The 87,155-nt window shown below is 57.8% G+C and carries 87 protein-coding genes, 1 tRNA gene and 5 pseudogenes; 57 read left to right on the forward strand and 36 right to left on the reverse strand.

The window, feature by feature from the left end:
- Positions 1 to 255 precede the first annotated feature (255 nt).
- Positions 256 to 954, forward strand: a complete 699-nt coding sequence (gene pyrF / locus ABJ99_RS10170) for an orotidine-5'-phosphate decarboxylase (RefSeq protein ID WP_054085699.1) — start codon at positions 256 to 258, stop codon at positions 952 to 954.
- Positions 955 to 1,140: 186 nt separating this feature from the next.
- Here pyrF and ABJ99_RS10175 read toward each other — a convergent pair whose 3' ends face one another.
- The gene (locus ABJ99_RS10175) at positions 1,141 to 2,148 is read right to left on the reverse strand and encodes an NADP-dependent oxidoreductase (RefSeq protein ID WP_054085700.1); all 1,008 of its coding nucleotides are present in this window, start codon (positions 2,146 to 2,148) and stop codon (positions 1,141 to 1,143) included.
- A 247-nt stretch (positions 2,149 to 2,395) separates the two neighbouring features.
- On the opposite strand from ABJ99_RS10175, the gene ABJ99_RS10180 reads away from it, so the two are divergent.
- On the forward strand, positions 2,396 to 3,328 hold the full coding sequence (locus tag ABJ99_RS10180) for a S66 peptidase family protein (protein WP_080378114.1): 933 nt from the start codon (positions 2,396 to 2,398) through the stop codon (positions 3,326 to 3,328).
- A gap of 16 nt (positions 3,329 to 3,344) precedes the next feature.
- On the opposite strand, the pseudogene ABJ99_RS10185 reads toward ABJ99_RS10180, so the two are convergent.
- Together ABJ99_RS10185 and ABJ99_RS26880 are read right to left on the reverse strand one after the other, a co-directional pair.
- Positions 3,345 to 3,824 (reverse strand): annotated as a pseudogene (locus ABJ99_RS10185) (benzoate/H(+) symporter BenE family transporter); the annotation flags it as partial.
- A 56-nt stretch (positions 3,825 to 3,880) separates the two neighbouring features.
- Positions 3,881 to 3,997, reverse strand: a pseudogene (locus tag ABJ99_RS26880) (MarR family transcriptional regulator); the annotation flags it as partial.
- Here ABJ99_RS26880 and ABJ99_RS10190 point away from each other — a divergent pair.
- The 3 genes and pseudogenes from ABJ99_RS10190 to ABJ99_RS10200 all read left to right on the forward strand — a co-directional run bounded on the left by ABJ99_RS10190 (position 3,988) and on the right by ABJ99_RS10200 (position 6,158).
- Positions 3,988 to 5,105 (forward strand): annotated as a pseudogene (locus ABJ99_RS10190) (aminotransferase-like domain-containing protein). The pseudogenes ABJ99_RS26880 and ABJ99_RS10190 overlap by 10 nt on opposite strands.
- A 36-nt stretch (positions 5,106 to 5,141) precedes the next feature.
- Positions 5,142 to 5,744 carry a glutathione S-transferase family protein gene (locus ABJ99_RS10195; protein ID WP_054085702.1) on the forward strand — a complete coding sequence of 201 codons (603 nt, stop codon included), beginning with the start codon at positions 5,142 to 5,144 and terminating at the stop codon, positions 5,742 to 5,744.
- Between the two features lie 27 nt (positions 5,745 to 5,771).
- On the forward strand, positions 5,772 to 6,158 hold the full coding sequence (locus ABJ99_RS10200; RefSeq protein ID WP_054085703.1) for a lysozyme inhibitor LprI family protein: 387 nt from the start codon (positions 5,772 to 5,774) through the stop codon (positions 6,156 to 6,158).
- 33 nt (positions 6,159 to 6,191) lie between these two features.
- Here the strand turns inward: ABJ99_RS10200 and ABJ99_RS10205 are convergent, their stop codons facing one another.
- Positions 6,192 to 6,569 carry a glutaredoxin family protein gene (locus ABJ99_RS10205; protein WP_080378089.1) on the reverse strand — a complete coding sequence of 126 codons (378 nt, stop codon included), beginning with the start codon at positions 6,567 to 6,569 and terminating at the stop codon, positions 6,192 to 6,194.
- A gap of 75 nt (positions 6,570 to 6,644) precedes the next feature.
- Positions 6,645 to 7,190: a GTP cyclohydrolase I FolE gene (folE, locus tag ABJ99_RS10210; RefSeq protein ID WP_054085704.1), complete on the reverse strand. Its 546-nt coding sequence runs from the start codon at positions 7,188 to 7,190 to the stop codon at positions 6,645 to 6,647.
- A gap of 691 nt (positions 7,191 to 7,881) precedes the next feature.
- Here folE and ABJ99_RS28620 point away from each other — a divergent pair.
- Positions 7,882 to 8,049 (forward strand): hypothetical protein, encoded by a 168-nt coding sequence (locus ABJ99_RS28620; RefSeq protein WP_162839088.1) that lies wholly within the window; start codon positions 7,882 to 7,884, stop codon positions 8,047 to 8,049.
- A gap of 375 nt (positions 8,050 to 8,424) precedes the next feature.
- Here the strand turns inward: ABJ99_RS28620 and ABJ99_RS10215 are convergent, their stop codons facing one another.
- From ABJ99_RS10215 to ABJ99_RS10225, 3 genes are all read right to left on the reverse strand, one after another.
- Positions 8,425 to 8,982: a Smr/MutS family protein gene (locus tag ABJ99_RS10215; protein WP_054085705.1), complete on the reverse strand. Its 558-nt coding sequence runs from the start codon at positions 8,980 to 8,982 to the stop codon at positions 8,425 to 8,427.
- A gap of 45 nt (positions 8,983 to 9,027) precedes the next feature.
- Entirely contained in the window at positions 9,028 to 9,348 is a 321-nt protein-coding gene (locus tag ABJ99_RS10220) for a hypothetical protein (RefSeq protein WP_054085706.1), read from the reverse strand.
- Between the two features lie 82 nt (positions 9,349 to 9,430).
- Positions 9,431 to 10,021: a cysteine hydrolase family protein gene (locus tag ABJ99_RS10225; RefSeq protein WP_054085707.1), complete on the reverse strand. Its 591-nt coding sequence runs from the start codon at positions 10,019 to 10,021 to the stop codon at positions 9,431 to 9,433.
- A gap of 249 nt (positions 10,022 to 10,270) precedes the next feature.
- Here ABJ99_RS10225 and prmB point away from each other — a divergent pair, with 249 nt between their 5' ends.
- On the forward strand, positions 10,271 to 11,179 hold the full coding sequence (prmB, locus tag ABJ99_RS10230; protein WP_054085708.1) for a 50S ribosomal protein L3 N(5)-glutamine methyltransferase: 909 nt from the start codon (positions 10,271 to 10,273) through the stop codon (positions 11,177 to 11,179).
- A gap of 105 nt (positions 11,180 to 11,284) precedes the next feature.
- Here the strand turns inward: prmB and ABJ99_RS10235 are convergent, their stop codons facing one another.
- The gene (locus ABJ99_RS10235) at positions 11,285 to 12,088 is read right to left on the reverse strand and encodes a hypothetical protein (RefSeq protein WP_080378091.1); all 804 of its coding nucleotides are present in this window, start codon (positions 12,086 to 12,088) and stop codon (positions 11,285 to 11,287) included.
- Between the two features lie 88 nt (positions 12,089 to 12,176).
- Entirely contained in the window at positions 12,177 to 13,184 is a 1,008-nt protein-coding gene (locus ABJ99_RS10240; protein ID WP_054085709.1) for an alpha/beta hydrolase, read from the reverse strand.
- Positions 13,185 to 13,325: 141 nt separating this feature from the next.
- Here ABJ99_RS10240 and aroC point away from each other — a divergent pair, with 141 nt between their 5' ends.
- From aroC to ABJ99_RS10270, 6 genes are all read left to right on the forward strand, one after another.
- A complete protein-coding gene (gene aroC, locus ABJ99_RS10245) occupies positions 13,326 to 14,417 on the forward strand; it encodes a chorismate synthase (RefSeq protein ID WP_054085710.1) in 1,092 nt (363 codons plus the stop codon).
- A 30-nt stretch (positions 14,418 to 14,447) separates the two neighbouring features.
- On the forward strand, positions 14,448 to 15,611 hold the full coding sequence (locus ABJ99_RS10250; RefSeq protein ID WP_080378092.1) for an MFS transporter: 1,164 nt from the start codon (positions 14,448 to 14,450) through the stop codon (positions 15,609 to 15,611).
- Complete coding sequence (locus ABJ99_RS10255; protein WP_054085712.1) at positions 15,608 to 16,225, forward strand: methylthioribulose 1-phosphate dehydratase; 618 nt, start codon at positions 15,608 to 15,610, stop codon at positions 16,223 to 16,225. Before ABJ99_RS10250 ends, ABJ99_RS10255 begins: the two co-directional genes overlap by 4 nt.
- A 77-nt stretch (positions 16,226 to 16,302) precedes the next feature.
- A complete protein-coding gene (locus tag ABJ99_RS10260) occupies positions 16,303 to 16,848 on the forward strand; it encodes a 1,2-dihydroxy-3-keto-5-methylthiopentene dioxygenase (RefSeq protein ID WP_054085713.1) in 546 nt (181 codons plus the stop codon).
- A 16-nt stretch (positions 16,849 to 16,864) separates the two neighbouring features.
- A complete protein-coding gene (gene mtnC / locus ABJ99_RS10265) occupies positions 16,865 to 17,548 on the forward strand; it encodes an acireductone synthase (protein WP_054085714.1) in 684 nt (227 codons plus the stop codon).
- A gap of 349 nt (positions 17,549 to 17,897) precedes the next feature.
- Positions 17,898 to 18,620, forward strand: a complete 723-nt coding sequence (locus ABJ99_RS10270) for a helix-turn-helix transcriptional regulator (protein ID WP_054085715.1) — start codon at positions 17,898 to 17,900, stop codon at positions 18,618 to 18,620.
- A 119-nt stretch (positions 18,621 to 18,739) separates the two neighbouring features.
- On the opposite strand, the gene ABJ99_RS10275 is transcribed toward ABJ99_RS10270, so the two are convergent.
- Positions 18,740 to 19,018, reverse strand: coding sequence for a DUF3509 domain-containing protein (locus tag ABJ99_RS10275; protein WP_054085716.1), 279 nt, complete (start codon positions 19,016 to 19,018; stop codon positions 18,740 to 18,742).
- A gap of 346 nt (positions 19,019 to 19,364) precedes the next feature.
- Between ABJ99_RS10275 and ABJ99_RS10280 the strand changes: the two genes are divergently transcribed.
- Complete coding sequence (locus tag ABJ99_RS10280) at positions 19,365 to 19,910, forward strand: ankyrin repeat domain-containing protein (RefSeq protein ID WP_054085717.1); 546 nt, start codon at positions 19,365 to 19,367, stop codon at positions 19,908 to 19,910.
- A 131-nt stretch (positions 19,911 to 20,041) separates the two neighbouring features.
- Positions 20,042 to 20,560 (forward strand): hypothetical protein, encoded by a 519-nt coding sequence (locus ABJ99_RS10285; RefSeq protein WP_054085718.1) that lies wholly within the window; start codon positions 20,042 to 20,044, stop codon positions 20,558 to 20,560.
- On the opposite strand, the gene ABJ99_RS10290 is transcribed toward ABJ99_RS10285, so the two are convergent.
- On the reverse strand, positions 20,557 to 21,483 hold the full coding sequence (locus tag ABJ99_RS10290; RefSeq protein ID WP_054085719.1) for a ZIP family metal transporter: 927 nt from the start codon (positions 21,481 to 21,483) through the stop codon (positions 20,557 to 20,559). The two genes, ABJ99_RS10285 and ABJ99_RS10290, sit on opposite strands and share 4 nt — an antisense overlap.
- Before the next feature lie 167 nt (positions 21,484 to 21,650).
- On the opposite strand from ABJ99_RS10290, the gene ABJ99_RS10295 reads away from it, so the two are divergent.
- The 8 genes from ABJ99_RS10295 (at position 21,651) to ABJ99_RS10330 (ending at position 29,984) form a co-directional block, all read left to right on the forward strand.
- Entirely contained in the window at positions 21,651 to 21,842 is a 192-nt protein-coding gene (locus tag ABJ99_RS10295; RefSeq protein WP_007252184.1) for a PLDc N-terminal domain-containing protein, read from the forward strand.
- A gap of 198 nt (positions 21,843 to 22,040) precedes the next feature.
- Complete coding sequence (gene speE / locus ABJ99_RS10300; protein WP_054085720.1) at positions 22,041 to 22,901, forward strand: polyamine aminopropyltransferase; 861 nt, start codon at positions 22,041 to 22,043, stop codon at positions 22,899 to 22,901.
- A gap of 262 nt (positions 22,902 to 23,163) precedes the next feature.
- Complete coding sequence (locus tag ABJ99_RS10305) at positions 23,164 to 25,251, forward strand: LTA synthase family protein (RefSeq protein ID WP_054085721.1); 2,088 nt, start codon at positions 23,164 to 23,166, stop codon at positions 25,249 to 25,251.
- 183 nt (positions 25,252 to 25,434) lie between these two features.
- Complete coding sequence (locus ABJ99_RS10310; protein WP_007252187.1) at positions 25,435 to 25,671, forward strand: hypothetical protein; 237 nt, start codon at positions 25,435 to 25,437, stop codon at positions 25,669 to 25,671.
- Between the two features lie 246 nt (positions 25,672 to 25,917).
- Entirely contained in the window at positions 25,918 to 26,259 is a 342-nt protein-coding gene (locus ABJ99_RS10315) for a ribonuclease E inhibitor RraB (protein WP_005617305.1), read from the forward strand.
- A 516-nt stretch (positions 26,260 to 26,775) separates the two neighbouring features.
- Positions 26,776 to 28,185 (forward strand): circularly permuted type 2 ATP-grasp protein, encoded by a 1,410-nt coding sequence (locus tag ABJ99_RS10320; protein WP_007252188.1) that lies wholly within the window; start codon positions 26,776 to 26,778, stop codon positions 28,183 to 28,185.
- A gap of 12 nt (positions 28,186 to 28,197) precedes the next feature.
- Positions 28,198 to 29,157 carry an alpha-E domain-containing protein gene (locus tag ABJ99_RS10325; protein ID WP_007252189.1) on the forward strand — a complete coding sequence of 320 codons (960 nt, stop codon included), beginning with the start codon at positions 28,198 to 28,200 and terminating at the stop codon, positions 29,155 to 29,157.
- Positions 29,154 to 29,984: a transglutaminase family protein gene (locus ABJ99_RS10330; RefSeq protein WP_054085722.1), complete on the forward strand. Its 831-nt coding sequence runs from the start codon at positions 29,154 to 29,156 to the stop codon at positions 29,982 to 29,984. Before ABJ99_RS10325 ends, ABJ99_RS10330 begins: the two co-directional genes overlap by 4 nt.
- 68 nt (positions 29,985 to 30,052) lie before the next feature.
- Here the strand turns inward: ABJ99_RS10330 and ABJ99_RS10335 are convergent, their stop codons facing one another.
- Positions 30,053 to 30,424, reverse strand: coding sequence for a rhodanese-like domain-containing protein (locus ABJ99_RS10335; protein ID WP_054085723.1), 372 nt, complete (start codon positions 30,422 to 30,424; stop codon positions 30,053 to 30,055).
- Between the two features lie 615 nt (positions 30,425 to 31,039).
- On the opposite strand from ABJ99_RS10335, the gene ABJ99_RS10340 reads away from it, so the two are divergent.
- Positions 31,040 to 31,768: an amidotransferase gene (locus ABJ99_RS10340; RefSeq protein ID WP_054085724.1), complete on the forward strand. Its 729-nt coding sequence runs from the start codon at positions 31,040 to 31,042 to the stop codon at positions 31,766 to 31,768.
- 54 nt (positions 31,769 to 31,822) lie between these two features.
- On the opposite strand, the gene ABJ99_RS10345 is transcribed toward ABJ99_RS10340, so the two are convergent.
- The 3 genes from ABJ99_RS10345 to ABJ99_RS10355 all read right to left on the reverse strand — a co-directional run bounded on the left by ABJ99_RS10345 (position 31,823) and on the right by ABJ99_RS10355 (position 34,016).
- Positions 31,823 to 32,794 carry a magnesium and cobalt transport protein CorA gene (locus tag ABJ99_RS10345; protein WP_054085725.1) on the reverse strand — a complete coding sequence of 324 codons (972 nt, stop codon included), beginning with the start codon at positions 32,792 to 32,794 and terminating at the stop codon, positions 31,823 to 31,825.
- 125 nt (positions 32,795 to 32,919) lie between these two features.
- Entirely contained in the window at positions 32,920 to 33,609 is a 690-nt protein-coding gene (locus tag ABJ99_RS10350) for a crotonase/enoyl-CoA hydratase family protein (protein ID WP_054085726.1), read from the reverse strand.
- Positions 33,610 to 33,722: 113 nt separating this feature from the next.
- Entirely contained in the window at positions 33,723 to 34,016 is a 294-nt protein-coding gene (locus tag ABJ99_RS10355) for a DUF6388 family protein (RefSeq protein WP_007252196.1), read from the reverse strand.
- Between the two features lie 282 nt (positions 34,017 to 34,298).
- Between ABJ99_RS10355 and ABJ99_RS10360 the strand changes: the two genes are divergently transcribed.
- The gene (locus ABJ99_RS10360) at positions 34,299 to 34,625 is read left to right on the forward strand and encodes an EthD family reductase (RefSeq protein WP_054085727.1); all 327 of its coding nucleotides are present in this window, start codon (positions 34,299 to 34,301) and stop codon (positions 34,623 to 34,625) included.
- Between the two features lie 4 nt (positions 34,626 to 34,629).
- On the opposite strand, the gene ABJ99_RS10365 is transcribed toward ABJ99_RS10360, so the two are convergent.
- The gene (locus tag ABJ99_RS10365) at positions 34,630 to 35,049 is read right to left on the reverse strand and encodes a DUF4124 domain-containing protein (RefSeq protein WP_054085728.1); all 420 of its coding nucleotides are present in this window, start codon (positions 35,047 to 35,049) and stop codon (positions 34,630 to 34,632) included.
- Positions 35,050 to 35,206: 157 nt separating this feature from the next.
- Here ABJ99_RS10365 and ABJ99_RS28625 point away from each other — a divergent pair, with 157 nt between their 5' ends.
- Positions 35,207 to 35,377: a DUF6021 family protein gene (locus ABJ99_RS28625; protein WP_054085729.1), complete on the forward strand. Its 171-nt coding sequence runs from the start codon at positions 35,207 to 35,209 to the stop codon at positions 35,375 to 35,377.
- Between the two features lie 57 nt (positions 35,378 to 35,434).
- Here ABJ99_RS28625 and ABJ99_RS10375 read toward each other — a convergent pair whose 3' ends face one another.
- The 3 genes from ABJ99_RS10375 to ABJ99_RS10385 all read right to left on the reverse strand — a co-directional run bounded on the left by ABJ99_RS10375 (position 35,435) and on the right by ABJ99_RS10385 (position 37,142).
- Positions 35,435 to 35,803 carry a c-type cytochrome gene (locus ABJ99_RS10375; RefSeq protein ID WP_054085730.1) on the reverse strand — a complete coding sequence of 123 codons (369 nt, stop codon included), beginning with the start codon at positions 35,801 to 35,803 and terminating at the stop codon, positions 35,435 to 35,437.
- A 65-nt stretch (positions 35,804 to 35,868) separates the two neighbouring features.
- Positions 35,869 to 36,399 (reverse strand): hypothetical protein, encoded by a 531-nt coding sequence (locus ABJ99_RS10380; RefSeq protein ID WP_054085731.1) that lies wholly within the window; start codon positions 36,397 to 36,399, stop codon positions 35,869 to 35,871.
- A gap of 239 nt (positions 36,400 to 36,638) precedes the next feature.
- Positions 36,639 to 37,142 (reverse strand): cupin domain-containing protein, encoded by a 504-nt coding sequence (locus ABJ99_RS10385; RefSeq protein WP_054085732.1) that lies wholly within the window; start codon positions 37,140 to 37,142, stop codon positions 36,639 to 36,641.
- A gap of 299 nt (positions 37,143 to 37,441) precedes the next feature.
- On the opposite strand from ABJ99_RS10385, the gene ABJ99_RS10390 reads away from it, so the two are divergent.
- Positions 37,442 to 37,816, forward strand: coding sequence for a helix-turn-helix domain-containing protein (locus ABJ99_RS10390; protein WP_054085733.1), 375 nt, complete (start codon positions 37,442 to 37,444; stop codon positions 37,814 to 37,816).
- A 147-nt stretch (positions 37,817 to 37,963) separates the two neighbouring features.
- Here the strand turns inward: ABJ99_RS10390 and ABJ99_RS10395 are convergent.
- Both ABJ99_RS10395 and ABJ99_RS10400 read right to left on the reverse strand, forming a co-directional pair.
- A tRNA-Ser gene (locus ABJ99_RS10395) sits at positions 37,964 to 38,053 on the reverse strand.
- A 178-nt stretch (positions 38,054 to 38,231) separates the two neighbouring features.
- On the reverse strand, positions 38,232 to 38,981 hold the full coding sequence (locus tag ABJ99_RS10400) for a 3-oxoacyl-ACP reductase family protein (RefSeq protein WP_054085800.1): 750 nt from the start codon (positions 38,979 to 38,981) through the stop codon (positions 38,232 to 38,234).
- Positions 38,982 to 39,093: 112 nt separating this feature from the next.
- On the opposite strand from ABJ99_RS10400, the gene ABJ99_RS10405 reads away from it, so the two are divergent.
- Positions 39,094 to 39,660, forward strand: a complete 567-nt coding sequence (locus ABJ99_RS10405) for a cysteine hydrolase family protein (protein ID WP_054085734.1) — start codon at positions 39,094 to 39,096, stop codon at positions 39,658 to 39,660.
- A 7-nt stretch (positions 39,661 to 39,667) separates the two neighbouring features.
- On the opposite strand, the gene ABJ99_RS10410 is transcribed toward ABJ99_RS10405, so the two are convergent.
- The 3 genes from ABJ99_RS10410 to mfd form a co-directional block, all read right to left on the reverse strand.
- Positions 39,668 to 42,427, reverse strand: coding sequence for a DEAD/DEAH box helicase (locus ABJ99_RS10410; RefSeq protein WP_054085735.1), 2,760 nt, complete (start codon positions 42,425 to 42,427; stop codon positions 39,668 to 39,670).
- A gap of 75 nt (positions 42,428 to 42,502) precedes the next feature.
- Complete coding sequence (locus tag ABJ99_RS10415; RefSeq protein ID WP_054085736.1) at positions 42,503 to 43,027, reverse strand: CsiV family protein; 525 nt, start codon at positions 43,025 to 43,027, stop codon at positions 42,503 to 42,505.
- Between the two features lie 11 nt (positions 43,028 to 43,038).
- Entirely contained in the window at positions 43,039 to 46,491 is a 3,453-nt protein-coding gene (gene mfd / locus ABJ99_RS10420; RefSeq protein ID WP_054085737.1) for a transcription-repair coupling factor, read from the reverse strand.
- Positions 46,492 to 46,680: 189 nt separating this feature from the next.
- Between mfd and ABJ99_RS10425 the strand changes: the two genes are divergently transcribed.
- Positions 46,681 to 48,144: a glyceraldehyde-3-phosphate dehydrogenase gene (locus ABJ99_RS10425; RefSeq protein WP_054085738.1), complete on the forward strand. Its 1,464-nt coding sequence runs from the start codon at positions 46,681 to 46,683 to the stop codon at positions 48,142 to 48,144.
- 157 nt (positions 48,145 to 48,301) lie between these two features.
- Positions 48,302 to 49,557 (forward strand): annotated as a pseudogene (locus ABJ99_RS10430) (MFS transporter).
- 66 nt (positions 49,558 to 49,623) lie between these two features.
- Here ABJ99_RS10430 and tcuC read toward each other — a convergent pair.
- Positions 49,624 to 50,916: an MFS transporter gene (gene tcuC, locus ABJ99_RS10435; RefSeq protein WP_054085739.1), complete on the reverse strand. Its 1,293-nt coding sequence runs from the start codon at positions 50,914 to 50,916 to the stop codon at positions 49,624 to 49,626.
- Between the two features lie 423 nt (positions 50,917 to 51,339).
- Here tcuC and ABJ99_RS10440 point away from each other — a divergent pair, with 423 nt between their 5' ends.
- Both ABJ99_RS10440 and sthA read left to right on the forward strand, forming a co-directional pair.
- Complete coding sequence (locus tag ABJ99_RS10440; protein ID WP_054085740.1) at positions 51,340 to 52,323, forward strand: FAD:protein FMN transferase; 984 nt, start codon at positions 51,340 to 51,342, stop codon at positions 52,321 to 52,323.
- Between the two features lie 163 nt (positions 52,324 to 52,486).
- A complete protein-coding gene (gene sthA / locus ABJ99_RS10445; RefSeq protein WP_007252221.1) occupies positions 52,487 to 53,881 on the forward strand; it encodes a Si-specific NAD(P)(+) transhydrogenase in 1,395 nt (464 codons plus the stop codon).
- Between the two features lie 42 nt (positions 53,882 to 53,923).
- Here sthA and ABJ99_RS10450 read toward each other — a convergent pair whose 3' ends face one another.
- Positions 53,924 to 54,646, reverse strand: coding sequence for a glycerophosphodiester phosphodiesterase (locus tag ABJ99_RS10450; RefSeq protein WP_054085741.1), 723 nt, complete (start codon positions 54,644 to 54,646; stop codon positions 53,924 to 53,926).
- A gap of 57 nt (positions 54,647 to 54,703) precedes the next feature.
- On the reverse strand, positions 54,704 to 55,291 hold the full coding sequence (locus ABJ99_RS10455; protein ID WP_007252223.1) for a PilZ domain-containing protein: 588 nt from the start codon (positions 55,289 to 55,291) through the stop codon (positions 54,704 to 54,706).
- 102 nt (positions 55,292 to 55,393) lie between these two features.
- Here ABJ99_RS10455 and ABJ99_RS10460 point away from each other — a divergent pair, with 102 nt between their 5' ends.
- From ABJ99_RS10460 to queF, 4 genes are all read left to right on the forward strand, one after another.
- Positions 55,394 to 56,644 (forward strand): lipoprotein-releasing ABC transporter permease subunit, encoded by a 1,251-nt coding sequence (locus ABJ99_RS10460; protein ID WP_054085742.1) that lies wholly within the window; start codon positions 55,394 to 55,396, stop codon positions 56,642 to 56,644.
- A gap of 7 nt (positions 56,645 to 56,651) precedes the next feature.
- A complete protein-coding gene (gene lolD, locus ABJ99_RS10465; RefSeq protein WP_174518439.1) occupies positions 56,652 to 57,335 on the forward strand; it encodes a lipoprotein-releasing ABC transporter ATP-binding protein LolD in 684 nt (227 codons plus the stop codon).
- A gap of 76 nt (positions 57,336 to 57,411) precedes the next feature.
- Positions 57,412 to 58,656: a lipoprotein-releasing ABC transporter permease subunit gene (locus ABJ99_RS10470; RefSeq protein WP_054085743.1), complete on the forward strand. Its 1,245-nt coding sequence runs from the start codon at positions 57,412 to 57,414 to the stop codon at positions 58,654 to 58,656.
- 110 nt (positions 58,657 to 58,766) lie between these two features.
- Positions 58,767 to 59,597: an NADPH-dependent 7-cyano-7-deazaguanine reductase QueF gene (queF, locus tag ABJ99_RS10475; protein ID WP_054085744.1), complete on the forward strand. Its 831-nt coding sequence runs from the start codon at positions 58,767 to 58,769 to the stop codon at positions 59,595 to 59,597.
- A gap of 268 nt (positions 59,598 to 59,865) precedes the next feature.
- Here queF and ABJ99_RS10480 read toward each other — a convergent pair whose 3' ends face one another.
- Together ABJ99_RS10480 and ABJ99_RS10485 are read right to left on the reverse strand one after the other, a co-directional pair.
- Complete coding sequence (locus ABJ99_RS10480; protein ID WP_054085745.1) at positions 59,866 to 60,135, reverse strand: DUF4404 family protein; 270 nt, start codon at positions 60,133 to 60,135, stop codon at positions 59,866 to 59,868.
- A 103-nt stretch (positions 60,136 to 60,238) separates the two neighbouring features.
- Positions 60,239 to 60,847, reverse strand: coding sequence for a phosphatase (locus tag ABJ99_RS10485; protein WP_054085746.1), 609 nt, complete (start codon positions 60,845 to 60,847; stop codon positions 60,239 to 60,241).
- Positions 60,848 to 61,044: 197 nt separating this feature from the next.
- Here ABJ99_RS10485 and ABJ99_RS10490 point away from each other — a divergent pair, with 197 nt between their 5' ends.
- On the forward strand, positions 61,045 to 61,746 hold the full coding sequence (locus ABJ99_RS10490) for an MlaA family lipoprotein (RefSeq protein ID WP_007253124.1): 702 nt from the start codon (positions 61,045 to 61,047) through the stop codon (positions 61,744 to 61,746).
- Positions 61,747 to 61,838: 92 nt separating this feature from the next.
- Here ABJ99_RS10490 and ABJ99_RS10495 read toward each other — a convergent pair whose 3' ends face one another.
- Positions 61,839 to 62,138 carry a PilZ domain-containing protein gene (locus tag ABJ99_RS10495; RefSeq protein ID WP_054085747.1) on the reverse strand — a complete coding sequence of 100 codons (300 nt, stop codon included), beginning with the start codon at positions 62,136 to 62,138 and terminating at the stop codon, positions 61,839 to 61,841.
- A gap of 268 nt (positions 62,139 to 62,406) precedes the next feature.
- On the opposite strand from ABJ99_RS10495, the gene rssB reads away from it, so the two are divergent.
- Positions 62,407 to 63,591 carry a two-component system response regulator RssB gene (gene rssB, locus ABJ99_RS10500; protein WP_054085748.1) on the forward strand — a complete coding sequence of 395 codons (1,185 nt, stop codon included), beginning with the start codon at positions 62,407 to 62,409 and terminating at the stop codon, positions 63,589 to 63,591.
- A complete protein-coding gene (rssC, locus tag ABJ99_RS10505) occupies positions 63,588 to 64,073 on the forward strand; it encodes an anti-sigma factor antagonist RssC (RefSeq protein ID WP_002552898.1) in 486 nt (161 codons plus the stop codon). The genes rssB and rssC overlap by 4 nt, the downstream gene beginning before the upstream one ends.
- 78 nt (positions 64,074 to 64,151) lie before the next feature.
- On the opposite strand, the gene tal is transcribed toward rssC, so the two are convergent.
- Positions 64,152 to 65,090, reverse strand: coding sequence for a transaldolase (tal, locus tag ABJ99_RS10510; protein WP_054085749.1), 939 nt, complete (start codon positions 65,088 to 65,090; stop codon positions 64,152 to 64,154).
- A 296-nt stretch (positions 65,091 to 65,386) separates the two neighbouring features.
- Between tal and ABJ99_RS10515 the strand changes: the two genes are divergently transcribed.
- From ABJ99_RS10515 to ABJ99_RS10530, 4 genes are all read left to right on the forward strand, one after another.
- Entirely contained in the window at positions 65,387 to 66,649 is a 1,263-nt protein-coding gene (locus ABJ99_RS10515; protein WP_054085750.1) for a M20/M25/M40 family metallo-hydrolase, read from the forward strand.
- 118 nt (positions 66,650 to 66,767) lie between these two features.
- Entirely contained in the window at positions 66,768 to 67,205 is a 438-nt protein-coding gene (locus ABJ99_RS10520) for a LexA family protein (protein ID WP_054085751.1), read from the forward strand.
- Between the two features lie 89 nt (positions 67,206 to 67,294).
- Positions 67,295 to 67,534: a hypothetical protein gene (locus ABJ99_RS10525; RefSeq protein ID WP_042914284.1), complete on the forward strand. Its 240-nt coding sequence runs from the start codon at positions 67,295 to 67,297 to the stop codon at positions 67,532 to 67,534.
- 208 nt (positions 67,535 to 67,742) lie between these two features.
- On the forward strand, positions 67,743 to 68,870 hold the full coding sequence (locus ABJ99_RS10530; RefSeq protein ID WP_054085752.1) for a sensor histidine kinase: 1,128 nt from the start codon (positions 67,743 to 67,745) through the stop codon (positions 68,868 to 68,870).
- A 45-nt stretch (positions 68,871 to 68,915) separates the two neighbouring features.
- Here ABJ99_RS10530 and ABJ99_RS10535 read toward each other — a convergent pair whose 3' ends face one another.
- Positions 68,916 to 69,245: a hypothetical protein gene (locus ABJ99_RS10535; protein ID WP_054085753.1), complete on the reverse strand. Its 330-nt coding sequence runs from the start codon at positions 69,243 to 69,245 to the stop codon at positions 68,916 to 68,918.
- Between the two features lie 102 nt (positions 69,246 to 69,347).
- Positions 69,348 to 70,163, reverse strand: a complete 816-nt coding sequence (locus ABJ99_RS10540; protein ID WP_054085754.1) for an isocitrate lyase/PEP mutase family protein — start codon at positions 70,161 to 70,163, stop codon at positions 69,348 to 69,350.
- 143 nt (positions 70,164 to 70,306) lie between these two features.
- On the opposite strand from ABJ99_RS10540, the gene ABJ99_RS10545 reads away from it, so the two are divergent.
- From ABJ99_RS10545 to ABJ99_RS10585, 9 genes are all read left to right on the forward strand, one after another.
- Positions 70,307 to 71,416, forward strand: a complete 1,110-nt coding sequence (locus tag ABJ99_RS10545) for an alpha/beta fold hydrolase (RefSeq protein WP_080378094.1) — start codon at positions 70,307 to 70,309, stop codon at positions 71,414 to 71,416.
- A 14-nt stretch (positions 71,417 to 71,430) separates the two neighbouring features.
- Positions 71,431 to 72,360 (forward strand): ThiF family adenylyltransferase, encoded by a 930-nt coding sequence (locus tag ABJ99_RS10550; RefSeq protein ID WP_054085755.1) that lies wholly within the window; start codon positions 71,431 to 71,433, stop codon positions 72,358 to 72,360.
- A gap of 53 nt (positions 72,361 to 72,413) precedes the next feature.
- Positions 72,414 to 73,628 carry an MFS transporter gene (locus ABJ99_RS10555; RefSeq protein WP_230081007.1) on the forward strand — a complete coding sequence of 405 codons (1,215 nt, stop codon included), beginning with the start codon at positions 72,414 to 72,416 and terminating at the stop codon, positions 73,626 to 73,628.
- A complete protein-coding gene (locus tag ABJ99_RS10560; protein WP_054085756.1) occupies positions 73,603 to 74,295 on the forward strand; it encodes an N-acyl amino acid synthase FeeM domain-containing protein in 693 nt (230 codons plus the stop codon). The genes ABJ99_RS10555 and ABJ99_RS10560 overlap by 26 nt, the downstream gene beginning before the upstream one ends.
- Positions 74,292 to 75,572 (forward strand): diaminobutyrate--2-oxoglutarate transaminase, encoded by a 1,281-nt coding sequence (ectB, locus tag ABJ99_RS10565; protein WP_054085757.1) that lies wholly within the window; start codon positions 74,292 to 74,294, stop codon positions 75,570 to 75,572. Before ABJ99_RS10560 ends, ectB begins: the two co-directional genes overlap by 4 nt.
- Positions 75,572 to 76,282 carry a TenA family transcriptional regulator gene (locus ABJ99_RS10570; protein ID WP_054085758.1) on the forward strand — a complete coding sequence of 237 codons (711 nt, stop codon included), beginning with the start codon at positions 75,572 to 75,574 and terminating at the stop codon, positions 76,280 to 76,282. Before ectB ends, ABJ99_RS10570 begins: the two co-directional genes overlap by 1 nt.
- Before the next feature lie 7 nt (positions 76,283 to 76,289).
- On the forward strand, positions 76,290 to 76,736 hold the full coding sequence (locus ABJ99_RS10575; protein ID WP_054085803.1) for a cupin domain-containing protein: 447 nt from the start codon (positions 76,290 to 76,292) through the stop codon (positions 76,734 to 76,736).
- Between the two features lie 286 nt (positions 76,737 to 77,022).
- Positions 77,023 to 77,946: a LysR family transcriptional regulator gene (locus tag ABJ99_RS10580; protein ID WP_054085804.1), complete on the forward strand. Its 924-nt coding sequence runs from the start codon at positions 77,023 to 77,025 to the stop codon at positions 77,944 to 77,946.
- Positions 77,947 to 78,336: 390 nt separating this feature from the next.
- Positions 78,337 to 78,594 carry a DUF1652 domain-containing protein gene (locus ABJ99_RS10585; protein ID WP_054085759.1) on the forward strand — a complete coding sequence of 86 codons (258 nt, stop codon included), beginning with the start codon at positions 78,337 to 78,339 and terminating at the stop codon, positions 78,592 to 78,594.
- A gap of 154 nt (positions 78,595 to 78,748) precedes the next feature.
- Here the strand turns inward: ABJ99_RS10585 and ABJ99_RS10590 are convergent, their stop codons facing one another.
- Positions 78,749 to 79,342 carry a TetR/AcrR family transcriptional regulator gene (locus ABJ99_RS10590; RefSeq protein WP_054085760.1) on the reverse strand — a complete coding sequence of 198 codons (594 nt, stop codon included), beginning with the start codon at positions 79,340 to 79,342 and terminating at the stop codon, positions 78,749 to 78,751.
- A gap of 79 nt (positions 79,343 to 79,421) precedes the next feature.
- Here ABJ99_RS10590 and ABJ99_RS10595 point away from each other — a divergent pair, with 79 nt between their 5' ends.
- The gene (locus ABJ99_RS10595) at positions 79,422 to 80,060 is read left to right on the forward strand and encodes an NAD(P)H-binding protein (RefSeq protein ID WP_230081000.1); all 639 of its coding nucleotides are present in this window, start codon (positions 79,422 to 79,424) and stop codon (positions 80,058 to 80,060) included.
- 273 nt (positions 80,061 to 80,333) lie between these two features.
- Positions 80,334 to 82,451 (forward strand): type III secretion system effector HopD1, encoded by a 2,118-nt coding sequence (gene hopD1 / locus ABJ99_RS10600; RefSeq protein WP_080378095.1) that lies wholly within the window; start codon positions 80,334 to 80,336, stop codon positions 82,449 to 82,451.
- A 113-nt stretch (positions 82,452 to 82,564) separates the two neighbouring features.
- Here the strand turns inward: hopD1 and hopQ1-1 are convergent, their stop codons facing one another.
- Positions 82,565 to 83,788 carry a type III secretion system effector HopQ1-1 gene (gene hopQ1-1 / locus ABJ99_RS10605; protein ID WP_054085762.1) on the reverse strand — a complete coding sequence of 408 codons (1,224 nt, stop codon included), beginning with the start codon at positions 83,786 to 83,788 and terminating at the stop codon, positions 82,565 to 82,567.
- A gap of 412 nt (positions 83,789 to 84,200) precedes the next feature.
- Between hopQ1-1 and ABJ99_RS10610 the strand changes: the two genes are divergently transcribed.
- From ABJ99_RS10610 to ABJ99_RS10620, 3 genes and pseudogenes are all read left to right on the forward strand, one after another.
- On the forward strand, positions 84,201 to 84,776 hold the full coding sequence (locus ABJ99_RS10610; protein ID WP_044393483.1) for a recombinase family protein: 576 nt from the start codon (positions 84,201 to 84,203) through the stop codon (positions 84,774 to 84,776).
- 4 nt (positions 84,777 to 84,780) lie between these two features.
- Positions 84,781 to 86,418, forward strand: coding sequence for a DDE-type integrase/transposase/recombinase (locus ABJ99_RS10615; RefSeq protein WP_217997736.1), 1,638 nt, complete (start codon positions 84,781 to 84,783; stop codon positions 86,416 to 86,418).
- Positions 86,408 to 87,155, forward strand: a pseudogene (locus tag ABJ99_RS10620) (ExeA family protein); the annotation flags it as partial. The gene ABJ99_RS10615 and the pseudogene ABJ99_RS10620, both read left to right, overlap by 11 nt.

Below are 87,155 nucleotides of genomic sequence, written 5' to 3' on the forward strand. Positions count from 1 at the left end.
CCTGTTGCAGACGCCGTGCCAGTGCATTAATGACCGTCGTGTTGCCTCAAAACAGGTCGTTTACAGAACGCTGCAGTTAACCAGGTCATCGTGTTGTGCAGGTCTGGTGCAGGCTAGCTCAGCGGTGTACTGCGCGGGTGCAGCGATTCGTGACTTTTTGCGACGGCCATCAGCCAAATACCGATCTACGGGTCCCGCCCGTTCGCCGGTTCGGCTACAATGCGCGCCGATTTCGACTTACCTGAGACCACGCTCATGTCCGCCTGCCAGACTCCTGTCATCGTCGCCCTGGATTTTCCGACCCGCGAAGCCGCTCTGCGACTGGCGGATCAACTTGATCCCACGTTGTGCCGGGTCAAGGTGGGTAAGGAGCTGTTCACCAGTTGCGCATCGGACATCGTCGAAACCCTGCGCCACAGGGGCTTCGAAGTGTTTCTGGATCTCAAATTCCATGACATTCCCAACACCACCGCCATGGCCGTCAAGGCGGCGGCAGAGATGGGCGTGTGGATGGTCAATGTGCACTGCTCCGGCGGGCTGCGCATGATGGCTGCATGCCGTGAAGTGCTTGAACAGCGAACCGGCCCACAGCCTTTGCTGATTGGTGTGACAGTGCTGACCAGCATGGAGCGCGAAGACCTCGCCGGTATCGGTCTGGACATCGATCCGCAGGTGCAGGTGTTGCGCCTGGCGGCGCTGGCTGAAAAAGCCGGCATGGACGGGCTGGTCTGTTCCGCACTGGAGGCGCAGGCGTTGAAAGCGGCTCACCCGTCACTGCAACTGGTCACCCCCGGCATCCGCCCGGCAGGCAGCGCGCAAGACGATCAGCGCCGCATCCTGACTCCGCGTCAGGCACTGGACGCAGGCTCCGACTACCTGGTAATCGGCCGCCCGATCAGCCAGGCCGCCAACCCGGCCGATGCACTGGCCGCAGTGGTCGCCGAACTGGCCTGATCAGAAGGGCGCTGAGCGCAGGAACGATTATCGTGCGACGCTTTGCGTCAGCACGCCGTTCTGGAAGCTCTGCGTCCTCTTTTGCGACGCAGAGCGTCTCGAACTGCATTTCCACGCTGGAGCGTGTGGAACGATAACCTCAACTATCGTGCCGCCGCATTGGCACGAGAGTCTGAACGGCTGCTTTCATTCCACCTTCAATATCAGCTTGCCGTAGTTGTCACCGGTAAACAGCTTCAGGAAGGTCTCCGGGAATGTCTCCAGATCCTCTTCGATATGCTCTTTGCTCTTCAGCTTGCCTTCCTCGATCCAGCCCGCCATGACCTGGCCAGCCTCTGCAAAGCGGTCCGCGTGATCGAGCACGATGAAGCCTTCCATGCGTGCGCGGTTGACCAGCAGCGACATGTAGTTGGCCGGGCCTTTGACAGCGGTGGTGTTGTTGTACTGGCTGATGGCACCGCAGATCACCACACGTGCGCCGACCGCCAATTGGCTGAGTGCAGCGTCCAGAATGTCGCCGCCAACGTTATCGAAGTACACATTCACACCGTCCGGGCAGTGGCGCTTCACGGCGTCCAGCACGTCCTCGGATTTGTAGTCGATCGCCGCATCGAATCCCAGCTCTTCAGTCAGCAAGCGGCATTTCTCCTTGCCCCCGGCGATGCCGACGACCCGGCAGCCTTTGATTTTGGCAATCTGCCCGGCCACGCTGCCAACGGCACCTGCCGCGCCGGAAATCAGCACCGTGTCGCCGCTTTTTGGCTGGCCGACGTCCAGCAGCGCCAGGTAAGCAGTCATGCCGGTCATGCCCAGCGCCGACAGATACAGCGGCAGGGGAGCCAGGCGGGTATCTACCTTGTAGAAACCCTTGGGCTCACCGATAAAATAATCCTGAACACCGACGGCCCCTTGCACGTGATCGCCGACGGTAAATCTGGGGTTTTTCGATTCAAGCACTTCGCCCACACCCAGTGCGCGCATGACCTCGCCCAGTTGCACGGCCGGAATGTAGGACTTGCCCTCGTTCATCCAGCCACGCATGGCCGGGTCCAGGGACAGGTATTTGTTTTTGACCAGAATCTGGCCGTCGACGAGGGCGGTCACCGGGACAGTCTGATAGGTGAAGTCATCACGACGCACAGTGCCCGAAGGGCGTTTGGCGAGCAGGAACTGGCGGTTGAAAAGATCAGTCATGGCAGGGCCTCTTAAAAATGGTTCAAGAATGGATTCAAACGCTCGCAACACTGGTCCGGCAAGCAGCTTCAGGCAACAAGCGATCATCGAGCGAATGCCGTTTGATCCATATGGTTGATAGGAGTCCGATCAGGCTATGGCGTTCAAGTCGATTCACAGAGCGGACGCACGCCGGGCGCCTGCGCGGCTTGAGTCGCCTGCCTCGGTGCTCTACATTGTCCGCTCAATGAATACCCGGATGATTGCGATGCCCGTGACGAGTCTGCACACCCTTCAACCTCAAGTTCTGCGTGCAGGTGACGCCGTGGCGCTGGTCTCGCCTGCCGGGCCGGTTGCCGCTGCCAGGGTCGAAGCAGCCGTCGAGGTTCTGAAGAGCTGGGGGCTGCGGCCGCGTGTCTACCCTCATGCGCTGGGTGCTTATTCGTTCTATTCGGGGACCGACGAAGAGCGGCTCGCCGACCTCAATGCGGCACTGGCTGATCCGGAAGTTCGCGCAGTGCTTTGCACGCGCGGTGGCTATGGCGTGCAACGGATCGTGCAACAGGTTGACATGGATGCCGTGCGCCGCGATCCGAAGCTGGTGACAGGTTTTTCCGATATCACCGCCCTGCACGGCGCACTATGGAACCATACGCGCCTGGCGACCATTCACGGGCCCGTCGCTGCGCAACTGGAACGCGGCGGTCTGTTCGTCAGCGGCATGCGTCAGGTGCTGATGAGTGCCGAACCCGTGTTGCTCAAGGCCGATCCCGGTTCGCCGACCGCCAGTGTGCGGACCTCGGGCAGCGCGCAAGGCCTGCTGCTCGGCGGCAACCTGTGCATACTCGATACCTCGGTCGGCACACCGTTCATGCCAGACCTCACCGGTGCCATTCTGCTCATCGAGGAAGTCAACGAGCCCGCTTATCGGGTTGACCGCATGCTCACCCATCTGGGTAACTGCGGCATTCTCGGGCGACTGGCGGGCATTGCTGTCGGTGAGTTCACCCCGGCCGCGAACACCGGCGGCACCATCAGCCCTGCGCACGTCTTGCTGGAGCGGCTGGGCGGCCTGGGCATCCCGGTACTCGGCGGCTTGCCGGTCGGCCACGGCGACCTCAATCAGGCGGTGCCGCTGGGGATGCCAGCAATCCTCGATGCAGATGCCGGCACCCTGCTGGTGTCCGCAGCCGGCCGCTGAAGTTCGAGGCGCGGGCTCAATCGGCCTTGCGCGCGTTCAGAATCAGCAGCGTCACCACGCCTGCGATGATGCCCCATAATGCCGAGCCAATGGAAAACAGCGTCATGCCCGATGCAGTCACCAAGGTGATCAATGCGGATTCGCGTTGTTTCGGTTCGGCCATGGCGACCGTCAGGCCACTGATGATCGAGCCGAACAGCGCCAGTGCTGCAATCGACAGCACCAGTTCCTTGGGGAACGCGCTGAACAGAGCAGCGAGGGGCCAGCCAAAGAGGCCGACGATGCAATAGAACATGCCGCACCAGGTCGCTGCGCTGATGGCTGCCAGATTGATCCCGTGGCAGCCGAACGGTGCGGTCAGCAGCGAGGCAACTCCGGTCGTCGAAATCAGCGGCGAGGTGGGCGGGTAATAACCGTCCGCCAGGGTCTGGTTCATGGAGGGCGATTCTTGCAGCAGGCAGGTAACAAAGGACGCCAAGCCTAAGCGGATGCGTGCGCGGTTCTACGATACAGCGATACGAGCAAACGCAGGCACCGTTGCAAAAGACTCGCTCACTCAGCGTCGGCACCTGGCGGGCACGCCCCGGATTGCAGCGTCTGGCCCAGCGCGCGGTTGACCGTCAGCCAGCCATCCACCGCGTCCTGACCCGCTTCGCAAAATTCTCGCCGCCGCCCAGCGTCCGGAGGTGATGTCGTTCGCCGGTGGCCTGCCTGCCGAGTCGATGCTACCCAAGGTCGAATGGGCCGATATGCCGGTCGCGCTGGGCCAATACGGCATGAGTGAAGGCGAGCTTGCCCTGCGCGAAGCATTGGCGGCCGAAGCGCGTGCATTGGGAATAATTGCCTGTGAAGCCAGTCAGGTGATGGTGGTCAGCGGTTCACAGCAGACGTTTGATCTGGCCGCCAAACTCTACATCGACAAAGGCACCGAGGTGTTGCTGGAAGCGCCGACCTACTTGGCTGCGTTGCAGATATTCCAGCTGTTCGGTGCCGACTGCATCACGGTGCCTCTGCTCGCAGAAGGTCCGGATCTTCAGGCCATGCGCCAGCGTCTGGAGCAGCACACGCCAGCTTTTGGCTACCTCATTCCGACCTTCCAGAACCCTTCGGCGGTGCGCTGCAGCCAGGCCAGCCGCGACGCGGTTGCGGACCTGCTGGACGAGTTCGGCGTGACGCTCATCCGAGGATGAACCTTCGCGAACTGACCTATGACGGTGGCAGTGCCAGGCCGATTGTGAGCAGTCTGAAAAAGGCCAGCTGGATCTACACCGGCACGGTGTCGAAGACGCTGCTTCCCGGTCTGCGAGTGGGTTATCTGATCGCCAGCCCCGATCTGTTTCCGCACCTGCTGCGGTTGAAACAGTCTGCCGATCTGCACACCAATCGTCTGGGACAATGGCAGGCCTTGCAGTGGATCGGTACCGAGCACTATCGTGAGCATCTGGTGATGCTGCGCGAGTTCTATCGCGGTCGACGCGACGCCTTTGAGAGCGCCTTGCAACAGCATTTTACAGATCTGGCGGTGTGGAACAGCCCGCAAGGTGGCCTGTTTTTCTGGTTGACCCTCAAGCAGGCGCTGGACACCCGCACCTTATTGGATTCGGCGCTGGCGCAGGATGTCGCCTTCATGCCGGGCGAGCCGTTTTTTGCCGACCCGGACGCCAACCCCGGTCATCTGCGGCTCAATTTCAGTCATATCAACCCGGCGCGTCTGGATGAAGGCATAAAACGACTGGCATCTGTTGTGCGTGCAGCACAGAATCTGCAAGCGGCTTGATCCGATCCAACCCGAACACACCAAGGGAGCAGGGCGATGTACAAGGTTTACGGTGATTACAATTCGGGCAATTGCTACAAGGTAAAGCTGATGCTCAGCCTGCTGGGCAGCGCGTACGAGTGGGTGCCGGTGGATATTCTCGGCGGCGAAACCCAGACCCCGGCGTTTCTCGAAAAGAACCCCAATGGCAAGATTCCGGTGCTGGAACTGGAAGATGGCACGTGCCTGTGGGAGTCCAATGCGATTCTCAATTTTCTGGCCGATGGCTCCCGCTTCCTGCCAAGTGAGCCGCGTTTGCGGACACAAGTGTTGCAGTGGCAGTTTTTCGAGCAGTACAGCCACGAGCCGTCGGTAGCCGTCGCGCGGTTTATCCAGTTTTACCTGGGGTTGCCCGCCGAGCGCATGGTCGAATATCGGGCCATGCAAAAGTCTGGCTATCGCGCGCTGGCGGTCATGGAGCAACAGCTCGACCGCACACCTTTCCTGGTAGGCGACAACTTCTCGATCGCCGACATCGCCTTGTATGCCTACACTCACGTGGCGCATCAAGGCGGCTTCGACCTGGCGCCCTACACCGGCATCCGCCGCTGGCTGGAGCGGGTTCAGGCTCAGCCCGGCTACGTTGGCATGCTGGACTGATCCGATCCTCTTGAGAGCAACGAATTTATGCGTACTTCACTGACCCTTCTCGCCGCCTTCATCGCGCTCGGCGTCGGCTGCTCCGCTCAGGCCGAGGACTGCAACACCAATCAGGCGAGCATGAACAAGTGTGCCGCCAATGAGCTGGCGACACTCGACGCGGACCTGAACAAGCAATACAAAGCGCAGATGGCCTGGCTCCAGACCCCGGAAAAAAAACAGGCACTCAAAGACGCGCAGCAAAAGTGGATAGCCCTGCGTGATGCCGATTGCCAGTATCAGGCGGGCAAACCCGAGGATTCAGGTTCGATCTGGCCGCTGGTGCATTCGCGATGCCTGGCCGAGCAGACCAGGGTGCGAGTCAAACAGCTGAAAGCCTATGTGGCTTGTCGCGAGGAAGGTTGCCCGCGCTGACAGACGGCGGGCAGTCGGGCGGGCAGTCGGAACTCAGATGGCCCCGAAGCGCTGGTCAAGGTAGTCGATGATCACCTTTGACTCGTAAATCCAGACCGTCTTGCCATCTTCTTCGATACGCAGGCAAGGCACCTTGATCCTGCCGCCTTCGTTGAGCAGCGTCTGGCGATCGAGTTCGTTGTTCTTCGCGTCGCGCAGCGCAACCGGAACATTGAGGCGGCGCAGGGCGCGACGGGTCTTCACGCAGAACGGACAGGCATGAAACTGATACAGCGTCAGGCCCCGAGCGGCTTCGTCGACGGCTGCCTGAGCCTGAGGATCACGCTTTTTCCGGCCGGGGCGGGTCAGGAAGTCGATGCCGATGACGAGCTGGCCAAGGCCGACTCTTAACGCTTTCATGAACACGGTCATACCTCGTGCGGGCAGTGGCAAAAATCGGCCTACCGTGCAACGTGCATCAAAGCACATGAACGCAGGCTGAGCGGGTCACTTGATCAGGCTGAGAAACTCGCTGCGTGTGGCGGCGTTTTCACGGAATTCGCCGAGCATCACCGACGTGATCATGGCCGAGTTCTGTTTCTCGACACCGCGCATCATCATGCACATGTGCTTGGCTTCGATCACCACTGCAACGCCCATTGCGCCGGTCACTTGCTGGATGGCTTCGGCGATCTGACGGCTGAGGTTTTCCTGAATCTGCAAACGGCGGGCGTACATGTCGACGATCCGTGCCACCTTGGACAGGCCCAGCACCTTGCCCTTCGGAATGTAGGCCACATGGGCTTTGCCAATGAATGGCAGCAGATGGTGTTCGCACAGAGAGTACAGCTCAATGTCCTTGACCATCACCATTTCACTGGCGTCAGAGCTGAACAGCGCACCGTTGGTGACTTCTTCCAGCGTCTGCGTATAACCGCGACACAGGTATTGCATGGCCTTGGCGGCGCGCTTGGGGGTGTCCAGCAAACCTTCGCGCGAGACGTCCTCGCCCAGTTGCCCGAGTATGGCGGTGTAATTCTGTTCCAGTGTCACAGGACTGTGTTTCCGTGTGGGTTTCAGAGCGGTACGTTTATTGGGGGTGTACCGATTTTGTGCCAACGAGGAGCGTTTCCAGATTATCGATCACCCCGGTTGATGCTGAGCCGAGTGAACTGGTGTACGTGATGACAGCAGCTACATGCTGTGCTTTATCCTGTTGGCGATGAATAAGGGGTTGAGCCCGGCCGTGGCGTGCATGGTAGCGTAGGTCTGCTTGCAGTTGTACTGCCGTCGCTTGGTAATGCCTGGGGTATTTGGCTTTACCTTGAGTTTTTTGCTCGGACCGACCTGCTCTACCGTATCAGGAATACTGAAGAGACATACGCCGTAGCGTCTAAAGCCACCTGGCAGGTTGATAGGCCTTGCGATTCGGACCCTCAGGATTCATATTTTTTGAGGGCGGCACACGACGTGCACTCCGTGACCCGAAAGGCCGAGTCAGAAGGATGAGCTGGAGTTTGAGAAGCTACAGGCCGAGGTTCACAAATGGGTGGCCGAGACGCGCAAGATGATCGCAGAGACCGGCAAACTGAAGCGAGAGACCAGCTTTTACCCATTTGTAGCGCCTGAGGGCCTCATTACAGTAATCGTTACTGCGGCTGCTTTCATTCACAAGTTTTAGGTGGCCAGTGCGCAGGCGGGGCCAGTCGACAGGCTTGACCTGACACCCCGAGAGAGGATGAACATGAGCCACGATCAAGTCATAAAGCCAATGCGCGAAGACCTTGAGCAACTGGGCAATGAGGTTCGTAACAAGCCCGCCCATGAAACCCGAAATATTCTGGTGTCTGCTGCATCCGGTGCGGTGTTCGCACTGGCTGTCTCATGGCTTGCGTTCAGAATCTGGTTCTGACTGCCTGGTCAGATAGCGCCTGCAGAACGGATCTTCGCATGTCAGTATCAGAAGTGGCGATCCGGAAGATGGTTGTATCGCTTCGCTTACGCACTCGCAACCCGATCGCTACCCACTTCCGGCAGGCCGCGTTGTCTGACTCAGGTCATCAGTCAATAGCCTGTCGAGAGCGTGAATCCTGATGTTGAGTCGAGTAGCAAAAATAGCGATGTTCGCCATCGTACTGTCGTCGGTTTCCGGTTGCTGGCCATTCTGGCCGGGGCCGGGTGGGCACGGTGGTGGCGGCGGACCTGGCCCTGGCGGTCCTGGCCCGCGCTGAGTGCCGAATCAGGCAGCGTGCTGCTGCCCGGTGAGCATTGAAGGGCGCGAACGGGATTACTCGTCGCGTCCTTCCATCATGGTGCGTTTCAGCACGACGTACACCGCGCCAGCGCCGCCGTGCCTGGCCTGGCATGAGCAAAAACCCAGCACCTGCGAATGCTGACGCAGCCACGTATTGACGTGACTCTTGATCATCGGACGCTTGCCGTCCAGACGCACTGCCTTGCCATGGGTGACACGCACACAGCGTATTTCCAGTTTTGTGGCTTCTGCCAGAAACTCCCACAACGTCTCGCGCGCTACCTCTACGGTCATGCCGTGCAGGTCGAGGCTGCCTTCGAAGCTGATCTGGCCGAGCTTCAGCTTACGCATCTGACCTTCTTGCACGCCGTCACGTGACCAGCTCAGCACATCTTCCGGCCCGACATCGATGACAAACTGGTCCGAGAGCCCGTCGACCGTCACCGAGTCGGTGCGCACGGTCGCGGACTGACGCAGGCGGGCGAGCATTTTTCGATCAGCTTTGGGTTTGCCGACATCGGCATGTTCATGCCTGAGCGGCTTGACGCCGCGCGTTTCGCTTCTGAACAGGGAAAAATCGTCGTCTTGCATGAGGCCTCCGCGAAGGAGGCTAGTCTAACCGTTCGGGCGAGCGGGTCAGTTGTGTTTTTTCAGCAAATGGGCAGAGATACTCAAACCGCTTGCGCCGGGTTGACGACGGCAGCGGCGCCACAGCCAGACACCCAGATAAAACACCAGCAATCCACCCACTGCAACAAACGCGGCACCGCCCGGGCTGGCATTCAGTTCACCCAGCATCTGCGGATGGCCGATCAGGCTGGAGACACCGGCGACGGTCAGCAATATGCCCAGCGCAGCCAGCAGCAGCAGCGCGATCAGCGTGCCAATCCGTTTGCGCCAGTTGCCCTGGCCTTTGTTGCGCAGGCGACGTGCATTGAAACCACCTGACGTCTTCATGCTTTTTCCTCAGCAGGTATCGGCTCGATAAATGTCGGCGCTGTGGCCTGGGCAAGAGCGTTTTTTCGCCCTCTCGAAACAGTCAGATCAGGTCTTTGGTCAGGGCCAGGGTCGCGAAGTTGTCGGCCATGATTGCCATCTCGGTTCTGTGTACCACGTGAGCACTGACCACGCCATGCTGGCTCGGCAGGTCGCGGGTTGCGCAGGCGTCGTCGACCAGTGTGCAGCGATAGCCATAATCCTTGGTCGCGCGAACGGTGGTGCTGATACTGGAATGGCTCATGAACCCGCAGACGATCAGGTCCAGATGACCCAGACTTTGCAGCAGTTCGTGCAAACCGGTGCCGTTGAAGGCATTGGGCAGGCGTTTTTCGATCAGATGCTCATCGCCCTGCGGCAGCAGTTCCGGAACCAGTTGCCCGCGCTCGCCCTGCGGGTCGAACAGGCCGCCCACGGTGCCCAGATGACGGACATGAACGATCGGGCATTTGACCGCACGCGCCTTGGCCACCAGCAGACCGATATTGGCCAGGGCTTCGTCGACACCGGTCAGGGCCAGCGGGCCGCTGAGGTATTCTTTCTGTGCGTCGATGATGATCAGCGTCGCGTTGCTCAGGTTGGCATGCGCATGCACACGGCCGCTGAGTTGGAACATGGTCTTTAAATCGGACATTCGCGGGCTCCGTTGAGTGGGGCTTTTGCGACATTGTCCTCTGGCTGAGCCGTTCTGGGAATGGCAACCATCGAAAGCCCCGGTTTTTATGGCCTGCAGGGCAGGTGAAGGGCATGCTGGATGGCTGTTTGCCTTGATGGCGGTAGCCGAATCGTGGAAACTTCCACGCCTGTCGGGTACGAAGAGTGCGACGTTGTTCGGAACCAGGCCTTTCATAATGGCTCGTCGTTTTTTCCAAGGAGTTTGTTCATGATCACTTCCCGTTTGCGTACCGTGCGCGACCATATCCGTTGGGCCGTCAGCCGCTTTCACCAGGAAGACGTGTTTTTCGGTCATGGCACAGACAACGCCTGGGACGAAGCGCGGCAACTGGTGCTGGGCGCTCTGCACTTGCCGTGGGAAGTTGCTGACAGCTATCTGGACTGCCGCCTGGAGATCGACGAAATTTCCGAATTGCAGCGCCTGATCAGGCGCCGCATCGATGAGCGCGTGCCGACGCCTTACCTGCTCGGCGAGGCGTGGTTCTGCGGTATGTCGTTCATTGTCGATGACCGCGTGCTGATCCCGCGTTCACCGATTGCCGAGCTGATCGAAGAGCGTTTCGCGCCCTGGCTGGCCAGCGAACCTGAGCGAATTCTGGACCTGTGCACCGGCTCGGGCTGCATAGGTATTGCCTGTGCCGACGAATTTCCTGAAGCCGAAGTGGCCCTGGCCGATCTCTCCTACGACGCGCTGGAAGTGGCCAACCAGAACATCGAGCGCCACGGTATGGAAGATCGGGTCTACACCGTTCAGGGCGATGGTTTCGACGGCCTGCCGGGGCAGCGCTTCGACCTGATCGTCTCCAACCCGCCTTACGTGGATGCCGAAGATTTTGCCGACATGCCGGACGAGTATCAGCACGAACCCGAGCTGGCGCTGGCCTGCGGCAGCGATGGCCTGAATCTGGTACGTCGCATGCTGGCGCAGGCTGCCGATCATCTGACCGAGAAGGGTCTGCTGATCGTCGAAGTGGGCAATAGTCAGGTTCACGTGCAGGCGCTTTACCCCGAGGTCGATTTTGCCTGGCTGGACTTCAAGCGCGGCGGCCACGGCGTGTTCATGCTCTCGGCCGAGCAGTGCCGTGCCCATCAGGCTGTGTTTCAGGCGCGAGTCTGAGGCGAGGTTGTAACGGGGCTGGCATCAGCCCTCGTTATTTTGCTGGCAAACGGCCTAGGGTCTGTTCCCGTTTCATCGCGGCTCGTGATGAAACGGGAACAGACTCTAGCGGTGGGTGGCGATCCAGATCAGTAGCCCCGCCTGAAACACCGCGAAGGTCACCAGGCAGGCAATCGTGAAGCGCAGACTGGCGTCCTCGCGCTTGTATTTGCCAACCCGCTCTTCGTGCTGGCGAATGGTCACTTCCTGTTCGATCATGCTTTTCTCAGCCTTCTCCAGCATCTGCGATGCTTCGAGAATCTCGACGATCTGCACTTTGTCGTTGTTCCAGGTGCTGTGCAAGTTGCCGACGTGCACGTCTTTGATACTGCCTTTCATGTGCTGAGCGTCGGCGTAGACGACCTCAAAGCCCAAGGTGCGCAGAAAGTGATCACGGCGCAGGCGGGTGTCTTCATTCAGGCCGTCCTTGCTGGCGAGGGCCACTCCCTCGATTTTGTAGGACGACCAGCGCTTTTGCGCCCAATGCACCGCGTGAGCGATCAGGAAACGGCCGATACCCCGATTCCAGGGCTCGATCTGCAAGCCCGGCTGCGGACCGAAGCGTACCGTGTGCGTCACGTGGTCGGCCCAGACATCCAGATTGTTCTGTTCCTTGCGCACTCGCTGGCCAGGCAGTTGAACGTTGATGCGCAGCAGACTCAGCTCCTTGCTGTGTCGCTCGGCACGCCCGAATTGTACAAAGCGCAACGGTCGGCCACCCGTGCTCCGGTCAGTCGGCTGTGGCGCCAGACGCAACATTTGAAAGCTTTCGGGCAGGACGTCATCCCACGGCTGCGGTGCTGGCGGAACTTCAGCTTCGGCGCTGGCGGGGTCTGCAATGGATTCGGTCATGATATTCGCGCCAGTCATTAACAATGGTCCTTGGCCATGTGTAGCAAACATAAAGCCGTCAAACAGCTATCGGCCGGATTGCCCGCGACTGAAGGGCGGATGACCGTCAGTTTTTCTTGCCAGCCTCCGACAGCGCCTTGATGAAGCGCAGGATGCGTGATGTCACTTCTTTGGCCAGCGGCTGGGTCGGATTGCGGTAGGACAGCAGCTGTTGCTGCAGGTCGTCGGGCACGATGCGCAGCACATGGTTCATGCCGTCGATCAGTGCCAGCTCCGCATCAGGCTTGGCTTTTTGCAACAGCAGCGCGTCGCCCACGCCGACCTGGATGTCATTGCGCCCCTGAACGATCAGTGCCGGAATTTTAACTGCGCCGAAGGCAGCGGCCGGGTCCTGGCGGAACAGCGAGATCAGGTACGGCTGGACACTGGGGCGGAACACCACCTCCAACTCGGGCGGCACGTTGTCGTCGGTCTTGCCGGCTTTGAGTTCGTCGAGCAATTGATTACTGCGCTGCAACAATTCCGGGGGCAAACGCTCCTGGAACTGTTCACGCAGCACCTGATCCACCGGCCGTCCGGTGCCGGCCACGGAAATCAGTGCCGCTGCGCCGACTTTTTCAGCCGCCAGTGTGGCGACCAGTGCGCCCTCGCTGTGCCCCAGCAGGATCAACTGGCCCAGGCGCGGGTTGGCTTTCAGGGCTCTGGCCCAGAGCTGCACGTCGGCGACGTAGCGCTCGACACTCAGGTTGCGCTCATCCGGCGTGACCGCCTTGCTGGCCGCCACACCACGTTTGTCATAACGCACGCTGGCAATATTGTGAGTGGCCAGAATCACCGCCAGGCGCTTCATGCTGTCATTGCGGCCACCTTCGGGATTGTTACCATCGCGGTCGGTGGGGCCGGAGCCGGCGATGATCAGGACCACCGGCACCGGTTTATCCGAGCGCGGCATCATCAGCGTGCCGTAGAGCTTGCCGTTTTCAGTGTCGACGCTGACCTGGCGTTGCACCGCACTCGGCGCAGCAGCGCTGGCGGTGGCAGCGAAAAGGATCAGCGGCAGGGCCAGCAGGCGCAGCAGGTGTGCAGCTCGAAACAGGGAAATACCGGATAACATCGCAAGGCCATCATGGGAGGGGTCTCGCTTGGACGCACGCGGTCACAGAAGGTTCGAGGATGAACTGAACCGCGAGCCTGCGTATACTGGCGCGCTTGATTCAATGATCTGGTTTTTTGGCTGATTTCTCGGAGCGCCCGCATGTCCGGCAACACTTTCGGCAAGCTGTTCACTGTCACCACCGCCGGCGAGAGCCACGGCCCGGCGCTGGTCGCTATCGTCGACGGCTGCCCGCCGGGGCTGGAGCTTGACCTGCACGACCTGCAGCGTGACCTTGACCGGCGCAAGCCCGGCACCAGCCGTCACACTACGCAGCGTCAGGAGGCCGACGAGGTCGAAATCCTTTCAGGCGTCTTCGAGGGCAAGACCACTGGCGCTTCCATTGGCCTGCTGATCCGCAATACCGATCAGAAGTCCAAGGACTACTCTGCCATCAAGGACCTGTTCCGGCCGGCCCATGCCGATTACACCTACCACCACAAGTACGGCATTCGTGATTACCGTGGCGGCGGCCGCAGTTCTGCGCGCGAAACCGCCATGCGCGTCGCTGCCGGTGCCATCGCCAAGAAGTATCTGGCCACCCAGGGCATTGTGATTCGCGGTTACATGAGTCAGCTCGGCCCGATCCAGATCCCGTTCAAGACCTGGGATTCGGTTGAAGACAACGCCTTTTTCTGCCCTGATCCCGACAAGGTGCCTGAGCTGGAAGCCTACATGGACCAACTGCGTCGCGATCAGGACTCGGTCGGTGCGAAAATCACCGTGGTCGCTGAAGGCGTGATGCCAGGCTTGGGTGAGCCGATCTTTGATCGCCTGGACGCCGAACTCGCCCATGCACTGATGAGCATCAACGCGGTGAAGGGCGTAGAGATCGGTGCGGGTTTCGACTGTGTCGCCCAGCGCGGCACCGAGCACCGCGACGAGATGACGCCGCAGGGCTTTGTGTCGAATCAGGCGGGCGGCATTCTCGGTGGTATTTCCTCCGGCCAGCCGATCATTGCGCATCTGGCCCTCAAGCCAACGTCCAGTATTACAACGCCGGGGCGCTCCATCGACGTCAATGGCAATGCCGCCGACGTGATCACCAAGGGTCGACATGACCCCTGCGTCGGCATCCGCGCCACGCCGATTGCCGAGGCGATGATGGCTATCGTCTTGCTCGATCACCTGCTGCGTCATCGCGGGCAGAATGCCGATGTCAGTGTCAACACGCCCGTGCTGGCGCAGTTGTAATGAGCGCTGTCACGGTTGCGGTTCGCTAGCGTGACGGCACTTCCCGACAGGCAGCTTCCGTGTTGGCGGCTGTCCGGCTTCTACGTGTGTTATTTCGCATTGCTTGGCGCGGTCGCGCCCTTCATGGCGCTGTACCTCCACCACCTGGGCTTTTCCAGTGCACGCATTGGCGAACTGATCGCGATCCCGATGCTGATGCGCTGCATTGCGCCGAATATCTGGGGCTGGCTGGGTGATTACAGCGGACGACGGCTGACCATCGTGCGCTTCGGCTCGATCTGCACGTTACTGGCGTTTTCGCTGGTGCTGATCGACAAAAGCTACGCCTGGCTGGCGATGGTCATGGCGCTGTATGCGTTTTTCTGGCACGCCATCCTGCCGCAATTCGAAGTCATCACCCTGGCGCATTTGCGCGGACAGACCTCGCGCTACAGCCAGATCCGGTTGTGGGGGTCGATCGGTTTCATTCTGGCAGTGGTGGTGCTGGGCCGCGTCTTCGAACGCTTCAGTCTCGACCTGTTTCCGTACATTCTGCTGGCCATCATGCTCGGTATCGCCGTCAGCAGCTGGTGGCTGCCCAATGCCCGGCCGCTGGTCTCGCCACACGAGGCAGAGGCGGGTGGCTTTCTCAGGCAACTGACCCGACCCGGCGTGCTGGCGTTTTATATAAGCGTAGCGCTGATGGTCCTCAGCCATGGTCCGTATTACACCTTTCTGACCTTGCACCTCGAAGCGCTGGGCTACAGCCGTGGTCTGATCGGCATGCTATGGGCTGTCGGGGTGGTGGCTGAAGTGCTGATGTTCATGTTGATGAGCCGCATTTTGCAGCGTTTCTCCGTGCGTCAGGTGCTGCTCACCAGTTTTCTGCTGGCGGCGCTGCGCTGGCTGCTGCTGGGCATGTTCGCCGATTATCTGGGTGTGCTGCTGATTGTCCAGTTGATGCATGCTGCAACATTCGGCAGTTTTCACGCGGCTGCCATCCATTTCGTGCAACGTCGCTTCGGCTCGCGACAGCAAGGTCAGGGGCAGGCGTTATATGCAGCGTTGTCTGGCGTGGGCGGTACGGTGGGTGCGCTGTACTCCGGTTATAGCTGGAGCGTGCTGGGGCCGACCTGGACGTTTGCCATCGCCAGCCTTGCCGCCCTCGCAGCAGCCGTCATGATTGTTACAGCCAAGAAAGAGGAAGGTGTATGAGCCGCGAACAATTGAGCCTGGAAATCATCGAAGCCGGGCGCTTCCTGTACGGCCGTGGCTGGTCGCCTGCCACCAGCAGCAACTACTCGGTGCGTCTGTCTGCCAGCGAAGCGCTGTTGACCGTGTCCGGCAAGCACAAAGGGCAATTGGGCGTCGACGACGTGCTGGCCACCGATCTGGCGGGAAACAGCCTGGAACCGGGCAAAAAGCCGTCCGCAGAAACCCTGCTGCACACCCAGTTGTATCGCTGCAGGCCACAGGTTGGCGCGGTGCTGCACACGCATTCGGTGAATGCGACAGTGCTGTCGCGGCTGACCGCCGTTGATCATCTGGTGTTCGAAGACTACGAGCTGCAAAAAGCCTTTCAGGGCGTGGTGACTCATGAGTCGCGCGTGGTCGTGCCGATTTTCGACAATGATCAGGACATTGCCCGTCTGGCCGCGAAGGTGCAGCCTTGGCTGGACGACCACCCCGACTGCGCCGGTTATCTGATTCGCGGCCACGGTCTCTACACCTGGGGGGCGAAGATGAGCGACGCATTACGGCAGATCGAAGCGTTCGAGTTCCTGTTCGAATGCGAATTGAAAATGCGCACGGTGATAAACCATCAATGACTCAGCACTAAACAGCGTGTATGCCTGACCGGCCTGTAAAAGCCGGAAGGCGTTGCCCCAAACCGAGGATTCATGCCATGAGCAGCCTGTCCGTCTATCACGTTTCAAGCCCTGATATTCCCAACAAGGTGCTGACCCACCTGGAAGACATCGCGTCGACGTTGGCCGAGCACGGCGTTGCGTTCGACCGCTGGGAGGCTGCCACGCCGATCACGCCGGGTGCCAGCCAGGAAGAGGTCATCAACGCCTATCGCACGCAAATCGACAGGCTGATGACCGAGCGCGGTTATGTCACCGTCGACGTCATCAGCCTCAACAGCGATCACCCGCAGAAAGCCGAATTGCGCGCGAAGTTCCTCGAAGAACATCGACACGCCGAGGATGAAGTGCGTTTTTTCGTCGCCGGCCGCGGGCTGTTCACGCTGCATATCGACGACTATGTGTATGCCGTGCTGTGCGAAAAGAACGACCTGATCTCTGTACCCGCCGGGACCCGGCACTGGTTCGACATGGGTGAACATCCGCATTTCGTCGCCATTCGCCTGTTCAACAACCCTGAGGGCTGGGTGGCCAATTTTACCGGTGAAGACATTGCTGGCCGTTTCCCTCGGCTGGAAGACTGACAGGAGCCCGATTCTGATGCCCATCAAAGCCATTCTCACGGATATCGAAGGCACGACCAGTGCAGTGAGCTTCGTTTTCGAGGTGCTGTTTCCGTTTGCCCGAAAGCATCTGCCGGACTTCGTTCGTCAGCATGCCGACCAGCCTGCAGTGGCCACGCAACTGCACGCCGTTCGCGAACAAAGCGGCGAGCCTGACGCCGATGTCGAGCGGGTCATTGCGATTCTGCTGGAGTGGATTGCCGAAGACCGCAAGGCGACGCCGCTCAAGGCCTTGCAGGGCATGGTCTGGGAGCAGGGCTACAACGCCGGGCTACTCAAGGGCCATGTTTATCCGGACGCCGTTGCGGCGCTCAAACGCTGGCATCAGGACGGTTATAAACTTTACGTTTATTCGTCAGGCTCGATTCAGGCCCAGCAACTGATCTTCGGTTGTTCCGAGGCGGGCGATCTTTCCGGCCTGTTCAGCGGCTACTTCGACACCACCTCGGGCTCCAAGCGTGAGGCGCAGTCCTACCTGGTGATTGCAGCTGCGACCGGTTTCGCCGCGCAGGACATTCTGTTTTTGTCGGATATCGTCGAAGAGCTGGATGCCGCTCAGGCTGCCGGGATGGCAACCTGCGGTCTGACGCGTGACGGTGGCACACTGGCAGGTCATGAAAACGTGGCCAGCTTTGCGTTTATCGATCCTGCTGCTTTTTAGGGTCTGTTCCCGTTTCATCGCGNTGAAACGGGAACAGACCCTAGGTCTGTTCCCTGGCTGGGCGCTCATTCTGAATCCAGCCGACTCTCGTGCCAGCGCTCGCGTTGGCTTGCATCTCGAGACGCTCTGCGTCACCGATCTACAGCCCTGCATGCCTCCTGGTTCACAGGCTGCACGCCATTTTCTGTAAGCAGCGTCCTGCTTTTCAGTGGGACGCTGCCCGTTTAAAAGTGCTCTGTTTCTGTTTGTTTTGGCTGCCGTTTTTCTACGCGATTAATCGTGTAAGTTCCTTGCCATTGTCCCCGGGGCCACACTTGCGCCTATTCCGGGGCGCACAGGAGCGGTGGTCATGGGCAGTGTAATTGCAGAGAGCGCAACGAAAGATCTATTGATACAACAGATGGTCAATACGATTACCGAGCTCGACGGGCAAACAGCAGTCGAAAATGCCCTTGAATGGTTGCGGCGTGAATGTGATTGCGAACGGGCGATGTTCTATCAATTCAAAGGGCCGTTGCTGCTGACGTTCATTACCTCGAATGTCGACGACATCTGGGGCAAGGCCTATCGGCATCATGAACTGATCACTCAGGACCCGGTCATTCGGTACTACCGCAACCACCTCGGGTTCATGAACTGGCAGGATGCATTTCGCTTGTACCCTTTGTCAGCCTGTTACGACGAAGCGGTCGAGGCCAGTGAGTTGTTGCCAGCCATTTCCTATGGGTACACCAGTCACTGCCGCGGCACGGAGAGCGTGACGTCGGTCTGTACCCTGGCAGAAGTGGAAAGGCCGATCAACGCTGAACAAAAGTATCTGGTCAGCAGTCTGATGCCGGTCATGCACAGTGTTGCGAGAGGGCTGAAGTTCTGTTCTCGAGGCTTGACCCATCGAGAGCTGGAAACGTTGCAGTGGGCCAGAGACGGAAAAACCGCCTGGGAAATCTCGGTGATCCGCGACGTTTCAGAAGCCACGGTCAAATATCACCTCAAGGCCATTTACGCCAAGTTGGGTGTTGCGAACAGGGCTCAGGCGGTCGGTGAAGCCTTGTGTCGCGGGCTGATCCGGTAGTTCCAGCGTCTCCGAACAAGCATAAAAAAGCCGCGAAAACAGTGAGTAATCGCGGCAAACAAGGGATGAGAGAGCGTACGACGGCTCGCCGCCCCGACGGGGGCGGCGAGTCAAGCGGATCAGCGCGTATGGTAAGTCGGCAGATCGAAGCGGTGCTGGCTTTGCAGCATCGAAATAGCTGGCAGCTCGCTGGCTTGTGCAGCGAGGTCACGGCGAATTGCGCTAATAACCCATTCCAGTTGGACCGGTGTGTGCAGTTGCGCATAAGACACGGAGCGACGGATCTGTTTGCCTTCGTCATTACGCAGCGACACCAGAACACCGCCATCCGGGCGAGGCTGAGTGGTCACGGTGTAGTCGGAAAATACGGAAGCGAATTTTTCTTGAATAAAAGTCATGTCTAGCGGCTCCATTGCTCATGGGATAACAAGCTTGCTAGTAGTAGTGCAGTGTCTGTGCCAGTATTTGCACTGAAATTAATTCTTTTAAAAACAATGACTTATAGTATTTTAATTTTTTGAGGCTCGTGCATTTTGCATGAACGCCTGTCGTGCACACTGCATTTTGCGGGTTCTGAGCTGATAACGATCGGGCATAACGGCGTACTGAAGCACTTTCAGTCGTTTTCACCGGGCTGACGTCGATCGAAGAGGTTGATCGAACAGCAGGCGAGACTTGTGGTCATTGTGTTACCTCTACCGGGAGCATTGGATTCCCGGATGACCGTGTGCCAAGGAGTGATCAATGACCGATTCAGATACCCGCCCAGCGAAGACAATGACCGAGGAAGAGGCCGCAGAGTTTGCCGAGCAGGTCTTCGATGTGGCTCGCCAAGGCAATGCCACCATGCTGGAGCGCCTTCTTGAGAAAGGCCTGCCTGCGGATTTGCGCAATCACAAGGGCGACACCTTGCTGATGCTGGCCAGCTATCACAGCCATCAGGATGCGGTCCGGGTATTGCTCAGTCACGGCGCCGATCCGGAAATTCGCAACGACAATGGCCAAAGCCCGATTGCCGGTGCGGCGTTCAAGGGCGATCTGGCGGTTGTCAAATTGCTGGTCGAAGCGGGTGCCGATGTAGAAGCCGCTGCTGCCGACGGCCGCACGGCATTGATGATGGCGGCCATGTTCAACCGTAGCGAGATCGTCGACTATCTGATCAGCAAGGGCGCTGACCCGCATGTCAGTGATGCCAAGGGCATCACCGCGCTGGGCGCCGCGCAGGCGATGGGGGCGACCATTACCGCCGAGCAATTGACCAAGCTGGGCGTGCAGGCGGCAAGGGCCTGAGATCAGCGTCACCGCAGGACATCCGGCCCAGACATAGCCAGACGACATAGGTCCAGACATAGATAGAGGCGCGGAGGATTTACCGTTATCCTTCGCGCCTCTTTTTTTGCCCGTCAGCAGGATCGTCCCCCATGAAAGACTCACTGGTCGAATTAATCAGCAAAGTCAGTTCCGGTTGTATGGCGGATGACGAGATCGCACGTATCGCCGATGAGGCCGCTCAGGCTTATGCCGACCCGCAGGCTTTTCTGGCGGCGAACCCTGATATCAATTACGACGACAGCTTTCCGATCTCGCTGGGCGAGTGGGTCGTGGTCGGCAGTCTTCCGGAAACCGTGCTGTTTCAGGCGGACAGCTACATGGATCTGTTCGAACAGATCGTTCAGTCATTCGGCAAGGACGTGACGTTCAACATCAAATCCAGGCAACTGGCCAAGGTGGAACCGCTGGTTGCGCTCAATCGCATTCAGATTCAGCTGAGCAGCATGAGCAAGGACCTGGGCGGTTACGTCTTGATGGATTTCAGCCAGCCACTGGATGACGAACTGCAAGCTGTGTTGGTCTATGGCCGTGACGAGGCGCGTGTGCTTGAACTCGCTGCGTCGGCGGGCATTCACGCCGCACCGTCGCTGCAAGCGTTGCGCGGCTAGCCCAGCGCAGTGTCCAGAAACATCATCACCGCGAAGCCGCCCATCAGCCCTAATGTCGCCGAGGTCTGATGGCCGTTGCGATGGGTTTCCGGGATGACTTCATGGGACACAACAAAAATCATCGCGCCAGCGGCCAGGCCCATACTCACCGGGTAGGCAATTGCAAACCCGCTGGAAATGCCCAGCCCTATGAGTGCCCCCAGCGGTTCCATGAGGCCGGAACCAATCGCGACCAGCATCGCCTTGAAGGCCGACAGTCCCGTGGCGCGCAGGGCCAGCGCAATGGCCAGGCCTTCCGGAATGTCCTGGATCGCAATGGCTGTGGTCAACGGCAAGCCGACATTCAGGTCGCCGCTGGCGAAGCTGACACCGATGGCCATGCCTTCGGGCAGGTTATGCAGCGTGATTGCCAGCACGAACAGCCATACCCGGTTGATGCGTTCCGAATGCGGCCCCTGACGGCCGACACTCTCATGCTCATGCGGGGTAAACCTGTCCAGCCCCAGCATCAGCAGCACGCCCAGCCCCAGGCCGGTCACTACCGTTGCCGCTGCGAACGGGCCGCTGCCGGTGATCTCCCTGGCAGCTTCCAGCCCTGGCAGAATCAGCGAGAACGAGCTGGCAGCCAGCATCATCCCGGCGGCAAAACCGAGCATGATGTCCTGAGCGCGTTGCGACACATCGCGCAAGGCCACTGCAAGGACCGCCCCGAGCGCAGTAGCCATAAAGCCCGCGATCCCGCCCAGCAGGGCATGATTGAAGTTGACCTGGTTGGTGCTGTAGAACGCGTTATACAGGCTGACGCCACCCAGACCCACGACCGACAGAATAGCGATCGCGAACCCTAGGCTGACCAGCGGGCTGGTCTGGAAGTGGGAGAGCCAGGTCCCCCGTGACGTTCCGGGCTGTGCAGGTGATGACATACGGCGACGTACCTTTCTTTTCAATGACTGGACTGATGGCTGAGCGGGGCTGACGACACAAAAAATCGCCTCCCGCTTCGGAGCCCGAGAATATACGGTTGGTTCAATGGAACCCCCGAACGGTGCGACTATCCTAGGAAGGTAAGCATCCACTAAGGGGCAACACCATGGGTTCGTCATTCAATGGCCTGGTCGGTCTGATTATTCTGGCGCTCGATATCTGGGCCATTATCAATGTCTTGAAAAGCAACGCCGAGACCGGGAAGAAAATTCTCTGGGTGTTGTTGATTGTGCTGTTGCCGGTGCTGGGTCTGATCATCTGGGCGATTCTGGGGCCGCGCGGCAACGTGCGTATCTGAGACCTCTGAAGCTCGACAATAACGCCTGATTACCCGTGTAGTCAGGCGTTTTTCGTTTCCGAACCCAGGCTTTTTCAAGGCGTGCGAACGGCTCAGGCTGCAGAGAGGTTCGACCTGTCATCTTCCTCGACGTAGAATGCGCGCCTTTGTTGTGGGCGGTCGGCCGTCCTGTCATCAGTACCCAGCGGGAGCTTACCCATGAGCGATTATCAGGAAACGTTGTACGAAGGCTACGGCCAGCGCTTTCGTATCGAAAAAATGCTGCACGAAGTTCGCACCGACCACCAGCATCTGGTGATTTTCCAGAACCCGCGCATGGGGCGCGTCATGGCGCTGGACGGCGTTATCCAGACCACCGAAGCGGATGAATTCATCTACCACGAGATGCTCACTCACGTGCCGATCCTGGCGCACGGGGCAGCCAAGCGCGTGCTGATCATCGGCGGTGGCGACGGCGGCATGCTGCGCGAGGTCGCCAAGCACCTGACCGTCGAACACATCACCATGGTCGAGATCGACGCGACAGTGGTCGAAATGTGCAAAGAGTTTCTGCCCAATCACTCCAGCGGGGCTTTCGAGGATTCGCGTCTGAATCTGGTCATCGACGATGGCATGCGCTTCGTGGCAACCACCGAAGAGAAGTTCGACGTGATCATCTCTGACTCCACCGATCCCATCGGACCGGGTGAAGTCCTGTTTTCGGAAAACTTCTATCAGGCCTGCCATCGCTGCCTGAACGAAGGCGGCATTCTGGTCACCCAGAACGGTACGCCTTTCATGCAATTGAGCGGTGTACAGACCACCGCCGGGCGCATGCACGGTCTGTTTGCCGACTGGCATTTCTATCAGGCGGCCATCCCGACCTATATTGGTGGTGCGATGACCTTTGCTTGGGGCGCGACCGACAAAACCTATCGCAAGCTGCCACTGGAAACCCTGCGCCAGCGGTTTTCGGGCAGCGGTATTGTTACGCGCTATTACAATCCTGAAGTCCATATCGGTTCGTTCGCATTGCCACAATACGTGCTCAAGGCTGTGAGCAAAGCCAGCAACGACTGACAGCACCGGCGTGACGTCGCAGGCCCGCGTGTCTGCGCATCATCGCACGGGTGCTGAAGCGGGGCGCTCGCGACAGAAATTTCACACGTTTTGCCGCACAATTGCGCGCGAAACTGAACAGGCACGCGCCTTCATGGGCTGACCTGGCCCCAGGTCACCCGCAATCAAGTAATATCTGCGCCCTGCCGCACGCCGCTGCTCCCCAGAGGAGGGCGGTGCTGCACACTGAACCTACCCCTGAATCCACCGGATCCTGACAACCATGGCCAAAACGGACGCCCAGATTCATCGGCAAGCCCGCCTGCACAACCCGACTGTCAAATCGCACCTCGCCTACATACTGCTCAGCGGTTTCGCCTTGATGGTGATGTACACCCTGTTGCGTATCGGTCTGCTGGTCTATAACCGCGAGATGATTGGCGATACGCCAGCCTCGACGTTCATTGAAGCGCTGTTCAATGGCATGCGTTTCGACCTGCGCCTGACGATGTACCTGCTGATTCCACTGGTGCTGTCGCTGTTCAGCGCGCGAGCCATGGCGGCACGTGGCTTCTTCCGCTTCTGGCTGACCCTGGTCGGCAGCATCACGCTGTTCCTCGGCCTGATGGAGATGGACTTCTATCGTGAATTCCACCAGCGCTTGAACGGTCTGGTGTTCCAGTACGTGAAAGAAGACCCGAAAACCGTGCTGAGCATGTTGTGGTACGGTTTTCCGGTGGTGCGTTACCTGTTGGCATGGGCTGCGGTGACCTGGTTGCTGAGTCTGGTGTTCAAGGGCATTGACCGGCTGACGCGTCCACGTCATGCCGCCGCTGCGGGCACTGAAACACTCAGCCCGGTTGCGCCGTGGTACATGCGTGCGGGTGTTTTCGTCGTTGTCTTGCTGGTCATGGTGGTGTGCATTCGCGGCACCTTGCGTCAGGGCCCGCCGCTGCGTTGGGGGGACGCGTACACAACTGACTCGAACTTCGCCAATCAGTTGGGCCTCAACGGTACGCTGACCCTGATCACTGCGGCAAAAAGCCGTATGTCCGAGCAGCGTGACAATATCTGGAAAGCCACGCTGCCGCAGGCTGAAGCGCAGCAGACCGTGCGCGACATGCTGTTGACCCCGCATGACAAGCTGGTCGAGCCTGACATTGCTGCGGTGCGTCGTGACTTCACGCCGCCCGCCGAAAACACGCTGCCGATCCGTAACGTCGTCGTGATTCTGATGGAAAGCTTTGCCGGACATTCGGTCGGGGCGCTGGGCAGCGATGCCAACATCACACCGTACTTCGACAAGCTGTCCAAAGAAGGGCTGTTGTTCGATCACTTTTTCTCCAACGGTACTCACACTCACCAAGGCATGTTCGCCACCATGGCGTGCTTCCCGAACCTGCCGGGCTTCGAGTACCTGATGCAGACGCCAGAGGGTGCGCACAAGCTTTCCGGCCTGCCGCAGTTGCTGAGCACCGGGCGCAATTACGACGACGTTTATGTCTACAACGGCAACTTTGCCTGGGACAACCAGTCGGGCTTCTTCAGCAACCAGGGCATGACCAACTTCGTCGGCCGCGAGGACTTCGTCAATCCGGTGTTCTCCGATCCGACCTGGGGTGTTTCCGATCAGGACATGTTCGACCGTGGCGCGCAGGAACTCAAAGCCCGTCAGGACGGCAAGCCGTTCTATGCGCTGTTACAGACCCTGTCGAACCACACGCCTTACGCGCTGCCGGACCCGTTGCCGGTCGAGCGTGTCACCGGGCACGGTTCGCTGGACGAGCATTTGACCGCCATGCGTTACGCCGACTGGGCGCTGGGCCAGTTCTTCGAGAAGGCCAAAAAAGAGCCGTACTTCAAGAACACCCTGTTCGTGGTATTGGGTGACCACGGCTTCGGCAATAACAAACAGCTGACCGAAATGGACCTGGGGCGCTTCAACGTGCCGCTGTTGCTGATCGGTCCTGGCGTGCAGGAGAAGTTTGGTCAGCGCAGCAGCACCGTTGGTACTCAGGTAGACGTGGTGCCGACCATCATGGGGCGTCTTGGTGGCTTGAACCGCAACCAGTGCTGGGGCCGTGATCTGCTGAACCTGCCGGAAGGCGACAAGGGCTTCGGTGTCATCAAGCCATCGGGCAGCGAGCAGATCGTGGCGATTGTCAGCGGCAACCGCATTCTGATCGAACCGACGGAAATGCCGGCCAAGCTGATGACTTATACCCTTGGCGCCAACCCGCATGCCGAAGAAGTGTCTGATGCGCCGGACATGCAGGCGCTCAAGCTGCGTCTGGAAAGCTTCCTGCAGACGGCGACCAAGAGCCTTCTGGACAACACGGCCGGAGTGGAGGCCAGCAAGAACCGCAACTGACGATGACTGACTTGCCGAACCGGCCAGTCATGCAATGAAAAAGGTCCTTGGCATTCACTGCAAGGGCCTTTTGTTCTGGCCGTTATCAGCTATTGTGCAGCGCTGATCCGGCGGAACGAATGCGCTGGTAAAAAGGTCCTTATCCCATAAGCCAGAGTGCCTGGCTTCGTTCTGGAGGCATTGATGAAACAGTGGGCCATTTTGTATCTGGACAAGGATGGAGTGCAGCAGCGCCACGTGGCCGCTTTTGAACAGCGTCCCAGCGAGGAAGAAGTTGCGCAGCTCCTGCGCAAGGACCTCTATCCGATGACCGATGAGCTGGATCTCAATGATCTTGAAGGGCGCACCGAAGAGCCTACCGTGAAGACGCTCAAGGACCATAACAGTGTGGAGATCATTTCCATCACAGAAACGAGCTGATCCTCACCGATCAAAAACCTTTTCGTGCCAACCACTTGGCATACGGTCCGTGATAGGGCTAATCTGCAGATGAGGCCATTTCAAATGGCCTCTGACATCTCGATACCGGGCCTGCGCGCAAGCCCTGTCTTGTCAGCTACATGCTTGATTCCCCACGCCGGATTATCTGTCGTGCGGCGACTGCCCCTCTGGTGGTCGCGCTGGAAGAGTTGAAACTCTATCTATCGTTGCATAGGAGGACGTTTCATGAGCACAGCCTATCAAGAGGACATCAGCAGCAATGTGCTGCGCCGCATGAAAGAAGGCGGTTTTGATTTTGCGCGAATCTATCCCATCGAGTTCTATGCCATTTTCCCGGACGAGGAACGGGCACGGCAGGCCGCAGAGCAGTTTCGCGGTGAATCCCTCAACACCCAGATAAACGTACGTGATGACGGTGCCTGGCACTTGCAACTGAGCAAGGTGATGTATGCGACCTACGATGGCATCGGTGACTTCGAGCAGGACTTTCAGATGGTGATTTCGCCCATGGATGGAGAAGTCGAAGGTTGGGGTGTCACTCAGGAGATCAGAAGGCTGCACGCGTGATACGCGCTTTTTGAACAGATTCAATGCTTAGCACTGATCGGCCTGACCAGGATGACGTCCTGATCGGGCCGGTTTTGTTTCAGAGGCTGTCGAATGCGCGAATCGGGGCTTTTTCGTCACTGTACAGCGCGTCAAATCGAGCGTACGGGCAAAAAAAGCCACTCAAACGAGTGGCGCAAAGGGAAGTCTGTTTGCGGAGGCACCCGTGGGCATCACTGCAGGGCGCAAATAAAAAGGCGGGGCAAATGTGGCGTTGGGTGCCGTGTTTGCTCGGTTGCTGGCGATTGTGGCGAACTAATATCGCGTGGGGAAATCAACTCTCGCTATGCTGATCATAGATTTCAAGGTTGAATGACGCATCTGAATGAGGCGTAAGCGAATTGGCTTGGGCGTTTAATGCACAGGAATGGTGCAGAGAACGTCGGTTTTTTATGCAAGCCCTTGATATCAATGCGTTTATGTCGGTGGCACGGGCCTTGCGATGGTCTTGGTGTCCACGGTGACAAGGAGTACGGCATGATCCGCACCTTTTATGACGAGATGTACGATGCTGGCGGTGTTGTTCGCCCGCATTATCGGGAGTTCGCCCGCTGGCTGGGCGATACGCCACCTGAGCTGCTGGCTCAACGCAGGCGTGAAGCCGATTTGCTGTTTCATCGCGCCGGGATTACGTTCACGCTCTATGGTGACGAACAGGGGACCGAACGGCTTATCCCGTTCGATACCATCCCGCGCAGCATTCCCGCGAGTGAGTGGCGGGTTGTAGAGCGCGGCTGCATTCAGCGCGTCAAGGCGCTGAATATGTTTCTGGCCGATCTGTACCACGATCAGCGCATCATCAAGGCCGGGATCATTCCCGCTGAACAGGTGCTGGCCAACGAGCAATATCAGATCGCTATGCAAGGCCTGAACCTGCATCGCGACCTGTACTCGCACATTTCCGGCGTCGATCTGGTACGCGACGGCGACGGCACGTATTACGTGCTCGAGGACAACCTGCGCACGCCGAGCGGAGTGAGCTATATGCTCGAAGACCGCAAGATGATGATGCGCCTGTTTCCCGAGCTGTTCGCCGCGCAGCGTATCGCGCCGATCGATCATTACCCGAACCTGCTGCTCGATACGCTCAAGAGCTCCAGCCATCTGGATAACCCCAGCGTTGTGGTGCTGACACCGGGGCGTTTCAACAGCGCCTTTTTCGAGCATGCGTTTCTGGCTCGCGAGATGGGTGTCGAACTGGTGGAAGGTGCCGATCTGTTTGTCCGGGATGATCGCGTGTTCATGCGCACCACTGACGGCCCGAAAGCGGTCGATGTGATCTACCGTCGTCTGGACGATGCGTTTCTCGATCCGCTGGCGTTCAACCCCGATTCGATGCTGGGTGTGCCCGGTCTGCTTTCCGCGTACCGTTCCGGCAATGTGGTGCTGGCCAATGCCATCGGCACCGGCGTAGCAGACGATAAGTCGGTCTACCCGTACGTCACCGACATGATTCGTTTCTATCTGGACGAAGAGCCGATTCTCAAGAACGTGCCGACCTGGCAGTGCCGCAAGCCGGAAGAGCTGTCCCATGTGCTGGCCAACCTGGGCGATCTCGTCGTCAAGGAAACCCAGGGCTCTGGCGGTTACGGCATGCTGGTCGGCCCCGCAGCGACGGCTGCCGAGATCGAAGCCTTCCGCGCGCGTCTCAAGGCCAAGCCGCATGCCTACATCGCCCAGCCCACGTTATGCCTGTCGACCTGCCCGACCTTTGTCGAGAACGGCATCGCCCCGCGACACATCGATCTGCGCCCCTTTGTTCTGGCCGGTCGCGAAACCCGCGTCGTGCCTGGCGGCCTGACGCGCGTTGCGTTGCGCGAAGGCTCGCTGGTCGTAAATTCATCTCAGGGTGGCGGTACCAAAGACACCTGGGTGGTCGAGGATTAAGGATGCCTGCCAATGTTAAGTAGAACTGCCTCGGATCTTTTCTGGATGTCGCGTTACCTGGAGCGAGCGGAGAACCTCGCCCGAATGCTGGACGTGAGCTATTCGCTGTCGTTGATGCCTCAGGACGGGCGTGGCGACGGGCTGGATGAAATAGCCATGCCGCTGTTGATCACCGGAACCCTGGAAACCTACGTCGAGCGCCATGGTGACTTGCATGCCGAGCGCATGCTGCATTTCTTCGCTCTGGATGCCAGCAACCCGGCGAGCATCTACAGTTGCCTGGGTGCGGCCAGGGCCAGTGCGCACGCGGTGCGTGGCCGGATCACTGCGGACATGTGGGAGAACATTAACTCCACGTGGCTGGAAATTCGCGGCATTGCCCAGCAAGGTCTGACGCGTTACGGCATGAGCCGGTTCTGCGAGTGGGTCAAGGAGCGGTCGCACCTGTTCCGCGGTGCCACTTACGGCACCATCATGCGCAACGATGCCTTCCGCTTCATCCGTCTGGGGACCTTCATCGAACGCGCCGACAACACCATGCGCATGCTCGATGCTCGTTATGAAATGCTCGAGTTGCGCGGGCCGCAGGCGAATGCTGCAGCGGACAGCTCCGCCGCCGGTTACTACCAGTGGAGCGCGTTGTTGCGCGCACTGTCGTCGTTCGAGGCTTACACCGAAGTCTATCGGGACGCCCCCGGTGCCCGTCAGGTTGCCGAGCTTTTGCTGCTGCGTGCCGACATACCGCGCTCGTTGCGCGCCTGCCTGGAAGAGATGGATGTCATTCTCGCCAGCCTGCCCGGCATCAACGGTCGCCCGGCGCAGCGCATGGCAGCGGAAATGGACGCGCGACTGCGCTACACCAGTATCGACGAAATCCTCGATGAAGGCCTGCATGAGTGGTTGAACGAATTCATCCCGATGCTGGCCCAATTGGGCGATGCCATCCACATTTCGTACCTGGAGGCTGCATGAGGCTCTCTATAAGCCACGAGACCACCTATCACTATGATGATCAGGTGCGTTCGAGTATCCAGTACCTGCGCCTGACTCCCCATGACAGTGAGCGCCAGAAAGTGCTCAGCTGGCAGTTGACGCTGCCGCGCCCGGTGCGGGCGCAGGTCGATCCGTTCGGCAATATCCTGCATGTGCTGAGTCTGGAAGAGCCGCACGAAGAAATCATTATCGGCGCACGCGGGCAGGTCGAGATCGACGAAACCTGCGAAGCCGAGCATGAAAGCCAGTCGGCACTGCCTTTCCTGCGCGTGACGCGTCTGACCGAGCCGGACGAAGCGATTCGCAGCTTTGCGGCCAAAGAGTGTCGCAAGCGCAATGACCGCACAGCACTGATCGATCTGATGCAAGCGCTGAATCAGCACATGACGTACACCCAGGGTGCGACGGAAGTCGATACCTGTGCGGCGCAGGCATTTGCCGGGCGTTCAGGCGTCTGTCAGGACCACACGCACGCGTTTCTGGCCTGCGCCCGCAGCCTTGGGGTGCCGGCGCGTTATGTGTCCGGTTATCTGTGCAGTGAAGACAGCGAGCATCTGTCCAGTCACGCCTGGGCCGAGGCGTGGGTCGATAACGCCTGGTACAGCTTTGACGTGACCAACCAGTTGGCGATTCCCGAGCGGCATCTGAAACTGGCTGTCGGGCTGGATTATCTGGATGCCTGTCCGGTGCGCGGCATGCGCCGTGGCGGTGGCTCGGAACAGATGCATGCCAAGGTCGTGGTGTCGCCCATGACCGGCACGCCAAAAGTGAAGACCAGACTTCAAGTGCAGAGTCAGCACCAGTAAGGCGGACGATGCGCGGATTGAGATGAAGCAATCTGCGCATCGCTACAGGCAATCGCTACGGGCCTGGCTTATTCCGCAGGGTCATCGGAGGTGTCGTACAGCGCGTTGTGCAACTCTTCGTAGTTGCCGCCATTGATAACGCTGAAATAACCCGCCGCCATCAGTTTGTCCTGAGCCCTGTTGGCCTTGTTGTTATCGCTGCTGAAGATGACGAATACCGCATTGCGGTCGTTCAGCACTTGTTTCATCTGATTGACCAGCCGCACTTCATCCACCCGTACTGCGTTCAGCACGGTACCGGCTTCGTAGTCGCTTTGGCTGCGCACGTCCATCGCCAGCTTGCCTTCCTTCAAGGCGGCCACCGCCGCCGCCTGATCAACAACGCCTGCCTGCGTAGTGAAGCTGCTGGCGAGTGCACATAACGCTATCCATCGGCGCATAAGCCCGTCTCCCTTCGTTCGAGTGGAAAGAGTGGCACAGATGTGCACGCGACGAAAGCGTGTCGGATCAGCCAAACAACCGGTTAAGGTTTGGCACGATCAATAACAGCGCGGTGGTAAACAGGATGAGTCCTGCCTGACGTACTTTCGAATGTTTGAACTTGAGCATGGCTGTCTGCCTCTTGTTGTTATGCCTGTACGACTTTAACCCGCCAAATGTTGCAAATAGATGGCGAGCGAGCAACTGATGACACGCGTGAGACTTGAACAGGCGGGCCCGGTCATCTGACCGCTGCCCCGAGCGCTGAATGGTTTCTGCAGTGCTCTCTGTTACAGATCTAAACATAGAACTGGCGTGCCCAAGTCCATAGAACCGTTAGGAATTTAAATTTGGTTTTTCCAGGCGCCTGGTTATTAATCTGTCCAGGCTTTGTGTAACAGGCCCTTGCTAGACGCTTCTCGCAAAATGAACTGTTCTATACCGTTCGTCCGAGTCAGGTTCGTCTTACATGGCTCGCGCAACCTGTCTGTACACCCGGCCCCGCTTGATTTGGCCGGGCCTTCAGGGCAGGCTTCGCGGTGTCTTTACCTCATCACTGTTTCGGGTCCCCATTTATGTCTTTACGCATCTGTATTCTGGAAACCGATAACCTGCGTCCGGAATTGGTCGAGCAGTATCAGGGTTACGGGCGGATGTTCGAGTTGCTCTTCGCGCGCCAGCCGATCGCTGCCGAATTGTCGGTTTACAACGTTGTGCAGGGCAGCTACCCGCCTGAGGGCGAGCGGTTTGACGCGTACCTGGTGACCGGCAGCAAGGCTGACTCGTTCGGCACCGATCCGTGGATTCAAACCTTGAAGGGCTACTTGCTCGAACTCTATCAGCGTGGCGAAAAGCTGTTGGGTATCTGCTTTGGCCATCAGTTGCTGGCATTGCTGCTGGGCGGCAAGACCGAGCGTGCCACGCAGGGGTGGGGCGTGGGCATTCATCATTATCAACTGGCGACCGCCACGCCGTGGATGACCCCAAGGATGGACACGCTGACGCTATTGATCAGCCATCAGGATCAAGTCACTGCGTTGCCCGAGAATGCCACGGTCATTGCCTCCAGCGAGTTTTGCCCGTTCGCCGCTTATCACATTAACCATCAAGTGCTGTGCTTTCAGGGACATCCGGAATTCATTCACGAATTTTCCCGCAGCTTGCTGGACTTGCGTCAGGAAGCGCTGGGCGAGCAGATTTACCGCCAGGGCGTTGCCAGCCTCGATCATGATCACCACGGGGCCACGGTCGCCGAGTGGATGATGCGTTTCGTGGCGCATCGATCGGAGGAACAGGCTGTCTGACCGGCCCGTCCTCCTTGTTCGTCAGGACGTGTGTGCGGTTATCCGCGCGTCGCGTTACAGCCAGCCCGAGCGTTTGAAGCTGGCGAACAGTGCGCCGCAGCCACCGAAGATCACGCCGAGCACGATGAAGTAACCGTAGTGCCAGGTGAGTTCGGGCATGTTTTCGAAGTTCATGCCGTAGATCCCGGCGATTGCCGTCGGGAAGGCCAGAATCGCTGCCCAGCCGGCGAACTTGCGCTGTACGATGCTCTGGCGTGACGACTCCAGCAGCAGGCCGATCTCGATGGTCTGGCTGGCGATGTCACAGAGGTTGCCGAGGTCTTCCATCTGCCGTTTGACGTGGATCTCGACGTCACGAAAGTACGGCCGCATGTTCTTGTCGATGAACGGAAAGTTCAGTCGCTGCAGTTCCTCACCGACTTCCACCATGGGCGCCACGTAGCGACGCATACGCAACAGATCGCGACGCAGGGCGTGGATGTGCTGAATGTCGGATTCGCGCAAGGAACCGCCGATAACGCTCTGCTCCAGTAGCTCCAGCTCGGTGTGAATGGCTTCGGTGACAGGCTGATAGTTTTCGGTGACGAAATCCAGCAGGGCGTACAGCACGAAGTCTTCGCCATGTTCGAGCAGCAACGGCCTGGCTTCGCAGCGCTGGCGTACCAGCCCGTAGGATTTGGAATGCCCGTTGCGCGAAGTGATGACGTAGCCCTTGCCCGCAAAGATGTGGGTTTCGATGAACAGCAACTTGCCGTTGTCGCGTACCGGCGCGTACGTCACGATAAACAGTGCATCACCGAAAGTTTCCAGCTTCGGGCGGCTGTGCACTTCCATGGCATCTTCAAGTGCCAGCTCATGCAGATTGAACTGCTCTTTCAGGCTGGTCAGCTCCTCGACGCTGGGCTGCTCCAGCCCGATCCAGACGAAGTGCTCAGGTTTTGCGGCCCAGGCAGCGCCTTCATCAAGGGTGATGTCCCGGACTTTTTTGCCTTTACTGTAAACGGCTGCTGCAACAACTCGACCCATGGCGCTATCGCTTCTTCAATATGTCAGTGGCGCAAATGATCATGCGCGGTAGCTGATCAGATTGATCAAATGCGGATGAGTTCGCTGATGAACGAAAGCCCGCATCGGCGGGCTTCGGTTGAGCGTCAAAGCATGTGCTGTCGATCTTCTTCGATCGCCGCATCCAGCGTGTCGAGCAGCGCCTTTCTGGCCTTGAGCTTGGTTCTCTTATGGGCGTTCATGTTGATCTTCTTCAGCTGCGCAGCGACTGCCAACGCGGCGCTCTGCAGCTCTTCGACGCTGACCACCTTATCCAGAAAGCCTGCCGCCATGGCTGCTTCGGGATCGAGCATCTCGGCGTTGATGACCGAGCGGTTGAATGCCGATTTGCGCAACCGGTCACGGGCCAGCTCGATACCGGCGTGGTGCATGGTCATACCGATCTGCACTTCGTTCAGGCCGATGCTGAACGGGCCGGCGACACCGATCCGGTAATCCGCCGACAGCAGCAGAAACGCACCTTTGGCAACAGCGTGGCCGGGGCAGGCGACAATGATCGGGAAGGGGTGCGACAGCATGCGTCGCGCCAGCGTCGAGCCCTGTGCCACCAGGTTGATCGCGGCGTCGGCGCTCGACGTCATGACCTTGAGGTCGTAGCCGCCCGAGAGGATGCCCGGCTGACCGGTCAGAATAACGATGGCCCGATCTTTTTCAGCCTGGTCCAGTGCGGCGTTGAACGCGACAATCACGTCCGGGGAAATGGCATTGACCTTGCCGTTGTTCAGGGTCAGCGTGGCAACGCCGTCGTCCAGATGGTATGAGACCAGATCACTCATGACGTGATTCCTTTATTGAAGTAGGCAAACGTTACTCACCTGCAAGGATCAGGTAAAGCGCTGACTGAGCGGTCATTTGCAAATGGCCGATTCGCTTTGGGCAAGCGTCTGGTTCACGGCTGGATATCGTTGAACCCGCAATATTCTTCCCACTCCATTCCCAAGGCTTCGGCCACCTGGCGATGCGCTTCCAGACGCATGCTCTTGAGTTGCTCGGGTGACTCGGCGATCAGTTCCAGCGCCAGCTCCCACGGCTCGATGCCTTGACCTTCTGCCTCGTCCTCAAAAGCCCATTGCAACTGCTGCTTCTGTTCTTTCGGGCTCAGGCTGCTGATTTCATCTTTCAGGGTCGGATGCGTCGCGAGGTACTTCGCCAGTGCGGCTTCATTCCACTCCAGTGCGTTCATAGCGGGTTCCTCAAACTTGATGGATGGCCGTGCGTCGCAGCGCGGCCTAGAGCGAGCGCGTGATTGTGAGGGAGCAGGGGATTGATGTCAGCACCTGAACAGGATAATCGCCAGGGTCTGTTCCCGTTTCNCTGCGTTACTCGACACTCATTTGGAACAACCAGACTTCGTGTCTCCTGCCTTGCCTCGCGGCAAAACAGACTCCGACGCGGCCGCGATGAAACGGGAACAGACCCTGGAGTGTCAGAAAATTTAACATTAGCCATTCGAGAGGACATTCACATGATTAAAGTCAGCGTGCTGTATGGGTATGAAGAGGGCGCTCGTTTCGATCACGACTATTACTGTGACAAGCATTTGCCACTGGTGCAGACACTTATGGGTGAGCATTGCAAAGGCTACAGCGTCGACCGTGGCATTGGCGGTGCTACGCCCGGCTCTGATCCGCGCTATATCGCGATGTGCCACATCTATTGCGACTCTATCGAAGCCTTCGAGGCTGGCATGGGGCCGCACGCCAAAGAGATCAATGGCGACATCATCAATTACACCGATCTGATCCCGGAGATACTGATCAGCGAAGTACGCAAAGAGGTAAGAACGGCGTAACGGATTACCGGTCCGCGTTACGGCGAGTCGCGTCCTTTCCTGAGGACCTCCCGCCCGATGGGTCAAAACATTGGCTGTTGTAATCAGGGCTTCGGCACTGAGAGGCAACGCTGGGCGGTGGCGGGCGGTTGCGCTGATAAGCCTTGTAGCGTTCCGTCTCTACCACCGTCACGTGGGCGCGACTGCTGACCTTCAGGTACTCGGTGGCTTTGAGGTTGGTTTTGTGGACATAGTCCAGCGGCTCTCCCTCACGCAGAATCGGCGGCGGGCCTTGCCGCTGCGGGGCGCTCTGAAAATTGCTGTCGCACGGAATGGAAGCAAAGCTCACGTTGCCGTCTGGCGAAGTGCATTTGAATATTTCACTGTGCGCCGCACTGGCGACGAGCATGGTTGCCAGCGCCGCCGCAATTGAAAGCCTTTTCATGAATCTCTCCCTGGATGGCGCAAGGCTACCAGTTAGCATCGAATGCTGCCAGATGATCCCGCTGCGCCTGAAAAGCCCGTTCGTCAGTCGCATGGCACGGCGGCGGAGGTCAGTGCTCTGATTATCAGGTTTTGAATGTTTAAAAACGGAGGCGCATATGACCGGCACAACGCCAGACAGCAAAAACGAGACCAAGGACAATCTGGGGTTCCACGAAGAGTCACCGGAAAAAGAAGATCCTCAAGTCGATCCAACCGAGCCTGCAGAGACTGAGGCCACTGAAAAAGGCACTACGGACGATTACCCGCCGTACATGCCTAAAAAGTAACGGATCGATTGCCCTCGGTAAGCGCCGGGGGCAATTAAATCGCCTCGCTAAACCTTGCTACTTGTTCGCATCCAGATATTCCAACAGATCGTCCATTCGCTCATCGTTACCCATCCACCACAGTTTCATGCGGGTGCCGGGTACGACGTCGCCTGGATCCTTGATGTAGGTGCGCAACTCTTCGCGGTTCCAGATCAGTCCCGAGTTTTTCATGGCGTCGGTATAGACATAGCCTTCCTGTTGCCCGGCTTGCTGACCGAAGATACCGTTGAGCTGCGGACCGAATGCATGGCGTGCGGAAGGACCGATCTTATGGCAGCCTGAACAAAGGCGGGTGAAAACCGCTTTTCCGGCTTCTGCATCGCCAGCGCCATAAGCAGAAGCGTGCAGCGCCATGACCAGTGCGAATAAAGCGGTCTTCTTCATTGATACCCCAAAGTGCCCAGCCTGCTCAGCCAAAATGGGCAGATTCTAACGCAATCGTCAGGTGCTTACTTGCGTGCGGGTAGCTGCTTCGCCAGTTCGTCAAAGTCGCGCTTGTAACTGGCCATCTCGGCTGCGCTGACAAAGCTTTGTTCAAGCGCCAGCTTTTTCGAGCCGTTTTCAATGCTGTCCAGTTGGTGAAGGAAGCGTTTTTTTCTCTTTGCTTCCAGTTTTGGCCCGGCGTCATCAATCGCCTTGCGAAGCTCTGCCGCTCGTGCGTGGACAAAATCCTGACCTCTGCGGTCCACTGTCAGCCCGTCGTTTTCGACGTAGCCTTCCAGCCCGGTTTTTTTCAAGACCAGCGCCAGCGCTTTATCCGGCGTGAAGGTGCCCTTGAATTTTTTCACCTTCTTGCTGCTGTCAGCGCCCAGATCGACCTTGATCGGGCAGCCGGAGCGATGCGCCAGTTGTTGCAGCGCCTCGTCCAGGCGTTGCGTCGGCATGTCGTAGTCAATAGGCGTCATCTGGCAGGCGGCATAGGCGTTAGCCCCGGTGAGGCAGGTGACAGCGAGGGCCAGGCTTCTCAGGATTTTTTTCATGTCGGGAAGTTTGTCATCCGGGTGGTACGGCTTGGGAAGCGTTTTCTGCAGCGTGGTTTGACCTGCAGATTGCCCGATATTTCGGTGTTGTCGCAAGAAGGTGCACCCAAATCGCAGGCAAAGAAAAGCCCGCGATGGGGGGTAGCGGGCTTAAGGTCTTGCTGGGAATTGAGTTAACAATAAACCCGTGAACGTGAAAAAAGCGTGAACGGCTCAATACAATATCGAAACAATTTCGATCAAGGCTCACCATCCCAGTAATCGAGGTTTTCAGTCGTCCGTTGATTGGCGGTAAATGCCCGTGCGCCTTTTATGGACGCCATTGCCTGGTACTTGCCCGAGTCCGGATATTCGCAGATTTCCGGCGACTCCCGGGTGCTGATCGACAGGTATTTAAGCGGCTGCTGTGACGTATTGATGATCTGATGCGGGTATTGTGGCCCGGCCGGGATGAACATCACATCACCCGCCCTGATGGGTAACATTTCGCCGGCAACCCGCAGGCTGCCTTCACCCTCGACAATCACGAACATTTCTTCCTGAGCATGATGGAAGTGATACGGGCATGAGCGCTTGCCCGGCGCCACAACGTCAATCGATGCCCCCAGCTTCTGCGCGGCCGTTCCGGTGCTCAGGCGTGCGACTGCGCTTTCATACAGCGGCTCACGGACCTCATGCGCCAGAGGCGCTTCATTGAAGTTGCGGATCAGGCGAGAAGCCAGTTCACGTGCTCGGTCATTCATGATGATTGAGGCTCGGGTGAATTCAGGAGGGTTGCTTGTTCGGGAAGGTACCCTTATTCAGGGCGGTACTCTCATTAGGAGGGTACTTTAGACCATCGACAGGCCAGCAACGGAAAGAGGCGGGCGCGCGCCTGCAAATTAATGGCGAGTCTTCAACTTGTACGATGAGTGCGGCCCGTGGGGCGTGCCAGCCATATTGGAGATAGTTCTGCAAGCTAATTAATGCGTAAAGCTGCAATTAAACGACAGCCGGACAAGCAATGAGTGTATGGTCGTTAGGTCTACACAGGAGCATCCGTATGCAGAATTTTGGTGAAAGACTGATCGAAGAGCGCCGCAAAAGCGCTCTGAGTCAGAGCGACTTCGCAGCCATGGGTGGCGTCAGGGCTAATGCCCAGGCCAACTATGAAATGGGCAAGCGTAAACCCAAGCTTGACTACCTGGCCGCGATCGCCAAAGGCGGTGTGGATGTTCTTTACGTGGTGACTGGGCAGCACGTGCCCATGAGCTCGACTGGCCTGAACGTTCGTGAAGTCGAAGTGATTCAGGACTTCAGGAAGCTCAACGACGGCGATCAGCGCGCAGTGGAGCGCATATCCTCTTCGTTGCCCAAGCATGGCCCTGTTCAGGCGAGGCCAGCGCTGAACCATCATGTGTCCGAGAGTGTTCTTTGATCTGATGCCGCGGGCGTCAAGCGGTGTATCTGAAAGCCCTTCTGTAGCATCCTGACTCAGTTAGCAGGACGCTTTTTTTCCAGACCCCGGAAACCAAAAAACCCCTGAGATTCTTAACGAACTCAGGGGTTTTGTGTGTTTGCAATATGGCGGTGAAGGAGGGATTCGAACCCTCGATACAATTTCTTGTATACACACTTTCCAGGCGTGCTCCTTAAGCCACTCGGACACCTCACCGTATCTCGGTAACAACGTTGTGTCTGCCGAGGCGCGCTAATGTAGTCGAAAGCCTTGCCTAACGCAAAACTTTTTTTCAGATTTTTCATGTGGTTAAGCTGACAAACGTCTGTTCGCCAGCAAAAGGCCCGGGTGGGTGATGCGGCCCGGATGGGCGAGGCCGCTTGCCGTGGGCGGATCAGGCGCTGAAGCCGCCGTCGATGGTCAGGCTGGCACCGGTGATGTAGCCCGCTTCCGGGCCTGCGAGGTAGGCGACGAAGCTGGCGATTTCTTCGCTTTTGCCGTAGCGGGGGATTGCCATCAGCGCCTTCAGGCTTTCGGCGAACTCGCCCTCTGCCGGGTTCATGTCGGTGTCGACCGGGCCGGGCTGGACGTTGTTGACGGTGATGCCTTGTGGGCCGAGGTCGCGGGCCATGCCTTTGGTGAGGCCGATCAGTGCTGACTTGCTCATGGCGTAAGTCGCGCCACCCGCAAACGGCATGCGGTCTGCATTGGTGCTGCCGATGTTGATGATGCGACCGCCTTCTTCCATATGTCGCGCGGCTTCCTGGCTGGCGATGAACACGCTGCGCACGTTGATGGCCAGGGTTCTGTCGAAGTCCTGCATGCTGAATTCGTTGAGCGGAGCAATAGCCAGCACGCCAGCGTTGTTGACCAGAATGTCCAGCCTGCCGAGTGTTTCGGCGGTGGTCTGCACGGCTTGGCGGATGGCTTTTTCATCGGCGCTGTCTGCACGAATGGCCAATGCCCGGCCACCGTTGGCATTGATGCTGTCCTGAATTTCCAGCGCGCTGACTTCAGAACTGGCGTAGGTAAAGGCTACTGCCGCGCCTTCCTTGGCCAGGCGGTTGACGATGGCGGCACCAATGCCACGTGAGCCGCCTTGCACCAGAGCGACTTTGCCAGCAAGTTTGAGGTGTTCGATCATGATGTTCTCCGTTGGGCAGGTTTCGGACAGGCCGGAAGCCGTCGACGATTGCGACCAGAATAGACCCTGATTGCGATAGTCTTGCTGAACCAAAAGTTCGGACTGATTCGTCATGGGTATGCAAAACAACAGCGCGTTGATCCTGATTGACATGCAACAGGGCATCAATCATCCCAAACTGGGGCGGCGTAACAATCTGCAGGCCGAGACCAACATAGGAGCGCTGCTGGCCGCCTGGCGGCAGTCCGGGCGTCCGGTGATTCACGTGCGGCATTTTTCGACATCGCCTGAATCGGTGTTCTGGCCTGAGCAGTCGGGTGTGGAGTATCAGCCGGCGTTCGTGCCGCACGCCGATGAGCGGGAGCTGAGCAAGCAGGTGCCTGACGCGTTTTGCGGGTCGTTTCTGGAAATGTGGCTACGGTCCGACGGGATCAGGCAGGTGGTGATTGTCGGGGTAGTGACCAATAACTCAATCGAGTCCACCGCGCGCAGTGGTGGCAATCTCGGCTTTGAGGTTGTGGTGGCGCATGACGCCTGCTTTACCTTCGATCAAACGGATTTCTTTGGCACGCCGCGCAGCGCTGAAGACGTGCATGCCATGTCACTGGCCAATCTGCACGGTGAATACGCCACGGTGTTGTCCACGGCGCAGGTTCTCCAGCACGCTGCCATTCAATAAGCTCAGATCACTTGCGGGTCTTCTTTGGCGCGGCAGGCAACGGCGCGAAGAGCGCCTGCAGGTCTTCGTCGCGCAGCTTCCAGTCGCCAGTTGTCCGGCCGTCGAGCACGCCTGCAGCCAGTGCCGATTTTTCCCGTTGCAGCCGCTGGATTTTCTCTTCCACGGTGCCGCGCGCGATCATCTTGTAGACGAATACCGGCTTGTCCTGACCGATGCGATAAGCGCGGTCGGTCGCCTGATTTTCCGCTGCCGGGTTCCACCACGGGTCGTAGTGAATCACGGTATCGGCCGCGGTCAGGTTGAGGCCGGTGCCGCCGGCTTTCAGGCTGATCAGGAAGATCGGCAGCTTGCCGCTCTGGAAATCGTGAATCGGCGTACGCCGGTCGCGGGTCGAGCCGGTCAGCAGGGCGTAGGCAATGCCGCGCTGCTTCAGTTCTTCTTCGATCAGGCTGAGCATCGAGGTGAATTGCGAAAACAGCAGGATCTTGCGACCTTCGGCCAGCAGTTCTTCGAACATCTCCATCAGGCTATTGAGCTTGCCTGACGTGCCTTGTTTGCTGTTGACCGGCATGTTGTGATTGACCAGCCGCAGGTCGCAGCACACCTGGCGCAGCTTGAGCAGCGCTTCAAGAATGATGATCTGACTGCGTGCCACGCCTTTGCGGGTGATCTCGTCCCTGACCTTCTTGTCCATTGCCAGGCGCACGGTTTCGTAGACATCACGCTGCGCGTCGTTGAGGTCGACCCAGTGGATGATCTCGGTCTTCGGCGGCAGTTCGGTGGCGACCTGTTCCTTGGTGCGGCGCAGCAGGAACGGCTTGATGCGCGCATTCAGGTGATGCAGACGATCCTGATTGCCGTGCTTTTCGATCGCCGTGCGGTAATTGCTGTTGAATTCCTTGCTGTTGCCCAGCCAGCCGGGCATCAGGAAGTGGAACAGCGACCACAATTCGCCTAGGTGGTTTTCCAGCGGCGTGCCGCTCAGGCACAGGCGCTGACGCGCGTTAAGGTTGCGCGCGGCCTGCGCCGCCTTGCTGTTGGGGTTCTTGATGTACTGTGCTTCATCAAGAATCAATACGTGGAAAGGCTGTTTTTCGAGCAGTTCCAGGTCTCTGGGCAGCAGCGCGTAAGTGGTCAGGATCAGGTCGTAATCCTGAAGGTTGCCAGCGTCCTGATGGCGATTGGCACCATACAGCGCCAGCACCTTGAGGTCCGGAGTGAAATGCTCGGCTTCGTCCAGCCAGTTGGGGATCAGGCTGGTCGGCATGACCGCCAGCGCAGGGCGGTCGAGGCGTCCGGCCTGTTTCTCCATCAACAGGTGGGCGAGGGTCTGCAGGGTCTTGCCCAGGCCCATGTCATCGGCCAGCACGCCGCCGACTTCCAGCTCGCGCAGCGACTGCATCCAGCTCAGGCCTTCGAGCTGATAAGGGCGTAGTGTGGCGTTCAGGCCATCGGGCAGGCTGACTGGCGCGTCCTTGATGTTGATCAGGCGCTCGGCGAAATGGCGCAGACGGTCGCCGCCTTGCCAGGTCAACGGCAGGTCTTCGAGCTGGGTCAGGCGCGCGGCATCGGCCTTGCTCATGCGCAGCGCGTTGTTGCCGTCCTGACGCCAGTAGAAATCTCCCAGGGTCGCCAGTACCGGCTTGAGCCGACCGTAGGGCAGCGCGATCTGCACCGGGCTGCCGCCGCTCTGGGTGAAATGGTTGAGTTGCACCAGCAATTGTTCTTCATCGCCGCGTTTGGCCACGGCGGTCGGGCTCATCAGTTCAGGATGGCTGCGGATCAGGTTGATCAGGATCGGCAGCAGGCTCAGGCGTTCGCCATTGACGATGATGCCCAGTTCCAGGTCGAACCAGTCGCGCTCGGTCTCTTCGTCGATGACCGCGTACCAGTCATCCACTGGCGTGACATCGAAGCCAAACTCTTCCTGAATCTCGATTTCCCAGCCTTGCTCGCGCAGACGCGGCAGGTCGTCGAGCACGAAATGCAGCCAGGCCTTGTCGTTGGGCAGTTCGTACATGTCGCCGGCGCTGTCGGGCAATGCCTTGCTCTGCCGGGTGGCGACCTTGAAGCCCAGGTCGGCCAGTTCCTGGCGCAGTTGCCGCTCTTTCTCGCCCTGACGCCGTATACGCAGGGTTTCGGTGTCGGTGTGCTCGATGATGTCGCTTTTCTGATTCACCAGGTCGCTGCCCAGCGAACTGACCAGAATGCTCACATTGGTGGTGCCCACCGCGTAGTGCTTGCCGTAGGCGAAGGCCAGCGCGGCGCGATGCTGCACATGGCGCTGCATGCGGCCGTTGCGCGGTTCGTAGGCGCTGAACTCGACGCTGGCCAGAATCAGCCTGGGCCGCGGTTGCAGGTCATCGATCAGGCGTTCCGGGAGCTTCGGCTTTTGCGCGATTTGCTGCTGCTCGGCGTGCTGCTCCACTTCTCGCTGGTGCGAACTCAGGGCAGCCTGCAACAGCGGCCGGTTTTGCGGGTCCTGCAAAAACAGGAGGGCGGCCACGCAATGTTTGCAATCGTTGCGGACCGGGCAGGTGCATTTGCAGGTCAGGTAATTCTTGTAGCGATCAGGGTCCTTGAACAGCAGGGTCTGGGTATAGATTTCCAGGCCCGAGCCACGGCACGCGGTGCGGATGATCTGCGGGCTGGAGTCTTCCAGCACGATGCGTTTTTGCCGGGCGTAGTCACGCCCTCGCTCAAGCGTTCGATCATGGAATAAGTCTGTCCAGGCCGAAGCCAGGACTTTTTCAAGAATGGACGACAAGTTTTAAAAAGCCCTACGCCGCAGCGATACTCAAAAGAAAGGGAGCGCCGCAGCGCCCCTTGTGTACGTAAAAAATCAAAGAGGAGAAACCTTGATCAGCAACGCCAGGTTGCCGTTGTCCAGATAGGTCAGCTCGCCGTTTTTCACCCTGGCGGTCTGTTTCAGCCGTTCACTGCTGATGACCACGCCGTGCGGGTCCAGCTGATTGACCCAGAATTGTGCATCAATATCGGTAAAACGTGCCATGGCCAGACTGACGGTGCCCTCGATGGGAAAGTGCCCAAGCTTTTCTTCACCGCGGGTGACTGCCATTTTCCCTGGCTCGCTGCCGATGTTCTGCTGCCAGGCACGCTGCATCAGCACCTGATAGTTGCCGCTGTCTTGCAGTTTACTCGCCAGATCAGTGAGGGCAGGGCTTCGTTCATTGCCTGAGTCGATCTTTTGCGCGTCGTTGTCCCAGTTTTCCGGGACAAGCTGGCGGGTCGCAGCCGGCTCGCCGTTCTGGCGAAAAAGCAGGATCTCGACCTGATACAGGCCGTCTGCGAACGCGGTCGAAGCAACCAGCGCCAGCAGCAGGATCAATGAACGAAACAGAAGCATGCGTGAATCCTTCAGGCAGTTTTCGGGGTCAGGCGCTCGAACAGCGCTTCAATGGTGTTGAAACGCTCTTCCGGACGCTCCATGGGCACCATGAATTTGAACAGCGTGGCACCTTCGAATTTGTAGCGGTTGGGCTGGCTCTGGATCAGCTTGATCAGAGTCAGCGGATCAACCGGGGTATCGGCCGCGAATTCGATGCGTCCACCCTGCGGCCCCGCGTCGACTTTCTTGATGCCCAACTGTTCGGCCTGCAACTTCAGCAGCGTGATGCGCACCAGATGCTTGGTCGGCTCGGGCAGCAAACCGAAGCGGTCGATCATTTCGACTTGCAGGTCCTTCAGCGCATCTTCATCTGCCGCGTTGGCGATACGTTTGTAGAGAATCAGGCGCGTGTGCACATCCGGCAGATAGGCTTCCGGGATCAGTGCCGGCACGCGCAGGTTGATTTCCGGCCCGCCGCCCAGTGGCTGATCGAGGTTCGGCTGTTCACCCTTGCGGATCGCCTTGACGGCACGTTCGAGCATTTCCATGTACAGCGTGAAACCGACGGCCTGAATCTGGCCGCTCTGGCCGTCGCCAAGCAGTTCGCCCGCGCCACGGATTTCCAGGTCGTTGGTGGCAAGCACGAAGCCCGCGCCGAGGTCCTGGGTGTTGGCAATCGCTTCCAGACGCTTTTCCGCGTCGGGGGTGATCTGCTTGCGCGGCGGCGTCAGCAGGTAGGCGTAGGCCTGGTGGTGGCTGCGCCCGACACGACCACGCAACTGGTGCAGTTGCGCCAGGCCGAACTTGTCGGCGCGCTCGATAATAATGGTGTTGGCGCTCGGCACGTCGATGCCGGTCTCGATGATGGTCGAGGCGATCAGCACGTTGAAGCGCTTGTGGTAGAAGTCGCTCATTACCTGTTCGAGGTCACGCTCGCGCATCTGGCCGTGGCCGATGCCGATACGTGCTTCGGGCACCAGTTCGGCCAGATCCGCCGCGCATTTCTCGATGGTCTTGACGTCGTTGTGCAGGTAGTAGACCTGCCCGCCGCGCAGCAACTCGCGCAGCAGGGCTTCCTTGATCGTCGGTTTGTTTTGCTCCATGACGAAGGTGCGCACCGACAGCCTGCGCGCCGGAGGCGTGGCGATGATCGACAGATCACGCATGCCCGACACGGCCATGTTCAGGGTGCGCGGGATCGGCGTGGCGGTCAGGGTCAGGATGTCGACCTCGCTGCGCAGCGCCTTGAGCTGTTCTTTCTGGCGCACGCCGAAACGGTGTTCTTCGTCGATGATCACCAAGCCGAGGTTCTTGATTTTCACGTCATCCTGCAACAGCTTGTGCGTGCCGATGACGATATCGATCTTGCCTTCGGCCAGATCGGCGACGGCGGCGCTGACTTCCTTGGCTGACTTGAAGCGGCTCATCACTTCCACGGTCACCGGCCAGTCGGCAAAGCGATCGCGGAAGCTGTTGTAGTGCTGCTGGGCGAGCAGGGTGGTCGGCACCAGAATCGCGACCTGGCGCCCGCCGTGCACGGCGATGAACGCTGCGCGCATGGCCACTTCGGTCTTGCCGAAACCCACATCGCCGCAGACCAGGCGGTCCATCGGCTTGGGCGCCAGCATGTCGGCGCGCACGGCTTCGATGGTGGTCTGCTGATCCGGGGTCTCTTCGAACGGGAAGCCAGCGCTGAAGGTGGCGTAATCGGCTTTCGGGTCGGCAAACGCATAGCCTTCCCGGGCTGCCCGGCGCGCATAAATGTCGAGCAATTCGGCCGCCACGTCGCGGACCTGTTCGGCCGCCTTGCGCTTGGCTTTCTGCCAGGTTTCCGAACCCAGGCGATGCAGCGGCGCCATTTCGTCGTCGCTGCCTGTATAGCGGGCGATCAGGTGCAGGTTGGCGACCGGGACGTACAGCTTGGCGTCTTCGGCATAGGCCAGCATCAGGAATTCCGCAACCTGATTTTCGACTTCCAGCGTCGCTAACCCCAGGTAGCGTCCGACACCGTGGTCGATGTGCACCACCGGCGCGCCTTCACGCAGCTCGGTCAGGTTCTTGATGACCGCGTCGTTGTTGCCACCGTCGGTGCGTTTTTCGCGGCGCCGGCGCTGCATGACGCGCTGGCCGAACAGCGGGCTTTCCGCAACCAGCGCCAGGGCCGGTTGCTCCAGCAGCAGGCCATCGTCCAGCGGCGCGATGGTGATTGCCAGGCGATCCTTGCCGTCGACGAAGTCGAGCCAGCTGTCCACTGTTTTCGGTCGCAGCTTCAGGCGTTCAAGCAGCTCCAACAGCACTTCCCGGCGTCCGGCAGATTCGGCGGTGAATAGCACGCGGCCAGGGAATTCATCGAGAAACTTCGACAGGGCCGCCAATGGCTGGCTGGCCTTGGCCTCGATGGACAGGTCTGGCAAGGTCTGCGCCGGAAAACGCTCGCGTCCGGCCCCGGCGTCGACGTCCTGCTGGCTGGCAACCACGCGCGGCCAGTTTTTCAGGCGCGCGAAGCAGTCCTCTACTGGCAAAAACAACTCGGCCGGCGGCAATAGTGGCCGCGCCGGATCGACACGACGCTCTTCGTAACGATTGCGCACGTCGTTCCAGAAGTTTTCGGCGGCTTGCTCGATGCCGGGCAGCGAGAACACTTGGGTGTCCTGCGGCAGGTAGTCGAACAGCGTCGAGGTTTCTTCGAAGAACAGCGGGATGTAGTACTCGATACCGGCGGGCGTGATGCCGCTGCTCAAGTCCTGGAAAATCGGGCTGCGGCGGAAGTCCACGTCGAAGCGTTCGCGGAAGCGTGCTTTGAAACGCGTGACTTCTTCTTTCTGTAGCGGAAACTCGCGGGCCGGCAGCAGGCGCACCGATTCGACCTTGTCGATGGAACGCTGGGTGTCCGGGTCGAACGTGCGCAAGGTTTCGATCTCGTCATCGAACAGGTCGATGCGGAACGGCAGCTTGCTGCCCATCGGGAACAGGTCGATCAGCGCACCGCGCACCGTGAACTCGCCGTGCTCGTAAACCGTATCCACATAGCGATAGCCGCTGGCTTCCAGACGAGTGCGCATGGCCTCCACGTCGAGCTTCTGACCGACATCCAGCACCAGGCTGCTGCCGAGCAGGAATTTGGTCGGTGCGAGTCTGTGTAGGGCAGTGGTGATCGGTACTACCAAAACGCCATGCACCAGCTCCGGCAGGCGATAAAGGCTGGCGATGCGCTGGGAAATGATGTCCTGATGCGGCGAAAACAGGTCGTAGGGCAGGGTTTCCCAGTCCGGGAAGTGCAGAACCGGCAGCGTGGGTGCGAAAAATTTCAGCTCTTGCTCCAGCCGCTCGGCGCTTTGGCTGTCGGCGGTCAGAAGCAGAGTGAAGCGTTTGGCTGCGCTGGCGGCCTCGGCAATGGCCAGGCTCAGTGCGGCACCGGGCAGATTGCCCCAGTGTTGTTTGCCTGCAGCGGCAGAAAGGTGCGGTAGACGCAGAACTGGCACGGAAGGTCAGGCTCCAGGCGTTGCGACAGGGGCGGCGATTGTAACGGGGGAAGGTGGTGGCTGTCAGTTTTCCGGAGTATTACCACGTATTTATGGGCAAAAATTATGTAGTGCCGGATGATCTGACAGCCGCGCATTGCTCATAAACACTGGCACGGTCATAATGTAGCCCCTTTTTTCAGCCCCTACATGTGGAAGGTTCCCGTGACTCAGAAGCCCGACCAGTGTCTTGGTGAATGGATCGATCGTGAAGCCCTTGCGGAAGCGATGATCCCGCTCATCGGTCAGCTCTACCGCAATAACAATGTGGTGAGTTCGATCTATGGCCGTAGCCTGATCAACCGTTCAGTGATTGCGATTCTCAAGGCGCACCGCTTTGCGCGTCATCGTCAGTCCGATGCCGTTGAGTTGTCCGTCCATGAGACGTTCCCGCTTATCAAGGCGATGAGCGAACTCAAACTGGGTGCCGCTTCGGTGGACCTCGGCAAGCTGGCGGTCAAGTTCAAGACTGAAGGCAATGGCCGCACGGCCGAGCAGTTCGTGCGTGAGGAACTGGCCAGTGTAGTGGGTCAGCAGGGCACCAGCCCGCGTAAAGGCACCGACGTCGTGCTCTACGGTTTCGGACGTATCGGCCGCCTTCTGGCGCGGATCCTGATCGAAAAGACCGGTGGCGGCGACGGCCTGCGTCTGCGCGCCATCGTCGTTCGCAAAGGTGCGGAGAACGATCTGGTCAAGCGTGCCAGCCTGCTGCGTCGTGACTCGGTGCATGGCCCGTTCGACGGCACCATTACCATCGACGAAGCCAACAGCACCATCACCGCCAACGGCAACCTGATTCAGGTGATCTACGCCAAGAACCCGACCGAGGTGGATTACACCCAGTACGGCATCAAAGACGCGCTGCTGGTGGACAACACCGGTGTGTGGCGTGATGCCGAAGGTCTGGGCCAGCATCTGGCCTGCCCTGGTATCGACCGCGTGGTATTGACCGCGCCGGGCAAAGGCAAGCTGAAGAACATCGTGCACGGCATCAACCACGGTGAAATCACCGCAGACGACAAGATCGTTTCGGCGGCATCCTGCACCACCAACGCCATCGTGCCGGTGCTCAAGGCGGTCAACGACAAGTTCGGCATCGCCAACGGTCACGTTGAAACGGTTCACTCGTACACCAACGACCAGAACCTGATCGACAACTTCCACAAGGGCGATCGCCGTGGCCGCAGCGCCGCGCTGAACATGGTCATCACCGAAACCGGTGCGGCCACGGCTGCCGCCAAGGCTCTGCCTGAGCTGGCCGGCAAGCTGACCGGCAACGCGATCCGCGTTCCGACGCCGAACGTGTCCATGGCCATTCTCAACCTCAACCTCGAGACGCCGACCTCCCGCGAAGAAATGAACGAGTACCTGCGCTACATGGCGCTGCACTCGGACCTGCACAAGCAGATCGACTTCGTGAACTCGCAGGAAGTGGTGTCTACCGACTTCGTTGGCTCGCGTCACGCCGGTGTGGTGGATGCCGAAGCCACCATCGTCAACGACAACCGCGTTGTGCTGTACGTCTGGTACGACAACGAATTCGGTTACAGCCACCAGGTGGTGCGCGTGATGGAAGACATGGCAGACGTCAATCCGCCAGCGTTTCCGCAGTAAGCGTCAAGCGTATGAGTTGCCCGGTCTGATCGGGCAGCGATAAAAACGGGCTGAATCCTGTGCAAACAGTGTTCGGCCCGTTTTGTTTTGTGGCGTGTCATGAGAATCTGTAAGGCGATGTTTCTTGTGGCCCCTATGGATGACGGAGTATCAAAGGATGAGTAGTTCGGCCATGGACGGTTCGCAGCAGCAACTCAAAAGCAGTTTCTTTCTTCTCTTTCTGACGATCTTCATTCCCTTCGGTCTGGGGCATTTCGTTTCCTACCTGTTTCGCACCGTCAATGCGGTGATCTACGTTGACCTGCAAACCGACCTGAGCTTGCCTGCCAGCAGTCTTGGCTTGTTGACCGGCGTGTACTTTCTGACCTTCGCCGCCGCGCAGATTCCGCTTGGTGTGATGCTTGATCGTTACGGTCCACGCAGCGTGCAGGCGCCGATGCTTTTATTTGCGGTCGCCGGTTCGGTCATTTTCAGTGTCTCCAGCAGCGAGGCAGGGCTGTTGATCGGGCGTGGCCTGATCGGTCTGGGTGTGGCGGGTTCGCTGATGAGTGCGATCAAAGCGTGCGCTTGCCGGTCGAACGTTTGCCGCTGAGCACCGCGTGCCTGCTGTCGATTGGCGGGCTGGGCGCGATGGCATCGACCACGCCATTGCATGCGCTGCTGAGCTGGTTGACCTGGCGCGAAGCGTTTCTGGTCCTGGCGCTGCTGACCTTTTGCGTGGCCGTGGTCATACATTTCAGCGTGCCCAAAACCTACCAGAGCAAAAACACTCGCTACGGCGATATGTTCGCCGCAGTCGGCAAACTGTACTCGTCCTGGACGTTCTGGCGTCTGGCGCTGTACTCGGTGTTCGCACACGCCATCTACATGTCGGTGCTGTCATTGTGGATGGGGCCGTGGTTGCGCGACATGGCAGGTTTGAGTGATTCCGCTATGGCCAGTGTGCTGTTGTTCGGGGCCATCGCGATGGTGGCGGGGTCTCTGACGTTCGGCGGGATCACCGATTACCTGCGCAGGTTCGGCGTACAGCCGATCATGATCTGTGGCACCGGGATGCTGATCTTTATCGGCTTCCAGGTGCTGATGGTCAGCGACTTGCCGGTATCGCCTTATCTGATTGCCATGGGCTTTAGCTTCTTCGGCACCTCGACCACCATGAATTACGCCATCGTCGCGCAGTCGGTGTCGCCAGAGCTGGCGGGAAGGGTGAGTTCATCCTTCAATCTGGTGGTGTTCGTGCTCGCGTTTTGCCTGCAATGGCTGATGGGCGTGGTGCTCAATCTATGGCCGGTCGCGCAGGGGGCGGGACATCCGCCTGAGGCCTATCAATGGTCGCTGGGGCTGATGATTGCCCTGCAAGTGCCGGGTTTGCTGCTTTGGCTCAGTTTTCGGCCGTGGCGGCGCAAGGTCTGAAACGCAAAACCCCGGCCCGAGATAACCCGGGCCGGGGTTTGTTTGCTTTACCGGTGCGGCGATGAATCAGCTGGCCGAAGCCGCGACAGGCGCCTCAAGCTTTTGCCCACCCTTACGGAACAGCACCAGCGTCGCAACCAGACCGAGCACCGCTGCGCCCGTCAGCCAGATGCCTGGCGCTGCCTTGTTGCTCAGCGCGTGGATCAGGTAGGTGCAGGCCGCCGGAGTGAAACCGCCGAAGGTTGCGGTCGCCAGACTGTAGGCCAGCGAGAAGCCGGTGGTGCGCACGTCGACCGGCATGATCTCGGTCAACGCCACGACCATCGCGCCGTTGTAGGAGCCGTACAGGAACGACAACCAGAGTTCGACCATCAGCAGGTTACTGAAACTCGGGTTCGCGACCAGCCACGACAGGGCAGGGTACGCAGTGGCGATCGCCAGCACGGTGGCCGCAATCAGCAGCGGCTTGCGGCCGATACGGTCCGAGAACGAACCCATGATCGGCAGCCAGATGAAGTTCGACACGCCGACACAGACCGTAACCAACAGGCTTTCCAGGTCGGTCAGGTTTAGCTCGTTCTTGCCGAAGGTCGGGGTGTAGGCCGTGATCAGGTAGAACGTCACGGTGGTCATGACCACCAGCGCCATGCCGCCGATCACCAGGCCGAAGTTCTGGCCGATCGAGCGCACCACTTCACGCAGGGTCGGACGATGGGTGCGGGCTTCAAATTCTGGCGACTCTTCCAGCGAACGGCGGATGATGAAGATGGCCGGCACAATCAGACAGCCGATCAGGAACGGCACGCGCCAGCCCCATTCGCCCATTTGCTCCGGGCTCAGCCAATGATTCAGGCCAACACCCAGCAAACCGGCGAAGACCACGGCAGCCTGTTGGCTGGCGGACTGCCAGCTGACGAAGAAGCCCTTGCGGCCCGGTGTCGAGATTTCAGCCAGATAGACTGAAACGCCGCCCAGTTCCACGCCGGCCGAGAAGCCTTGCAGCAAACGGCCCAGCAGCACCAACAACGGTGCTATCACGCCCAGCGTGGCGTAACCCGGCACGCAGGCAATCAGCAACGTGCCCATGGCCATCATGGCGAGGGTAATGATCAGCCCCTTGCGGCGGCCGTGACGGTCAATGTAGGCACCCAGAAAAATCGCGCCCAGTGGACGCATCAGGAAGCCTGCGCCGAAGGTCGCCAGCGACAGCATCAACGAAGCGAATGCGCTGTCGGAAGGGAAGAAAGTCTTGGCAATGGCCGTGGCGTAAAAGCCGTAGACCATGAAATCGAACATCTCGAGGAAGTTACCGCTGACAACGCGAAAAATCGCTTTGCCTTTACTGGTGGTGGAGGCCATTTAGTTACTCGCTCAGGCTCGTCGGCTTGGAATCCGTTGTCGTTGTTATCCCGTTTACATCGCCGTTACGTGTGTGCGAATGGCGATGCGCACTTGTAACAGTATGTGTAACAGTGCTCAAAAACAACCGTTTCAGCGATTTACCATGTGTTAGCTGATGCTTGACATGTAGTCGCAGTTGCGCAGTGTCTCTGTTGAGCTGGCTATGCGCTCCGGGAAAAAACGTCCAGCTCGCGAGGAGCGGGGAACCATCTGCACGTTGGTGACCACTTAATGACTTGCTGGTCTTGATCGAGCGCAGTGTCTTGCTGGTTCATGCCGGGTTTTCTGCCTTGCCGGCTATCGCAGGCAAGTCGCTTTGAATGGTTTTCGAGAGTGCGGGGCACGGATTTGCAAGGGTTTGGCAGGGTTGCAGGGTGCCTGATGTTAATGGCGGGTGGTGGCTGTACTCAGGAGCGCACGCTGGAAAGCTTCGGCGGGCCGACCATGGGCAGCCATTACTCGGTGGTGTACGTACGGGGCGCGGCGCAACCTGATGCGGCAGCGCTGCGTCCGGAAGTCGAAGCGATTCTGGCCGAGGTCGACCACCAGATGTCGCTGTGGCGCAGCGATTCGGACCTCGAACGTTTCAACGCCTTGCCGGCCAATAGCTGCCAGACCATGCCCGACGCGGTCCTCAAACTGATCGGTGTCGGCGAACAGCTTTCCCGGGACAGTGACGGCGCCTTCGATCTGACGGTCAAGCCGTTGATCGATCTCTGGGGGCTTGGGGCTCACGCGCTGTTTGAGCAACTGCCGTCCACCCGGCAACTGGCCAAGGCGCGCAGTACGGTGGGCTATCGCAACTTGCGCATCGTCGGTCAGCAGTTGTGCAAAAGCGCCGCTGTGCAAGTGGACCTCAACAGTATCGCCGCCGGTTATGCGGTCGACCGCATCAGCCAGCGGATGGATGCGCTCGGGCTGCATGACTACCTGGTACAGGCCACTGGCGAAGTGAAGGTTAACGGTTTCAAACCCGATGGCTCGCCATGGCGGGTGACCCTCGACGCGCCAGGTGAAGAGGGTTATGGCACGCAGAAAGTCTTTCCCCTGAACGGCTATGCTGTTTCTACTGCGGGTGATTACCGGCGGTACGCCGAGCGTCATCCTCGGCGCCTGTCCGACACGCTCGACGCCCTGACCGGTAAACCCGTCGATCATGCGCTAGCGTCGGTGACGGTGATACATCCCTCAGCGTTGATGGCCGACGGCCTGTCCTCGCTATTGCTGATTCTGGGCCCGGAGCGCGGCTGGAATTATGCCCAAGAACGCAAAATCCCTGCTTTTTTTGTGATTCGTGCCGATAAGCGCTTTATCATCCGCAGCAACGCGTCGTTTGATCGTCTGGCCGTAGAACAGCCGCGCTGATTCAGGGGGTGAATCACACCTTGCCGAGAAACATGTGCAGACAAAAATTGGCCTTCGACGCGACCAAGGGTTAATGTTCGCCGCCTCAGTGCAGCGCTAGACTGCGCCGCGTGATTTAGCCAGAGATGCCAGAGTGGCGCCTCGGTCTGTTTAAGGAGTACGCATGGCTGTCTACAACTACGACGTAGTGGTACTGGGTTCCGGCCCTGCCGGAGAAGGCGCGGCAATGAATGCCGCCAAGGCGGGGCGCAAGGTCGCCATGGTCGACAGCCGTCGGCAAGTGGGCGGCAACTGCACCCATTTGGGCACCATCCCGTCCAAGGCTCTGCGTCACTCGGTCAAACAGATCATCCAGTTCAACACCAATCCCATGTTCCGGGCCATCGGCGAGCCACGCTGGTTTTCGTTTCCGGATGTGTTGAAAAACGCCGAAATGGTCATCTCCAAGCAAGTGGCATCGCGCACCGCCTATTACGCCCGCAATCGTGTCGACGTGTTCTTCGGCACCGGCAGCTTTGCCGACGAGACCAGCATCAACGTGGTCTGCTCCAACGGTGTGGTCGAAAAGCTGGTCGCCAATCAGATCATCATCGCCACCGGCTCGCGTCCATACCGCCCGGCCGACATCGATTTCAGCCACAAGCGTATCTACGACAGCGACACCATCCTCAGCCTGGGCCACACCCCGCGCAAACTGATCATCTATGGTGCGGGCGTGATCGGCTGTGAATACGCGTCGATCTTCAGTGGCCTGGGCGTGCTGGTCGAACTGGTGGACAACCGCGACCAGCTGTTGAGCTTCCTCGATTCGGAAATCTCTCAGGCGCTGAGCTATCACTTCAGCAACAACAACGTGATGGTCCGCCACAACGAAGAATACGAACGGGTCGAAGGGCTGGAAAACGGTGTGGTTCTGCACCTCAAGTCCGGCAAGAAAATCAAGGCCGACGCTTTGCTGTGGTGTAACGGCCGCACCGGCAACACCGACAAACTGGGGCTTGAGAACATCGGTCTGAAGGCCAATGGTCGTGGCCAGATCGAAGTCGACGAGACCTACCGCACCAGTGTTTCCAACGTCTACGGCGCCGGCGACGTGATCGGCTGGCCGAGTCTGGCGAGCGCTGCGTATGACCAGGGTCGCTCAGCGGCGGGCAGCATGGTCGATAACGGCAGCTGGCGTTACGTCAACGACGTGCCGACCGGGATCTACACCATTCCGGAGATCAGTTCGATCGGCAAGAACGAGCACGAGCTGACCCAGGCCAAGGTGCCTTACGAAGTCGGCAAGGCGTTTTTCAAGGGCATGGCGCGTGCGCAGATTTCCGGCGAGCGGGTCGGCATGCTGAAGATTCTCTTCCACCGCGAAACGCTTGAGGTGCTGGGCGTGCATTGCTTCGGTGACCAGGCGTCCGAGATCGTGCACATCGGTCAGGCCATCATGAGCCAACCGGGCGAGGCGAACACGATCAAGTACTTCGTCAACACCACGTTCAACTACCCGACCATGGCCGAAGCCTATCGGGTCGCGGCTTACGACGGCCTCAACCGGCTTTTTTAAGCGACTCCGGCCGGTGGCCTGAGCCGGCCGGGGAGACCGATTTCAGTGATTCCCGAGCGTGGCGTTGGCCAAACCGGGAAAGTCTGTAATCAGGCTGTCGACGCCGAAATCAGCGAGCCTGCGCATCAACGCAGGTTCGTTGACTGTCCAGACCGACACATGCAGGCCCTGACGCTGTGCTTTCTGCAGGCGCTCCGGGGTACACAGTGTCCAGTTCAACGCCAGAATCTCACAGCCATAGCTCTGCGCGACTTTCAGCGGGTCGAGCCACGCGTATTCAGCCACCAGTCCGCGCGAGATGTCCGGGGTCAAGTCAAGGGCGGCGCGCAGTACCTCGCGGGAGCTGGAGGTGATGGTGACCTTGTCCAGCAGACCATGACGCTGAACCATTTCCCGGATCGCCAGCACGGTGTTGGCGGCGCGAGTGCGTGAGGCGCTTTTGACTTCCAGCTGCCAGTGCTCGAAATCACACTGCTCGAACAGCTCCTCAAGGCGCGGAATGGGGCAGGGCGAAACCCAGCCGGGGCCACCCTCGCGCGCATCATAGGTCATCAGATCGGCAGCCAGGTGCTCGTTGACTTTACCGCGCCGGTCGGTGGTGCGCTTGAGGGTCGGGTCGTGGATGACCATCAACTCGCCATCCAGTGACAGATGCAAGTCCAGTTCACAACGGCGCACGCCGTGCTTGAGACATTCCTGGAAACTGACCAGGGTGTTTTCCGGTGCTTCGCCCTTGGCGCCGCGGTGGCCGTAGATAAGCGTCACGTGTACTCCTGGCCTGAAAGGCGCGGACTGCTGATGTGAAATTAACGTATTCGGAACTCAATTTCCGGATGGCTGGCCTTGCTCCAGCGCCTGACGCCGATGTTGGGCCTGACGCTGCAACACGTGGCGCGCGAGCAGTTGACGCTGGGCATCCGGCAAATTGACGAACTCGGTGTTGATCTCGAAACTGCCGTCCGCCAGCGCCTCGCACTGGCTCACTCTGGCGCGCAGCATCAAGCCGGCTGCCTGAGGCATCAGCACCATCTTGATCGACAGTTGTTCGCCCGTTGCAAAACCTTGTTGCGAATTGAATTGAATCCCGCCTTCGGACAGTTTTACCGGCTGAGGAGCGCCCAGTTTGCCCAGCGCAGTGTGCGCGACGACCTCGCCCAGCAGGTCGATGCGTTTGCTCAGCGACTTGAGAAAACTGTTCAGCACCCGGTCGCGCTCGTCGAGTTGCCGCATCAAATGCTGCGATTCGAACTCGCTGACGTGCAGTTCGCTAAGCAGGTCGAACAGCGTCGAGGTGTCCTGCATGGCGTCCTGACTTGCCTGGTCAGCGGATGACAAGGGGTTAATTTCCAGTGCGACGCTGTCGTCGATACGGTAGTATTCGCGGCGTCCTGCTTCATCTAATGTCGACATGGCGAACCCAAGCTAGCGGCGGTGGTCAGAGAGTTTCGAGTGTAAAGCTGCACGTCAAGGCCCGCCACACGGACGTCCTCATTCCTGCGAACAAAATCCTACATGTTCAGACCTCTTTTTGTATTTATCGGCACGCGCTACACCCGTGCGAAGCGACGCAATCACTTTGTATCCTTCATCTCCCTGACGTCCATGATCGGCCTGGCCCTTGGCGTGGTGGTGATGATAGTCGTGTTATCGGTCATGAACGGCTTCGATCATGAGATGCGTACCCGCGTCCTCGGCATGGTACCCCACGCCACCATCGAATCCGCCGACCCGATCACCGACTGGCGTGGCCTGGGTGCGAAAGTCCAGGAAAACCCGCAAGTGCTGGCGGTTGCGCCATTCACCCAGATGCAGGGTTTGCTGACCCACGACGGCAAGGTCCAGAAAGTGCTGCTCAACGGTATCGACCCGGTTGAAGAGCGCAAGGTCTCGATCATCGACCACTTCATCAAGCAGGGCCAGCTCGACAGCCTGTCGCCCGGCAGCTTCGGCATCATGATCGGCGACAAGGCCGCAGCCAAGCTGGGCGTGGGTATCGGCGACAAGCTGACCTTCGTCGCCCCTGAGGTGACGGTAACGCCCGCCGGAATGTTCCCGCGCATGAAGCGTTTCGAAGTGACGGGCATCTTTCATGTCGGCGCTGGCGAGATCGATGGCTTTCTCGGGTTGACCAACCTTGACGACCTGGGCCGTCTGCACCGCTGGAAGCCGAATCAGGTGCAGGGTCTGCGCCTGAAGTTCGATGACCTGTTCGCTGCGCCACGCACGTCGTGGGAAATCGCCCAGAAGCTTGGCGAAAACAATTTCTATTCCCGCGACTGGACGCGTACCCACGGCAACCTCTATCAGGCCATCCGCATGGAAAAAGCCATGATCGGTCTGTTGTTGCTGCTGATTGTGGCGGTTGCTGCGTTCAACATCATTTCCACGCTGGTCATGGTGGTCAACGACAAGAAGGGCGACATCGCGATCCTGCGCACGCTGGGCGCCACGCCACGGCAGATCATGGCGATCTTCATGGTGCAGGGCACGGTGATCGGCGTGGTCGGCACGCTGATCGGCGCGGCGCTGGGCATTCTCGCAGCGCTCAATGTCAGTGCCGCCATTTCGATGCTCGAAGGGCTGATCGGCCACAAATTTCTCAACGCCGACGTCTATTTCATTGATTACCTGCCTTCGCAACTGATGGCCCAGGACGTGTTCCAGGTCTGCGGTGCGGCGTTGGTCCTGAGTTTCCTCGCCACCCTGTATCCCGCCTGGCGTGCTGCGCGCACCCAGCCGGCGGAGGCGTTACGTTATGAGTGAGTCGGGCATGTCTGATAAAGCTGTATTGAGTTGCCGCAACCTGGGTAAATCCTACGAGGAAGGCCCGGAGTCGGTCGTGGTGTTGTCCGGCCTGCAACTGGAGCTGCATCCGGGTGAGCGGGTCGCAATCGTCGGTACTTCCGGTTCGGGTAAAAGCACCTTGCTGAACCTGCTGGGCGGGCTGGACACGCCCTCCGAAGGCAGTGTCTGGCTGGCCGGCGAAGAATTGTCGGCGCTCGGCGAAAAGGCCCGTGGCCTGCTGCGCAACCGGGCACTGGGTTTCGTCTACCAGTTCCACCACCTGCTGCCTGAGTTCACGGCGCTGGAAAATGTCTGCATGCCGCTGCTGATCGGCCGCACCGCCATCCCCGAAGCGCGTCAGCGTGCTACCGCGTTGCTCGAGCGTGTCGGTCTTGGTCATCGTCTGGCGCACAAGCCTTCGGAGTTGTCGGGCGGCGAGCGTCAGCGCGTTGCCATCGCCCGTGCGTTGGTCAATCAGCCGGGCCTGGTGATGCTCGACGAGCCTACCGGCAACCTCGACCACCACACCGCGCAGGGTATTCAGGACCTGATGCGCGAGCTGAGCACCTCGTCGCGCACGGCGTTTCTGGTGGTGACTCATGACATGGGGCTTGCCCGGCAGATGGACCGCGTCCTGCGTCTGGAAGGCGGGCGCCTCGTCGAGGCCTGATTGACCCTGCCCGGCGCAGCTCATCGCGTCGGGTTCGACGTTTTTCATAGGTGTTTTTTTCTACGGTGCTTCGCGAATGTTCAGACCGTTACCCATCTTCATCGGCATGCGCTATACCCGCGCCAAACGCCGCAAAAGCTTCATCTCGTTCATTTCGATGACCTCGATGATCGGGCTGGCACTCGGCGTGCTGGCCATGATCGTGGTGCTGTCGGTCATGAACGGCTTCCAGCGCGAAATGAGTTCGCGGATTCTGGGCATGGTGCCACATGCAGTGATCGCAGGCGCTAAGCCGGTGGACGACTGGAAACCGCTGGCCGCCGCTGCACTGAAAAACCCGGAAGTCACCGCTGCCGTACCGTTTACCGACATGGAAGGCATGCTGTCCTACAAGGGCTCGATGCAGCCGATCCAGATCAGCGGCGTTGAACCGGCGCTGGAGCATGAGGTGTCGATCGTCACGCAGCATATTACCCGCGGCAGTCTTGCAGACCTCAAACCAGGCGAGTTCGGTGTGGTGCTGGGCGATCTCACAGCGCGGCGTTTTCGCCTGACGATCGGCGACAAACTGACCCTGATCGTGCCGGAAGTCAGCAGCGCACCCGGCGGTATCACTCCGCGCCTGCAACGCCTGGCCGTGGTCGGCATCTTCAAGGTGGGTGCCGAGCTGGATGGTTCGATGGGGCTGATCAATATCGCCGATGCCGCGCAAATGCAGCGCTGGCAGCCTGATCAGGTGCAGGGTGTGCGTCTGGCGCTCAAAGATCTGTACAAGGCGCCGCAGGTTTCCACCGCCATTGCCGCCGAGCTGGGCACTGGCTATCACGCCGATGACTGGACCCATACGCAAGGCAGCCTGTTCAGCGCGATGAAAATGGAAAAGACCATGATCGGTCTGTTGCTGCTGATGATCGTCGCTGTGGCAGCGTTCAACATCATTGCCACGCTGATCATGGTGGTCAATGACAAGGGCGCCGACATTGCGATCCTGCGCACCATCGGCGCCACGCCGCGGCAGATCATGGCCATATTTATGGTGCAGGGCACGGTGATCGGCATTGTCGGCACATTGATCGGCGGCGTTCTCGGCATCATAGCTGCCTTGAACGTCAGCAGTCTGGTGGGCTGGATCGAACGGGTCAGCGGCCAGCACATTTTCAGCTCCGACGTGTACTTCATCAGCAACCTGCCTTCCGAATTGCAGGGCGGCGATGTACTGCTGATCTGCAGCGCGGGTTTCATTCTGAGCTTTCTGGCCACCGTTTACCCAGCCTGGCGTGCGGCGCAGATCGAGCCGGCGCATGCGCTGCGTTATGAGTAATCAGGCTTATTGCGCATAGCGATGGCGTGCGGGCTGAGGCGGATTTTTCGCTGAAAGCCCGCCGCAAACCCTATAGACTCGCCGCGTTAATTCTCGATCCAGGTATCGCCATGCATCCCGCAGCCGAACACTCGCCGCTGGGCAAATCCAGTGAATACATCGCCACCTATACGCCGTCCCTGCTGTTCCCGATCCCGCGTGCCACAAAATGGGCCGAGCTCGGGCTGACCGCGCAGACGCTGCCGTACAAAGGGGTCGATTTCTGGAACTGCTACGAGCTGTCCTGGCTGTTGCCGTCGGGCAAGCCGGTGGTGGCGATTGCCGAGTTCAGCATTCCGGCCGATTCGCCGAACATCATCGAATCTAAGTCTTTCAAGCTGTACCTCAACTCCCTGAACCAGACCGCTTTCGATGGCGTGGCGCTGGTGCAGGCGACGCTCGAAAAGGACTTGTCAGCGGCTGCCGGCAAACCGGTGGGCGTGCGTATTCGCAGCCTGGCGGACATCGAAGGGGAGGGTGTCGCGGCTTTGCCGGGTATTTGCATCGACGACCTGAACATCACCGTCAGCAGCTACGACCGGCCGCAGCCTGAATTGCTGCGCTGCGACGAGTCGCGCGTGGTCGAAGAAAGCGTGCACACCCATTTACTCAAATCCAACTGTCCGGTCACCAGCCAGCCTGACTGGGGCAGCGTGGTGGTCGACTATCGCGGCGCAGCGCTGGATCACGCCAGCCTGCTGGCGTATATCGTCAGCTTCCGCCAACATTCGGATTTCCACGAGCAGTGCGTGGAAAGAATCTTCCTCGACCTGCAGCGTCTGCTCAAACCGGAAAAACTGACCGTTTACGCCCGCTATGTCCGCCGCGGCGGTCTGGACATCAACCCGTACCGCAGCACTGAAGTGCTTAGCGTGGATAATCGCAGGTTGGCTCGGCAGTAGCTTCGTCTGTGCCTTGAACCGTAAACAAACAACACTGACATCGCAAAAACGCTGTATGACGCAGAGCTGGACGCTCCCCTTGTGGGATCGGAGCGGGCGACGCTTCGCTTGTTCGCGAAAGGACCGGTACATCCGCCGAAAATGCGTCGCCTGAAACACCGTCTTCGTGGACAAGTCCACTCCTACGCCCTCCGGGCAGAAACTCGTTTTCCGCGCTCATCAGGACTCTTTAATGCGCGGAACGAGCCAAAGTACTAACCCAACTCGATCAAATCCCGATATTGCCCAGTGTCTGCACGATGCTGCGCAACGTACCGGCAATACCCGGATGCTCCAGCTCAAAACGCTCTACGGCCAGATTCACACCATCGGCAAGGCTGCTGTCCTGCTCGTGAGTCGCTTGTTCCAGCTGAATTTTAGTTTCAATTTGTTGCATCAGTTCGTGCAGGTTGTCCCGCTCGGATTCTGACATCGGCGGTTTGTGCTCAAGTTGCTCGCGCAGGGTATCGAGTTGTTCTTGAAGTTCGCGGGCGGGCATGATGTGCTCCTTGATTGATAAGTCTGTGTCATGGACTTCGCCGCTTGGCGAAAGGTCCGTCATGACCCAAGACTAATCCAGTAATCATCCCGCTGCATATGTATCAAGGCTTTTCGCCTTTGCTGCGCCGCAGGGCGATGTCGGCCAGGCAGGACTCCAGCTCGCCCAGATGATCAATGACCGAGTGCACGCCCAGCGCATAGAGCTTGAGCGTTGCCTGCGCACGTCGCTGCTCGCGTTTCGCGTCGCTGAGCGCTTGCCATTGTGCCGGAGACAGTCCGCATAGCGGCCCGCAGGAGGCCAGGCCGATGGTCCATAGCCCGGCGTTCAAGCCGGACTGCAACAGGCGCGGGTCGCCGCTGATCAGCACGCAGCCGTCCAGTTGCGGGACGTTTAGCGCCATCAGCGCCAACCAGCAGGCATCAGGTGCAGGCCATTTCGCGGCTGGACGAGGGGCGCAGACTATCCAGTCATCCAGTGGCGCAGCGAGGGGAGTGCTCACGGTTTCAGGCAGCTCTTCAAGCCAGGCGCAAGGTTGCCCCTGGGCACGCAGGGTTTTCAGTATTTCCAGCGCGCCCGGTGTCGGCTGAAGGTGTTCAGGCCCCGGGCGCCCAACCGTTCCGGCCTGTGCGCCAAAATCCACTAGGCAGCCGCTGAGGCCGAAAAGCAGGGCTGGGAAAGTCGGCAAAGGCGTGAGGACCGGCGCGAGCATGAGCAAATCTCTGAAATACCCAACACGCTACTGCGCTTGTATGACAGTTGGATGACGACGTGATGACCAGGTTTATCCGCGTTGCTTTGCTGACAGACCTGCCTTATTCACGACAGAAGGCTTTATACTCCAGGACTTAGCGTGTGGGGCGTTGCACCCGCGTCATTATTTCGATATCTCGATCAGGAGTGTCAGCTATGCCCGTGACCGGTGCAGGCTTTATCAAACGTTTGGCGCAACTTTCTCTGTGCGCAGGCATTGCGCTGGTCCCGGTGGCCGTTCAGGCTGCTGAAGACGATCCGTGGGAAGGCATCAACCGTTCCATCTTCAGCTTCAACGACACCCTCGACACTTACACGCTCAAGCCGCTGGCCAAGGGTTATCAGTACATCGCCCCGCAATTCGTTGAGGACGGTATTCACAACTTCTTCAACAACATCGGCGACGTCGGCAACCTGGCCAACAACGTGCTGCAAGCCAAGCCTGCAGCCGCCGGCGTCGACACCGCACGCATGATCTTCAACACCACTTTCGGGCTGCTGGGTTTCATCGACGTAGGCACCCGCATGGGCCTGCAACGCAACGATGAAGACTTCGGTCAGACACTTGGCTACTGGGGCGTGCCAAGCGGCCCGTTCGTGGTTCTTCCGTTGCTGGGGCCGAGCACCGTGCGTGATGCCTTCGCCAAGTACCCGGACACCTACACCTCGCCCTACCGCTACATCGATCATGTTCCGACCCGTAACACCGCGCTGGGTGTCAATCTGGTCGATACGCGTGCCAGCCTGCTGTCCGCAGAGCGCATGGTCAGCGGTGATCGTTACACCTTCATCCGTAATGCCTATTTGCAGAACCGGGAGTTCAAGGTCAAGGATGGCAAGGTTGAAGACGACTTTTAATCGACACGTAGAATGTGTGTGATAAAACCAATAAAGGCGACCTCGGGTCGCCTTTATTATTTTGTGTATTTGTGAACCCGTTCCGCTTCAAATCAGCTCATCGAGACGATGGACAGCCCAAGTTTTTGACCGCCGCCTTCTTCATCACTGACCCAGACAACCTCGGTTTCTGCCTCAAGACCCTTGAGCGCCTGATGATCGGAGTCGATCCGCACGCTGAGTTTGTCGCCCACCTGAAAAGAGCGGGGTGTCTGAACCTGCATGCCCGAGCTGGACAGATCAATGCATACGGCAGGAATGACCTGACCGGCGTGGATCAGATTGACGTCTGCGTCGACGCGCATGCGGATGTAATCCCGTTTTTCCTCGTAGTCGCGATCAGTTCGACTCATGTTCAGTCCCTTCGTTTTAGTTGCTGATTAATCAGTTCTTATAACTCCCGGTGATTTGAGATGTAAAGAGCACGAAGTGAGGGGCGGAGCATGCTTGAAACACCCGTCGGATGGGAGTACCGTCTGCGCCTTGAAGGGCACCTCTGAACATGACGCACACACGGTGTTGCGGACGTGAAATTGCAGAGAGGCTAGAAGCGAATCCAGTAAGCGGGTTCCGGTGATTCCGGGCCGCCTACGCCAACCTTATCTGGCGCCGTTTGCCCACATGCCAAAAACCAGTGCCACGCTGCTGATTATCGATGACGACGAAGTAGTGCGCGCGAGTCTCGCCGCCTATTTGGAAGACAGTGGCTTCAGCGTCCTCCAGGCCAGCAATGGCTTGCAGGGAATACAGATATTCGAGCAGGAAAAGCCCGATCTGGTGGTGTGCGACTTGCGCATGCCGCAGATGGGTGGACTTGAACTGATTCGTCAGGTGACCGCCAGTGCTCCGCAGACCCCGGTAATCGTTGTTTCCGGGGCCGGCGTGATGAGCGATGCGGTGGAAGCGTTGCGTCTGGGCGCCGCCGATTACCTGATCAAACCCCTTGAAGATCTGGCGGTACTCGAACATTCAGTGCATCGCGCCCTGGACAGGGCACGCCTGCTCAACGAAAACCAGGTCTACCGCGAGAAGCTTGAAAAAGCCAATCGCGAGCTTGAAGCCAGCCTGCACCTCTTGCAGGAAGATCAGGACGCAGGTCGGCAAGTGCAGATGAATATGCTGCCGATCACCCCTTGGTCTATCGCCGAGTTCCAGTTCGCTCACCAGATCATTCCCTCGTTGTACCTGTCCGGCGACTTCGTCGATTATTTTCGGGTCGACGAACGGCGCGTTGCCTTCTATCTTGCCGATGTCTCAGGGCATGGAGCGTCTTCGGCGTTCATCACCGTGCTGCTGAAGTTCATGACCACCCGCCTGCTGTTCGAATCGAAGCGCGGTGGAACACTGCCCGAATTCAAACCGTCGGACGTACTTGGACATATCAACCGTGGCCTGATCAGTTGCAAACTGGGCAAGCATGTCACTATGGTGGGCGGGGTGATCGACGAAGAATCGGGCACGCTGACCTACGCCGTTGGCGGCCATCTGCCGCTGCCGGTGCTGTACACCGAGGGGCAGGCACATTATCTGGAAGGCCGTGGTCTGCCGGTCGGCTTGTTCAACGAGGCGACCTATCAGGATCACGAAGTGGAACTGCCGGCGTCCTTCAGTCTGACCATGCTGTCTGATGGCATACTGGATTTGCTACCCGGTGATACACTCAAAGAAAAAGAAGCTGTGCTTCCCGAGTTGGTGAAGACGGCTGGCGGCAGCCTGGAAGGCTTGCAGCGGGTTTTTGAATTGGCAACGCTAGGGGAGATGCCGGATGATATCGCCTTGTTAGTGTTAAGCAGGAATCTTGAATGAGTACCGGTAGAATCCAGTTCGCCGAGCAGGAAGGCACCTTCGTTCTGAAGTTCGTGGGTGAAGTGCGGTTGACGCTGTGTTCGGCCCTGGACGCGACTATCGAGCGAATCTTCACGGCGTTGAATTTTTCCGCGGTGGTGATCGATCTGACCGAGACGCGCAGCATCGACAGTACGACATTGGGTCTGCTGGCCAAATTATCGATCCTGTCACGTCAGAAAGTGGGCTTGCTGCCGACCCTGGTGACCACTCACGAAGACATCACGCGGCTGCTGCAGTCCATGGGCTTCGATCAGGTGTTCAACATCGTTGACCGGCCTTTGCCGCGCCCTGAGTCCCTGACCGACCTGCCGTCGCAGGATCAGTGTGAAGAAGTGGTGAAGGCGAAGGTGCTTGAAGCGCATAAGATCCTCATGGGCCTGAACGACTCCAACCGTGAAGCATTTCATGACCTGGTCAATGCGCTCGAAGGGCAACGCTAGGCGAGCCATTCCTGTGTCTTACTGAGTCACAGGCAGCAAAAAGGGCGGCACCCGCGAGGGTGCCGCCCTTTAGTGTTTTCAGAGTTTGTCGGAGAGCAATGCTTCCAGCTTTTCCTGATCGCGAGCGAACTGACGAATGCCTTCGGCCAGTTTTTCGGTGGCCATGGCGTCTTCGTTGGAGTCCCAGCGGAACTGGCTTTCGGTCAGGTTCTTGACCGTAGCCGGGCGTTTCTCACCTGCGTTATCCGGGGTAAGTTTACGCTCCAGCGTGCCAGTGTCTTCGGCCAGCTGTTTGAGTAGCTCGGTGCTGATGGTCAGGCGGTCACAACCGGCCAGTTGTTCGATCTGGTTCAGGTTGCGGAAGCTGGCACCCATTACGACGGTTTTGAAGTCGTTGGCCTTGTAGTAATTGTAAATGCGCGTTACCGACTGCACGCCCGGATCTTCAGCACCGGTGTAATCGGTGCCCGCCGACTTTTTGTACCAGTCGTAGATGCGGCCCACGAATGGCGAGATCAGGAATACGCCCGCTTCGGCACACGCGACAGCCTGAGCGAAGGAAAACAGCAATGTCAGGTTGGTCTGGATGCCTTGCTTCTCAAGGTGCTCGGCGGCGCGGATGCCTTCCCAGGTCGAGGCAAGTTTGATAAGTACCCGGTCGCGGCTGACGCCCGCTTTGTCGTACAGACCGATCAAACGCTCGCTGCGTTGAATCAGCGCATCTTTGTCAAAAGACAGCCGGGCGTCCACTTCAGTGGATACACGACCTGGTACAACCTTGAGAATCTCCTGACCGATGGCAACCGCAAAGCGGTCACATGCCAGTCCGATGTCGCCGTTGCTGCCGCTGAAGGCTTCTTTGAGCATCGGCTTGTTGCCTTCGCTCGATGCCGCTTTGAGCAGCAGGGAAGGGTTGGTCGTGGCGTCCTGCGGCTTGAGGCTTTCGATGGCGCCAAAATCGCCGGTGTCGGCAACGACGGTGGTGAATTTCTTGAGTTGATCCAGCTTGGAAGTCATGAGCGTGCTCTGTCCTGTGCGGTTGGATGACATTACCCGAGCGCTGCCGCCCACTCAAGGCCGCAGAACACAATGCCTGCGGATGGAGGGCGTCGAGGGTCGGCATAGTCGTGAAAACCCTGTCTAGACTGTTTTGGAGCCCATGGCAGACTGCTTGTTCCCTCGATCTTTATTTTGCTCCTCCAGGTGTTACAAACAGGCGCGGCAATCTCGAACGCACACGCAGCGAATCTGGTGTTGAGTGGATCATTGCGGTAAAGATGCAGCTTCAATAAGCGATGACTGAAGGAACCAGCATGCATCCACAACGCGCATCCCTTACCGCTGCAATCGGCTTTTCCCTGTTTTCTCTGAGTGCAGTAGCGGCGAGTACAATGGCCGCCGATTTGCCGGCCAATCAGTTGCTGAAGCAGGCGCAGGCTGAACAACCGTCCTATCTCGCAACGGTCAGGCAGTTAGTGGATGTCGACACCGGCACCGGTCAGGCGCCCGGTCTGAAAGTCATCAGCGCGCTACTGGTCGAACGTCTCAAAGCACTGGGTGCCGACGTCACGACCACGCCTGCCGAGCCGTCTGCTGGCGATAACATTGTCGGCACGTTCAAAGGCAGTGGTACGAAATCCTTCTTGCTGATGGTCCACTACGACACCGTCTTCGGCCCCGGTACCGCCGCAAAGCGTCCGTTCAGGCTCGACAGCGAACGCGCCTATGGCCCCGGTGTCGCCGACGCCAAAGGCGGGGTAGCGATGATTCTGCATTCGCTGAAACTGCTGCAGGATCAGAAATTCAAAGCGTTCGGCACGCTTACGGTGTTGTTCAATCCGGACGAGGAAACCGGCTCCAGCGGCTCGAAAAAAGTCATTGCCGAACTGGCTCGCCAGCACGATTACGTCTTTTCCTACGAGCCGCCTGACAAGGACGCCGTCACCGTCGCCACCAACGGCATCAACGGCCTGATCCTCGACGTCAAAGGCAAATCATCCCACGCAGGCTCGGCACCCGAAGCAGGGCGCAACGCCGCCATCGAGCTGGCGCACCAGATGCTGCAACTCAAGGACCTCGGCGATGCGGGCAAAGGCACGACAGTCAACTGGACACTCATCAAAGGCGGCGAGAAGCGCAATATCATCCCGTCCAGCGCCTCGGCTGAAGCGGACATGCGCTATTCCGACCTGAGTGAAAGTGATCGCGTGCTGGCAGATGGGCAGCGAATCGTGAAGAACACGTTCATCGACGGCACTGAAGTGACGTTGCGCATGGAGAAGGGCCGTCCACCGTTGGCAAAAAACCCGGGTTCGGAACAGCTGGCAAAAACCGCGCAGGCACTCTACGGAAAAATCGACCGCAGCATCGAATCCATCGCCATGCGCTTCGGCACTGACGCAGGCTATGCCTATGTGCCCGGCAGCGCCAAACCCGCAGTACTGGAAACAATGGGTGTCGTGGGTGCCGGTTTGCACGCCGATGACGAGTACATCGAGCTGTCGAGCATCGCGCCCAGGCTCTATCTGACCATTGCGCTGATCATGCAGTTATCACGAGCTGATCTGGCGCCTTAGATAAATCCTGCTCAGACTGAAGCCCGCCATTGGTCGAGAGGCGGGCTTCAGGATTGACTGCGAGTCTGAGAAACGATTAACTGTATATGCATACAGTTAATCATAAAAGGCTCACCGCATGAGTGTCACATTCCTTGGCCCGTTGTCGGCAGAGGGCATAAAGCTCCCGTTCATTTCCATGTCCTCCACCGGCTCGCAGTCGCCTGTCGTGGAAAAACACGTCTCGATCGCCGAGCTTTGTGAGGTCCGTGAGCCGCACGCTTACCTGGCCAGGATCGACGACGAGGGCATGCGCGGGGTTGGCATGTGTCTGGGTGACATGCTGGTGGTCGACCGCAGCCAGTACGCCGAGCATGGCGACATCGTGGTCGCGTCACTCAACGCCCGGCAGATCTGTCGGCGCCTGTACATGCGTGGCGAATTCGTGGTTCTGCAGTCCGAAAACAGCGATTACCCCTCGCTTCAGGTGACCGATAACGATGACCTGATCATCCTCGGCGTGGTGACCTACAGCATGAAAAACCTGCTGGACGGTCGAAACGCCCGGAGCGAATAATAGTTGACCGGCTATGACCCGGCCTTGCATTACACCCCCTTGCATGGTCTGCTGCTGGCCATCTTGGTTTCACTGGAGAAATTGACCCCATGCAGGAACGAATCGACCAATTGCGGCTTGCCAAAGCGCTTCAGGGAGACGTCAGTGATCTGGTCAGAGCGCTCGACGCGGCCAGCACGCGGGCAGACGTAGAAGCAGAGGCCGCGCTGCAAATCGAATACATCCACGGACTTGAAACCACCAGAAAGCTGCGTGCTGCCGACGCCGAAGCGCTTTACATCATATTTGACGATGCGGTTCAGGCGCGTTTGCAGGCGCTGGCCGAATAGCTCAGGCACCGTCCTTCTGCTTCGTTTCGCTCCGTTGATGCCTGTATCGCCTGCAAGGTGACAGTCATCATCTGCCTGAGCGCATTTAGTCAGCACTTCCTGCCAACAATGTGATCCAAAAATACCCAACCGTTCTCTCCGCCTGGATAAGTGCTTGACTTGCACTCGGGAGATGCCATTTGCTGACTATTCAAAGGATCAGGTTGCTATGCGGTTATCGGGTTTCATCCTCGAAAATATCGAACCCATCGTGCAGGAGTGGACCGATTTCGCCCGCACGATGGCCACGCCTGGCGAGCCTCTTGATACCCGAGAACTCAGGGATCATGCCGAACAGATGCTTCGAGCCATTGCTATGGACCTGCAAACGGATCAGTCGTCCCAGGAACAGGTCGACAAATCGCAAGGCCAGGTGGTGTCGGAAGACCAGACCGCTGCCAAGACCCATGCCATTACCCGGTTGATGTCGGGCTTTACCATCGATCAGGTGGTGTCGGAGTTTCGGGCATTGCGGGCCAGTGTGATCAAGCAGTGGATGCTAAACGAGACCGCAGACACGCAATTACGCATGGAAGACATGATCAGGTTCAACGAAGCCATCGACCAGGCGCTCGCGGAATCCATCTCCAGCTACACCGGCGCGGTCCAGGCTTCGCGCAATATCTTCCTCGGCATCCTCGGGCACGATCTGCGCACGCCGTTGAGCGCGATCCTGTTGGGCGCCGACGTTCTGTTGCGCACCAGCGACCTGGGCGCGCGACCGACCAAAGTGGCTTCAAGAATTTACTCAAGTGTAAAGCGCGCCAGTCAGATCGTGGGCGACCTGCTGGACTTCACGCGCTCACAGATCGGCCCCGGCATTCCGATGAAAAGGACCGAGATTGATATCCAGCCCATCTGCGCGCGCATTGTCGACGAGTCGCGCACGGTCAACCCCGAGGCAGACATCCGCCTGACGTCCAGCGAACAGGTCATCGGCCACTTTGACGGTGATCGGCTGGAACAAGTGTTTTCCAACCTCATCGGCAACGCGATCCAGCACGGCAACAGCCGCGATCCCGTGGAAGTCACGCTCGCAGCGTCCGGCGGCACCCTTCAGTTCACCGTTCACAACACCGGCAGCCCGATCCCTGAAGACGTCCTCCCGTTCATCTTCAACCCGATGGGACGCTACTCCCCCGAGCAGATCACCGACAACGGCCCTTACTCAAGCCTGGGACTCGGCCTGTTCATCGTCTCCAAGATAGTCGACGCCCATGGCGGACGGATTGAAGTGACATCGAACGCGGAGCAGGGGACGACGTTTGCGGTGTTTATTCCTCTGGACGCGGGTTGATGTTTAGCAGCAGCCTCTTGCGCGCAATGTCGACTCATGAACGAGTCAGCTCAGGATGATTACTCCTTGGCGTGCGACCCGGATGAGATGTTTGTAGGTAGCCGATGCACTGCCGTCAGCGGGGAGATGAATAATCAATACATCGAAAAAGTCGTCGCCCCACTGGTTCATATCCGCAGCCTCATCAAACAACTGCAAAGCCGAGTTTATTGCATTGGTCAGAGATGCCCCTGAGGAGGGCAAGACGCTGCGGGTTGCCAGTTGTGCAACGTTAGAAGGGCGAAGCGTTCGCCAGGCCAGACGACAGGCTGCACCGTTGATCGCCACGCCGTTCCCGATGCCGATGACGGGCCTCCGGTTTCTATCGAATATCACGCGTACGCTCCATGCAGACAGTCGAGTCTGGGTTTAGTCGTCCTCTGGCCGCGTTAATACGTTTGGCTCGGTCGTTGGGTACTCTTGCCTGGAATGACCAGGTTAACGCATCACTTCATCAAGCTGACTCAGACTCAAACCTGATGTCAGATAATCCAGCCCGTCGGGTTGATCCAACGACAGTAGAACCGTTGAAATCTGCCGGTAGGCGGCACGAAACAGTGAACTGCCAAGGCTGATCCGGCGAATTCCGATTGTTTTGAGCCTGTCAATCGTCATACCGGAAACAGGAAGGACGTTGATGGGTTTGGTAAGCGAGCGCTTTATCACTTCAAGGTCTTCAATCGATCTCACACCGGGCGCGAACAAGCAATCGGCTCCTGCCTCTTCGAAGGCAACCAGCCGCACAATGACCTCATTCAAAGAATATTCATGCGCCCCAAGCAAATAGTCCGTCCTTGCGGTGACTATAAAGTCTGGGTCGAGCGTGTGGGCTGCGTTACTGGCCGCGCGCACACGATCACTCGCTTCTTCTACAGAGAAAAACAGCGGACTGCCTGGATCAGCGTAGTCAGATATATCTTCAATGGACGCGCCTGCGCAGCCCAAGGTCAAGACTCGCCTGAAGTGTTCCTCGACCTTTTGCATCGTCTTTGCCAGACCATTCTCCAGATCTGCAGTGACAGGTATGCCTACCGCCCGCACGATGCGATCTATAGCCGCAAAGCGATCTTCGTTGTCCATTTCTGGTGATGAATCGCGAAAGCCCTGTGCGTAGGCAATCCCGGCGCTGGTTGTACCGATGCTGGCGTAACCCATTTGTTGAATGAGTCGCGCGCTTCCCTCACACCAGGCATTGGGCATGACGAACAACCCATTGCTGTCATGTAGCTTTCTGAACACCTGACGTGTATGCATAACAACTCCCTGAAAACCCAATATTAGTAGCCTTCACAGAAAACAGGATTAAAAAAAAGTGAAGGGTATTAAAAAAGATTGAACAGACAATGATCAGGGCATGTGGAATGCTTTCACTCACTTTATCGCAAGGATGTCGAGTCATGAAATGGATAACTTCTGCTGCCTTATTGTTTGCGTCTTGTGCCACCGCCTTAATGGTGGCGGCCTCTCCAGCGTCCACCACCTCAGTGACAAGTGTAGGGGGTGTGGAAGTCCATACCGTCAAGCTGACAACAGAAGCAATAAAGATGGCCATCTGGCGTGATCCGCCGAAAGGCACCCATACCCAGACCATGAAAGAGTCACAGGTTGTCCTGTTTATTCATGGCGCAACGATTTCGGGCAATCTCTCGGCAGGGTACTCCATCGACGGCTATTCGTGGGCGCAGGATGTGGCCAATTCGGGACGCGATGCCTGGGTTGTCGACCTGCCGGGGTATGGTCGTTCTGATGATTATCCGGAAATGCGTGAGGCCAGCCCGGATGCTAAAAGTGAACCGGTGGGCAATGCCAAAAGTCTGGTGCCCGTCATTGATGCGGCTGTCGACTATGTATTGAAGTTCACGGGCGCTAAAAAACTGACGATTATCGCCACGTCCAGAGGCGCCATACCGGTGGGATATTACTTGAACGCGCACGGCGAAAAAGTAGACAAGGTCGTGTTTAATTCTCCCATTGTACGGCGTGATACGACGGACCCCGACATTGTCAGAGGTTTGTTCGGAAGTGTCGAAAGACCCGATAAGAACTTTTATGAGATTCCGGTGGACAAGCGATTGTCCATGATAGAAGAAGATCGTCCAGCAGGCACCGAAACACAGTTGGAGGGCGCGTTCATAAAAAACTGGCCCGGCGACGCGGTGTTGGAAAGAGCCCATCAAAAAAACATGATTAAGGTGCCCGGTGGCTTTGCCCAGGATATCTATGACGCCTGGCATGGTGTTTATTGGGACCCTGCAAAAATCAACGTGCCCGTTTTGATTACACGTGGTGACTATGACCATGTGCTGACCACCGCGGCGGATGCAGACTGGCTGTACACGAGCCTGAGCAATGCCCCCAGTAAACGGTATGTGCTGATTGATAAAGGTACTCATGCCATGTTGTTTGAAAAAAAGCGTTTCGAACTCTATCGCGAAGTTCAGGTTTTTCTGGAAGGTTCATACAACCGATTGTCACTGACGTGTAATTTTTGTGGCGGCCGCAACTAATCAAGGAGCAGACCATGTTGAAGAAAGCACGCATTGTTAAATTCCCCGGTGTTTTCGTCGAGCACGTGTACAACGAGCGTGTTTCACGCAGCGGTTGTTTTCTCGGGAACACGAAACTGGAGCAACTGGCCAATCAAGGCAAGCTCTCCGATGCCGTTGTCGGTGTCGCAGGCGCTGGCGGTATTGGCGGTGCGGTGGCATTGGGGTTGGCGAGGTTAGGTGTCAGGCACATCAAAATTGCCGATCCTGACTCTTTCGATATCAGCAACATCAATCGACAGTTTGGTGCGTCACTGGAAACCGTCGGTCGTAACAAAGCGTTGGTGGTTGCCGAACTTGTCCACCGGTTGGCGGGTGACGTGAGCGTCGATGTGTTTCCTGAGGGCATACAGAAGCACACCGCTGAAGCGTTTGTGGAGGACTGTGACCTGGTGCTGGACCAGATGGACTTCTATAGCATCGCCGAACGGTATGCGCTGCACCGAGCGTATCGAAACTCAACCAGGTGCAAGGGTCTATTGGCCTCTTCGGTGGTGGGTTGGGGCGCAAACATCTACAAGTTCGACAAGGCCGGTCTGACGCTGGAAGATTTTTATAACATTCCGGAAGAGGCGGAGATGACACCTGAGCTGGTTGAAAAACTGGTCATGCTTCAAGCTTCTTATCAACCACGGTTTCCAAGTATTCCTGATATTTTCAACTGGATGAAAGACACAGGAAACGTGCCCATTCTTTCAGTGGCACCGACGGCCTCGCACTACCTGATTCTCTGTCGTTCAGCATTGATGCTGTGCGATCTCGAGGGCGCACCGTATAGCACCGAACTTCCTCCCATGCCTAAATATTATTGGTTCGATGGCTCCACGTTTGATAACGGCATTTATGAGTTCGACGGTGCATGGGCCAATCCCGATGAACACCGCAAGCATTTCAATATCGATTGATCCCCCTTGGCCCCGCTCGGGGCAAGGCCTTTGAGGTGTGCGCGGTGAACGAAATGCTCGATACTCAGGAACGGCACAATATTTCCAGATTTCTCGTGGCCTCCAGTCTGTGGTTCATTTGTGTGGGGATACAAAGCGTATTTTTGCCTTGGGTGCTGATCAGCGTCGTCCATGCATCGGCTTTTCAATTTGGCATTGCCCAGATGTGCCTGATGTTGCCGGTGCTGATACTGGTGATTTATGGCGGTTACATTGCCGATCGTAAGCCGTTGCGCAAGTTGCTGGTCTGCGTGTACCTGGCCGGTGCGCTGACGGCGCTTGTTTTTGCCGTGTGGAGCTACCAGTCAGCAATGACCTACACCAAGGTTTTGATGTACGCGTTGTCATTCGGGGTGCTGTCGGCTTTCTGCGCGCCTGCCAGAGAGGTGTACCTCAATGTACTGGGCAAAAAACAACTGCAGAAGATAGTGACTGTCAATATCGGGATTGAGTTCGGGATCCAGGTAGTGGGATTTGCAATCGGCGGCATGGCGCAGAAGTTGGGCATCAGCCTGATGTTTCTGCTGTTGTCATTACTGTTTGTGATGTCATCTCTGATCGCCTCTCGTATTTCAGTGACCACACCGGGCAAGTCTCATTCAGGCCTGATCGCCGAAACGAGTGCCGCGCTACGGTTTTCCATTCAGCACCCCGTCATTTTTCCGGTGTTGTTGCTAAACGGGTTGATCGGTGTTTTTTTCCTGGGCTCTTTTTTCGTCATGATTCCAATACATGTTTCCGGATTACCGGGATATGACGCGTCTCTATTGGCAACGTTTAATATCGTGTTTATGGTCGGGCTGATCGCCTCCGTTGTTACTCTGGTCGTCAAGGGGGGGATTCATAACAAACTGCGGGCACTGATCAGTTCCTGCCTGCTCGCATCAGTGCTGCTGGCTGTCATCCCGTCCGTACTGACAGAGCGGCTTCTGTTTTTACTGGTGTTCAGTTGGGGGTTTCTAGGCGGCATTGCACTCAGCATGGGGCAGACACTGATTCAGGAAAATGCCCCTTCAGGTAATAAAGCTCAGGTTTTAGCGTTACTGATGTTGTTTTTTATGGGCGGCAGTCCGATAGGGTCCTTCCTGATGGGAGTGCTTCTTGAATTCGTCGAACCGCCCGTCGTGGGCTTCATCAGTGCGGTCGCAATGATTGTTTCAATAACGGCAGTATCCTATATATACACGCTATGGAATACACAACATGGACGGATCGACACTGCCTTGTAATGATGCTACGTCAACAGATTTGAAAGGTCGCGTGCAACTCGCACGCTCTGATCTCGAACTCGCCAGTGTCAGGGCTATCTGGCAAGAAGTTTACAGTGAGGAGCTGGGCTGGCTGGACGGTGATAACACGGATCCTCGCAATGATCGCTACCACGCCAACTCGGTATATCTACTGGCCACTGACGACAGTGGGGCACCGATTGGAGTGATGCGCATGATTATCGACGGAGACCAGGGACTGCCTATCGATAAATTTGCCGATATTTCTACACTTCGAGAAAACGCTCAAGGCACGTTGATCGAATGCGCACGGCTCATGGTCCCGGCCAGATACCGTGATCAGGTATTTGCGGCTTACCCTTATGGTATTTTTGCCGCCTTGGTAAAAGCTGCATTGCAGTATTGCCTGAAAGAAAAAAACTATAACGTCCTTGCCAATTGTTTTCTTGATACGCAAAACACACCGATAAAAGCCCTGACGCATTTGGGCTTCAAGGACCTGAATATTCACTTTAGCGATGAGCTGCATGAAACATCCGTGTGCACACTTCTGCATTTGGATATCAAGGACATGTTATCCCTGTTTTACGGCCCCGAAAAAAGCATCGGTCATTACATCATGGCGCGAGCGCAGTTTGATTCTCCAGCGCAGGGACTGCACGCATGAATCCTTCACTCTCTATTTATGAACGTGAGTCCAACGTCCGTTCTTATTGCCGTGACTGCAACGTGGTGTTTTCAACGGCGGAAGGGGCAACGATCAAAGATGTCGACGGACGTTTGTTCGTTGATTTTTTTGCAGGCGCCGGCTCGTTGAATTATGGCCACAATAACCCTCGTTTAAAAAAAGAGTTGCTGGACTACGTTCGCCAGGACGGTATCACTACGACGCTCGATTTTCACAGCGCTGCAAAATCACGGTTTATCGAACAGTTCGACCGGATCATCCTCAAGCCGCGTGGCATGGATTACAAACTGCAGTTCTCCGGTCCGACCGGGACCAATGCAGTGGAAGCTGCCTTGAAGCTGGCTAGAAAAATTACCGGACGCACCGCGGTAGCTGCTTTTACCCATGCCTTTCACGGGGTGACGCTGGGGTCGCTGGCAGTGACCGCCAACGTTGACAAAAGAGCCGCTGCTGGCGTCGAACTGTCAAACGTCATCCGGCTCCCCTACGACGGATTTCTGGGACCTGATATCGACAGTGCAGAGATTATTGAAATGATCTTTGCCACCGCCGGAGCGGGTTTTGAACCACCAGCAGCCGTTATTCTGGAGGTTGTGCAGGGCGAGGGCGGCTTGAATTGTGCTCGGCCGCACTGGTTACAAGCCATCCAGCGGTTGTGCAAAGCTTCAGGTGCGCTGCTGATCATTGATGATATTCAGGCGGGTTGCGGTCGTACGGGAACATTTTTCAGTTTTGAATCCGCTGATATCTCCCCGGATATCATTTGCTTGTCAAAGTCCATCAGCGGTTATGGCTTGCCGATGTCACTGGTACTGATAAAACCGGAGTACGACCAGTGGGCACCCGGTGAGCACAATGGCACTTTCCGTGGGAACAATACCGCATTTGTGACCGCCACGGCTGCCTTGAGCTACTGGCAAGATAACGCGTTCGAGCGTTCGATATCTGATCGGGCCGGCCTTCTCCGCGCTGCATTGGAAAAGCTGATTGCCCACACGCCACGCGAAGCGGTCAGCATTGTGGGGCGTGGCCTGTTCATGGGGTTGAAATTCGGCGATTCACGGCGCGCAAGCATGCTGTCGGCCGAGTGCCTGTCGCAAGGTCTGCTTGTGGAAACCTGTGGCCCGTTCAGCGAAGTCCTCAAACTGATGCCACCACTGACCATTGATCTACCCACACTTGAGCGTGGGCTGGATATATTGAAATTCGCCTATCTTTCTACCTTGGACAATGAATCATCGCGAGGGATTGCCTGATGGATTTTGTTGCTGAAAACACCCGTGCCTTATCTGCCTGCTCGTCGGGTAATGACTTCATACTGGAAGAACTCGCACAACTAAGAGATGACATGATCCAGCAGGTGTCCGACCATTCCTTTTTGGTTCAGTGCCGTGCGGGGACCATGCCAATAGAGCGATTGAAAGACTTTCTCGTGCAGCAGGGAAAATACAGTCGTCATTTCACCCGGTATATCTGCCAATTGATGACTCATCTTGAGGGGGACGACGATATTCTGGCGGTGTTCGAAAATTTGTTCGAAGAGCTGGGGTTTGGTGAGGTCGTCGAGCCGACGCACTCGGCTATGTATCGGGACATGTTGCGTTCCTTCGGCCTGACCCTTGAAACACAGACCACACTCCCTTCCACGCAACACCTCATCGACACCATGATGAACTTTTGCAAGCAACCCAATGGCGTTTATGGTCTCTCGGCGCTTTGCCTGGGGGCTGAGGCCATTGTTCCTCATCTGTACAGTGACATTGTCAGCGGTTTCGCAGGTCAAGGCGTCGCTGCAGAAAAGCTGAGGTTCTTCACCGTGCATATTGAATGTGACGACGGTCACGCGGACACCCTGTTGGCGATTCTTTCGCGTCTGGTGATAGAAAAACCGTCTCGCTTTGAAATCGTCCGGCACGCCGCCTTCATGATGATCAAGGCGCGACTTGAATTCCTGGATAAACTTTGAGGTGACCATGAATAACCACACTTTTTCATCGCGTGATTTTGTACATGTTCCTGCCAGCCTCGCGGTTGAAGACATCATGGGCTCACTGTTGCATGAGGGGGTCAGGAAACCCACGCTGGACGGTTTCAGCGAATCAAGAAAGCACGAAGTGCATGTCGTCGACTTGCCGTCCAGATCGATAAGCATGACGTTCGGAGCGCTTCAACCGTTACAGGGTTCCGGACTGCATCGGCACAACTATGAAACCATGATCTACATCATTTCAGGCACAGGTTTTTCGATGGTAGGAGACGCACAAGTCGCCTGGACCGCTGGGGATGCCATTTATATTCCTGTCTGGCGCTGGCACAAGCACTTCAATACTTCAGAGGATGCAGAGGTCACGTATATCGCGTGTGAAAATACTCCGTTGCTTCAGGCACTGGGTGTGGCGTTGAGGGAAGAGGCTTCCTGAACGAACTACGGCGTTCCGGGAGCGGATGGGAGCCTTGGCGTATCGAGATTTTCATCCGTAAATGGCCTTTCCGAAAACGATCTGAATGCGAGAAAATCGATTCAGCCTGCTTTTTTTGCTGCTATGCCCCCTGCTTGTCAGGAATGATTTGCGAATAGCCACTGAATGGCCTAACTATAAGGGGCGACATGGAAAGTCGGGATGCAGTCGAAAAATCCCGGAGCAGGAAACCACCCGGTTGCCAAAGTCGGCCACCCGCTTTGCACCGGGTAACCAGGGAAAGCGGATGTCTCGAATTTTTGATATTGATACAAACCTTTGGCGCACGTTCAAATCGGTGAGCGAAACTCGAAGTATCACGCGGTCTGCTGTCATTCTGTGCAAAACTCCACCTGCCATCAGCATGCAGATAAAAAAGCTGGAAGCGCTTCTGGAGCTGAAATTGTTCGTCAGAGGCGACGAGGGTTTTCGACTGACGCTGATAGGTGAAGAAGTGCTAACCGCCGCCGAAAAGATTCTCGCGATGCATGACAATCTGTTCCGGTTGAAGAACAAGAACCCTGACAGCGAATTGCGCTTGGGCATGCCGGATGATTACGCACTGTTTTTCTTGCATGGCATTGTAAAAACCCTGGCACGATCAGACCCTGCGCTTAAAATAAAACTGGTCTGCAAGACGTCATCGTTATTGATAGAAGACGTAAGGCACGGTCGACTGGACCTGGCTGTTGTCGCTGTGCCTGAGTATCAGGTTATCGAGCAGTCTGAACACATAAGGCATGAAACGCTTCACTGGATTGGCGATGCCGAGTTGGTCATGGCAGGTTATCCGATACCTTTGGTGCATTTTCCGGAAGGGTGCGTATGCCGAGCAGTCTCCGTTAAGTCCTTGGAAGTTGCTCAAATGGCGTCTGAGATACGATTCTCCTCCGAGTCCAATTTTGCTGTGTTCAATGCCATTGGCGCCGGTGTCGGCATCGGTGTCGGCGAGTGGTCACTCATCCCGGCCGATACGCCTATTATCAGAAGTTCGTTGCTCCCTCCGCTACCCACGATACGGATGTGCGTGCTCTCCAGCAGCGACCGCATTTCGAGGTCTGTCCTTGCCAGAATAAGCACAAGCGTTGTGATGAGTGTCAATAACGTCTGCGATAGAAACTTGCTTGGAAAGGTACAGCCCGAAAATACCTGTTTTGTCGGTGCTTTCTAACACATTCATTTCCTGCACCTGACCGTGTCTGGCTACCCGAAAGGGCAATCAGACCGCTCGCCATCGGATGAAAGCAACCTTCAACGAAGAAATCGAAACACGGCTACACGATAATTTGATGATGTGAAAAATATGAGAGCAGGAAAGATCTTTTTTCGGTAGTTGACGGTGTGAAATGCCCCATCATTACCCGGCGCTGAGACTGCCGTTGCCAACGCTCAGAACCTTTTAACCAGCGGTGGACGGCGACAGGTACTCAAATCGTGCGCAGGTCTTGAACGCAGCGGCCGGAACGGACAAACACCACGCCGCACCTGGCGCAGATCTGCAACAAATGTGCGTGAAACTTGTCTACACTGGGTCAGACAATTCGCCAGCAGAGGACGCACCATGTATTCAAAGCCTGATCTTCAGCGAGTTCTCGAGACAGCTTTTTTGCCCTCCAGGTGCGAATGCGTCATGGCAGCCAATGAAAGCTTCTCCGTGAAGCTTTTCGCCCCCGTATCTGGCGATATCCAGCTGTATGTGGCGGGTATGCCTCTGTCTGAGCTATCCACCAGCCGATCCATTGCGCGGCTGGTGCTCTCCCTGAAAGAGCAGAGAGATCTGATGGGGCAGATGGATTTGTCCATGAGGCGACTGGCGTAGGGCTTGATGAACTCCCCGGTATTTGTCTAGGGTCTGTTCCCGTTTCATCGCGAGCCGCGTTGCTGGGCCAAATCTCGCCAGGCCAGGCCAGGCCANGTCCTGCAACGACGCATGGCGAGATTTGGCACGCAACCCGAAGGGTCGGGAACAGACCCTAGACACTTGTATTTTTTTCAGGCCATGCCGACATTGCCATATCAACGAAATGCTCAAGCGTATGGCGAGTGGCGCCGATCGAGGGGAGGCTCACAATAGCTTGCAATACACCAAAGTAATACCAGGCCAACACATCAATATCGACGTGTGGCTCAATCTCTCCGCTCGACTGCCCTTCAGTGAGAATCTCAAGAATAATCTGTCGCTGTTGGCACGCGGCGGCGCTGGCGATAACTCGCCCTGCGACAGTGAGGTCTTCTTGTTCCGCATTACTGCGAGATATCAAGCACCCTGAGGGACTCTTCACTCCACCTTCATTCGGAAGAAACTCACGTAACAGCGCTTCCACGCGCGCTACAGAAGTCTGAGCCGGGATCGATTTCATTCGCGTTAATACGCGGTCCTTATAGAGCTCAAGAGACTCAATGAAAAGCCCGTCTTTATCACCAAATCGCTGATAAAGGCTGGATCGAGACAAACCCGTCGCCTCCGTCAGGTTGCTGATTGAAGCATTTGCATACCCGTGACGCCAGAAAACACCTATCGCGGCATTCAGCACAGCACTCTCGTCGTACTGCGGCTTACCACTCATAAAAACCTCCATTGACAAGCTGGAACGATCGGACCAAGATACATGGACCGATCGTTCCATGATACAGGCGAACTTCACGATGCTCGACCAACCCAATACGCGCTCACAACCACTGAGCATCGCTATCGCTGGTGCTACGGGCCGCGTTGGCCTGCGGCTAGTCAATAACTTAGCGGCAGACCCGGTATCGGTCATCGCGCTCACACGCCAGAAATCACCCGCATATTTTCCAGAAGGTGTCGCTTCCATAGCTGTTGATTTTGATCAGCCCGCAACGCTTGAAAAAGCGCTCGCAGGTGTCGACAAGCTGTTCATTGCGCACGGCACCTCCCCCCAGCAAGTCGCCAACGAGATTGCGCTCATTGACGCAGCCGTAGAAACGGGTGTGCGTCACATCGTGAAACTTTCAGTGATGGGGCCTGCGACCCCTATTAATCCGTTTGCATGGCATTCACTGATAGAGGCCCATTTAGGTCAACAACCCATAGCGTCCACCGTACTGAGGCCGACCACATTCATGGACGTACTCAAGCGTGCAGGCAAGTCTGTTGCTGCGGGCACTTGGGCCGGCGCAGCAGGCAATGGGTGTGTAAATCTGATAGACACACGAGATGTTGCCGATGTTGCTCGCGTAGCGTTATTAGATGTAGTGGCTTGCAATCGAAAACGACCGTGCTCGCAATCAACACACTTTTCGGCTCAGATTAACTGCGACTGACGCAGCCCTCTGGCTCACATTAGTTGCGAGCGAGCTTGCATTCAACTGCGTCTGCTTGCATTACATCGCTGGCAACTCACATTAGCTGCGAGTGAAAATGAGCGGGGCAGATCGGCAAATCCGCCGCGAGCATTTCGTCGCGCAGTGTGTCCATGTCAGTGGTGTGCTTCCCACTCGACGCATTCGCCGGTTTTGAGTCTGTTTTTGGAACCCAAGAGCCCTTGCGACCACACATTGGATCCGATTAATTCATCCGGGACAGCTAATAGAGCTATGAATCCTCTACGATCTATTCAACACAACATTACAACTCCCCCAATCAGTGGCGGTCAGCCATTAGACGCCGTGGGCCCTCAGGCCCAGCAATCCCATCCTAAAAGGATTTCACCTTCTCAATTGAGCCAAAGCGCTCACCAGGCTCTAGAACGCCTTTCAGCTAATGCCGAACACCAACGCCTTGCATCACTTGTACGCAACGCTCTGCAGGATGGCACATTTCAATTTCAATCCAGTAACCACACGCAAGTAACCTATAAAGCGTCAATCTGTCTGCCAGCTGACACCGATACCGTGAGAACCGACCACTTGATTAATAACGAGCTGACGGTTCAGGCCCAATTAAATGATCAATCGGAGTACGACATCGTCAGCGCACATTTGCATGGCTCTTCGAAAGCCATATCCTTCGACGTACCCAGCCCCCCGCCCGCACATGGTTCAGCATCTTCTGTCTTGAGTGAACGGACCCATCTAGGTATGAGTCGCGTTCTCTCACAAGATGCAGTAGACAGCAGTAGCCTGGAAACTCCGTTACTGAGCTCGCCAGACCATTCTCGTCCGCCATCACAGCCAAAGCCCGTGCATATCGGGTCGGTCCGCAGGGACTCTGGTAACCTTGTTTCCGATAACCCGGTAGTGCAGGCCCTGCTATCGTTTGCGCAGGCCGACCAGGCATTTCCACCACAGGCCGCGAGCATTGCCGGGGTCCAGCTGGAAATGCGGCCACGTCGGGATATTGAGAAAGCACTTGAGGAATTCAAAGGCGCCTTCACGGTGGAGAAGGCGCAACTGATGTCCGGTGCCAACTCGTCGGAGCGTGTAGATGAGGATGTCAACGCAGACATCCATATCCCCTTATTGCTCAAGGCCATCGAGCGGGGGGCTGCGGCATTTGGTCCAAACGCATCAATCGGTCAGAATAGCGCGAAAGCGTTTCTCGCCTCATGTGCTCCCAAGATCACGTCCAATGACGATGTCCTCTCCGAGTTCATCAACCAGAAACTCAAGGGGGATGACGATCTTCAGGTTCGCCTGGGCGCACAGGAATTGTTGCATGTAGCCACCAAGAAGGAATTCCAGCTCGGCGGTCTAGCCGGCAGCATCGGGGTCAGCAGCATACTCGGCTCGGCATGGGAGCTTGGCGCTTCTGAGCTGTTGAAAAATGCCATCTTCGGCAAAAATTTCTCACCGAGCCAATATGCCCTGCAATTGGCTGGAATCGATTCAGTGCCTCCTTTGATTATCGAGTCCATGGACACCATGTGCGTACTTGCCATCATCAAGGGCATGAAAGGTGAGGAGTGGTCCATGAGCGATCTACTTCCCAAGGCGTTGAAGGCCGGTGCCATTTCCTCGGTGGTGTCATTCCCCAATAATGTTTTGCAGTATGCAGGTTTCAAATCCAGAGTCGGCGATCTTGCGGCAAACTCAGTGACAACTGAAGCGGCCATCTTTGGCGCCGCCTCCGGTATTCCACCCGAGGTCAAGGAAAGTGAAGAGCTGATGCGTGCTGGCTTATTCCAGAGCATGAAGGACGGCGTGATGGCTCATCCAGGCGAGGGGGTGGACACCAAAAAGACGATTGAGCGGATGACGCGCCATGCGCTGGATATCGCTCCGGGCGAAAGCACCGCTGTCAAGTCCATGGGGCTGGCATCGATTGTCGGGATGATTCCACTGATTGCCAGCAACAAGGCAACCGGGCTGCTGTCGGAACAGGTACTGCGTATTTTCCGGAGCGCCGTCTTCAATCCAATCGAAGCCATCGCTCTGAACGCGTTGGCGCTTGGCGGGCGTGTCAACGTTCCCGGGCTATTTGATTCCGACAATGCCAAGCATGCACGCGTGGCACAAACCATCCTTGCGCGGGCCAGCCAGCACATGGAAGCTGGAGACCGTGACATTTCCGCAGAGGAGCTACATCAAATGCTGGCTCCCCGGAGCGAGTTCCTGCGCCATGTGGGATCTGCGATTGTCAACGGCATGAATGCCAGCTTTGAGGCAATTCCCGCCCTGGTTCGGAAGCTTGGATATGGTGAGGCTCCATTGGCCGAACGTATTCCGTATCAAGACCTGGCTGTGCCCGACACGTCGCGGCAGCCCGCACCCTGAATCATAGACGACGCGATCTACTGGACTTCACGAGCAGCAGTCAGGCGGGTAGCATGGTTTTTCACCGTGCTACCCTCGCCATCGCGGATGGCCCCACATTTGTAGGCTACGGGTCAATCTGGGGCTACCGTCGACTGGACAAGCGCAGATTTGGCTAAAGCGGACATCAATAACTTTGCTTTCTCTGGATGCATCACATCATCTGGACCTACTTGCTCTACAACACCAAATCCTTCTGTGTGTATAGCTTTTGGTTTAAATAGCAGTTTTGCCGCCCCTGGCACTGAGGCCAGTAATGTCAGAGGATCATACAGGTTTAGCTTCGTCACCTTAGGCCAGATATCTTCAAACGAACTCTCTTTATTTTTATCCAGTTGTGCTGCTTCAATCTGTGCATTCGGCATGAACGTCCGAAAGAACCATGAGTCATCCAACCCGGGAAGCAATCCAGCTTGAATACCTTCCCAGAGGCCTTTCAACGCACTCTTCTGAACGTCTCTCAGGTAGTGGCCTACTGGATGTCCGCTCCCCGCTATCCCTTCGTAAAATGAAGGCGAAACCGCCGTTTTATAGGCCGCCTCCTTTGTCACTATACGAAGTGGAATGCCAAGCTCCTGCGCTTTCCGATAAAGACTGCGCGCAGCGTCCATGTCGGTCGCATTGTTGTAAGCGCGTGCATCAGGCTGTACAAAACCATCTGCGTCCTTTAAAGGCTCGACGCCGCCCATGATGGTGATGTCATCAACCCGTTCGCGCACCATATCTGGGCAGGTAGTGATGAGCGCATTGATATCACTCATGCCTGCAATTACGACAATACCGACTCCATGTGGCGCACGGGCCAGGCGCCTACTCATGTCCTGCAAGCTGTCGCGGTGTATTTCACCAAGTCCAGCCCTTAAAGCATGACCTTCCAGTAAAAATTTGGCATGTTCCTTCGACTGAAGCGAATTCATTGCGTAATCCCGACCACGCGACACATGCACGTCATGCAACTCAAGCTTGTTGAACACGCCTTTGGCCATCTCGGCACGTTGAGAGCGAACTTCAGCATCACCCAGTGTTGCCACTACGTCCGTGATGTGCACAAAGCCCTCAGCCTGCAATTGCTTGCCCAAGGTGTAGGTCACGACATCATCTGGGTCCTTGTTAGGATCAGTGAAAAACCACGTATCCTTAGGTAAAAGGGGCTTGTGTGATCTCAGTTCGTTGATGGCCATATTTTCATCTGAGGTCAGATGAGCGTTACAGGCTCCCACTTGTGCAAGCATCGTGCGCTGTGCCGCAGTCAATAAAGCTGGCGCACTTTTCGACCGCTCCAAAACTGGGCTGCTCATGCTTGCTTGCTGAGAAAGTGCTGATTGCGCGCTACTTTCCGATGGGGTACGTGATATTTGTTTTGACTGATCTAGGATGAGACGTGAGGTGGTATGGCCTGCGGTGATAGGACGATGCATTGAGTCGACCTCCTGGATAGATGAACCTGCTGTGTGGCAAGCAACGCCGTTTCGGTTTCATCACCAGGGTCAAGTGCAGCTCGCTCCGGGTTAGAACATCTGCGGATTTGATCCGCCGGATATGCGAACCACATCTTGCTCGAGTCAAAATGTCTATCAAACGTAGGTTTGTTGGACATCAGGTCGAGATGAGATCGTCCGCTCGGGACGCTGCATTATCTGCATCCAGTAACAGCTTCCAATTTTCAATATCCGGCTACACTGAATTTTCATTGAGTATCTGGACGAAACCATGCTGATTGGATATGCCCGCGTCTCAACCGACGACCAACTACTCGATCTGCAGCGCGATGCGTTGGAGAAAGCAGGCTGTGAGCGCGTGTTCGAAGACACGGCTAGCGGTGCCAAAGCCGAGCGAGTAGGTTTGACTGCCTTGCTGACCACGCTACGCCGAGGCGATACTGTAGTGATTTGGCGCTTGGATCGTCTTGGTCGCTCGCTGAAGGATTTGATCCGGTTGGTCGAGCAGCTAGACGCCGCTAGCGTCGGTTTGCGCAGCTTGCAAGAAAGCATCGACACCGCTTCGAGTGGTGGACGTTTGATATTTCACCTGTTCGGTGCCCTGGCCGAGTTCGAACGCAACTTGATTCGTGAGCGCACACAAGCGGGATTGTCAGCAGCACGAGCACGCGGGCGCAAGGGCGGCCGTAAGAAACGGCTCGACCCCGCCAAGCAAGAGCTGGCATTGAGCCTCTACCACGAGCGAAAACACACCGTGGCAGATATTTGCCGCCTGATGGGCATCGGTCGTTCGACCCTCTACAACTATCTGACCGAGGCCGAGCGCAGTGCGCAGCGGGCGGCATAGCGCCATCCCTGACGATTCGCTGACGCAGTTGCGGCAGCGGCTTGACCGTTTGCCGAAGAAAAGCCCGGAGCGAGCTGCCCAGGTGGCCACGATAGCAGAGTTATACGGAGTGTCTCCCAGCACCGTGTACCGGGCGTTGAACCTTATCCATAAACCCCATGCGGCCCACCGTGCCGATCACGGTAAGCCGCGCGTATTGCAGCAAGCCGAGCTGGAACGCTACTGCGAGCTGATTGCGGCGTTGAAGCTGCGCACGACGAATAAGCAAGGTCGGCATCTTTCCACCGGTCGCGCCATTGAGCTGCTGGAAGACTACGGAGTGGAAACCGCCCAGGGGCTGGTCAAAGCCCCGAAGGGGGTGCTGAGTCGCCCTACGATCAACCGCTACTTGTCTCTGTGGCGACTGGATCAGTCGCGATTATTGCGGCAACCGCCTGCCGTTCGGTTTCAGGCTGAGCACAGCAATGACTGCTGGCAATTCGACCTGTCGCCTTCCGAGCTCAAGCACATCGACAAGCCTGAATGGATTGACCTGAGCAAGGGTGAACCGACGCTGATGCTGTTCAGCGTGGTAGATGACCGCAGCGGTGTGGCTTACCAGGAATACCACTGCGTTTACGGTGAAGACGCGGAAACGGCGCTGCGCTTTCTGTTCAACGCCATGGTACCGAAGGCTGACCCGACCTTTCCGTTCCAAGGCCGTCCCAAGATGATCTACCTGGACAACGGCCCCGTGGCCAAACGTCGCGTTTTCCAGAACGTCATGCAGGCGCTCGGCATCGAGTGGCAAACGCACATCCCGGCCGGCAAGGATGGCACCCGCACCACGGCTCGCTCAAAGGGCAAGGTTGAGCGGCCCTTTCGTACTGTGAAGGAAGCCCACGAGACGCTGTATCACTTCCACAAGCCGGAAACCGAGGTGCAGGCCAACGAATGGCTGATGCGTTACCTGGTGCGCACCTACAACGTGCAAGGCCATCGCAGTGAGCCGCATTCGCGGATCGAGGACTGGCTGGCCAATCTGCCCGCCGAGGGACTGCGCGAGATGTGTACTTGGGAGCAGTTCTGTCGCTTTGCCCGTGAGCCCGAGCGCCGCAAAGTTGGCGTCGATGCGCGCGTCACCATCGAGGGCACAACCTTTGAGGTCGAGCCTGACATGGCGGGAGAATCCGTGGTGTTGCTCTGGGGACTGTTTGATAACGAGCTGTATGCCGAGTTCAATGGCGAGCGCTTCGGCCCTTTCTACCCGGTGTCCGGCCCCATTCCGTTGCATCGATACAGAACGTTCAGGCGTGGCAAGGCCGATGAACGATCCGAACGCATCCGTTCACTGGCCGATCAGTTAGGCCTGCCCATCGCCGCGCTGGCCGGGAACGACGTGAGGCTGACACCGTCCGCCGTTCCCGTGGAGTTGCCACGTCTGCCTTTCGATGCTGAAGCGCATGAGTACCACTTTCCCAATGTTATCGCCGCCAAGCTGGCCGTCTCCAACGAACTGGCGCTGCCATTGGCCAAGATTTCGGAAGAGGATCAAGCGTTTATCCAGCAGGTGGTGAGCGAGACCTTGATTCGACGGGTTGTCCTAGATCGCGTCAGGGGCTACTTCCGTCACAAGAAAACAGGAGAGGACTATGCGGGTTGAAGTGATGCAGCACTACGGACTGACTCTGCCGCTAAACCAAGCCGGTTATTTTGAGACTGCCCATCATCAGCAACTGATCAAAGACATCAAGGGCGCGATCTTCGAAGGCCGCTTGATTGCACTCTGTGGCGTCATCGGCAGTGGCAAAACCGTGATGCTGCGACGGCTTCAGCAGGTGATGGAGGCAGAGAAGAAAATCACCGTGTCCAAGTCCCTCGCCATTGAAAAGCACAGCATCAAACTGGCCACCTTCATCGCCGCGCTCTACTACGACTTGTCCACTGAAAAGCAAGTTCGCATCCCGACCCAAGGGGAAAAGCGTGAGCGCGATTTGCGCGAGCTGGTGAAAAAGAACAAACGCCCAGTGGCACTGTTCGTGGATGAGGCCCATGACCTCAACGGCCATACGCTGACCGGGCTTAAGCGCTTGATGGAGCTGGTCGAGGACGGTGACGGTCGGTTGTCAGTGGTGCTGGCCGGGCATCCCAAACTGCGCAACGATCTGCGCCGGCCGACGATGGAGGAAATTGGCTACCGCACCGACATCTTCTCACTCGACGGCATCGCTGGCAGTCAGCGTGAGTACATCCACTGGCTGCTGGAGACTGCACGGAGGGCAGGGTTGACGCTGAATCGATTCTGACCGAAGACGCCATCGACCTGCTCGCCACCAAGTTGCGCACACCGCTGCAAATCCAACTGCACATCAGCCTGGCACTGGAGGCCGGTTACCTGAC

The organism is Pseudomonas syringae pv. cilantro (assembly GCF_001293775.1).
Taxonomy (GTDB): domain Bacteria; phylum Pseudomonadota; class Gammaproteobacteria; order Pseudomonadales; family Pseudomonadaceae; genus Aquipseudomonas; species Aquipseudomonas syringae_P.

Bases quoted from the DNA above. Each gene is read 5' to 3' on its own strand.
- pyrF (WP_054085699.1), top strand. From the start codon at position 256: ATGTCCGCCTGCCAGACTCCTGTCATCGTCGCCCTGGATTTTCCGACC.
- ABJ99_RS10175 (WP_054085700.1), bottom strand. From the start codon at position 2,148: ATGACTGATCTTTTCAACCGCCAGTTCCTGCTCGCCAAACGCCCTTCG.
- ABJ99_RS10180 (WP_080378114.1), top strand. From the start codon at position 2,396: ATGCCCGTGACGAGTCTGCACACCCTTCAACCTCAAGTTCTGCGTGCA.
- ABJ99_RS10195 (WP_054085702.1), top strand. From the start codon at position 5,142: ATGTACAAGGTTTACGGTGATTACAATTCGGGCAATTGCTACAAGGTA.
- ABJ99_RS10200 (WP_054085703.1), top strand. From the start codon at position 5,772: ATGCGTACTTCACTGACCCTTCTCGCCGCCTTCATCGCGCTCGGCGTC.
- ABJ99_RS10205 (WP_080378089.1), bottom strand. From the start codon at position 6,569: ATGACCGTGTTCATGAAAGCGTTAAGAGTCGGCCTTGGCCAGCTCGTC.
- ABJ99_RS28620 (WP_162839088.1), top strand. From the start codon at position 7,882: ATGAGCCACGATCAAGTCATAAAGCCAATGCGCGAAGACCTTGAGCAA.
- ABJ99_RS10215 (WP_054085705.1), bottom strand. From the start codon at position 8,982: ATGCAAGACGACGATTTTTCCCTGTTCAGAAGCGAAACGCGCGGCGTC.
- ABJ99_RS10220 (WP_054085706.1), bottom strand. From the start codon at position 9,348: ATGAAGACGTCAGGTGGTTTCAATGCACGTCGCCTGCGCAACAAAGGC.
- ABJ99_RS10225 (WP_054085707.1), bottom strand. From the start codon at position 10,021: ATGTCCGATTTAAAGACCATGTTCCAACTCAGCGGCCGTGTGCATGCG.
- prmB (WP_054085708.1), top strand. From the start codon at position 10,271: ATGATCACTTCCCGTTTGCGTACCGTGCGCGACCATATCCGTTGGGCC.
- ABJ99_RS10235 (WP_080378091.1), bottom strand. From the start codon at position 12,088: ATGACTGGCGCGAATATCATGACCGAATCCATTGCAGACCCCGCCAGC.
- ABJ99_RS10240 (WP_054085709.1), bottom strand. From the start codon at position 13,184: ATGTTATCCGGTATTTCCCTGTTTCGAGCTGCACACCTGCTGCGCCTG.
- aroC (WP_054085710.1), top strand. From the start codon at position 13,326: ATGTCCGGCAACACTTTCGGCAAGCTGTTCACTGTCACCACCGCCGGC.
- ABJ99_RS10255 (WP_054085712.1), top strand. From the start codon at position 15,608: ATGAGCCGCGAACAATTGAGCCTGGAAATCATCGAAGCCGGGCGCTTC.
- ABJ99_RS10260 (WP_054085713.1), top strand. From the start codon at position 16,303: ATGAGCAGCCTGTCCGTCTATCACGTTTCAAGCCCTGATATTCCCAAC.
- mtnC (WP_054085714.1), top strand. From the start codon at position 16,865: ATGCCCATCAAAGCCATTCTCACGGATATCGAAGGCACGACCAGTGCA.
- ABJ99_RS10270 (WP_054085715.1), top strand. From the start codon at position 17,898: ATGGGCAGTGTAATTGCAGAGAGCGCAACGAAAGATCTATTGATACAA.
- ABJ99_RS10275 (WP_054085716.1), bottom strand. From the start codon at position 19,018: ATGACTTTTATTCAAGAAAAATTCGCTTCCGTATTTTCCGACTACACC.
- ABJ99_RS10280 (WP_054085717.1), top strand. From the start codon at position 19,365: ATGACCGATTCAGATACCCGCCCAGCGAAGACAATGACCGAGGAAGAG.
- ABJ99_RS10285 (WP_054085718.1), top strand. From the start codon at position 20,042: ATGAAAGACTCACTGGTCGAATTAATCAGCAAAGTCAGTTCCGGTTGT.
- ABJ99_RS10290 (WP_054085719.1), bottom strand. From the start codon at position 21,483: ATGTCATCACCTGCACAGCCCGGAACGTCACGGGGGACCTGGCTCTCC.
- ABJ99_RS10295 (WP_007252184.1), top strand. From the start codon at position 21,651: ATGGGTTCGTCATTCAATGGCCTGGTCGGTCTGATTATTCTGGCGCTC.
- speE (WP_054085720.1), top strand. From the start codon at position 22,041: ATGAGCGATTATCAGGAAACGTTGTACGAAGGCTACGGCCAGCGCTTT.
- ABJ99_RS10305 (WP_054085721.1), top strand. From the start codon at position 23,164: ATGGCCAAAACGGACGCCCAGATTCATCGGCAAGCCCGCCTGCACAAC.
- ABJ99_RS10310 (WP_007252187.1), top strand. From the start codon at position 25,435: ATGAAACAGTGGGCCATTTTGTATCTGGACAAGGATGGAGTGCAGCAG.
- ABJ99_RS10315 (WP_005617305.1), top strand. From the start codon at position 25,918: ATGAGCACAGCCTATCAAGAGGACATCAGCAGCAATGTGCTGCGCCGC.
- ABJ99_RS10320 (WP_007252188.1), top strand. From the start codon at position 26,776: ATGATCCGCACCTTTTATGACGAGATGTACGATGCTGGCGGTGTTGTT.
- ABJ99_RS10325 (WP_007252189.1), top strand. From the start codon at position 28,198: ATGTTAAGTAGAACTGCCTCGGATCTTTTCTGGATGTCGCGTTACCTG.
- ABJ99_RS10330 (WP_054085722.1), top strand. From the start codon at position 29,154: ATGAGGCTCTCTATAAGCCACGAGACCACCTATCACTATGATGATCAG.
- ABJ99_RS10335 (WP_054085723.1), bottom strand. From the start codon at position 30,424: ATGCGCCGATGGATAGCGTTATGTGCACTCGCCAGCAGCTTCACTACG.
- ABJ99_RS10340 (WP_054085724.1), top strand. From the start codon at position 31,040: ATGTCTTTACGCATCTGTATTCTGGAAACCGATAACCTGCGTCCGGAA.
- ABJ99_RS10345 (WP_054085725.1), bottom strand. From the start codon at position 32,794: ATGGGTCGAGTTGTTGCAGCAGCCGTTTACAGTAAAGGCAAAAAAGTC.
- ABJ99_RS10350 (WP_054085726.1), bottom strand. From the start codon at position 33,609: ATGAGTGATCTGGTCTCATACCATCTGGACGACGGCGTTGCCACGCTG.
- ABJ99_RS10355 (WP_007252196.1), bottom strand. From the start codon at position 34,016: ATGAACGCACTGGAGTGGAATGAAGCCGCACTGGCGAAGTACCTCGCG.
- ABJ99_RS10360 (WP_054085727.1), top strand. From the start codon at position 34,299: ATGATTAAAGTCAGCGTGCTGTATGGGTATGAAGAGGGCGCTCGTTTC.
- ABJ99_RS10365 (WP_054085728.1), bottom strand. From the start codon at position 35,049: ATGAAAAGGCTTTCAATTGCGGCGGCGCTGGCAACCATGCTCGTCGCC.
- ABJ99_RS28625 (WP_054085729.1), top strand. From the start codon at position 35,207: ATGACCGGCACAACGCCAGACAGCAAAAACGAGACCAAGGACAATCTG.
- ABJ99_RS10375 (WP_054085730.1), bottom strand. From the start codon at position 35,803: ATGAAGAAGACCGCTTTATTCGCACTGGTCATGGCGCTGCACGCTTCT.
- ABJ99_RS10380 (WP_054085731.1), bottom strand. From the start codon at position 36,399: ATGAAAAAAATCCTGAGAAGCCTGGCCCTCGCTGTCACCTGCCTCACC.
- ABJ99_RS10385 (WP_054085732.1), bottom strand. From the start codon at position 37,142: ATGAATGACCGAGCACGTGAACTGGCTTCTCGCCTGATCCGCAACTTC.
- ABJ99_RS10390 (WP_054085733.1), top strand. From the start codon at position 37,442: ATGCAGAATTTTGGTGAAAGACTGATCGAAGAGCGCCGCAAAAGCGCT.
- ABJ99_RS10400 (WP_054085800.1), bottom strand. From the start codon at position 38,981: ATGATCGAACACCTCAAACTTGCTGGCAAAGTCGCTCTGGTGCAAGGC.
- ABJ99_RS10405 (WP_054085734.1), top strand. From the start codon at position 39,094: ATGGGTATGCAAAACAACAGCGCGTTGATCCTGATTGACATGCAACAG.
- ABJ99_RS10415 (WP_054085736.1), bottom strand. From the start codon at position 43,027: ATGCTTCTGTTTCGTTCATTGATCCTGCTGCTGGCGCTGGTTGCTTCG.
- ABJ99_RS10425 (WP_054085738.1), top strand. From the start codon at position 46,681: ATGTGGAAGGTTCCCGTGACTCAGAAGCCCGACCAGTGTCTTGGTGAA.
- tcuC (WP_054085739.1), bottom strand. From the start codon at position 50,916: ATGGCCTCCACCACCAGTAAAGGCAAAGCGATTTTTCGCGTTGTCAGC.
- ABJ99_RS10440 (WP_054085740.1), top strand. From the start codon at position 51,340: ATGTTAATGGCGGGTGGTGGCTGTACTCAGGAGCGCACGCTGGAAAGC.
- sthA (WP_007252221.1), top strand. From the start codon at position 52,487: ATGGCTGTCTACAACTACGACGTAGTGGTACTGGGTTCCGGCCCTGCC.
- ABJ99_RS10455 (WP_007252223.1), bottom strand. From the start codon at position 55,291: ATGTCGACATTAGATGAAGCAGGACGCCGCGAATACTACCGTATCGAC.
- ABJ99_RS10460 (WP_054085742.1), top strand. From the start codon at position 55,394: ATGTTCAGACCTCTTTTTGTATTTATCGGCACGCGCTACACCCGTGCG.
- lolD (WP_174518439.1), top strand. From the start codon at position 56,652: ATGTCTGATAAAGCTGTATTGAGTTGCCGCAACCTGGGTAAATCCTAC.
- ABJ99_RS10470 (WP_054085743.1), top strand. From the start codon at position 57,412: ATGTTCAGACCGTTACCCATCTTCATCGGCATGCGCTATACCCGCGCC.
- queF (WP_054085744.1), top strand. From the start codon at position 58,767: ATGCATCCCGCAGCCGAACACTCGCCGCTGGGCAAATCCAGTGAATAC.
- ABJ99_RS10480 (WP_054085745.1), bottom strand. From the start codon at position 60,135: ATGCCCGCCCGCGAACTTCAAGAACAACTCGATACCCTGCGCGAGCAA.
- ABJ99_RS10485 (WP_054085746.1), bottom strand. From the start codon at position 60,847: ATGCTCGCGCCGGTCCTCACGCCTTTGCCGACTTTCCCAGCCCTGCTT.
- ABJ99_RS10490 (WP_007253124.1), top strand. From the start codon at position 61,045: ATGCCCGTGACCGGTGCAGGCTTTATCAAACGTTTGGCGCAACTTTCT.
- ABJ99_RS10495 (WP_054085747.1), bottom strand. From the start codon at position 62,138: ATGAGTCGAACTGATCGCGACTACGAGGAAAAACGGGATTACATCCGC.
- rssB (WP_054085748.1), top strand. From the start codon at position 62,407: ATGCCAAAAACCAGTGCCACGCTGCTGATTATCGATGACGACGAAGTA.
- rssC (WP_002552898.1), top strand. From the start codon at position 63,588: ATGAGTACCGGTAGAATCCAGTTCGCCGAGCAGGAAGGCACCTTCGTT.
- tal (WP_054085749.1), bottom strand. From the start codon at position 65,090: ATGACTTCCAAGCTGGATCAACTCAAGAAATTCACCACCGTCGTTGCC.
- ABJ99_RS10515 (WP_054085750.1), top strand. From the start codon at position 65,387: ATGCATCCACAACGCGCATCCCTTACCGCTGCAATCGGCTTTTCCCTG.
- ABJ99_RS10520 (WP_054085751.1), top strand. From the start codon at position 66,768: ATGAGTGTCACATTCCTTGGCCCGTTGTCGGCAGAGGGCATAAAGCTC.
- ABJ99_RS10525 (WP_042914284.1), top strand. From the start codon at position 67,295: ATGCAGGAACGAATCGACCAATTGCGGCTTGCCAAAGCGCTTCAGGGA.
- ABJ99_RS10530 (WP_054085752.1), top strand. From the start codon at position 67,743: ATGCGGTTATCGGGTTTCATCCTCGAAAATATCGAACCCATCGTGCAG.
- ABJ99_RS10540 (WP_054085754.1), bottom strand. From the start codon at position 70,163: ATGCATACACGTCAGGTGTTCAGAAAGCTACATGACAGCAATGGGTTG.
- ABJ99_RS10545 (WP_080378094.1), top strand. From the start codon at position 70,307: ATGAAATGGATAACTTCTGCTGCCTTATTGTTTGCGTCTTGTGCCACC.
- ABJ99_RS10550 (WP_054085755.1), top strand. From the start codon at position 71,431: ATGTTGAAGAAAGCACGCATTGTTAAATTCCCCGGTGTTTTCGTCGAG.
- ABJ99_RS10555 (WP_230081007.1), top strand. From the start codon at position 72,414: ATGCTCGATACTCAGGAACGGCACAATATTTCCAGATTTCTCGTGGCC.
- ABJ99_RS10560 (WP_054085756.1), top strand. From the start codon at position 73,603: ATGGACGGATCGACACTGCCTTGTAATGATGCTACGTCAACAGATTTG.
- ectB (WP_054085757.1), top strand. From the start codon at position 74,292: ATGAATCCTTCACTCTCTATTTATGAACGTGAGTCCAACGTCCGTTCT.
- ABJ99_RS10570 (WP_054085758.1), top strand. From the start codon at position 75,572: ATGGATTTTGTTGCTGAAAACACCCGTGCCTTATCTGCCTGCTCGTCG.
- ABJ99_RS10575 (WP_054085803.1), top strand. From the start codon at position 76,290: ATGAATAACCACACTTTTTCATCGCGTGATTTTGTACATGTTCCTGCC.
- ABJ99_RS10580 (WP_054085804.1), top strand. From the start codon at position 77,023: ATGTCTCGAATTTTTGATATTGATACAAACCTTTGGCGCACGTTCAAA.
- ABJ99_RS10585 (WP_054085759.1), top strand. From the start codon at position 78,337: ATGTATTCAAAGCCTGATCTTCAGCGAGTTCTCGAGACAGCTTTTTTG.
- ABJ99_RS10590 (WP_054085760.1), bottom strand. From the start codon at position 79,342: ATGAGTGGTAAGCCGCAGTACGACGAGAGTGCTGTGCTGAATGCCGCG.
- ABJ99_RS10595 (WP_230081000.1), top strand. From the start codon at position 79,422: ATGCTCGACCAACCCAATACGCGCTCACAACCACTGAGCATCGCTATC.
- hopD1 (WP_080378095.1), top strand. From the start codon at position 80,334: ATGAATCCTCTACGATCTATTCAACACAACATTACAACTCCCCCAATC.
- hopQ1-1 (WP_054085762.1), bottom strand. From the start codon at position 83,788: ATGAGCAGCCCAGTTTTGGAGCGGTCGAAAAGTGCGCCAGCTTTATTG.
- ABJ99_RS10610 (WP_044393483.1), top strand. From the start codon at position 84,201: ATGCTGATTGGATATGCCCGCGTCTCAACCGACGACCAACTACTCGAT.